Genomic DNA, 115343 nt, shown 5'->3' on the forward strand with positions numbered 1-115343 from the left:
CAGAGCAGTAACGCGTCTTTACCGGCCCGGTGCCGGTTTTAAAACGGGAGAGAAGGTCATGGTGCTGATGATCGTTAGCGGTCGTTCAGGCTCGGGGAAGTCAGTGGCGCTCCGTGCGCTGGAAGATATGGGATTCTACTGCGTTGATAACCTGCCGGTCGTGCTGCTGCCTGAATTGGCCAATTCGCTGGCGGAACGCAATATTTCGGCGGCGGTCAGCATCGACGTGCGTAACATGCCTGAATCCCCGGAAATTTTTGAAACCGCGCTGAATAATCTGCCTGACACATTTTCACCTCAGCTGCTGTTTCTAGACGCCGATCGCAATACCCTGATTCGTCGTTACAGCGATACACGCCGTCTGCATCCCCTCTCCAGCAAAAATCTGTCGCTGGAGAGCGCTATCGATGAAGAGAGCGATCTGCTGGAGCCGCTGCGTTCACGTGCCGATCTGATCATCGACACCTCAGAGATGTCGGTACATGAGCTGGCCGAGATGCTGCGTACCCGTCTGCTGGGCAAGCGTGAACGCGAACTGACCATGGTGTTTGAATCCTTTGGCTTCAAACATGGCATCCCGATTGACGCTGATTATGTCTTTGACGTGCGCTTTCTGCCTAATCCCCACTGGGATCCTAAGCTGCGTCCGATGACCGGCCTCGATCGTCCGGTGGCGGCCTTCCTTGACCGCCACACTGAAGTGCACAACTTTATCTACCAGACACGCAGCTATCTTGAACTTTGGCTGCCGATGCTGGAGACCAACAACCGTAGCTATCTTACCGTGGCGATTGGCTGTACCGGTGGCAAACACCGCTCAGTTTATATTGCAGAACAGCTGGCGGATTACTTCCGTTCGCGCGGTAAGAATGTACAGTCACGCCATCGCACGCTGGAAAAGCGCAAATCATGACCGTCAGACAAACTGTAGAAATCAAAAATAAGCTGGGCATGCATGCCCGTCCGGCAATGAAGTTGTTTGAGCTGGTGCAGAGCTTCGATGCCGAAGTGTTGCTGCGCAACGAAGCGGGCACGGAAGCTGAGGCCAGCAGCGTGATTGCGCTGCTGATGCTGGACTCGGCTAAAGGCGGACACATAGAGATTGAAGCCAGCGGCCCGGAGGAGATCCCGGCGCTGGCAGCGGTCATTGAGCTGTTTGAAGCAGGTTTTGATGAAGACTAAGTCTTAGTCGAGCTTATTACGCTGCAGGAAGCCTTCCCCGCCAAGCTGCCGCATCTGACGCAGTATCCACTGCTGTCGCTCTCTGACGTAGCCTGAAGGCGCAGCAGCACGATAACGGATAGGATTAGGCAGAACGGCCGCCAGTAAAGCTGCATCGGCAGCGGTAAGCCGGCTGGCTGGCTTGTGGAAGTAGCGCTGTGAAGCTGATTCAACGCCAAAGATACCCGGCCCAAACTCTGCAATATTAAGATAGACGGTCAGAATACGTCGTTTCGTCCAGACTGTCTCAATACCTACTGTCAGCCCCGCTTCCAGACCTTTACGCACCCAGCTGCGGCCATCCCAAAGAAACAGATTCTTTGCTGTCTGTTGTGACAGCGTGGAGGCACCACGCATCCGGCTATCGCTGTTATCCAGTACAGATTCAATCGCCGCGACATCGAACCCCCAGTGGTCCGGAAACTTTTGATCTTCTGAGGCGATAACGGCCAGCCCCATCCACGGCGAAATCTCATCATGTCCGACCCAGTCAGAATGGGCGACATAGCTAAAGTCACCGCGTAACCAGGCACCGATCTGTCGTTCAGCCATCACCGCTGAAAACGGTACCGGCAGGAACGAAAAGAGCAAAATTCCCGCAAGCCACACGCCCAACCACACCAGCAGGACACGACCAATAATACGTCTGATACGCTGTCCGACGCTTCCTTTATGCTTGTTCATGCAATCTTCCCACACCTGTTTCAGACGTTAATTAATCACTCATGTAATCACTGCCAGAAAAGCAGCTTTTTCACAAAAATCGCTGAAAACCTCACAGCGGTTTCCAGACTTTATTCAATCATTTTGCATCAAAATGCTGCAACAGTTCGAAATAGTTCAAGGACTTCCGGAAAAAAGGAATCGGTTCCATTCATTGTCACGGCTTAGCATCTTTCCAGATAAAGACTTAATAATGGGTGATAAGCGCCGGTTTAAATCATTCAATATTCTTAACTGTTATTTTTTTATGAATGATGAGCCGCCCAAAGCTTAAACAGAATCACGCTGATAACGTTTAAATAAACAGCGCTTAACCGCGTTGCTCAGAGTTATTATGGCCCTCTTTACTCTCATTAAGCGCAATGACGTCAGCGCAAGTTAAGGACAAAGTTTTAGATTCTTTTTTATCATTCCAAATCGTTTTGGATAATTCGTGTCATTTCAGGGTGGTCACTTGCAATATCAGCGCGTTAGCCTCCCTGAAGAGGCAGAGGTTACTGCCAGCTTAATTTACTGCTGCTCAGCCTTTGCTTTGCAGCTGAGCAGCGTCAAAACTATACCAAAAACCACAAATTTGATTAAAATAACAGCAATGCAGCAGAGAAAATGATTCCTTACTTGACTGTGTTGCCAAATTAATGTTTTCTGTATTTAAACGCTGCTCAATATCACAAATTTTAATGAATCTTGTCGCATGAGAAGATGAATTTGCTAAGGTGATGTCAGTGTTAACCAATACCCTGCGGCTGCATTAATTATTCAAATCATAGCGGCCGCAATGCTTTCCCTGGTGTTGGCGCAGTATTCGCGCACCCCGGCCTCGGCTGGGGTCATTTTTTTCCGGGATATGACTTATCCTGCTCTGCCACCCAGTCGCGCAATACCTGCACATCGTGTCGCCACTCATGCTTCAGCTCGTCAATCCATTCAACAACGTTGTCCCACCACGCCGGTAATTCAGGGCTCTGGATCTGTTTCGCCAGCATCTGCAAGCGCTGCAGCCCGACCGAACCCGCCGCCCCTTTGATCTTGTGCCCCTCTTCAGCAATGCCTTTCTGATCGCGCGCCATCAGATTCGATTCCAGCACCGCAAGATAGTCCGGCATCATCTTTTCAAACATCGTCAGGCTTTGGGTGATCAGACCGGGACCAACCAGCTCGATATACTGTTCAAGCATCGCGACATCCAGCAGCATCCGGGTTTTGTCATCGCTGACCTCTGCGGTTTCCTCTTCCGAATCTGCCTGATAATCCCAGTACTTTTTGATCATCGCGGTCAGCGCCGGCACTGCCAGCGGTTTGCTCAGGACATCATCCATTCCCGCGTCGAAATACTCTTTTTTGTCTTTAAGGACGTTGGCGGTCAGTGCCACCAGCGGTGGCAGATGCGTCCCCTGATACTGCTGGCGAATCGCACGCGAGACATCCAGCCCGGTCATATCGGGCAGCTGAATATCCAGCAGCACCAGATCAAATTCCAGCGGGTCGAATAGCGCCAGCGCTTCGCTGCCGGTCATGGCGACCTCGACGCTGCAGCCCAGCTTCTCAAGCACCGAGCGCGCCACAATCACATTCAGCTCAATATCTTCAACCAGCAGCACATGCAGCGCAGGGAGTGGCAGGCTGTCGTCCAGGCCTTCATCTTCCACCTCTTCAGCAATGCGTGGTGCCTTAATCTCTACGGTGAAGCATGAGCCCTGCCCTGGTGCACTGTGTACACGGATGTCACCGCCCATCGCCTGCGCCAGACGACGTGAAACCGCCAGCCCGATACCGGTGCCGGTCGCCGGTTTACCGCCATGCTGATCTTTGACCTGATAGTACATCGCAAAGATTTTATCCTGCTCCTCCTGACGAATACCCATACCGGAGTCCTGCACCTCAAAGCGCAGCGTTTCGTCCTGCTCATAGGCTACCCGCACCACGATTTCGCCCTGCTGAGTGAACTTCACGGCGTTACCAATCAGGTTCCACAGAATCTGACGCAGACGCGTTCCGTCCGTCGAAATCATATGCGGCAGCGGCAGTTGCGGCGCAAGCACAAACTTCAGCCCTTTTGGCTGGGCCAGCAGACCGGAAAGATTTTCTAAATCGGCGAGGAAACCGGTGAAGTCGAGCGGCTGATTGTCCAGCTGCACTTTGCGGCGCTCAATTTTGTCCACCTCAATCACATCATTGAAGATGTTGCCCAGCGTGATGGCAGAGACGTGGATGGTTTTCAGGTATTTCAGCTGTTCCTGATTAAGGTCGGTATCCAGCAGAATGCGACTCAGGCCGACAATGCCATTAAGCGGCGTACGAAGCTCGTGGCTGATTGTAGAGATAAAGGTGGTCTTCTCCCGGCTGGCGTTCTCTAACGCGTCCTGATAGCGCTTACGCTCCGTTATATCGCGGCCAAAGCCCATCAGCCCGCTGCGCTTACCGACGCGGTCGTAATAAGGCACTTTACGGATCTCGAAACAGGCTTTGCGCCCGTCGGGATATTGCAGCCATTGCTCATAGGTCAGCGAGACGTTATGACGGAACACCTTCTCGTCCGTTTCCAGCACCTTCGTTGCCGCTTCATCATCATAGATATCGCGTGGCGTCAGGCCAATCAGCTGTTTCTCGCTTTTGCCGGTCAGCAGTTCCATCGCCCGATTACAGCCGGAGAACTGCTTATCGATGTTGCGATAGAAAACCAGGTCAGGCGAAGCATCCAGGAATGAGCGCAGGAAGGAGGATTGCTGCTCCAGCTCAATCTGTGCCTGCTCGCGACGGGTCACCTCTTCACGCAGCTTGTCCATCACCTGCTCGCGAGCCAGCTCCGCCTTTTTACGGTCACTGATCTCCTGATTCAGCTGCGTGATGGTCTCTTTCATCTGCTGGTTCAGTTCCAGGTCGCGGGTGCGCATCTCTTCCAGCTTATCCACCAGCCGTGCCAGCCGTTGCCGCGATTCCTCCAGCTGATCGACTACCACCGACAGAAAATAGACCGCCCAGGGCGTAATCAGCAGCCCGAAGAAAACCGAACGCACCACATCAATGCTCTCGACATGACCCCGCAGTACCATCGTAACCGCCATCTGGACGATCATCGCCAGCACCACCAGCGCAGACGCCAGCAGCAGCGAGAACCTCACCAGTCCAAGCTTGACCATTAAATCAACGTAGTACTGCGCCAACAGACGAATTTGTTTCATAACAACTCCCTGGAAGAGAAACAGCCTCATAATAGCGCAGTTAGCCTGCTGACGTCCCGGCACGTCGCGTGGAGATGCGGGATCAAATGCGCTTTTATGGTGCATTCGCATAGCCAATCGGCGACGTTAAGGACAAAGCGGTTAAAACCCTTGACTGATTGTGCCAAATGAATAATCTGTAATGCCGCCTGCGAATTCGTGATTTCTCCGTATGGCCTGTTTTCAATATCCTGGCAACGTCCTGTTGCGCAGGCACACCCTGTTTACATGCATACCCATTCAACTTAAATGATATTTTAAGCACGCCCGTGTTGATTAATTTTTCTTATAACCAACCGCTGTTTCATTCAAATAGACGGACATAAGAAAAACAGATACATGCTATGCATCAACGGTTCTGAACAGCATTTAATGCTGTCTAACACCCCGTCACCAGCATGGTGCAGAGATCTGACGCCTGCACTACAGTGAGTCAGTTCACATTTATGGGCCGATCGGCAGGCAGCAGAGTGATACATTTTAAACCTTAAAAAACAATAAATTCATTAACTTACGCAGATAAAACACCTGTTAACCCTGTCTGACCACCTTATTTGACCTGATTACGCTTTCCCGATAAGTTGGAAATCCGCTGAAAGCTTTCCAGACGGGCCATTGTCTCGGCATATCTATGCAACAAGAAGACTCCCGCGCGGTTTAAGTCATCTCCTTTAAGAGACCGGAAATCAGAGAGCAGCTCAATTAAGGACGTTTTATCGATGTCTGGAGAGAAATGCTCAGGGCTATGACGCGCGCTCGACAGAGCATGGCGATGAAAATGATAGCGCTCGTTGCGCTCAGACCCTGAAACAGTGCAGGTAATGTCAAAGCAGTTAAGGAGACCCTCAATGTCCACTAAAAAACCTCAATCCTATGGCTTGTATGATCCGACAGCAGGCAGTGACAGCTGTGGTGTAGGTTTCATTACGCGCAAGGACGGCGAGCAGACCCACGAAATTCTGCAGATGGCGCACAGCGCCCTGTGCACGGTGCCTCACCGCGGCGGTATGTCAGCGGAAGGCGTCGGCGACGGCGCAGGGGTCAACGTTGACCTTTCCCTGCATTTCTTCCGCAAGATTACCGGCCAGCCGCTGGAAGCGGGCCGCTTTGGCGTCGGCAACTTCTTTGTGCCGAAAGATGCTGCGCTGCGCGCGAATGCCGAACGTCTGGTCGATGAAACACTCAACAGCTTTGGCCTGCCGGTGATCATGAAGCGTGACATGCCGCTCGACAGCAGCGTGACGCGTCCGGCCGCCGTACAGTTTCAGTTACCGATCCTGCAGTGGATTTTCACTGCGCCACAGGACGTGGTTGACCAGAACGACTTCGAGCAACGCATCTACCGCGCCCTGTTAACGATTGAAGCCCGCGCGTTTACCGAGAGCGAATTTGGCGGCCTCTATCCGCTGTCACTGTCGTCGCGCACCCAGGTGTTTAAAGCCCGTCTGAATTCCAATGAAGTGATCCCCTACTTCAAAGATCTGACCGATCCCGATCATCAGGTGCGTGGGCTGTTTTTCCATACCCGCTTCTCCACCAACACCGATCCGCATACCACGATGGCCCAGCCGTTCCGCCTGATGGCGCACAACGGTGAGCTGAATACCGATCGTAAAAACCGCATCGCTGAGTCCGCGCTGGCACTGGCCCGTGGCAAGAAAATCGTGCGGCCGAAAGGTCAGTCTGACAGCTCGCGTCTGGACCAGAGTATCCACAGCCGTCTGATGGAAGATGATCTCGACCTGATCACCGCCGTGGTTTCAATGATGCCGCCCGCCTGGGAAAACGACAGTTCGCTGTCGCCAGAAGTGCGTGACATGCTGGAATACTTCTCACTGTACGAAGAGAAGAACGACGGCCCGGCAGCATTAATTTTTGGCAATGGTGAAGTGATTGGCGCCCGTCTTGACCGTCTTGGCCTGCGTCCACTGCGCTCAGTCGAAACGGCTGAGTATATCGGTGCGATGTCAGAAGCCGGTCAGATCGCCTTCCCACCCGAAAGCGTCTTGCGTCGCGGCCGTATCGAAGCGGGCGGCATGCTCTATTTCGATCACCATGAAAAACGCAGCTACACCACGCTGCAGGCGCTGGAAAAACTGGCTGCAGAAAAAGATTATTCAGCGCTGCTGCGTGAAGCGCGCGTCGGTCTTGACGATCTGCCTGAGATCCCGGCAGAACAGCAGGGTTCACCGCTGCGTTATCGCGGCGATCTGAAAACCTATCAGCGCTTTGTGGCTTACTACTACAACCAGGAAAGCTTCAAGTTCATGATGGACCCGATGCTGAACACTGGCGCAGAGAAAATCTCCGCGATGGGTTACGGCAACGCCATTAACGGCTTATCCGATCATGAAGGCGGCATGGCGCACTACTTCTCTCAGCGCTTTGCTCAGGTCACCAACCCGCCGCTGGACTCAATCCGCGAAGTGGATGGCATGACGCTGCGTGTCGCGCTGGGTGCGAAACCGCATCTGGGCCGCAGCAAAGGTCGTCAGATTGTGGTGCCGACCCCAATCCTCAGCCACCTTGATATGCTGCGTTTGCGCGAGCAGACCATCGCCCCTTATGCCCGCTTTGAGATGCTCTATGAGCCGGTAATCGGCAAAGATCTGCTGAGCACCACCGCGAACGCAAATGCGCTGGAAAAAGCGATTGATGACCTGGCGCAACAGGTCGTGGATTTTGCCCGTTCGCAGGGTGGCATCGCCGTGCTTACTGACCGTCACATCTCGTCAACGCACGCCGCAATCCCGATGCTGCTGGTGGTTTCTGCCATTAACCAGCGCCTGGTGCAGGAAGGCCTGCGTCTGGATGTTTCTCTGGTCGTAGAAAGCGGCCAGAGCATCTCTTCGCACCACATTGCTGCCACCCTCGGCTTCGGGGCTTCCGCTATCTATCCGCTGGGCGTACAGATGCGTGCAGAGGAAAAATTTGGTGAAGGTGAAGAAGGTAACAAAGCCTTTAAGCGCTATGCCAAAGCCGCTGAAAAAGCGCTGATGAAAACCATGGGCAAAGTAGGCCTTTGTACCGTTGAAAGTTACAGCAGCGGCGAATTCTTTGAGCCTAACTTCCTCAACACTGACGATCCGGTGCTGAAAAAGTATTTCCCGAACATCAGAACTCCGGTGGGTGGCGCGGGCTTCGCAGCCATCGCAGCGATGGCCGTTGACTGGCACCAGAGCGCGCTCAGAATTCAGGGCGAATCTGAAGTACCGTTGCTGGGCCTGTTTAAAGAGCGTGCAGAAGGTGCAGGTCACTCCTACGGCACTATCGCCGTGCGCACCTTCATCGACATGACCGAAGAGCCGATTCGCTTTGCCGACAAGGCGCGCGAAGAGGACAACTTCATTCGTCTGATGACACTGGCAAAACTGGATAACGCTTTTGGCATCAAGCCAGAGACCTTCAAAGACAGCAGCTTCGAGCGCATTCCGGATGACGTGATCAACAATTTTACGATTACGGCCGATTATCGCCAGTTCTCAAGCCTGATGTATGAAGAGCGTAAACGTCGCCCGGCGGCGCTACGTGACATTCTGACATTCCCGGCTGATCTGACCCACATTGACAGCGAAGCGGAGTTCCGTCGCAAGCTGGGACGCTACTCGCTGACCAACAACGGCTTTGCTATTCGTGGCATGGAGTGTGAAGCGGTGGATGGCAGCCTGAATCACTTTATGCTGCGTCTGACCGATGCGATTGAGGGGCTGAAGCCTGAGAGTGAACGTCTGCAGAATCTGTCCCGCGCCCTGAAATCCCGCTTCGGCGATGATATCGAGAGCAGCGACGTGGTCACTGGCGCTTTGAAAGTGACCGCATACGGTAAAGCGGCAGATTATCTGTCACGTATCTTCACCACCCTGCCCTCACTGCCGCTGAGCGAAGTACAGCCAGCCTGTGAAATTACCCGTACCTTTGCTTCCGGGGCAATGAGCCACGGTGCACTGGTCGCGCCGGCTCATGAAGCGGTCGCACACGGCACCAATATGGTCGGCGGCATGAGCAACTGCGGTGAAGGCGGCGAGCATTACTCCCGTCACGGCACCATCCGTGCCTCGCGTATCAAACAGCTGGCTTCGGGTCGGTTCGGTGTCTGGGCTGCCTATCTGGCGGATCCGATGCTGGAAGAGCTGGAGATTAAAATTGGTCAGGGTGCGAAGCCTGGCGAAGGCGGTCAGTTACCGGCGGCCAAAGTGACCGTAGAGATTGCTGCGGCCCGTGGCGGTACGCCTGGCGTCGAGCTGGTCTCGCCGCCACCGCATCACGACACCTATTCCATCGAAGATCTGGCGCAGCTGATCCACGACTGCAAAGCTGCGCGGGTGCGCGTTATCGTCAAACTGGTGTCGTCAGAAGGGATCGGCACCATCGCAGTTGGCGTGGCTAAAGCCGGTGCTGACGTGATTAACGTTGCGGGTAACACCGGCGGTACCGGCGCGGCGTCGGTAACCAGCCTGAAATATACCGGACGCGTGGCCGAAATCGGCATCGCTGAAGTCCACCAGGCGCTGTGTGCCAACGGCCTGCGTGAGAAAGTGCTGCTGCGCTGCTCTGGCGCGCAGCAGACCGGCAGCGATGTGGTGAAATCAGCCCTGCTGGGCGGCGATAGCTTTGAGTTCGGTACCACCGCGCTGATGATGCTGAAATGCGTGATGGCAAAGAACTGCAACGTGAAGTGCCCGGCTGGCTTAACCACCAACGCCGAGGCCTTTGATGGCGACCCGCGTCAGCTGGCGCAGTATTTCCTCAACGTCGCGCATGAAGTACGTGAAATTCTGGCACGTATGGGCCTGCGCTCCCTGCGTGAGGCGCGTGGTCGCTCTGACCTGCTGCACCTGATGGATCATCCGCTGGAGGTCGGCAAACTCGACTTACGCGCCATGCTCACCGTGGTGCCAGAGCTGAAAATCGACAAGCCGGTTTACCTGGAAAAAGATTTTGAGCTGGATGACGGCTGGATTGAGCAGGTTAAGCAGTCTCTGGTTGAGCAGGGAAATCCTGCCGTCTCACTGGGCAACAGCATCGTCCTGAACAACCGCAACAAAAGCGTCGGCGGCCAGCTGGCCATCGACATTGAGCGCATGCTGAACCATCAGCTCAGCACACAGCAGTTGCAGGCGATGCCTGCAGTCATGACCGACGATCGCGGTCGACGCTATCTGGCCCCTGAGAGCGTAAAAATTTCCACCACCGGATCTGCCGGTCAGTCATTTGGCGCCTTCTGCAACGATGGCATGCAGCTGTCCCATTACGGCACCTGTAACGACGGTGTCGGCAAAGGACAGTGTGGCGGTGAGCTGATTGTGATGTCGCCTGGCGGCGGCGCGCAGGATGGCGATGGCAACGTGCTGATCGGTAACTTTGCCCTGTTTGGCGCGACTGGCGGACGACTGTTCGTGCAGGGCCAGGCTGGCGACCGCTTCGCAGTACGTAACTCCGGCGCAACGGCTGTGGTTGAAGGCGTGGGTGACTTCTGCTGCGAATATATGACTAACGGTGCCATCCTCAACCTCGGCACCTTTGGTAAAGGATTTGGCAACGGTATGAGCGGCGGCTTTGCTTACCAGTACGACCCGTATGGATCGCTGGCCAGCCACGCTGCAGGTGATTCAGTACGCTTCGGATCGATTGCGGATCAGGATGAGATGGCGCAGGTGCACAAGCAGGCCGTGCTGACCATGCTGAACTGGCACCTGGAGGCGACCCAGTCACCACGTGCCGCGTGGCTGCTGGAGAACTGGGAAACGGAGTGCCACCACTTTGTTTACGTGATGCCGCGCTCGCTGCTGCTCTATCAGGATGGCGGCGAGATCCTGAAAGCCAAGAGCCGCAAAGATTTGCTCGAAGAGCTGTCCACGGCGCTGGCAGGCCATCAGGTAGCGAAATTCAAAGCCGCGTGGCGTCAGGGTAAAACCATCGCCAACGGTGCCGTTCCGGCCTATGGCGCGACCGATACGCAGGAGATGTTTGTCCTGCTGAACAACTACACCGTGCTGAGCTTTGCCCAGCAGCTGGCACTGGCGAAGTTGCCAAAAGGCACGCCGGTTGAAGATGCTGCGGTGGAAAAAGCGGTCCGCAATCTGCTGATGACGGAAGACTTTTCACTGGTCAGCAAGCTGCAACGTCATGCCCGTTCTGCCATTGAGAGTTACAGCGATGATGAACTGGCCAGTCTGATTGGTACTAAACGCATGTCAGATTACAAAGCGGCACTGACGCAACGTAACATCCGCTCCATGGACAGTCTGGCGACCTACGGCTGGATCATGTATCAGGATGCCTGTAACCGGGAAGTGCTGGGCCACCTGCCTGACTTTGAAGAGCTGTTTGCACGTGCGGCATTGCCGGAAATTGCCGCTGCGGTGGGTAAACTCTCCTGACAGTGATACTGATCAGGCTGAACTGAATATTATTAATTGATCATTGCCCGGATTAATCGTTGTACCGGACAGAGGCAGAACCGCTTTCCCCTGCTGCACACGCTGCGGCGCGGGGAGGCGGGACCGCTTTCAGACCGGGGAACGCCACTGATATCGGGCGAGAACGGGATTGAGTAAAAGTACCCATGAAAATTCCTTATATTCCAGAAGATGCACCTTTTAATGGCGATCAGAAGTACTGGCTGGCTGGCTTTCTCGCAGGCCTTCACTCCCGTTTGCTGGTCTTAGAAGACAAGCAGCAACCAGCTGCAGGCACGGGCGCAGCCGCGACCACGCAACTGCATATTCTGTACGGCTCTCAGACCGGCAATGCCGAAGCGCTGGCGCAGACCGCTGCGAAATCTGCCCGTGCGAAAGGGCTGGTGCCGGTGGTTCAGGCGCTGGGCGATGTCGATCTCGACGTGTTTGCCACCATGCGCCATGTACTGATTGTCACCTCGACCTATGGTGAAGGTGAGATGCCGGACAACGCACAGCTGTTCTGGGATGCGATCTCTGCCAGTACCGCACCGCGTCTGGAGCAGATGCATTTCGCCGTGCTGGCGATTGGCGATACGGGTTACGATGGCTTCTGTCAGGCGGGCAAATTCATCGATATGCGCCTTGAGCAGTTGGGTGCAAAACGCGTGGTGGATCGCATTGACTGCGATATCGACTATGAAGAGCCGTCCAGCGAGTGGCTGAACAGCTCAATGCCACAGTTTGCCGCCAGCGCAGGCAGCAGCGGCACCGTGCTGGAGAGCGCGCCTGAAGCGCCGGTCATTCCAGGCAGCAACAAATCGAATCCGTATGCCGCCGCGCTGATCACGAATAAGCGCCTGTCAGGCGAGCAGTCAGCCAAAGATATTCGTCACTTCGAATTCGACCTGTCTGACAGCGGCCTGAAGTATGAAGCGGGCGATGCGCTGGGCGTGATTCCGGTCAACGAACCCTCACTGGTCAGCCTGCTGCTGACCCAGCTTAATGCTGATTACCAGACACCAGTACCTGGCTTTGACCGCAGCCTCGGCGACCTGCTGACCTATCAGTTTGAGATCTCTGAGCCGTCACGCAAGTTAATCGAGTGGGTTGGACAGAACACCACCAATCAGGAACTGCGTCATGTCTTACAGCATGATGATAAAGATGCGCTGGGCGTCTGGCTGTGGGGCAAAGATACCCTTGACCTGCTGCAACTCGAACTGACGCGCACGCTGACAGTGCCGGAGTTTGTTGCCCTGTTGCGCCCACTGCAGCATCGTGCTTACTCAATTTCATCCAGCTCTAAAGCCCATCCGAATCAGGTGCACCTGACCGTTGCCTCTGTGCGTTATCACAGTGGCGGCCGTAATCGCGGTGGCGTCTGCTCGACCTATCTGGCCGAACGCGTGCGTCGTGGTGAGAAGCCCGCCATCTTTATCTCACCCAATAAAGCGTTCCGCGTCCCTGCCAATAACAGCGCACCACTGATCATGGTGGGACCGGGCACAGGTATCGCACCGTTCCGCGCCTTCCTGCAGGAGCGCCAGGCAACCGGCGCGCAGGGAAAAAACTGGCTGTTCTTCGGCGATCAGCATCAGGAACATGACTTTATCTATCAGGATGAGCTGCTGGCCTGGCGGGATAACGGCTTGCTGACCCGTCTGGATCTGGCCTTCTCACGCGATCAGGAGAAGAAGATCTACGTGCAGAGCCGGATGCTGGAACAGGGCGCTGAGCTTTACGCCTGGCTGCAGGAAGGGGCTTACTTCTACGTCTGTGGCGATGCCTCGCGTATGGCGAAGGATGTGGATAATGCGCTGTATGAAGTGGTTCGCCAGTTTGGTGGTCTCTCCACCGAGCGCGCTGCCGACTATGTCGATCAGCTGAAGAAAGAGAAACGCTACCTGCGCGACGTCTACTAATCGCGAAGGTCTGCTGAAAAATCCGGCTTGCGCAGGCAGCCGGATTTTTTTATGGCTGACAGGCAAAAAAATACCCGCCGGATGGGCGGGTATTCACATTCACTGCTATTTCACGACGCGCAGTGAAGGCCGTCCGCCACGTGGCGGTGGATCGTCATCAGGCGGCGTCTCGTCATCGCTAGCGTCGTCAGGACGATCACCATCAATCACGGACATCATAGTCTCTTCCTGACCTTCTGACGCCTCCTGCATACCCAGCTCGTAAGCGGGTTCCGGTTCAAACATCGTGCCGGCACCGTTTTCACGTGCATAGATCGCCAGAATCGCCGCCATCGGCACGTTAACCTGGCGAGGAACGCCACCAAAGCGGGCGTTGAACGACACCTGATCATTGGCCAGGTCGAGGTTACCGACAGCGCGTGGCGCAATGTTCAGGACAATCTGACCATCACGCGCATACTCCAGCGGCACCTGCACACCCGGCAGATTAATGTCGACCACCAGATGCGGCGTCAGCTGGTTGTCGAGCAACCAGTCATAGAAGGCGCGCAGCAGATAGGGACGACGTGCAGTAAGTTGCGACATTTCCATACGTTAAGCCCGGGCTTGCAGGCGCATTTCACGTTCAGCTTCAGTTAATGAAGCAAGGAAAGAGTCACGCTCAAATACGCGGTTCATGTAACCTTTCAGCTCTTTTGAACCCGAGCCGATCAGATCGATGCCCATGGAAGGCAGACGCCATAACAGCGGCGCCAGGTAGCAATCGACCAGACTGAACTCTTCGCTCATGAAGTAAGGCGTACGGCCAAACAGTGGCGCGATGGCCAGCAGCTCTTCACGCAGTTGCTTGCGTGCGGCTTCGGCTTCCTGACCCGTGCTGTTCTCGACTTTCCGCATCAGGCTGTACCAGTCCTGTTCGATGCGATGCATCATCAGGCGGCTGTCACCACGGGCAACCGGATAAACCGGCATCAGTGGCGGATGCGGGAAGCGCTCATCCAGATATTCCATGATGATGCGTGATTCATACAGCGTCAGCTCACGATCTACCAGCGTTGGTACCGTGCGATACGGATTGAGGTCAATCAGATCCTGCGGCAGGTTATCCATTTCGACCTGCTCGATCTCTACGCTGACACCCTTCTCCGCCAGGACGATACGAACCTGATGGCTGAAAATGTCAGTAGGACCAGAAAACAGCGTCATTACCGAACGTTTGTTGGCAGCGACAGCCATGAAAACCTCCAAGTTTGTTCACAAAAAGATACTGCGAATAGCCAACCACACGGCGATTCACCAGCTTATCGAACTCGCACGCAACCTGGTTAGCCGCGTCACAGATACTGACGCCCCGACAGAGGGAAGGCGCATAACGCACCGGCCTGCGGGCGCAAAGTGACACAGAGTTTACCAGATTTTAGGCTGCTTGTGGGCGTGTAATGAATCTTTGCAGGTAAATTGAGCGCGATGTTACGGTTTTCGCGGGAAGTCGTGGGAAGCCAGAAAATAAAAAACCCGCCGAAGCGGGTTTTTTGAGCCAATTGCTGCAGCCGGAGCTGCAAACAATTAACGCTTGGAGAACTGAGGACGACGACGTGCTTTACGCAGGCCGACTTTCTTACGTTCAACCTGACGCGCATCACGAGTAACGAAGCCTGCTTTACGCAGTTCGCCACGCAATGATTCGTCGTATTCCATCAGAGCGCGGGTGATACCGTGACGGATCGCACCAGCCTGACCAGAAATACCGCCACCTTTAACAGTGACATAGAGATCGAATTTACCAACCAGGTCCAGCAGTTCAAGCGGCTGACGAACTACCATGCGGGCAGTTTCGCGACCGAAGTACTGTTCCAGAGAACGTTGGTTAATTACGATGTTACCGCTACCCGGCTTGATGAATACGCGAGCGGTAGAGCTTTTGCGGCGACCAGTGCCGTAGTTTTGAGTTTCAGCCATTGCCTTTAATCCCGATTAAATGTCAAGAACTTGCGGTTGCTGTGCCGCATGGGTGTGCTCGTTGCCTGCGTAAACTTTCAGTTTACGGTACATAGCACGACCCAGCGGGCCCTTCGGCAGCATGCCTTTAACCGCGATCTCAATCACACGCTCAGGACGGCGAGCAATCATCTCTTCAAAGGTCGCCTGTTTGATACCACCGATGTGGCCGGTGTGGTGATAGTAGATCTTGTCAGTACGCTTGTTGCCGGTTACAGCAACTTTTTCTGCGTTCAGAACGATGATGTAATCACCCGTATCAACGTGCGGAGTGTATTCCGCTTTATGCTTACCACGCAGACGGCGCGCCAGTTCAGTCGCCAGGCGACCCAAAGTTTTGCCCGTTGCGTCAACTACAAACCAGTCACGTTGGACGGTTTCTGGTTTAGCTGTAAAAGTTTTCATCGAAAAGCTTACCCAAATTAAGTTACACGTTGGTGAAATCCCAAACGCTTAAGTAAACGAATGAGGCTCACACGACCATTTTGACCAGCAAGCCACCCCTTCGGATAGAGTTACTGGAACACAGAGGATTTGGGAAAAAAATCCTTTGCTGTAACGTGGGGTCGCAAGATTATAGAGAAGTCGATTACAAAAATCGAACCCTATTTCGGTATTTATCCTGTTTATTCTCACGGCAGGTGCGGCAAACGCAGATACTCTTCGCTCTGCATCTCCTGGAGTCGGGATAAACAGCGCTGGTATTCAAACTTCAGTCGCGTGCCCTGATAAATCTCGGTCAGTGACGTTTCCGCCGCGACCACCAGCTTCACATGACGTTCATAGAACTCATCGACCAGCGCCAGGAAACGGCGCGCCTGATCTTCGGTTTTGTAGATCATCACCGGCACGTCATAGAGCAGCACGCTGTGAAAACGGCGCGACAGCGCAATGTAGTCATGCTGACTGCGTCCCTCACCGCACAGGGTCGTGAAATTAATCGCCAGCACGCCTTCGCTCACGCCCAGCGTCGGCATCTGGCGATGATTAATTTCCAGAACCGGTGCCGCTTCAGGCTGGCTGCCTGACAATGCTTTGAACATCCGGCCCATCTCGGCATGTGTCTCGGCGTTGAGCGGAAAGTTCCACAGATGCGCGGAAGTCAGCGTGCGTAACCGGTAGTCGATACCCGCATCCACGTTCATCACATCACAGTGCCGTTTTATCTGCTCAATCGCAGGCAGGAAGCGCGCACGCTGCAGACCATTGCGATAGAGATCGTCCGGCGGAATGTTCGAGGTGGCGACCAGCGCGATGCCGCGTTCAAACAACGCTTCCATCAGCGTGCCCAGCAGCATGGCATCGGTGATATCGGAGACAAAAAACTCATCAAAACAGAGGATGTCGGTTTCGGCTTTGAATTTGTCCGCCACGATCAGTAACGGATCGCTCTGGCCCTGAAGCTGCGTAAGTTCTTCGTGTACCCGCAGCATAAAGCGGTGGAAGTGCAGACGCAGTTTGCGATCGCCAGGAATAGACTGAAAAAAGAGATCCATGACCCAGGTCTTACCGCGACCGACACCGCCCCACATATAGAGCCCGCGTACCGGTTGTGCCGTCTCGTTTTTCTCTTTGCCCATCAATTTAGAGAGGCGTCCCAGCAGGCCGGATGAGGAAGGCACGGCGGATTGTTGCCGGGCAACCAGCGCCTGCTGCAGCGCGTCTAAACGGGTAATCGCTTCACGTTGTACGTCATCGGGCCTGAATTCGCCCTGCGACAGCGCCTGCTCATAGCGTGCAAGCGGAGTTGAGGTTTGCATTATTGTTTCAAAGTCCCTGAATGGTGTCTGATTGATACCACGGTTGCTGAAAAAAAGGCCGTTCTACACTAAGCCATGCTGCTCCGGAGTTCCACATCCATAAGATTAACGGGTATAGTGACTATTATTGAATATGGTGTAACGCCCTACGGAACAATGGAAATAACACGGGAGTCATTATGACCTGGGAATACGGGCTAATTGGTTTAGTGGTAGGTATTATTGTCGGCGCAGTCGCCATGCGTTTTGGCAACAAAAAGCTGCGTGAGCAGCGCAGCATGCAGTATGAGCTGGAAAAATCGAAAGCGGAGCTGGCTGATTATCGCGAAGAGCTGACCAACCACTTCGCGCAGAGCGCGGAGCTGCTGGACAACATGGCGCGTGACTATCGTCAGCTCTATCAGCATATGGCAAAAGGCTCGAATGACCTGCTGCCAAATCTGCCTGGCCAGAAAAATCCGTTTGCCTATCAGCTGACTGAAGCTGAAGCGGACAACGATCAGGTGCCAGTGCAGATGCCACGCGACTACTCTGAAGGCGCATCCGGTTTACTGCGTGGCGAGCGCCCTGCCCGCGACTAATCTTTTTGGGGCGCAGCCTGTCTGCGCCCACTGTTTTTGCGAACCCTGACCGCAAACGACTGTCACACTCATTAATTCCTCCCACCTTTTGCAGCGAGAGCGTTGTAGCAATGAAAAAACAAGCACGCCTGTTTAGCGCATTAGCCCTGAGTATTGGGATGAGCCTTGCCGCCGCGCCAGACGCGATGGCAACGCTGCCAGCACAAATTGCGGGCCAGCCGCTGCCAAGTCTGGCACCGATGCTGGAAAAAGTGTTACCTGCCGTGGTCAGTGTTCACGTGGAAGGCACTGATTCCGGTGCGCAGGCTCAGGATATTCCTGAACCCCTGAAGCGTTTTTTCGGCCAGATGCCTGGCGGAAACAGTCAGCCGCAGCCATTTGAAGGCTTAGGTTCTGGCGTCATCATTGACGCCGCTAAAGGCTATGTGCTGACTAACAATCACGTGGTTAACGGTGCGGATAAGATCAACGTACAGCTTGGCGACGGCAGCGAATATGAAGCCAAACTGATCGGCCATGATGAGCAGACCGATATCGCGCTGATTCAGATTCAGGGTGCAAAAAACCTCACCCAGGTGAAAGTCGCAGACTCCGATCAGCTGAAAGTGGGTGATTTCGCGGTGGCGATCGGTAACCCGTTTGGTCTGGGACAGACCGCCACCTCCGGGATTATCTCGGCGCTGGGCCGCAGCGGCCTGAACCTGGAAGGGCTGGAAAACTTTATTCAGACCGATGCGGCCATTAACCGCGGTAACTCGGGCGGCGCGCTGGTTAACCTTAACGGTGAGCTGATTGGTATCAATACTGCGATTCTGGCCTCCAGCGGCGGCAACATCGGCATCGGCTTTGCGATTCCGAGCGATATGGCGATGAACCTCGCGCAGCAGCTAATCAAATTTGGTGAAGTGAAGCGCGGTCAGCTCGGCATCAAAGGCACTGAAATGACGGCCGATATGGCTAAAGCGTTCAATGTCGATGCGCAGCGCGGCGCCTTTGTTTCAGAAGTCTTACCGCAGTCTGCCGCACAGAAAGCAGGCGTGAAGTCAGGCGATATCATTACGTCGATTAACGATAAGCCAATTACCAGCTTCGCAGAGCTGCGCGTCAAAGTGGGCACCACGCCGCCAGGCGAGCAGGTTAAACTTGGCCTGCTGCGCGAAGGTAAGCCGCTAACCGTTACCGTCACGCTGGAACAGAGCGCCCAGAGTACCGCCAGCGCTCAGCTGATGTCACCTGCACTTCAGGGCGCAACCCTGAGTGATGGACAGACCAAAACCGGTGATAAAGGCGTGAAGGTCGATACCATCGAAAAAGGTACGCCAGCCGAACAGGTTGGTCTGCAGAAAGATGATGTGATTATCGGCGTTAACCGCAATCGCGTTCAGACCATTGCAGAAATGCGTAAAATTCTGGAAGGAAAACCGCCGGTACTGGCACTGAATGTGGTGCGCGGCGATGAAAGTATCTATCTGTTGTTGAGATAAACCTCGCATTACGGCGGACACAAGCGCGTGTGTGTCCGCCGCTCTCATGTTATTCTCCCCTGCGATCTCCCCTGGCGTGATTTAACACCATGTTTCTTAAACTTTTGCGTGCCGTGGTGCTGGGCCTGATTGTGGCGGGTATTTTGCTCGCAGCACTGCCTGCACTGCGTATGGGCAGCGACGCCCTCTATAACCACGAAAATATTACCGACGAAACGCCCTTTAGCTTCAATCAGGGGGTGCGCCGCGCCGTGCCTGCCGTTGTGAACGTTTACAACCGCAGCGCCCACGGCAACAACAATCGTGGCATCACCACCCTGGGTTCAGGGGTGATCATGAATACGAAAGGCTACATCCTCACCAACAAGCATGTGATCAACAATGCCGATCAGATTATCGTGGCATTGCAGGATGGCCGCTTCTTTGAAGCGACGCTGGTGGGTTCCGATGGTATGACCGATCTGGCGGTGCTGAAGATTACCGCTTCAGGCCTGCCCGTTATCCCGATTAATCCCAACCGGCAGCCGCATATCGGCGATGTGGTAATGGCAATCGGTAACCCCTATAACCTCGGTCAGACGGTAACGCAGGGCATTATCAGCGCCACAGGCCGCGTAGGTCTGAGTTCGTCAGGCCGGCAGAACTTCCTGCAGACCGATGCCTCAATCAACCAGGGTAACTCCGGCGGTGCGCTGATTAACTCGCTTGGCGAACTGATGGGCATTAACACCCTGACGTTTGATAAGAGTAATGATGGTGAAACCCCGGAAGGCATCGGTTTCGCCATTCCAACTGTCTTAGCGTCGAAAATCATGGATAAGCTGATTCGTGATGGTCGGGTCATCCGCGGCTATATCGGCATTACCGGGCGTGAGTTGCCGCCGCTGCACGGACAGGGCAGCAATCTGGATCGGGTTCAGGGGATTATTGTCAGTGTGGTCACGCCAGATGGACCCGCAGATAAAGCCGGGATTCAGGCCAATGATGTATTGCTCAGCGTCAACGGCAAGCCAGCCATCTCCGCGCAGGAGACCATGGATCAGGTGGCCGAAATTCGTCCGGGTTCAGTAATTGATGTACAGGTGCTGCGAAACGACCAGAAGCTGACGCTGCCGGTAACCATTCAGGAGTTTCCGGATAGCAGCAGCTGATTGGCGGGATTTTAGACTAACAGCAATGCCTTAGCCTGACGGGCAGGGGTGGCCCATCTGAAGAGCAAAGCGTCCGAGCCAGGATGGCGAGGCCGACCTGCAGGGATGCAGGTTTCCTTTGCGATCAGATGGGCCATCCCTGCCCTTTTAACCCGGACTTTTAACAACGATCCACCGGAAACGCGATCACTTCACTCAATGACTCCGCTTTCAACGCCAGCATGATCAGGCGATCGATACCCAGCGCGACCCCGGAACAGGCTGGCATGCCATGCGCCAGCGCATCCAAAAGATAGGTATCAATCGGATGCACAGGCAGGCCGCGCGCTGCACGGCGACGGTTATCCTGCTCAAAGCGCTGACGCTGCTCACGGCTGTCGGTCAGTTCACGGAAGCCGTTCGCCAGCTCAATGCCCTTGTAATAGACCTCGAAACGCTCGGCCACACGATGATCTTCCGTACTGATCTCCGCCAGTGCTGCCTGGCTGGCCGGGAAGTGATAAACGAAGCAGGGTTTATCCTGACCAATCTTTGGTTCCACACCCAGCATAAACAGCAGCATCAGTAAGGTGTCGCGATCTTCTTCTGCGCGCGCCAGCTCACCTTCACCCAGCTTCTCGGCCGCTTCACGCAACTGCGCTTTGTCCGCTGACAGCGGATCCAGATCCAGATGGCGGATAAATGCCTGCTGATAAGAGAGCGACTCGGCGCTGTCACACTCCAGCACCTGCTGCATCAGATCGTCGACTTCGTTCATCAGACGGTACATGTCGTAATGCGGACGATACCACTCCAGCATGGTAAATTCGGGGTTATGGTGCCGTCCCGCCTCTTCATTGCGGAAGCTGCGCGCCATCTGGTAGATCGGGCCACTGCCCGCCGCCAGCAGGCGTTTCATATGATATTCCGGGCTGGTCATCAGCCAGAGATCGCGCCCCTGCGCCGCACCAGGCCCGACAAAGCGCGTCTGGAAGGGCACCAGATGGATATCGGTAATCGTTGCCTGGCTCATCGCCGGCGTATCGACTTCCAGCACGCCGCGATCGGCAAAGAAACGACGCACTTCGGCTAAAATAGCGGCACGTTTTAACAAATTGGCGATGGATGCGCTTGGTTGCCAGCTTGCCGTTTCGCTCATGGTGATGACTCCTGATACAAATTAGGGGGGGAAGTCTACCTGCAATGCCTGCGGCAAACAATCTCGTGCCCGCGCTGCCAAAAACAGCGTTTCGGCTTCTATACTTAAGCGGTTAAATCACAAAGGAATCCCACTATGTCTCCATGGAAAACAGTTGTTGCCAGCCTGAGTGCTTTTCTCTCAGTTGCCTGTAGCACCACGCCGCCAAAGAACGTCACGGTCATTGATAACTTTGACAGTCAGCGCTATCTCGGTCAGTGGTATGAGATTGCCCGCCTCAACCATCCCTTTGAGCGTGGCCTTGAGCAGGTGACGGCAAACTACAGCCCGCGTGAAGATGGCGGCCTGAAGGTGATTAATCGTGGCTATAACGTCAAAAAGCAGCGCTGGCAGGAGAGCGTCGGTAAAGCCTACTTCACTGGTGAACCCCAGCGTGCGTCGCTGAAAGTCTCTTTCTTTGGTCCCTTCTACGGCGGCTATAACGTTATCGCACTGGATCCCGACTATCGCTATGCGCTGGTGTGCGGCCCAAATCGCCACTATCTCTGGATACTGTCACGGACACCCCAACTGGAGCCGGGCGTAAAAGAGAAACTGGTTGAGCAGGCGCGTCGGGATGGTTTCCCGGTCGAGGAGCTAATCTGGGTAAAACAGTAATAGTGCAGATTATGACAAGCCGGTACGAAAAGCTTTTCGTACCGGTTGGAATAACAGGTTACTTCGTGCTGTTCTGAATCGCCTGGCCGCCCGCCTCGACATCTTCACCGACACCGCGCGTGGTATTACACGCCGTCAGCAGAGAAGAGAGCACCAGTACAGAGAAGATTGCAGCAATACTTTTCTTTAACATAACAATGTCCTTTTTGATGGATGTAAAGTACAGCGCTTTAAGCATAGCCGGATTTCAGGCAGTTGCTGCGGGCGGGACTCTAAAAAGGACAATCAGTTAAGGTCATTTTGCCGCACGCGAAATGGCACCGCCTAAGTGGGAGACATCTTCGCCAAAACCGTGGAATGTGTTGCAGGCGCTAAGCGCAGAAGAGACCAGCAACGCGAATGCGATTAATTTTGCCAGCTTGATCATTTTTTTCTCTCAGACAAGAAAAAGGCGCACCAGAAGATGCGCCTGCGAATCTTATTTCACGCGTGACACGTATTCGCCAGAGCGGGTGTCAACTTTGACCACTTCGCCCTCTTGCACGAACAATGGCACTTTCACCACGGCGCCGGTAGACAGCTTGGCTGGCTTGCCGCCAGTACCCGCAGTATCACCTTTCAGGCCTGGATCGGTTTCGATAACTTCCGCTTCGATAAAGTTCGGCGGCTGAACGGCGATTGGACGACCATTCCACAGCGTAACGATACATTCAGCGTTATCCTGCAGCCATTTCGCTGCATCGCTTACCGTCTTCTCTTCAACCTGGAACTGCTCAAAGCTTTCCGGGTGCATGAAGTGGTAGAACTCGCCGTCGTTGTACAGGTAGTTCAGGTTGGTATCTACAACGTCTGCGCCTTCAGCGGAGTCGGTAGATTTAAAAGTTTTCTCAACGCGAGAACCCGTCAGCAGGCGACGCATTTTAACGCGTGCGAATGCCTGACCTTTACCCGGTTTAACGAACTCACTGGATTCGATGGCATACGGCTCGCCTTCGAACATGATTTTAAGACCGGGACGGAAATCGTTGCTAGAATAAGTCGCCATGAAGGCCCTCTACGAAAATTGACACTGGTACTAAGCCAAAAAAATGGCACACATTGTAACCCTAAAAACACCTTCCAGAGAAGATTGGTTGCAGCAACTTGCGGATGTTGTCACTGAACCTGATGAATTACTGCGGATTTTAGCCCTTGATCAGCACACCGAGCTGGCTGAAGGTGCGGATGCGCGGCGTCTTTTCGCCCTGCGTGTTCCGCATGCGTTCATCCGCCGGATGAAAAAAGGCGATGCGCACGATCCACTGCTGCTTCAGGTACTGACCCGCCGCCAGGAATTCATCGATGCGCCAGGTTATAGCACCGATCCACTCGATGAACAAAGCAACGTTGTACCTGGATTGCTGCATAAATACCGAAACCGGGCATTATTGCTGGTAAAAGGCGGCTGCGCCGTCAATTGCCGCTACTGCTTCCGTCGTCATTTCCCCTATCAGGACAATCCCGGCAACAAGCGTAGCTGGCAGGCTGCACTGGACTATATCGCCGATCATCCCGAGCTGGATGAGATCATTTTTTCCGGCGGCGATCCCTTGATGGCGAAAGATCATGAGCTCGCCTGGCTGATCGCGGCGCTGGAACAGATCCCGCACCTGAAGCGTCTGCGCATCCACAGCCGCTTACCGGTCGTGATCCCGGCGCGCATCACCGATCAGCTCTGTCAGATGCTCAGCGAAACCCGCCTGCAGGTGCTGATGGTGACGCACATCAACCATGCGCAGGAGATCGATGATGAATTGCGTGAGGCGATGAGCAGCCTGAAGCGTGCCGGTGTCACCCTGCTGAATCAGAGCGTGCTGTTGCGTGGTATCAACGATAATGCCCGGACGCTGGCCACCCTGAGCAATGCGCTGTTTGATGCCGGTATTCTGCCCTACTATCTGCATGTGCTTGATAAGGTACAGGGTGCCGCGCACTTCTTTGTGTCAGATGAGGAAGCCCGTCAACTGGTGCGTGCGCTGTTGTCACAGGTCTCGGGTTATCTGGTGCCAAAGCTGGCGCGTGAAATTGGTGGAGAGCCAAGTAAAACACCGTTAGATTTACAGTTACGTCAGGAATAAAAACGGCCAGCAAAAAGCTGGCCGATTACATAAAGCAGACGCCCGATTCACATTATGGGCACTTATAAACCTGGCCGGTCATTTTGCTGTCGAGTGGCGCGAACGCGGACAACAGATTCTGCGTCGGGCTGGTTGCCCCATAAATGACGTTGCCGCCCATCTCCGCTGCACGATTGCGCAGGTCATTGGCTGCACCGCGCAGTGCGCTGGTTTCGCCGCCTGCACCGCTCAGCCAGTTGCTCTGTGAGCCGGTGATATTGCCCAGAAGCTGGCAGTTATTGCCAGGCTGCTGATCGGTAAACGTTACACGCTGTCCTGCTGAAGAGAGTTGCGTAGAGCTGCTGCAGCCCGCCAGCAATAACGCGCCAGCCGTCAGTCCGAGCAAGAGGTTAATCCGCATTGTAATCCCCATTTATTATCATCAGAGTCGGGTGGCAGCGTAGCAGAAAAAGATCACTTTTTTCTGAACATTCATTGCCTTAATCCCGTTATATCACCTCAATATTTCATACTGAGTTCAGGCTGGCAGATTGGCGCATCCCGATAAACTTACAGCAGTAAGTCAATCCGGCAGGGCGGCAACAGTCAGCGCGCAGACAGCGGGAGATATCAAGAGGAAAGACGAACGATTGCGCCACTACTTATACTATTTTCCTGCCCAAAAGAAAAACCCCCGACCGTTTCCGATCGGGGGTTCTGTGATGACTTAAGCAGTCAACGGCAATTACATCATGCCGCCCATACCGCCCATGCCACCCATACCGCCAGCGCCGCCGCCTAAATCAGGAGCGTCGCCTTTTGGCAGGTCAGTGACCATACATTCGGTGGTGATCATCAGACCCGCAACAGAGGCCGCGTACTGCAGAGCAGAACGGGTCACTTTGGTTGGGTCCAGGATACCGAAGTCGATCATGTTGCCGTACTCTTCAGTCTGCGCGTTGTAACCGTAGTTACCGTCGCCCGCTTTCACGTTGTTAGCAACAACGGATGGCTCTTCACCGGCGTTAGAGACGATCTGACGCAGTGGAGATTCCATTGCGCGCAGCGCAACTTTGATACCGACGTTCTGATCTTCGTTCTGACCACGCAGATCGGCCAGCTGTGCGGCAACGCGAACCAGCGCCACACCACCACCTGCAACCACGCCTTCTTCGACAGCAGCACGGGTTGCGTGCAGCGCATCTTCAACGCGGGCTTTCTTCTCTTTCATTTCAACTTCAGTTGCTGCGCCTACTTTCAGAACGGCTACACCGCCTGCCAGTTTCGCTACGCGCTCCTGCAGTTTTTCTTTGTCGTAGTCAGAGGTTGCTTCTTCGATCTGCTGACGAATCTGGGTCACACGGCCCTGGATTGTCGCCTCTTCACCCACACCGTCGATGATGGTGGTGGTGTCTTTGTTGATCACAACGCGTTTAGCCTGGCCCAGATCTTCCAGCGCCGCTTTTTCCAGTTCCATACCGATCTCTTCAGAGATCACGGTACCACCGGTCAGGATAGCGATATCCTGCAGCATAGCTTTACGACGGTCGCCGAAGCCTGGTGCTTTAACCGCAGCCACTTTCACGATGCCGCGCATGGTGTTAACCACCAGCGTTGCCAGCGCTTCGCCTTCAACATCTTCCGCGATGATCAGCAGTGGTTTGCCTGCTTTCGCAACGGCTTCCAGCACTGGCAGCATTTCACGGATGTTAGAAATTTTCTTGTCAGCCAGCAGGATGAACGGAGATTCCAGTTCAATCGCGCCAGTTTCTGGCTTGTTGATGAAGTAAGGAGAGAGGTAGCCACGATCGAACTGCATACCTTCAACCACATCCAGCTCGTCCTGCAGGCCGGTGCCTTCTTCAACGGTGATCACGCCTTCTTTACCGACTTTTTCCATCGCCTGAGCAATCAGCTGGCCTACGGTTTCATCGGAGTTAGCAGAGATAGTACCAACCTGCGCAATCGCTTTAGAGTCTGAGCAAGGCACAGACAGCGCTTTCAGTTTCTCAACCGCAGCGATAACTGCCTGGTCGATACCGCGCTTCAGGTCCATCGGGTTCATACCCGCTGCGACCGCTTTCAGGCCTTCGGTGATGATTGACTGTGCCAGTACGGTTGCAGTGGTGGTACCGTCGCCCGCAGCGTCGTTCGCTTTAGAGGCTACTTCTTTCACCATCTGCGCGCCCATGTTCTCGAACTTGTCTTCCAGCTCGATTTCACGTGCCACAGAAACACCATCTTTAGTGATGGTCGGTGCACCAAAAGATTTATCCAGAACCACGTTACGGCCTTTCGGGCCCAGGGTAACTTTTACTGCATCTGCCAGTACGTTCACGCCACGCAGCATTTTTACGCGAGCGTCATTACCGAATTTTACGTCTTTAGCTGCCATTTCAATTGTCCCTTAAATTCGTTTCGTTCAGTGAGTTACGCGAAAAAATTACGCTTCAACAATCGCCAGAATGTCGCTTTCAGAGATGATCAGCACTTCTTCGTTGTCGATTTTCTCGGTTTTAGCACCGTAACCTTCGTTGAAGATCACGACGTCACCAACCCTCACGTCCAGCGGCTTAACGTCGCCACTCTCAAGGATGCGGCCATTGCCGACAGCCAGAACTTCACCACGGGTGGATTTACCGGCTGCGGAACCGGTCAGCACGATGCCGCCAGCTGATTTAGCTTCAACTTCTTTACGCTTGACGATAACGCGATCGTGCAATGGACGAATTTTCATTTGATAGCTCTCCTTTGAGAAGTCCAATCATTCAGTTTTGGGGTTGAACACCGGGCTGCATGGCTTCCGGCCTCGTGACCAGAGAGATAGGGCCATACCCACCTGCTTTCAAGGGGGCGGACAACAAATTTTTTACGCGAACGTGATAAGTGGCGGCTTTTTGAACAGAAGGCGCGACAAATAAAAAACGCAGCCCGGAGGCTGCGCTTTCAAAGGTGACCGCTGCGATTAACGATCCTTGTGATCGTCATGGTGCTCAAGGCGATCGCTGTTTTTACGTTCGAACTCGCCATCCATGGTGTAACCGCTGTCCGGTCCGGCACCCGGTCCGCGCCAGACGCGCAGATGAGGCATCAGCTTCAGCGTCAGATGCTTCTGCACCGGTGGCAGCAGCAATAACAGGCCGAGCAGGTCAGTAAAGAAGCCCGGCAACAGCAGCAGGAAACCGGCGATGATCAGCGATACGCTTTTGATCATCTCACTGGCCGGACTTTCGTTACGCGCCAGCTTCTCCTGCATCAGCATGAAGTTCTTCATGCCCTGATTTTTGACCAGTGACACCCCGATGCACGAGGTGAAGACCACCAGCAGCATGGTCAGCAGCACGCCCATGACGTGCGCAACCTGAATGAAGAGCGAAATCTCGATCCAGGCCAGAACAAAAAAGACTAATAACGGTATCCAGCGCACCGTACTCTCCTGTAAGTAGGGGCTGAACGGCAGCGTGCCGGTCAGCAGAAAGCGTTCATCCTGAGGATGATAAGAAAAGAGATGGGCACCCGCGCCGCCATTTTCAACCGATCCTGTCAAATTTATCCTGCGGGGTTAATTTTGTAACCAACTTCACATATCGTTAACCAGACGGCAGCATTAAGTGATCTGCATGCGTGCTTTTCTTATGCATCAGAATATGATCGCACATGCCACGGTGAAGACGGATAATATGTCGGCACGGGCACACCACAACAAAATAAACACATCCTTTGTGATGGTTAGCGGCAACAACAAGAAGGTTATCATGGCGAACAACATTCGTATCGAAGAAGACCTGTTAGGTATGCGCGAAGTTCCGGCGGATGCCTATTATGGCGTTCATACTCTGCGTGCGATTGAAAATTTTTATATCAGCAACAGCAAAATCAGCGACATACCTGAATTTGTCCGCGGTATGGTGATGGTAAAAAAAGCGGCAGCGATGGCCAATAAAGAGCTGCAGACCATCCCGCGTAACATTGCCGATACCATCATTAAGGCCTGCGACGAAGTGCTGAACAACGGTCGCTGTATGGACCAGTTCCCCGTGGATGTCTATCAGGGCGGTGCCGGGACCTCGGTCAATATGAACACCAATGAGGTACTGGCAAACATCGGCCTGGAGCTGATGGGCCACCAGAAAGGGGAATATCAGTACCTTAACCCCAACGATCATGTTAACAAATGCCAGTCCACTAACGACGCCTACCCGACCGGTTTTCGCATCGCCGTTTACAGCTCGCTGTTGAAGCTGCTTGATGGCATCAGCCAGCTGGCCGAAGGCTTCCAGCACAAAGCCGATGAATTCCAGACCATCCTGAAAATGGGCCGCACCCAGCTGCAGGATGCCGTGCCAATGACCCTCGGTCAGGAGTTTCACGCTTTCAGCGTGCTGCTGAATGAAGAGACCAAAAGCATTCTGCGCACTGCTGAACTGCTGCTGGAAGTGAACCTGGGCGCGACCGCCATCGGCACCCGCCTCAATACGCCGGAAGGCTACCAGCACCTGGCGGTTCAGCGTCTGGCGGAAGTCAGTAACCTGCCAGTGGTGCCAGCAGAAGATTTGATTGAAGCGACCTCTGACTGCGGTGCCTATGTGATGGTCCATTCATCGCTGAAACGTCTGGCGGTGAAGCTCTCTAAAATCTGTAATGACCTGCGCCTGCTCTCCTCCGGTCCGCGCGCTGGCCTGAACGAAATTAACCTGCCAGAGCTGCAGGCGGGTTCCTCTATCATGCCGGCCAAGGTCAATCCGGTCGTGCCAGAGGTCGTTAACCAGGTCTGCTTCAAGGTGATCGGCAACGACATTACTGTGACGATGGCCTCTGAAGCGGGCCAGTTGCAGCTTAACGTGATGGAGCCGGTAATTGGCCAGGCGCTGTTTGAGTCGATCAGCATCCTGACTAACGCCTGCTACAACCTGCTGGAGAAGTGCGTCAACGGCATTACTGCTAACCGCGCGGTGTGCGAAGCCTACGTCTTCAACTCGATTGGTATCGTCACTTATCTCAACCCGTACATCGGCCACCACAACGGCGATATCGTTGGCAAAATCTGTGCGGAGACCGGTAAAAGCGTGCGTGAGGTGGTGCTGGAGCGCGGCCTGCTGACGGAAAGTGAGCTGGACGATATCTTCTCGGTGCAGAACCTGATGTACCCGGTTTATAAAGCCAAACGTTATACCGATGAAAACGAACAGTAAGGCTTAACCGACGCTGGTTAACCAAAGGCACACCGCGATCAACATGGTGTGCCTTTTTTTTTGTTACACAGCACACCCAGGTTTTACCGGTTTACTTTACAGGAGTGATTCATGTTTGTGGTTGAGCTGCTTATCGTCTTAATGGCGATCTGGTTGGGCGCGCGTCTTGGCGGCATTGGCATCGGGTTCGCCGGCGGCATGGGCGTGCTGGTGCTGACGCTGGGATTTGGCATGGCACCCGGTGCTATCCCGTTCGATGTGATCGAAATCATCATGGCGGTGATCGCCGCGATCGCCGCCATGCAGGTGGCGGGCGGCATGGATTATCTGGTGAGCCTGGCGGAACGCCTGCTGCGCCGTCATCCGCGCCATGTCACGCTGCTGGCCCCGCTCGTGACCTATCTGATGACGCTGCTGGCCGGAACCGGGCACACCGCGTTTTCGACGTTGCCGGTAATTGCCGAAGTCGCGAAGGAGCAAGGCGTTCGCCCTTCCCGACCGCTGTCGATTGCGGTGGTGGCTTCGCAGATCGCGATTACCGCGTCACCGATTTCAGCCGCGGTGGTCTTCTTCGCCACCCTGCTTGAACCGCGCGGCGTCAGCTATATCACGCTGCTGGCGATTGCCATCCCCTCAACTATGGTGGGTCTCTTCCTGGCGGCACTGGTGACCAACTTCCTGGGCCGTGAGCTGAAAGATGATGAGGTCTATCAGGCGCGTCTCGCCAAAGGCGAAGTCACGCTGCGCGGTGCCAGCGTCTTCCAGGCAAAACCGGGCGCGAAAAAGTCGGTGCTGCTGTTTCTGACAGGGATTGTGGCCGTGGTGCTCTATGCCACCGCGACCAGCGCCAGCGTCGGCCTGATCGCCAATCCGCCGCTGCCACGTAACGAAGCGATTGTGGTATTTATGCTGACCATCGCCACGCTGATCAGTCTGACCTGCAAACTCGACACCAGCGAAATCCTCAGTGCCAGTACCTTTAAATCCGGCATGAGCGCCTGTATCTGCGTGATGGGCGTCGCCTGGCTGGGCGATACCTTTGTCAAAGCGCATCTGGCGGAGATCCAGATGCTGGCGGGCGACGCGCTGAAAACCTATCCATGGATGCTGGCGCTGGTGCTGTTTTTCGCCTCCATGCTGCTCTACTCACAGGCCGCCACCACCAAAGCACTGATGCCCGCCGCGCTGCTGCTGGGCGTGACGCCGCTGACGGCCATCGCGTCATTCGCGGCGGTTTCGGCGCTGTTTGTGCTGCCGACCTACCCGACCCTGCTGGCCGCCGTGGAGATGGATGACACCGGCTCAACCCGGATTGGCAAGTTTGTCTTTAACCATGCCTTTATTATTCCCGGCGTGATCGCCATTGCGCTGTCGGTACTATCCGGCTTCGTCTTTGGCGGCTTGCTGTTATAGCGCCGTCATCGTGTTACGGATGGAGCGTGCTATCATCGGCGCTCTTTTCAACAGGAGTCACAGGATGAACGCTGTCGTGATCCTCTGCACCGTGCCCGATCAGGCCACGGCAGAAAAACTTGCTGCCCTGGCGCTGGAAGCCCGACTGGCGGCCTGCGTCACCCTGCTGCCAGGCGCGACCTCCTGGTATCTCTGGCAGGGCAAAATGGAGCAGAGCAGCGAAGTCCAGATGCTGCTGAAGTGCGACAGCGATCATCAACAGGCGCTGTGCGATCTGCTCAAAGAATCACATCCTTACGACGTACCCGAACTGCTGGCGCTGCCGGTTCAATATGGAGACAGTGAATACTTGTCATGGCTGCACGCATCTCTCGCTTAATTACGCTTCTGCTAACGCTGTTTATCTGTCTGCAGGCGCACGCATCCCTCTTTTCAAATCCGGCGACCAGCCGCTTTGTGCCGGTCGATCAGGCGTTTACGTTTGACTTTGACCAGCAGGGCGCGCAGCTCAACCTGCACTGGAAAGTGAAATCGGGTTACTACCTTTATCGCCAGCAGATCCACATCACGCCGCAGAACGCGACCATTGCGCCGCTGACGCTGCCCGCCGGTCAGCCGCATGAAGATGAATTCTTCGGCAAAAGTGAGATCTATCCGCAGGACCTGACGCTGCCGGTGACGCTGAAACAGGCAGGCCCTGATGCCACGCTCAGCGTCACGTATCAGGGCTGTGCCGCCGCCGGGTTCTGTTACCCGCCTGAGATACGCAGCGTGCCGGTAAGTGAGATTGCAGCCAGCAGCGCGCCAGCGCCGGTCAGTGCTCAGCCCGCGCCTGCCAGTCCGCTGCCCTTTTCTCCGCTCTGGGCGTTATTAATCGGCATCGGCGTGGCGTTTACGCCCTGCGTACTGCCGATGTATCCACTGATCTCCGGCATCATCCTTGGCGGCAAGCGCCACTATTCGCTGGGCCGACTGTTTGCGCTGGCGATGGTCTATGTCCAGGGGATGGCGCTGACCTATACGTTATTGGGGATGGTGGTCGCGGCCGCGGGGCTGCGCTTCCAGGCTGCGTTGCAGCACCCCTACGTGCTGTTCACGCTCTCCCTGCTGTTCATCGTGCTGGCGCTGTCGATGTTCGGCCTGTTTACGCTGCAACTGCCCGCCAGCCTGCAAACCCGTCTGACCCTGTGGAGCAATCGCCAGCAGGGCGGATCGCTGCCCGGCGTCTTCCTGATGGGTGCGCTGGCCGGTTTGATCTGTTCGCCCTGCACCACGGCCCCGCTCAGTGCCATTCTGCTTTACATCGCGCAGAGCGGAAATCTGTGGGCCGGTGCCGGAACGCTGTGGCTCTATGCGGTCGGCATGGGCTTACCATTGATTGCCGTGACCCTGTTTGGTAACCGGCTGCTGCCGAAAAGCGGCCCGTGGATGCAAACCGTTAAAGAGGGCTTTGGCTTTGTCATCCTGGCGTTGCCCGTGTTCCTGCTGGAGCGGGTGCTGGGTGACGCGTGGGGAGTGCGGCTCTGGAGCCTGCTCGGCGTGGCCTTCTTCGGCTGGGCGTTCAGCGTCAGCCTGCGCGCCAGCAGCGGTAAGTGGCGCGTGGTGCAGATTATCATGCTGGCCGCTGCGCTGATCAGCGCGCGTCCGTTACAGGACTGGGCCTTTGGCAGTCAGGCCGCGCAGCATGCTGTAGCTCCGCTGCCGTTCCAGACGCTTCAGACTCCGCAACAGCTCAATAGCGCGCTGCAGCAGGCCCGCGGCCGCATCACCATGGTCGATCTCTACGCCGACTGGTGCGTCGCCTGCAAAGAGTTTGAAAAATATACCTTTAGTGATAGCGCCGTGCGCGATAGCCTGAGCAAGGTACAGCTGCTACAGGCCAACGTCACCGCCAACAGCGCCAGCGACAACGCGCTGTTGCAGCATCTTCAGGTTCTGGGCTTACCGACAATTTTGTTCTTCGATGCGCAGGGCCATGAAATCCCCGGCTCGCGCATCACCGGGTTTCTCAATGCAGCCGACTTCATAGCGCATTTGCAGAAACTTACCCCGTAAACAACACTGGAGTCAGGTCATTGCCCGGTGAAATTGCCGGGCCTGCATACCAGAGGAGAGTCACTTGCAGCGTGAACAGATACTTGAGCATGCATTGAATGTGCTTGAACAGAACGGCCTCGCCGCCACCCTCTCATTGGAAACCCTGGCGGGACAGACTGAATTAACCCTTGAGCAGCTTCAGCTATTCTGGCCCGATCGTGACGCTCTGCTCTATGATGCGCTGCGCTATCACGGCCAGCAGATCGAAACCTGGCGCCGCCAGATCCTGCTGGATGAGTCGATGTCACCCGATCAGAAGCTGATGGCGCGCTATGAAGTACTGAGTGAGCAGGTCAGTAAGGGACGCTTTCCGGGCTGCCTGTTTATCGCCGCCTGCAGCTTCTACCCGCAGCCCGATCAGCCCATTCATCAGCTGGCTGAGCAGCAGAAACGCGGCTCATGGCAGTTCACCCATGAGATTCTGGTAGAGCAGGCGCTGGATAATCCCAGTATGGTCGCCGATCAGATGGAGCTGATCCTTGAAGGCTGCCTGAGCAAACTGCTGGTGAAGCGTAATGTGCAGGATGTCGCCACTGCCCAGCGACTGGCGGAAGATGTTTACAGCATCGCGCTGTGCCGTAAAAATGGCGCGCTGGCGTGAGGTTTTGCCCGCTTTGACTGAAAATCAGGCAATCAGTCACGTTTCCAGGGGTTTTTTAGTGAAAGCCGTTGACGACCCGCGGCCTTTACGGTTTAATGCGCCCCGTTGCCCGAATAGCTCAGTCGGTAGAGCAGGGGATTGAAAATCCCCGTGTCCCTGGTTCGATTCCGGGTTCGGGCACCAAAATTTAAAAAAACCCGCCTCTGGCGGGTTTTTTGCGTTCTGAGGCGAACCCGATATCGAAGGTTCGATACACTCGCCACATCGTGTGGCTCGCCCTCCGGGTCGCGCTAACGCGCGATGCAAAAATGCTCCCGGCATTTTTGTCCGGGTTCGGGCACCAAAATTTAAAGAAACCCGCCTCTGGCGGGTTTTTTGCGTTCTGAGGCGAACCCGATATCGAATGTTCGATACACTCGCCAAATCGTGTGGCTCGCCCTTAGGGTCGCGCAAATGCTCCGGGCATTTTCGGGTTCGGGCTCGAAATTAAAGAAACCCGCCTCTGGCGGGTTTCTTGCGTTCTGCATCTTACGTTTTCATCAATGATGATGTCTGTCCTGCCTTACCCTTCCACCCACACCGCCCCGGCATCTGCGGATTTCACGCACTGCGCCACCCAGCGCACGCCCGCTAATCCGGCATGCACATCGGGATACCAGAAATCCTCCAGGAAAGCGGTGTCACGGCGATCGGTGGCATCCATCGCCAGCGCGAAGCGGCGATAGAGATTCGACCAGGCTTCAAATAACCCTTCCGGATGCCCGCCGCCAATACGATCCTCTTCCAGCGCGCGCGGGTTAAGGTAGCCCATGCCGCGCTCCAGAATGCGAACCGGCTCGCCCTGCACTTCGAAACGCAGCTGGTTTGGCTGCTCATCCCACCACTCCAGACTGGCTTTCGATCCGACCACGCGAATCTTCTGTCCGTGCATGGAACCCGCATTCACCGCCGAGGCCCAGAGCGTACCCACCGCGCCGTTGTCATACTCCATCATCACAAAGGCGTTATCCTCCAGCGGCGCACGCGAGGCGACAAAACTCTGGCGCGAACAGAGCAGACGCGTCACCTTCAACTGCGGCAACATCGTTTCGGCGATAAACAGCGGATGCGTTGCCAGATCGCCTAACACGTAGCTCGGGCCGACAAAGCGCGGATCTACCCGCCAGCGGGTGCTTTCACTCTGCAACTCCACCGCCTCATTATGGAAGCCGTGAGCAAACTGCATATTTACAATGCGGATCTCACCCAGTATGCCTTCAGCGATCATCTCTCTGGCCTGATGAATCAGCTGATGCCCGGCATAGCCGTAAGTGACGCCGACAATCTTCTGCTTCTCCCGGCTCAGCTGCTCCAGCTCATCGGCCTCTTCGACCGTAAAACAGAGCGGCTTCTCACACACCACATGCAGCCCGGCATTCAGCGCCGCACGGCAAATGGCGAAATGGGTATTGTTTGGCGTGGCGATCGACACCGCTTCAATGCCATCTTCGCGCGCCGCTTCTCCGGCGAACAGGCTGGCGTAGTCGGGATAGCAGCGTTCAGGTGCCACACCCAGCGCCTGACCAAACTCGCGGCCGCGCGCCGCGTCGATATCAAACGCCCCCGCCAGCAATGCAAAATTGCCGTCACGCTGCGCCGCTGAACGATGGATATAGCCAATCTGGCTGGTGCCGCCGCCGCCGATCATGCCCCAGCGCAGCGAGCGGTTAACTGCTTTTTTACCGTTAATCATGCTGTTGTCCTCAGAATCCTGTTGATCGGAGATAGTCCAGGCTGGCTTTCACATCCTGCAGGCTGGTGTCGGCATGGCGCGGATCGCGCTCCTGTTCGATGGTGATCCAGCCCTGATAATGACGTTCAGTCAGCAAGCTGCGCACCGCCGGATAGTCGATCGCGCCCTGCCCCAGCGGACACATCACCCCCTGCGCGCAGGCAGTGAAAAAGTCGAGTCCCTGCGAGAGGGCATCACGCCAGACCGGCTGATTAACGTCTTTGAAATGGAGATAGTCGATACGGTCCCAGTACTGTTCCAGCGAAGCGACCGGGTCCATGCCGGCGTAATAGAGATGACCAGTGTCCAGACACAAACCGGCGACCTGATGCGGAATATCACTGACCAGCTGCGCCAGCTCATCGGCAAACTCAATGCAGCCGCCCGCATGCGGATGGATAACCGGCCGCACGCCATACTCCTGCCAGGCGATCTCACTCAGAACGGTGATGTGCTGCATCATGCGTTGCCAGTCGTCAGCGGAAAGCCGTGGCGCTTTTTCAGACTGACTGGCATATTTCGCCCGCTCCGGATTGCCGAAATCAATAATCACCAGATAAGGCGCGCTGGCACCGGGCGTTTTAGTCGCGACAGGTACGCTGGACAGCGTGCGGCATAGATTGTGGGTCAGCGTCACCAGCGTCGGAAAATGCGCTTCACTGACTAAATCATCGAAAATCGTGCCTGCCACCAGCGAAAGCTGATGCGCATTAAGCTGCCGGGTCAGTTCGGCGGCATCGGTTGGCAGATAGCCCCAGGGGCCGAGTTCAATACTGGGATAGCCGGCCTGCGCGGCTTCGGTCAGGACTTTCTGCCACGGCGGCAGAAAGGGATTAGCGGGATCATCCACGCCCCAGCTACAGGGGGCATTTGCAATATGAAAGGTCATGATATCTGCCTGTGCAGTGAAAACTGCTGGCAGTATCAAATAAAAATTTCATCTCACACAACAATGAAAGTTTCATTTTTTGATAGAGATCGCGTTTAAAAATCCCATTAAATGATAGATTATTATCAAGTATTTGCTAACCTGTTCTTTCTACAGGTTTTCACGCGTTACGATCTCAAACGGTACGGTCACCTGTGCAAAATGGTCAGGCTGATCCATCCGGCTGCTAAGACAGGTAGCGATCACCGCCTCCGCCATCGCATCAATACGGTGCCGCACCATCAGCGTGATGGTGCCGTCAATCAGCGCCAGTTCATCGCCGGGCAGCGGGCCGTGGCACAGCAAATCAATCTGCGTGCGACCGCTTTCACGCAGCGCCTTTATCACACCCTCTATACCGCCACAGGGCGCATAAATCATGACCAGATCGTCGTGGGCTTCCAGCAGTTGCCGGGTCGCCTGATAGCCTCCTTCACCCGACTCATGCGTTTTTAACGGTTCCAGTACCCGCTGACTGATGCCCGACTCGCGCAGGTAGGAGCGGAAACTGATTTCGCTGCTCTCCTGGCAGGTGAAACGGTGGTCGCCCAGCAGCACACCCACACATCCCGGCTTACGCAGGAGATGCTGTGCCATCCAGGCAGCAGTGCGTCCTGCTTTCTGATTATCGATGCCAATAAACCCGGCATGGTCACAGGGCGAAAAATCGGAGAACAGCGCGTAAACCCGCACACCCAGCCGTGAAACATCCTGGATTGCGTGACGGATCAGCGGGTGATCCAGCGCCACCAGAGCAATCACATCGCTGCGCTGTGCCAGCTGACGCAAGGAATGCGCGACGGCTTCAACCTCGTGAATATCATGCCAGCAGAATTCAGGCTCGCTGCCCTGTGGCTGCTGCGCCCTGAGCTGCTGTTTCAGCGCCTCGCCCAGCTGCTGATAAAACGAATAGCGGGCAGGCAGCAGGATAAAGCTCACGCGGAGTGCGGCTGCAGCCAGTGGCGCGCTGGTCTGGCTGTGCGCCTGGGTCAGGCGATAGCCCAGTTCGCGGGCCGCAGCCAGCACCTTCTGCTCGGTCACACTGCGTACCGGCGCTCGGCGGTTCAGCACCCTGTCTACCGTCGCCACACCCACGCCCGCCGCCTGCGCAATGGCCGTCATCGTCACTTTTGACATCACCCTTCTCCTGCTTTTCCTGTTCCCGTTAACTGACGGCTACGTCTTTATGTTCTGTTGTTTAAAACAGCGCTACTTTATCGCGACAGGGCCATTTCCTCTCATTTATTTGATAGAAAATCAGAGCTAATTTTGATCTTCCTCTCAAAATGAAACATTCATTTCTTTCTGTGTTCTCTTTAAAACGTCTGTTTGCTAAAACGGGTAAAAATCCCGCGTCGATCCGGTTGATGGGATCACATCATTAAAAGGTTAGAGCGGTGACGGTGAGCTTTTTATAGTGGAGTCCTGAGCACCCCCAGCCTGCACGTAAAAAAGGAAAAGTAATGTTCCCATCAACGCTTCCGGCTCCACGCATAACCGATGCCCGCCAGGTTCCGCAACTGCGCTGGGGCATTATCGGGCCAGGCTGGATCGCCGACCATTTTGCCCATGCGCTGCGCCAGCATACCCACCAGCAGATCACGGCGGTGGCTGCGCGCGACCCGGCAAAAGCACAGGCCTTTGCTGACAAATGGTCAATCGGCCATGCCACAGGCGACCTCAATACGATGCTGGCGCGGGATGATGTGGATGCGGTCTATATTGCGACACCCCACAATCACCATTTTCCCGATGGCCTGCGCGCGATTGCCGCCGGAAAGCATCTGCTGATCGAAAAACCGCTGGCGCTGAATGCGCAGCAGGCGACTCAGCTTAAACAGGCCACTTCTGCCGCGAACCGGCTCTGTATGGAGGCGATGTGGTGCAACTTTGCGCCGAAGTATGACGTCATCCGTCAGCTGCTGGAGGATGGCGCACTCGGGGACGTCCACACCCTGATTGCCGATCACGGTGAGTTTTTCACTCCGGATCACCGCATCTTCAATGCCGATCTGGCGGGCGGTCCGATGCTCGATCTCGGCAGTTATCTGGTGGCGCTTAGCGTGTTTGTTGGCGGCGGTGCGCCTGACACGATCGTCGCCCGTGGTCAGCCCGTCCCGGATGGCCGCGTCAACGGTCAGACGTCGATGCTGTTTACCCATCAGCACGGCATGCAGTCGGTGCTGAATACCACCCTGTTCAGCAACACGCCCGGCTGCGCGGTGATTGCCGGTCGCGACGCCACGCTGGAGCTGGCGGGCCAGTTCTATGCACCCGGTAACTTCACGCTCACTTCCAGCGATCGGCGTCACCGCCTGCAGTGGCAGGAACCCACTAACCGCTATGAACAACTCTGTCATGAAATTAACCACTTCGCCTGGTGTGTCGGCCAGAACCTGATCGATTCCCCTGTCCACTCGCTTGATCAGGCAATCATCACCCTGGCCGCAATGGACAACGTCAGGCAGCAGATCGGCGTGACCTTCAACGAAGAACAGCAACCTTAATGTGCCCGGAGCAGAAAGATGAAAATCGCTTTTGATGTGGATGTGATTAAAGACTTAGGCATCACCCGAATGGTTCATCAGGTGGCCGACTGGGGCTACAAATATATCGAGCAGTCGCCGCATCCGCAGATCAACCCGTTTTATAAACATCCCAAAGCCAGCCGTGAGATCATCACCGAGTATAAGAATGCATTGAGCGCCACCGGGCTGGAAATCTCCTCTTTTATCGTGGTCTATCGCTGGTCCGGCCCGGATGAGTTGCGCCGTCAGGCGGCGGTAAAGAACTGGAAGCGGATGATTGAGATTGCGGTTGAGATGGGTGTGCAGGTCATTAACACCGAACTCTCCGGCACGCCTAACGAGCCGGAAATCTGTGAAGAGATGTTCTATCGCTCCATGGAAGAGTTGCTGCCAATAATCGAACGTGAAGGTATCCGCGTCGAAATTCAGGCGCATCCGTGGGATTTCTGCGAAGAGAACAATGAAACCGTGGATATCGTGAAGTCGTTCCGCAGTGATAACGTGAAGTATATCTACAGCGCGCCGCACACCTTCTTCTATGATAAAGGCAAAGGCGATGTGAAACCGATGCTGGAGTATGCGGGTGACGATCTGTCGCACATGCTGATCGCCGACACCATGAACCATACGAAGCACTGTCGCTATATCGTTAACCCGCCAGGCGTGGATGCGACCATCCACCAGCATGTCGGCGTGGGCGAAGGTGAAGTCGACTTCGATACCCTGTTTAAAACCCTGCGCGACACTGGCTTTGCTACCCGCACGCATAAAGTGGGCGGTGAACCGATTATCGCGGCGTCACTGTTTGGCTACCCGGAAAAGATGAAGGTGCAGGCGATTGAAACCCGCGAACTGATTGAGCGCGAACTGCTGTAACCCTGCCTGCCGTGCAGTCGTTGCTGGCTGCACGGTTATGTCCGTGCAGGAAAAACATCGTCCCGTCTGACACACTTTTAAGCACTTTTCCCCTGAGCCGCTCTCCGCCTGACATCGGCCCGTCACAGCACGCTCTCGCGCAGCCAGCAGAGTTAAACCGCCTTCGCAGCACCTGCTACACTCCAGACCAATACCACACCATAAGGCGAACTTTCATTATGTCGGAAAATGCATATCAGCCCGCAAAAGTCTGGACCTGGGATCCTGAAGCCAAAGGTAACGGCGCTAAAACTAATCGTCCGTTCGCTGGTCCCACCCATGAGAAAGCGTTGCCGGTCGGCAAACACCCTCTGCAGCTCTATTCGCTCGGCACGCCTAACGGCCAGAAAGTCACCATCCTGCTGGAAGAGCTGCTGGCGCTTAACGTCAAAGATGCCGAGTATGATGCCTGGCTGATTCGTATCGGCGACGGCGATCAGTTCTCGAGTGGTTTTGTCGACGTGAACCCGAACTCAAAAATCCCGGCGCTGAGCGACCACTCGGCAACACCGCCGATTCGGGTATTTGAATCAGGCAATATCCTGCTCTATCTGGCGGAAAAATATGGTTACTTCCTGCCGAAAGATATCGCTGGCCGCACTGAAACGCTGAACTGGCTGTTCTGGCTGCAGGGCTCAGCGCCTTACCTGGGTGGTGGTTTCGGCCATTTCTATCACTACGCGCCAGAAAAAATTGAGTACGCCATTAACCGCTTCACGCTCGAAGCGAAGCGTCAGTTTGACGTGCTGGATCGCCAACTGGCTGATAACCGCTATCTGGCCGGTGATGACTACACTATCGCCGACATCGCCACATGGCCGTGGTACGGCAACATGGTGCTCAACGATCAGTATGGCGCGGCCGAATTCCTGGATGTGCAGTCCTATAAAAACGTGGTGCGCTGGGCGAAAGAGATCGCACAGCGTCCTGCCGTTATCCGTGGCCGCAAGGTTAACCGCGTTATGGGTGACCCGGCCGATCAGCTGCATGAGCGTCATGATGCAGCCGATTTTGACATTAACACTGAAGATAAACGCCAGGCGTAAAGGAGCCCACAATGAGCGCATATGTAATCTTTATTCGCGACAAAATTACTAACCCTGAGGAATTCGCTATTTACGGCGAGAAAGCGGGCAAAGCGCGCGGCGACCATCCCATTACGCCACTGGCGTTTTATGGACAGCTTGAGACGCTGGAAGGACCGGAAGCGGACGGCGTTGTCGTGCTGGAGTTTCCGACGGCTGAAGCAGCACACGGCTGGTATGACAGCCCGGAATATCAGGAAGCGAAACAGCATCGACTGAAAGGTGCGGAATACCGCGTGGTGCTGGTCCAGGGTGTGGATAAGTAACTGAACAGGCGGCAGCAATGCCGCCTTTTTTTATTGCAGCGTAATACGCGCCACGCCATCCAGCCCCTGACTGCTGTGATCGTCGTTAAAGCCCTGCTTCAATGTCACAAACAGCGTCTGCCCGTCGGGTGAGACCAGCAGGCTGTTCGGATGACTATCAAATGACCAGCTGTTTTTCACCTCATAGGTCGTGCCATCCAGTTGCAGCACCTTTTTCGAGTCGCGCTGGCTGATATAAATCTCATTGCGCTTGCCGTTAAACTTAATCCCCATCGAATCGCCCAGACCCAGACGCTTAATCACCTTGCCGCTGCGCTCATCAAACACCAGGGTGTTTTTCGCCTTAGAATTATCCGTGACAAACAGGCGCCCCGTCGCCGGATCTTCGGCCATGTTCAGGAACAGAGTGTCCTGCCCGTCACCGGCTGTCAGACGCTGCTCGATCCTGTGATTGCGTGGATTGATTACCAGGATTTCACCGCTGCCGTTCGCCGCGTAAATCCGGTCGCTGACCGGCGAGAAGATAATGCCTGTGACCCACTTCCCGGCATTTTTAATCCGGGTTTTCAGGGTCAGCGTTTTGGCATCGACCACCCAGATCACACCCGGATCGCCTGTGCCGCCGACATAGAGCAGCCCGTCATGCAGAAAGATTTCACGCGTGCCAACCGGTAACCCTTTCTCGTTTTTGTCGTCAAACATCAGGCGCTTCAGCACCTTTCCGTTCTCCGGATCGATTTTAGAGACACCGCCGTCCAGTGAGTTGGTGGCGTAGAGTGCGCTGCCGTCCGGCTCGCTAATCAGCCCAAAGTTTTTCAGATCGAAGTGACCTGCGCCAGTGCTCTGCAGCGTGGTGGCATCAAGACGATAGATCATCCCGCCGCTGACATCTTTGAAGCCCTGGGCGCTGGCGACATAGAGCGCGTTTTTCGCGGGCAGATAAGCCATCTCATACAAACCTTCGCCCAGCTCGCGCTCAATCAGGTTATCGGGGCTGGAGGGCTGCATCACTACGGCACCGCCATCCACTTTTTTCACCGCGGTCTGGCATGCCGTCAGGCTGAAGGTGATGACCATCGCCAGTGCGAGTGCCGTTTTACGCGGGCTGAACAACGCTTTCATGCTTAACTCCTTCTGCGACCTGCTGCTCCCGGCTGGCCGCAGTACGGTGGCAGGCCCGGAATAAAAAGAATGAGAATCATACGCATCAGCAAAAACGCTGTAAACGCAGCTGCGTCCTGAAACGACCGAATCAGTTTAGTCCGGTATGTTTATTACCCACAGGCATTCGTTTGCCACCGACTCGCCGCAGAATGTCACTATTCAGCCGAGTGCAGCGTGTTCTGCAAAAACGCCACAAATGCGGTAATGCGCGCCGGAAGCTGGCGCTGCGCCTGCCAGACCGCAAAAATATCGCCATCAGGTGCCTGCCAGTCGGGTAAGACATGCAGCAACTCGCCTGTTGCGAGGCTGTGCTGCGCGTCCCACCAGGAACGTAGCAGAATGCCATGCCCATCCATCGCCAGCCGCATCGCCACTTCACCATCGTTGGTGATCAGGCTGCCGCGTACTTTCTGGCTGATGCTCTGTTCGCCGCTGGTCAGCCGCCATAGGGTAAAATCGCTGTCGTGCTGGCGCAGCAGAATACAGTTGTGCTGCGCCAGATCGCGCACCGTAACGGGCAGGCCGTGGCGGGCAGCATAGGCGGGTGAGCAGCAGAGGATGCGCGGATTCGTGCGCAGTTTACGCGCCACCAGCCGCGAGTCCGGCGGTTCGCCGACGCGGATATCAATGTCCATATGCGCATCCAGAAAATTAAGCGGCTGACTGCTGAGCGACAGCGACAGCGAGAGCTGCGGATGCAGCGCGGCAAAGGCCGAGACGCAGGGCGCAATATGGCGACGACCAAAACCAAATGAGGCGTTGATGTTAAGCGTGCCGCGCAACTGAGCCGTTTCACCGCTGACTGCCTCCTCCAGCGCCGCCAGCTGATCCAGCAACGGGCGCGCGCCCGCCAGATAACGGCGGCCTTCCGGCGTCAGCTCCAGCCGTCGCGTAGTGCGGCGCAGCAGTTGCACGCCAAGGCGCTGCTCCAGCTGGCTCAGACGCTTGCTGACTGCTGCCAGCGACAGGCCCAGTTCACGCGCCGCCGCAGTCAGACTATCCAGCGCGGCCAGGCGAACAAAGAACGCTAAGTCATCGGTGGAGGTGCGGGATTCTCTACTTTGATTCAACAATGGATTGCCTTTGAGGCTCATTATTTCCCCGGAATCGACAGTTATACTGCGTACACAATTCGAACATCAACCGGAAAGGTGCCCTGTGACTGACAAAATCCACCGCATTGCTGTGATCCCTGGCGACGGCATTGGCAAAGAAGTGATGCCAGAGGGCGTCCGCGTAATGAATGCGGCCGCAGAGAAATTTAACATTCCGCTGCGCTGGGAGTGGTTCGATTACGCCAGCGCCGACTACTGGCAGCAGCATGGCAAAATGCTGCCTGACGACTGGTTCCCGCAGCTGAAAGCCTTTGATGCGATCTACTTTGGTGCGGTCGGCTGGCCCGATGTGGTGCCCGACCATGTTTCGCTGTGGGGTTCGCTGCTGCAGTTCCGCCGGGAGTTCGATCAATACGTCAATCTGCGCCCGGTACGACTGATGCCAGGCGTCAAAGCGCCGCTGGCGAATCGTCAGCCCGGCGATATCGACTTCTATGTGGTACGCGAAAACACCGAGGGTGAATACTCCAGCGTCGGCGGCACCATGTTCCCTGGCACCGAGCGTGAAGTGGTGATTCAGGAGACGGTGATGACACGCACCGGCGTCGATCGTATCCTGAAGTTTGCGTATCAGCTGGCGCAGAGCCGTCCAAAGAAACACCTGACCTCCGCCACCAAATCCAACGGCATCGCCATCACCATGCCTTACTGGGACAGCCGCGTCGAAGCGATGTCCGGCCAGTTCCCCGAGGTTCGCGTCGACAAATATCACATCGATATTCTCACCGCCAACTTCGTGCTGCACCCGGACTGGTTTGATGTGGTGGTCGCCAGCAACCTGTTTGGCGATATCCTCTCCGACCTCGGCCCGGCCTGTACCGGCACCATCGGCATTGCGCCGTCCGCCAATATCAACCCGGAAGGCCTGTTCCCCAGCCTGTTTGAGCCGGTGCACGGTTCTGCGCCCGACATCGCTGGCAAAGGTGTCGCCAATCCCATCGGTCAGATCTGGTGCGGGGCGATGATGCTGGAACACCTCGGCTACAAAGCGGCGGGTGATGCGGTGTTAGATGCGATTGAACGCACGCTGGCGGCGGGACAGCATCTGACGCGTGATCTCGGCGGCAGCGCCAGCACCGAACAGCTCGGTGCCGCCATCGCCGCCGCGCTCTGAATCAATCCGGCAACTGCACCACGCACTCAGGGTGCCAGCCTGGCGGTAGCGGCTCCGGACGTGTTATCACCAGGCTGTGCAGTTGCAGGTTCTCTACCCCACGCGCGAACAGGCCCGGCAGCCCGCCGGGATAGCGCTCGACGCCAAAGGCTTCGCCGGTTTTCGGGTCAAGCCTGTAGGCGTTATCCAGCCCCATGCCGGTCGGTGAGTCCGGGTTACAGGGCGGCCGCACATCATAGTGTCCCTGTGTCATCGGCGAAACGGTCTGCCGCATCTGAAGCTGGCTGATCACCACATCACGTATCCAGCCGGGTTCTGCCGCATGCAGGTTAATCGCCCCTTCTGCCACCCCCGTCAGATTACTGAACTGCACCTGCTCCACGATGCCGGGCGTGATGGCGGGATCGCGGCGGCGCACCGAAATATGCAGCGGATCGGCTTTGCCCCAGTGACAGGGCGGCGCGTGGTGACAGGCGAAGGTCAGGTTGCTGAACAGAAGACGCCGCATCGCGCCGCCGTCACGCGACAGAATGCCAATGCCCCGGTTGGAATCAAAAATGGTGCAGCCGGTTACCGTGACATCTTCGACGTCATCCCAGGTTTCGGTGCCAATCTTAAAGGCGCAGCTGTAGCTGCGCAGCAGGCAGTTAGTGATCATAATCTGCCGCGCCGGACGCCGCAGCGCGGCCGGTTTATGGGTGGTTTTAATGCAGATAGCGTCATCGGCGGCGCTGAGGTAGCTGTTACTGACAAACACCGCTTCGCAGCTGTCGATGTCGAGCGCATCGGTATTCGGCATGGTCATCGCATTGTCGATGGTGAGGTGGTCGATATGCACATGGCGACAGCTCACCAGATGCACTGTCCACATCGGTGCCTGCACAATGGTAAAGGCAGTGAGCGTCACCTGCTCGCAATCCTCAAACACAATAATACGTGGCCGGTCGGCACGCGGCAAACGATAGCCCTGCTCATCCCGCTCAGCGGCAAACCAGGCTTCACCCTCGCCATCGATGCGGCCGGTGCCGCTGATGGTGATATTGCGCTGCCCCAGCGCATAGAGCAGCACGTTGTGGGACTTTTCCGCGCAGCTCAGCGCCTGCACCGCCTGGTAGTCGGCCAGCCGCGGACTGGCGATCAGCACCGCACCCGCTTCAAGGTGCAGCTCAAAATCAGAAGGGAGATTCAGGCAGCCGCTGCGATAACGTCCGGCAGGCAGCGTCAGACGGCCACCGCCTGCCGCCGCAATCTGATCCATCGCGCGTTGCAACACGGCCGTGTCCGGGGTTTCGCCATCGGCGACAGGGTGAAAATCAGCAAGGGAAAGGTGCATCATGCGTCTCCCGCAGGGTTGAGGAGGAGGAATTGCAGCACGACACGGCGCAGCAAACCTTTGTCTGGTCGCCAGTGCGCCGTTTCGTGCGGAACTTCACAAATTACTTCACGGCCCCTTCGGTGACGCCGCTGATAAACTTGCGCTGGAAAATCAGGAACACCACGATCAGCGGCATAATCACAATCATCGCGCCTGCCATCAGTACCGGAATGTCGATGGTGTTTTTGTTCTGGAAAAACATCATGCCAATCGGCAGCGTGCGCAGCTCATCCTTGTTAACCAGAATCAGCGGGATCAGGAACTCGTTCCAGGTCCAGATAAACAGCAGCAGCCCCAGCGTCGACAGGGTCGGCCAGATAGCGGGCACCAGAATGCCCCACAGAATTTTAACGCGCGACGCGCCATCCATCACCGCCGCTTCTACCAGCTCTTTCGGCACCTGCTGAAACGCGCTAGCGATCATCAGCGTGGTAAAGGGCAGCGACAGGGCGATTTGCGGCAGGATCAGCGCCAGGTAGGTATTAGTCAGCCCCATCCAGCGCAGCTCGTGATAAAGCGGAATGATAAAGGCTTCACTCGGCAGCACCATCCCCAGCGCCAGCATCGCCCCAATGACTTTTTTACCGGGGATTTTCAGCCAGGCGAACCCGAACCCGGCCAGAATGCCGAGCAGCACGCTGAACAGCACCACCGGAATGACCACCAGCACGGAGTTCAGGAAGTAAACATTGAAGTGTCCCTGCTGCCAGGCGGTCACGTAGTTTTTGAAATTCAGTGAGGCGGGCAGCGTGAAAACACCCTGAAACAGCTCCATCTGGGTTTTAAACGAGGTCATGAGTGCCATCAGAAACGGCAGAATCGTCATCAGCGCCACGATCCAGATCAGCGCGCGTGAAATTACCGGCGTGCTTCGCATCAGTAACGCTCCTTCAGGGCCAGATGGATCAGATAGTTAATCCCTAAAACAATAATCATGCTGAACACCGCTACCGACGAGGCGTAGCCAAAGTAGTGCAGGTCAAAGCCCTGCTTATACATAAAGATGTTGGTGACCATGGTGGAGGTGCCCGGCCCGCCCTGGGTCATCACATAGACCAGATCAAAGGCTTTCAGGCTGGCGATCACCGTCAGCAGCAGGGCAATCCGCAGCTCAGGCCGCAGGCCAGGCAGCGTAATACGCATAAACTTCTGGCGACGCGATGAGCCATCCAGGTCGGCGGCTTCCAGCAGTGAAGGGTCCATGCGCTGCAGGCCCGCCATAAACAGCACCAGACAGAAGCCAAAGAAGTACCAGGTGGCGACCAGCCCCACGGCGGGCAGCGCCCAGGTAAAATCACCCAGCCAGGAGAGCGCCAGCTGTGGCAGGCCAATCGCGCGTAATATCTGGTCGATCGGGCCAAACGCCGGGTTATAGAGCCAGCGCCACACCACGCCCAGTACCGCCATCGGCATAATGTAGGGCAGGAAAAAGAGAATGCGCAGCACGCTGCGTTCGCTGTTGTTGCGCGTGTCATAGAGAAAGCTGCAGAGCAGCAGGCCGACACCAATCGGCAACAGGGTATAGAACAGCATCAGAATGGCGTTGTTGCCCAGCGCAATCCAGAACACCGGATCGCTGAACATCCGCAGGTAGTTGCTGACGCCGCTAAACACCGGCAGCGAGGTGCCGTCCCATTCGGTAAAACTGATGCCCAGCGAGGCCAGCAGCGGGAACAGCAGAAACACCGCATAGACCAGCACCGCAGGCAGAACATAGAGAAAATTACGCCAGCTGCTTAAATTCAACATAACCCTACTCGTGGTTCAGAACGATGCTCAGGCCCGGCTGTGCGCCGGGCCTCCGGCTTAATGCTTCAGGGTTTTCAGGTAACGCTGATAGTTGTTATCAAAATTCACCACCATCTGATCGGCAGTCTGACGACCCGCCAGCAGCAGCTGGACGTTCTGATTCAGCTCGGCATTCATGGTCGGCGTGGCCCAGTCTACATAGTGACCTAAACCGTCATAGTCGTTGAGCGTCAGCCAGACCTGATACGCCTCTGCCAGCAGCGGATTGTCCGCTGGCATTTTGGCCGCTTTGTTGGTGCTGGCCGGCAGGAAGCCCACTTTCAGCCAGCGGTTCGCCATGGCATCCGAGACCATATAGTTGATGAACTTCGCCGCCCCATCCTGCTGATCTTTGCCTTTAGCGGTGCTGGTAATCGAGAACGCCAGATCGGTTCCGCCTACCATCAGCGGCTGCTTCACGCCTTCACCGGCAGGCATCGCAGCAAAGTGAATATCCTTGTTGTCTTTAAACTGGCCGAGATACCAGGTGCCGCTGACCAGGAACGCCGCCTGGCCGTTCTGGAACAGTGTCGCCGCATCGTCGTGACCAATACCCTGGAAACCCGGGAAGAAGTACCCTTTGTCGGTCCAGCTCTTCATCATCGTGGCAGCATTGACCAGCTTGCTGTCTTTGAAGGTGCCGCCCACATCGTAAATCAGATTATCCAGCGTCTTGCGGTCGTGGCTCTCAATCTGCGCCTGCCACAGGGTGCTGAGCAGCTGCTGGCCCATGTTGCCATCCAGCAGGCCCAGCATCATCGGTGCGGTGCCCTGCTGTTTCAGCTTCGCCATGGCACTTTCCAGCTCGGCCAGGGTTTTTGGCACCGCGATGCCCGCTTTATCCAGCAGCGCTTTGTTGTAATAGAGGCCGACCATTTCGCCCAGGCTGGCGACGCCGTAAAGCTTGCCGCTGCCGAACTCGCCACTGTCTGACCAGCGGTTACGTTTCAGAATCGAGTCCGGGAAGCGGGTCGTCCAGCCATAGCTGGCGGCGTAACTGTCGAGCGGCAGCAGCAGCTTATCTTTGACCAGCGAACCCATATCACCGCCGCCCTGATTGACCTGCGCGATCTGCGGGCCATCACCGGCGGTCAGTGCCAGCTTCAGCGGAATACGGGTATCTTCAAAGGAGTGAACCGAGCGGTTAATCACGATGCCGGGATTCTGCTGTGAGAACTCTTTAATCCCTTCATCCACCGCAGCAGTCTGCTCCGGGTAGTTGTAGATATCCCACTCATTCAGAGTAACGGCGGCGTGAGCGGCATGAGAAACGCTGCCCGCCAGCAGGCCCGCTGCCAGCAGCCGACCCACATTGCGAATTCGGAACGAACGAACGGAGGAAACAGACATTATGCTCACCTTCTTCAGACCAGGATCGGCATCCTTTCATCTCACCGCCTGACATCCTGCAGGCTGCAGCCGCACACAAACGCACTCACTCATACTTACTTTAATAAAAAAATAAAGTCAAACAGCCTGCCGGGGGAATTGCAACGCTGTGAGCACGCGCAAATAAACAGCGACATGGCGTGAATTTCAGCACACTGCGCTGGCTTTCACACAATTAACCGTAGCGGCACGTCGCCAGCCGCTTTTTCTTCAGCAGGAGATACCAGCCTGATAATCGCAAAATAACGTCCTGATAAAACATATGAAAATCCTATCACGCTCACACTTTTCTCTTTTGATCGGCCGTGAATCTGCCGCCAGCCGCCCTGTTCCGGGCGTGTTGGCGATCACAGTTGTGCATCCTGACGCCGGTAAACGTTGCCGAACCGCCCATGTTAGTGCGATAAGGTAATTATTCTATCTTGAAAACTAAGTCCACTTTCATTAACGTAACTTTCACCTGCGGATCTGTTCAATCCCTGACCGGTTCCCTCACTCACGAGAACTCACCATGGCGAATCAAGGTGTCATTCGTCCGGCCACGCTGGCGGACTATCCGGCGCTCTACCGCATCTGCCTGGAAACAGCCGATGCGGGCGGCGATGCCCGCGCGCTCTACTCCGATCCTGACTATCCCGGCCAGCGTTTTGCCGTGCCCTATGCGCGCTTCGCGCCTGACTTTGCTTTTGTGCTGGAGCGGGACAATGAGGTGCAGGGATATGTGGTGGCAACACCCGATACCCGCGCGTTCGAAGCACAGCTTGAGGCCGAATGGTGGCCGCAGCTTCAGGAGAAGTATCGCGATCGCAGCGCCAGCGCCCCGCTCGACAGCAAAGTGCTCGACGCGATCCGCCATCCCGACCAGGCCGCAGAAACGCTGGTGACACAGTGGCCCGCGCATCTGCACATCAACCTGCTGCCGGCAGCGCAGAAAGGCGGCTGGGGTCGCCGGATGATTGAGCATGAGCTGGCGGCGCTGCGCGCTGCCGGTGTGAGCGGTGTCCATCTTGGCGTGAGCCTGCAGAACGAGCAGGTCTGTGCCTTCTATGCGCGCATGGGGTTTACCCCCATCCTGCGCAGTAATGCCATCTACATGGGCCAGTTACTCTGAGTGAGGTAGCCGATGACCAGCCTGCGCTTGCAGAATGTGAAGAAGTCGTATGAACACGTGAATGTCATTCATGGCATCGATCTGACGATCAATAGCGGCGAATTTGTAGTGTTTGTCGGGCCATCCGGCTGCGGCAAATCGACGCTGCTGCGGATGATTGCCGGGCTGGAGGAGATCAGCAGCGGACAGTTGCTGATTGAGGAGCAGGACATGACGCAGCAGCCCGCCACCGAGCGCGGTATCGCGATGGTGTTTCAGTCCTATGCGCTCTACCCCAACATGACGGTGCGCGGCAATCTGGCCTATCCGCTGGAGGTGATGAAAAAGTCCAAAGCGGAGATCAACCAGGCGATCACTCAGACGGCCGCCCGCCTGCATCTCACCGAACTGCTCGATCGCCTGCCGCGCGCACTCTCGGGCGGACAACGGCAGCGCGTGGCGATTGGCCGGGCGATTATCCGTCATCCGCGTATCTTCCTGTTCGATGAACCGCTCTCTAACCTTGATGCCGAGCTGCGCCTGCAGATGCGGATTGAGATCGCCCGGCTGCACGCCTCGCTCGGTAACACGATGATTTATGTCACCCACGATCAGCTGGAGGCGATGACGCTGGCTGACCGCATTGTGGTGCTGCGTCAGGGCCGCATTGAGCAGGTCGGCGCGCCGCTGACGCTCTATCACGACCCGGATAATCTGTTTGTCGCCGGTTTTATCGGCTCACCAAAAATGAATTTTCTGCGGGCGGAGATCAGCGCCACCGGCGAAGGTGAAGTGCAACTGCGGGTGCCGGAACTGAAGATTGAGGGGCTGGTGCTGAAAATCGCCGCTGACTGCCGCGAGGGCCAGACCGTGACGCTGGGCATTCGTCCTGAGCATTTCCAGCCTGCCGCGCAGACGCCGGAAGCACAGCGCTTTCACGGCGAGCTGGCCTATGGCGAGATGCTGGGCCACACCAACTATCTCTACCTGGATATCGGGCGCGAGCAGATGCTGGTGGTGGAAGAGCGCGAGGCAACCACGCGCGATCTGGGTACGCAGGTTGAACTGGGCTTTTCTGCCGCGCACTGCCTGCTGTTTGATGAGCAGGGAATGCGTCTGCGCTAAGGGAAATGGAGAAACAAAAACGGGCGCCGAAACGCCCGTTTTTTATTTGAGGGCTCAATCAGGTGACCGGCTCTTCGTCGGCCTGCGCTGCCAGCAGATCCAGCAGCCGGTTGACGGCAAAACCCGCCGCGCCCAGCGCCCACATCCGGTTCGACTCCGTCAGGAACTGCAACGGCGTCATGTGTGGCGTTAGTTTAAGCCGGTAGGCCTGGAAGCTCTGGGTGATGTGATCGAGCAGAATGCGTGACGCCATGTGCGGCTCCATCGCCAGATAAACCACATCCGGATCGTAGGCCACCGACAGGTTTGCCAGCGAAATTCCCAGCTCGCGCCCTGCCTCTTCCAGCACCGCCAGAACCTCAGGCGTTGGCCGCTGATCCAGCGCCTGCAGCGTGAGGCCATCCACCGGTTCCTGCTCCGCCAGCTGCTGCAGAATGGCGCGCGATGAGGCGACATCCTCCAGCAGACGCAGCGAGCCGTCGCCCACCAACCCGTTGCCAATCTCCCCTGCCTTGCCGTGACGACCGCGGTAGAGCTGACGATTCAGGATGATGCCCGCCCCGATCCCTTTACCGTAGGTCGCGATCACCGCCGACTGGGCGTTGCCGAGCTGACCAAACACCAGCGCCGCCATTGCCATGGCGTTGGCGTCGTTCTCGATAAACACCGGCAGCGAGAAGCGTTCTTCCAGCAGGCGTGCAATCGGGACGTTATCCCAGTCGAGCACTTTAGAGCGGATGCAGTAGCCATTTTCGGCATCGACCAGGCCCGACAGCGCCAGGCCAATCGCCCCGACCCGCTTCTCCTCCACGCCGCGCAGGAACTTCGCCAGCGCATCGCCAAGCTGACGTGGTGTCAGCGTACCTTTTGGCATCTGCTGTTCGCCCAGCAGATTGCCGCTGAGATCGGTCATGACGATCAGGTTACGTTCCGCATTGAGCTGAATGCCAATCACGCTGGCGCGATCGGGATTGAGGCCCAGCAGGGTTTTTGGCCGCCCCATCGACACGCGACGCAGCCCCAGCTCCTGCACAATCTCCTGCGCCAGCAGCCGATTAGTGGCCTGCGACACGGTCGACATGCTCAGTCCGCTGCGGACTTTCAGGTCTGACTGGCTGATCGGCGCATTTTCAACAATCAACCGCAGAATACGCGCGGTTACGTTGGGAGCGGTCATAAATTCCTCGGGTTATCTGGCTGAGAAAGCTCAGCCAGTTTCAGATCGGTAATCGGACAGAGGTCAGCTGCTGCGCCAGTATCAGCGCCCCGCTCAGGGCATCGCCCTGTGGCGTCACCAGCCGGGCCTGAATATCGTTGTCCAGCCAGCGCTGTATTGGCGTGGCCAGGCCACCCATCAGCGCCACCCGTCCGCTGCTCAGCGCAATCAGACTGCGCACCATCATGCCGATATCGGCGGCAGTCTGATGCAGCAGATCCTGAGCGTGACCATCGCCCGCGTCGGCGGCTGCGAAAATCTGTGGCACCACGCGCGCCCAGTCGGCAGGCGTCGCGGACCGCGTCCAGAGCAGCATCGTTTCCGGGCTGTCACCGAACTGTGCCATCAGCTGACGGGAAAAGGCGGTCGGCGTAATAATGAACTCATGGGCCAGCAGCGCCAGACGCAGCGCACGACGGCCCAGCTCCGCGCCCGATCCCTGATCGGACAGGGCAAAGCCCCAGCCGCCAAGCAGCGTAAAGCGTTCGCCATTCCAGGCAGCGCCCTGACTGCCGGTGCCGATGATAAAGACGGCGCCAGGAGCGCCAGCATGCGCGCCCGCACAGGCGATTTCCACATCGCTGACCACCTGTAACGCCGCGCAGGCAGGCTGCCAGCTGGCGAGCCGCGCCTGCACCGAAGCGACATTGGCACCCGCTAATCCGGCCACCAGCGCGGTCTGCGCCAGCGCCTCCGGCGCTAATCCCGCCAGTGACAATACCCGGTCAATCAGCTGTCCGACGCAGGCCAGCGCCGCATCATAGTCTGACCAGACGTTGGCAGGCCCGCCGGTGGCTTCCGCCAGCACGCGGCCCTGCAGGTCGGTTAACCGCGCGCGACACTGTGTACCGCCGCCATCAATGCCAAGAAGATAGTGTGGTTGCACGCGCTTCCTTCCCTTATTAAGGGTTATAGCCATAATGAGCGAACGATAGGATAAAAAAACTTAAATCGCAATAACAAATAAATATGGTAAAAACATATCTAAACTTTTTGTTTATTTTACATGATGATAACAAAAAGTACGCCGCAAAACGCGCAGTGCGTTATTGACATTACTTTTTCTGTCGTAATAAGTTGGTGGTCAGATTATCAACAGGCGCGCCCGATCGCAGGCGAGCTATGCATCATCCGATTTCAGGAGCAGGGGTTTAACATGAAAGTAGGCATTATCGGTCTCGGCTTTCGTCTGTCCCACGTGATCAAAGAGTTCAGCAAAGCCGACGACGCCTTCTCGGTAGTGGGTTATTACGATCCGGCCCCGGCCGGACTGCCTAATCTGCACAGCTTTGGTATCGCGCCCGGCCAGGCCTTTGAATCCATCGACGCGCTGCTGGAACACGGCGGCATGGATGTGGTGCTGGTTGGCTCCCCTAACTTCCTGCATCTGGAGCATGTGGGTCAGGCGCTGGCGGCGGGCTACACGGTCTTTACCGAAAAGCCGGTAGTGATCAATGAAGAGCAGACCATGAAGATGGCGAAGCTGGTGCGTCAGTATGGCGAGGCACGCATTCTGGTCGGCCTGGTGCTGCGCTACTCCCCGCTCTATCACGATCTGCTGGCGGCACGCGATGCCGGTCAACTGGGTGAAATCACCTCGATTGAGGCGACGGAACATATCAAGCCTTACCACGGCGCCTTCTTCCAGCGCGACTGGCGACGTCTGGAGAAGTATGCCGGTCCTTACATTCTGGAGAAGTGCTGCCACGACATCGACCTCTATCAGGGCCTGTTGCAGGAGCGTCCAATCCGTGTCGCCAGCTTTGGTGGCCGCAAATCCTTTACGCCTGCTCATGCGCCGCAGGGAGCGATCACCGCTGAGTCAGCGCTCTATCACGAGAAGCCCAGCGGCTGGTCGAGCACCGATGCGGTCTTCGACAGCGACGCCGATATAGTCGACTATCAGACTGCCCTGATTGAGTACGAAGGCGGGGCGACGCTTGCTTTCCATGCCAACCTCAACGTCCCGGATGAGTTCCGCCGTTTCTGTGTCATGGGCACCGACGGCATGGCCGAAGGTGACTTCGTACGAAATTACTTCCGCGTACACAACGCGCGCAGCGGTGAGAAAGAGGTCGATACCGCCTACAGCGGCAATGCGTATGATGGCCACTACGGCGCTGATGCGCTGATGGCAGAAGAGATCGTTAAACATATTAAACAGGGAACACCGCTGAAAGTTTCAGTTGTGGACGCGCTGGAAGCGGGTCTCACCGCCATAAAAATCGATGAGGCGCGCAAAACCCGCAGCGTAGTGGACATGCGTGAAAGCTGGCTAACATTTGACGCCAACCTGGGAAAAACCGGGGCCTGATGGTCCCAGCCTGCAAGTCAGTCTCCCCCTCTGACTCCGGGTTTTGAATGGCAGTATGACTGGTAACTTCCTGTACTGGCCTTCGGGCCAGTTACATTATTGATGTTGATCGCCACCTTAATAGCTCTTCCCAACTCTCAAACACCACTCTGAAGGTTCAGGCCGCTTACATTCTCTAAGCGATGGGGACATACGCCTGCACGCAATTCAACAACTGCACAAATTCCCTCAACTAACCCAATAATCCTTACCCACCTGCTCCAAAGCCTGAGGCAACGATCAGACTCAAAGCGATGGGGACATACGCCTGTAGCAAAGCATAGCGGGCCAGGGATGGCCCGCGCTGAGCCTGCCAGGGATGGCGTTTTTTGCGTCTTTGCGAAAGGCGTATGTTCCCTGAGCCTGCACCTAATCCAGACCCACTCTCTACAACCAGCCCTCAGCCCGCATTAATCTCATTCTCCAGCTTCTGACGCCGCCGAAGATGCGGAAACAGCTTCATCCACAACGCCACCACAATCAGTGTACCGATGCCGCCAATCGCTGCCGCGGGTGCCGCCCCCATCCAGGCTGCCAGCAATCCCGACTCAAACTCGCCCAGCTGATTCGACGTATTGATAAAAATCGCGTTAACCGCATTCACCCGCCCGCGCATGGCATCCGGCGTATCCAGCTGTACCAGCGCACCCCGGATCACCATACTCACCATATCAAAGCCGCCCAGCGCACAGAGCGCAATCAGCGACAGCCACAGCTGCGTGGACAGCGCAAATACCAGCGTGGCCACGCCAAAGCCCGCTACTGAGCCAAACATAATCATCCCAACATGCTTGTCCAGCTTGTGACGGCTCAGCCAGATGCCCACCAGTAATGCGCCTGCCGAGGGCGCACCGCGCAGCATCCCTAACCCCCACGGCCCGGTATGCAGAATATCTTTGGCAAAAATCGGCAGCAGCGCCGTTGCGCCACCGAGCAGCACCGCAAACAGATCGAGCGAAATTACCCCAAGGACATCTTTGCGCTCACGGATAAAGTGAATCCCGGCAAACAGATTCTTCATATTCATCGGCAGACGGGTCTGCACCGGACGCTCATAACGCAGCAGACTCACCAGCGTCAGCGAAATCAGATAAAACAGCCCGGAAACGCCATACACAACATGCGGCCCGGCAACATACAGCAAGCCGCCTATCGTTGGCCCGACAATCACCGCCGCCTGGCCCCCTACCGAGTTCATCGCCATCGCGCGTGCCAGAATCGAGGGCGGCACCAGCGACGGCAACATTGAGGACATCGCGGGCCACTCCAGCGCCTTCGCCACCGCAATCATAAACACCAGCCCCCACAGCGCGGTCTTATCGGCGGTATGGAATAAGGTAAGCACCACTAATGCCACCAGTGCAGCAAATTCCACCAGTTGCCCCAGCAGCACAATGCGCCGCCGGTCATATTGATCCGCAAGATGACCTGCAGGTAGCGCCAGCAATACCGACGGCAGAAACTGCATCAGGCCAATCATCCCTAACGCCATTGCGCTGTTGGTCAGCGCATAGATCTGCCAGCTGATCGCTACCGAGAACATCTGAAAACCAAATGATGAGCAGGTACGCGCCAGCCAGAACGCGACAAATGTCCGATGTCGCCACAGCGACTCTTCCGCTGTTGATGCCATAAATCCCATGTCTTATCCCAAATCAGGTGAGGAAGCCCGCATCGTTGCGCGGTGTTATTGGTGTGGTGATTGATGATGTTAAATTAACAGACCGGATGAGACCTGAATGGCTTTGGCTCCAGCCCTGGCTCTCTGCCCAACAAAACGCATACCTGTCCGGCACAGGCACGTCCGACCTCTCCTGACTATTACCAGCCTATTGGTCCCGACTATTGAATATATTCCAGCACATCATCAGACGCCAAAGGAATTATCATCTCTTTGCTAATGGGTTTATTTACTTTCTCAGGCAACAAAAGGATGATTTGGATTAAGCATGTGATCTATATTTATTCACGCGTTTAAAAAAATGCGACTTTTTATATGATTAATTATCAACAAATCCTTTTTTATTGCATTTCATAGAGATAATGAAAAACAGTTTATATAACCCCTATGTTACTGAACCTATCCATCACGTTAAGCGTAATGTCTCTGGCATTTGCTATAGCGTGCCTTATCTTCAGCAAAACCAGGAAAGCAGAAATACACTTAATACAAACAACATTATTTCATTACACAATCAAATTGCCACTGAAGCAGCATTAATGATTATCCCAATCGATGATATGCGATTACGCGGAATGATTGCTGTACCGGACGCTTATTCACATTTACAGAATGCACGTATCCGGATTGGAATCAATTATTCCAGTTTAGCGGCACATTATGCGCCACTGCTTGAATTAACTAAGAAATTTGATTTCTGGCTTTATGATTTTGCGCCGCCGGGAGCAGACTGGCGACTGCTGGAATCCTTTCCTTTTTCAGGAATTGTTTTAAACGAAGCGTTCTTTAATGACAATTATGAAAAATTTACCTTTCCCTTTTTTATGGCGACATTTCGTGAAAAAGGGGCAGAGGTCATCGTGCGAAGTCATACGCCGACTTTAACGGCTGAGCAGTTTGCTGAGATAAATATCAGCGGCTGGCAACAGCAACGCTCGGACGGCGATCTTATTAGCTGCTGATTCACAAATCCTGCCTTCCGGCGTTAAGGGCACACGGCGGTGCGCTTAACGTCCTTTAATCCCTCATAAAATGTCGCATTACTGCATTTGTTAAGCGCTTTAAGCTAAAAAAATCAAACCTCGATCTGATTTTGCTATAACATTTAACACAAAGGGATCGTCTGTCTTAGCGGAAGAGATACTCAAGAACACCCTTAATCATTTGTACTTGATAACTGGAAGCAACCTATCTGGTTGTTTTCGTGTGTTTTATGGTAACGAAACGAGGTCGATATTATGGGGAAAAACTCCTCATCATTTGGCGTAATTCGTTTTCTGACAGTGCTGTTCGCAGCGCTGACGGGCGCGTTTATGCTGATTGGCGGTGGCTGGTTAGCCGCCATTGGTGGTTCCTGGTATTACGTTTTCGGCGGTGTGGTGATGCTTATCACCGCTTATCTGCTTTCCCGTCGTAAAAGCACCGCGCTGGTTCTCTATGCGCTGCTGTTGATCGCCACCCTGATCTGGGGTGTATGGGAAGTGGGTACGGACTTCTGGGCACTGGCACCGCGCACCGATGTGCTGGTGATCTTTGGTGTCTGGCTGATCCTGCCGTTTGTTTATCGCAGTGTTAACGCGGGCAGTAAAGCCGCGCTGGGTACGATGGCTGTGGCGCTGGTTGCCAGTGCTATCGTGCTGGCCTATGCGGTGTTTAACGACCCGCAGGTGATAAACGGTTCAGTGCCAGAAACCGCTGACAACGCCCCGCAGGCTGCGCCGCTGAGCAACATCCCGGATGCTGACTGGCCCGCTTATGCGCGCGATCAGCAGGGAACCCGTTTCTCGCCGCTGAAGCAGATCAATCACCAGAACGTGAAAGAGTTGCAGGTTGCCTGGCAGTTCCAGACGGGCGACATGAAAACCCCTAACGATCCGGGTGAAATCACCGACGAAGTTACCCCGATTAAAATCCGCGACACGCTTTACCTTTGTTCGCCACACCAGATCCTGTTTGCTCTGGATGCGGCCACCGGTAAGCAGAAGTGGAAATTTGATCCGGGCATGAAGGTTAACCCAACCTTCCAGCATGTGACCTGTCGTGGTGTTTCTTATCACGAAGTGTCGGCAGCCGCCGATGCGGCAAACACGCAGCCTGCGCTTTGCTCACGTCGTATCTATCTGCCTGTCAACGATGGTCGCCTGTTTGCCCTCGACGCAGAGACCGGCGAACGCTGCCCGTCATTTGGCGTCAACGGCGAGCTGGATCTGCAGCACAAACAGCCTGTCACGACTGCGGGTATGTATGAGCCGACCTCGCCACCGATCATTACCAACACCACCATCGTTATGGCGGGTGCGGTTACCGATAACTTCTCAACCCGCGAGCCATCAGGCGTGATTCGTGGTTTTGATGTGAATACCGGCAAACTGCTGTGGGTGTTTGATCCAGGCGCGAAAGACCCGAATGCCATTCCGGCTGATGAACACACCTTCACCATGAATTCACCGAACTCATGGGCACCGGCAGTGTACGATCCGAAACTGGATACCGTTTATCTGCCAATGGGTGTGACCACACCGGATATCTGGGGCGGTAACCGCACACCAGAGCAGGAGCGTTATGCGAGCAGCGTGCTGGCTCTGAACGCCACCACCGGTAAGCTGGTCTGGTCTTATCAGACCGTGCATCACGACCTGTGGGATATGGATCTGCCGTCGCAGCCAACGCTGGCTGACATCACCGATAAAGATGGCAACACGGTACCGGTGGTTTATGCGCCAGCGAAAACCGGCAACATCTTTGTCCTGGATCGCCGCACTGGCAAGCCAGTGGTACCTGCGCCAGAAACGCCAGTGCCACAGGGTGCTGCCAAGGGCGATCACGTTGCCGCTACTCAGCCCTACTCTGAGCTGACCTTCCGTCCGAAGCAAAACCTGACGGACAAGGATATGTGGGGCGCAACGATGTTTGACCAGCTGGTGTGCCGCGTGATCTTCAAGCGCCTGCGCTATGAAGGTCCGTTCACTCCACCTTCTGAGCAGGGTACGCTGGTGTTCCCGGGTAACCTCGGTATGTTCGAATGGGGCGGTATTGCCGTCGATCCACATCGTCAGATTGCGATTGCTAACCCAATGGCGCTGCCGTTTGTCTCGAAGCTGGTTCCACGTGGCCCGGGCAACCCGATTGAGCCGCCGAAAGGCGCAGAGGGTGGTTCAGGTACGGAAACCGGTATTCAGCCACAGTATGGCGTGCCGTATGGCGTCGAGCTGAATCCGTTCCTGTCACCGTTTGGTCTGCCATGTAAACAGCCTGCCTGGGGTTACATCTCCGCGGTGGATCTGAAGACCAATGACGTGGTGTGGAAACAGCGTATCGGTACCGTTCGCGATAGCGCACCGGTTCCGCTGCCGTTCAAAATGGGTATGCCGATGCTGGGTGGTCCTATCACCACCGCGGGTAAGGTGTTCTTCATTGGCGCGACCGCCGATAACTACCTGCGTGCGTTCAGCACCGATACCGGTGAGCTGTTATGGCAGGCACGTCTGCCAGCAGGCGGCCAGGCGACCCCAATGACCTATGAAGTGAATGGCAAGCAGTACGTTGTCATCGCAGCAGGTGGGCACGGTTCGTTTGGTACGAAGCTGGGCGATTATGTGATTGCCTACGCCCTGCCAGACCAGAAATAATTCACGACGCTGTGAATAAACTAAGGCGGACTCCGGTCCGCCTTTTTTGATCGCGTTATTTACGCATCCCGCGCCAGTTGAGCCAGGCGCAAAACAGCATTACCACGCAGGTCGCCAGAAATACTGGCCGCATCCCGAATGTCCCACCCACCAGCCCACCAAACAGCGGGCCGCTGACCTGACCGATATACTGCGCCGAGGTTGAATATCCCAGCATCCGTCCGACCTGGGAACCGGGCACGTTATGGCGGATAATCGCTGTAATGCACGGCATCAATCCGCCCAGCGCCATCCCCATCAGAAAACGCAGCAGGATCAGTTGCCAGGCCGCGGTAATAAACGCCTGCGGAATCAGCAGCAGCCCACTGACCAGTAGTCCGCCGGTCAGAACCCGCCAGTGCCCTACCCGATCGGCCAGACGACCCAGCCGGGGTGCCGCCAGCACCGTACCCAGCGCCGCCGCAGACATCACCAGTCCGGCGATCATCGTGATTTGATGGTCGCCCTGCACGAACTCGCCCACGTAGAGCGTGATAATGGGTTCAATCGACATGCTGGCGAAGATCAGCAACATGCCGGAGAGCCACATCAGCCGCACCAGGGTGTGATTCACCGGCTCGTCTGCGGACTGCGCTTGCTGGCTGGCATGCGACCTCGCAGCAGCACGCGGCTGCTCTTTGAGTAAAAAGGTGGTGGCGAGGAAGGCAAGAAAGATTGCCGCGCCGGTCAGCCAGAACGTCTGACGGATGCCGATCAGCGGCGGTAACACTCCACCCAGCAGCGGCCCGACCACATTGCCCGCCATAATGCCGGAAGACAATACGCCCAGCGCCCAGCCGGTCTGCGCTTTTGGCGTCTGCGCTGCCACCAGAATGGTCGATCCCGATGCGTAGCCACCCAGCAGCCCGGCCAGCAGCCGCAGCGCCACCAGCTGCCAGGGCGCGGTCGCCATGCCGATCAGCGACATTGCAATCGCCATCCCCAGGCTGGCCCGAATCAGCATCAGCTTACGACCATAGCGATCAGCCAGCCTGCCCCACAGCGGCGCAGTCAGCGCGGCGCTGAAAAAGGTCGCGCCATAGGCTATCCCGGACCAGCGGGCGATGGCTGCCGGCTGCTCAACGCCCAGTTGCTGCACATAGAGTGGCAGAAACGGCAGCAGCAGCGTCATCGCCACGATGGTGGTAAAAGAGCCGACGACGCAGACCGCTAAGTTACGTCGCCAGTGCTGAAACTCTGCCGTTTCGGGTGACTGTTGCATGATGATATCCGTTGAATGATCAGGGATACAGGCTAACCGGAGTCGCGAAGTAACAACAGTCGTGGCGGAATAGTTACTCTGTGGCGCTGATTGTTGTCAGCAGGCAACAATCAGCCCGGATTCAGCGCCGTAATCATGGCATCGCACAGCAGTGTCACCGGCGACGCCGGTTCAGGCGTGTTGTGCAGCAGCAGATAGCTTTGCAGGCGATCCATCTGCCACTCCGGCAGCAGTTGCTGGATATCACCACGTGCCATCGCCTCCTGCGCCATGTAGGAGGGAAGATAAGCGATGCCGCTGCCTGCCAGTGCGGCATTGAGCAGCGCCATGCTGTTATTGGCGCGAAAGCGGCTGCGCACGTCCAGTGCCAGCCGCTGTTTATCACGGCGGAATGGCAGCGCAGCGGTGTGCGCCGGACCATGAAACAACAGCAAGTCATGGCGCGGCAGCATTTCAGGATGGGTGATTACGGGTCGCTGCGCCAGATAAGCCGGCGCGGCATAAAGCCCCCACTCGATATCGCTCAGTACCCGGAAATTGCCCTGCTGCGGCGAGCGGGATCGGATCACAATCGCCAGATCAACCTGATCGTCCAGCCGATCGTGATTGCGATCGGTCAGTTCGAGATCGACGTTAATATGCAGATGGCGGCGCAGGAAACGATTGAGAACGGGAACCACGCACTGGCAGCCGAAGGTGACGGGCGCCTGTAGCCTGACATGGCCAGCGGGCTGCTGATGCACCTGCTGCACAAACGCCTCGGCGCGCTGCACTTCAGCCAGCATCCGCACACAGTAGGGATAATAAGCCTGGCCCAGCTCAGTCAGCGCCAGCCGCCGGGTGGTGCGCTGTAGCAACCGGATACCGAGCCGCAGCTCCAGACGGGCAATTTCCCGGCTGACGTGAGATTTGGACAGGCCAAGTGCGCGTGCCGCCTCGCTGAAACTTTGTAATTCCACAACCCGTGCAAATACCAGCATGGCGGTTAAGTTCGCGCCATTTTCCATGTTTCCCGACTCCGACAGTAAAAGGGGCTGGCAACAAACTAACACGTTCGGGTAGGGTCACTGTGGCTGACGGGCAAAAAAGGCGAGGCAAAGTTCAGGAGGAGAGCGGCGCAGAACGCGGACTGACCTTCCCGTCTGCATCTGTGACGGGAAGGTCTTATCAGGCATCAGCTGGCCATCGCCAGGGGAAACAGCAGCCGATCCGGCTCAACGCGACGCTGACGGCGCAACTGGCCTGGCGTCATCATAAAGTAGTTTTTAAAGGTGCGGGTATAGGCCTGCTGGGTATCGAAGCCGTAGTTCATCGCCACCTGCAGTATCGCTTCGTTGCTGCTTAGCAGACTGAGTGCAGACTCGGTTAAGCGACGCTGGCGGATATATTCTGCCAGTGAAAAGCCGGTGTGCTGGCGAAACAGGCGTTGCAGATGCCAGCGCGAATAGCCCGAGCGGCGTGCCACCTCATCCAGATGCAGATCGTGTCCTAAGTTGTTCTCAATCCAGTCCAGCAAACTCCGAATAAACTCGCGCTGATTCATGGTTCCTCCTGTTGATGCTGATGTGCAGTGGAGCCACTCTACCCGCTAAAATTTATCCCTTAATTAGCAGAAAATTAGCGCAGAATTAGCAAGGCGGGAATGGGCGCGAAATGGGGGGATTTAGCGGGAACGGCAGCAGCCAGAAAGTCGCTGAAAAGAGCAAGGAGGGATAAAACAGCTGAGTCAGTCAGGAGCACTTTTTGCGCGCGTTCTATTGGAGGTGGCTGAGTCTTGCCTGACTTCAACCATTCTGAGGTACCGCTGATATTCCTGAGTCAGGAAATCCACTTTTCGGGATAATTCTTCCTGATAAAATTCGGGTGGCACCTCGTGCTCTGGATCCTGTTCCAGCTCAGCGACCAGTTGTTCAACAATACGGAATAAGGGGATCCTGTGTTCTGCCTGAAAACGTCTGAATGACCTATCCCAGATAAACGAAATAAAATAATCAACGTAACGCCTTCCCTGCCGGAAAGGTAATGTTTGTAACTTCTCAAGTAAAAAGTTAAAAACTGGCAGAGCCAGTACCCGAATTCGCTCAGCTTCAGTCAGCCTGTCTTTGCCCATAGGCACAATGGCGTTCGACAGACGGGAGCGGATACAGGCAACAGGGTTCAGCACCCGCACGAATTCATGACTCATGGCTGCGCCATGTCGATCAGGCATAACCAGAAAGGGTTCCGTATTAAGTGCGAGTTTATCACCGACAAAATCCCCAACGTCAAAGCCTGTGGGGCGATCGATAATATCGACAATATTTGCCTCATTAAGCGGCTCATTGAGGAACTGCCCCTGAGCATCTTCCTTGACCCTGCCTGTATCTTTATCGATAAGACTGAGAACCGCAATCGAGGGCGGATTAAAAATTCCCTGAACCTGAGCTGAGACATTAAAAATTTTTGCTATCACATCAACGCCTTCCTTTCGCGTGACATAGTCGACATCAATTGAGGTGATGGATGTTATGTCATGCTGATCAGGATAAAAATGCAGATAAGTCAGATACCAGTACATAACAGCCTGACCACCAACAGTGATAACCGGGGATGGCAGTTGTACGGCGTTATCGATCAGATAACGATTGAGTTTGAGGATTTGCTCTTCTGGAGGAATAGCGTGCGATGTCATAAAAAAACCCACCTGGATGATGAGCTTATTTTATCACTTAGCCGATTTCAGCAGGGCATGATGTCAGAAAAATGCGAGGCTGCGTCCATCTTTTGCAGGCACAATACCGTCAGGACGTTTTTCAAGAACGCGGCCCGGAGCCTGACCCTTTCGGACGGCTTCAACACGCTCCTGATACTCGCGCTGATGTCTGATTTTTGCTTCCTGAGCTGACATACTTTTCACCGCTGAAATGTCTGGTATGAATCTATTGTTCAAATATACGTCACCCCATTTACGCTTGCAATCACGGGTATCTCAGTGGGTATGGAGAAGGACGCTAAGCCACCGGTTAATTCTGTAAAATATCGGTGATGGCGGTCCGCCAAAATAATTCGTGCTGTGGCAAGGCGGCAAAGGCGCGAAGCCCCAGGAGCTGACATTGGTCAGTGACTGGGGTGAGCAAAAGCAGCCAACGCTGCGACAGTGCGAAGTATGACGGCGGAAGGATAATTCTGGGCTAACAATTGGTAAGTAAACTCTCTCTTATCTTTACGAAGGAGATCAGCCATGCGCGTGTTACTGGTTGAAGATGATGAAATGATCGGCGCGAACCTGCAACAGGCACTGCAGGGCGCGGGCTGGTCAGTAGATTGGGTACGCGATGGCGTTTATGCCCAGAATGCCTGGAGCGAAGGCGGCTACAGCTGTGTACTGCTCGATCTCGGCTTACCGCGCGATGATGGCCTTCAGGTCCTGCGCCGGGCGCGCGGGCGCGGCGACGCGACGCCGGTACTGATTCTTACCGCACGCGACACCGTGGCGCAGCGGATACAGGGACTCGACAGCGGTGCGGACGACTACCTGCTTAAACCGTTCGATCTCCAGGAAGTGATGGCCCGGATGCGCGCCATTACGCGACGCAGCCACGGCGCAGCAGACTCGGTGCTGGGCAGCGGCGATGTGCAGCTGGATATGATGACCCGCGAGGTACGCTACAAAGGCCAGCGCGAGCAGCTGACGGCGCGGGAATATGCCCTGCTCTACGCGCTGCTGGAGCGGCCGGGTGCTATTCTGTCGCGTGAACAGCTGGAAAACCGTATCTACGGCTGGGGCGATGAAGTCAGCAGCAATGCGGTCGATGTGCTGATCCACGGCATGCGTCGCAAGCTCGACAACGACGTGATCCGTAACGTACGCGGACTGGGCTGGCGGGTTCCGGCCATATGAAACCTTTCCGCTTTATGCGCTCACTGCGCAACAAACTTCTCTCGACGCTGCTGATTATTCACCTGCTGATGATCGGCGGCGTCACCTGGTATTTCTTCAGCTGTTATGGCGATATGGTCGGCACAATGAAGGATGATCAGCTGGCGAAAATCGCTGATGCCTGGTCCACCAATAAACAGATGCCCGCCCTGATGCCGATGCTTATCGCGCCGGACAAAGCAAAGAGCGCCTTTGTGGTTCAGCTCTGGGACGATGAGGGCCAGTTGCGGGCCAGCTCATGGCCGGAGTTGCAGGCCCCGCTGCAAAATCAGCGCGGGTATCACGATGTGCATGTGGGTCAGTGCGACGACTGTGAATGGCGCATTTTTACCCGGCCCGGCATGCCCGGCAGCGAGATCAAAACCATCCAGGTGATGCACAACCTCAGCTACATGAAAGCCTCGATGGTTAAGCGGGCGCTGTCTGCGATCATTCCGATGATCCTGATGATGCCGCTGTCGCTGCTGGTGATCTGGCTGGTGGTGCGTAAGATCACCCGCGATCTGCAGGTCGCTTCGCGTCAGATTGCGGCACAGGAAACCCATCATCCACACAATGTCTCACCGGAGGGCTTACCGGATGAGATCCTGCCGCTGGTAGCCGCTTACAACTCACTGCTGAGTAAGCTGCGTGACGCCTGGTCGTCGCAGCGTCAGTTCCTGGAAGATGCCGCCCATGAGCTGCGTACGCCGGTAACAGCGGTGACGTTACAGCTGGAAAATCTGCGTCAGCATATTCAGCCGGGTGAAGCGAGCCGTCAGTTCAGCCAGCTGGAAGCGGGCGTCACGCGTACCCGTCACCTGGTCACGCAGTTACTCAATGTCTCACGCCAGGATGATCAGAGCGTGGTGGCCAGCGTGGAGCATATTGAGCTGGAAGATCTGCTGAAAGAGAGTATTGAGCAGCTGATGGTGGTGGCGGATAAGCGCGGCATCGATATCGGCTTTAATGGCTCCACGCAGTACCGTCTGCAGGCCAGCCGTTCCGAATTGCGCAGCCTGTTCGACAACCTGATTGGTAACGCTATGTTGCACACACCGGAAGGCAGCCTGGTCGATGTGCTGCTGCATCGGGTCGCGGGCAAAACGGTGGTCGATATTGTCGATAACGGGCCGGGCATGCCGGAATCCTTTATCGAACGCGCGTTCGACCGTTTTACCCGTTCGCCTGACGTCAAAGCCCAGGGCAGCGGGCTGGGACTCTCCATTGTGCGTAATGTCGCACAGAAACATCAGATCCACGTCGCCCTTTCCAATTGCCTGACGCCACAGGGTGCTGTTTGTGGTTTGCAGGTTCGCGTCACCCTTCCCTGATCCCGCGCGTTTGATCACGAACCAGACAACGTAAACGGTTGCCTGGTTCCGTTCGATCCTGGTCATTATTGTGAAGTGCATCACATTTTAGCGGAATTGTAATGCAACACTTTTTGACAAACGTGAGCAAAATCTATTTTCTATCGATCTGTTACAGGCACGCTACGCGGGCTGAAGAACTGGCTGTTTTTTGCTGAATACCTCACTCCCCTCCAGGGACCGACTTCTCTCTGACTGCGTCTGCTGTGCGGCGGTCAAAAGCATGTGGCTGATGATAATGAAATTTAAAACGTTGATAGCAGGTGCCGTGCTGGCATGTTCATTGAGTGGTGCTGCGCAGGCTGCTGAAAGCGATCCGCAGTACCTCTCCGACTGGTGGCATCAGAGCGTTAACGTGGTAGGCAGCTACCACACGCGTTTCGGACCGCAGTTTAACAATGACGTTTATCTGGAATATGAAGCGTTTGCGAAGAAAGAGTGGTTCGATTTCTACGGCTATCTGGACGTGCCTAACTTCTTCGGCGTCGGTAACAGCAATGCCAACGGCGTGTTCGACCACGGTTCACCGATGTTTATGGAGATTGAGCCGCGCTTCTCTATCGACAAACTGACCGGCACCAGCCTGGCTTTTGGTCCGTTCAAAGAGTGGTATTTTGCCAATAACTATATCTACGATATGGGCCGCAACAGCGACAACCGCCAGAATACCTGGTATATGGGTCTGGGCACCGATATCGATACGCACAGCGATGTCGGCCTGTCGCTGAACGTCTATGCCAAATATCAGTGGGAAAACTACGGCGCGGCGAACGAAAACAGCTGGGATGGCTATCGCTTCAAGGTGAAATACTTCGTGCCTATCACCACGCTGTGGGGCGGTAATCTGGGCTATGTGGGCTTCACCAACTTCGACTGGGGTTCCGACCTCAACGAGAAAGGCGGTTCATCACGCACCAGCAATTCCATCGCCTCCAGCCACATTCTGTCACTGGGTTACGATCACTGGCACTTCTCTGCGGTGGCCCGTTACTTCCACAACGGCGGACAGTGGGCGGATGGTCAGGAGCTGAACTTCGGCAAAGGCCCGTTTGAAGTGAAATCGACTGGCTGGGGTTACTACCTGGTGGCGGGTTACAACTTCTGATAAAGATAACGGGCGGCTGAAAAAACCGCCCGTTGCACAGGAGAACTGGCATCAGGCTTAAAGCCCTCATAGCCAGTTTTTTCGGATGCAGGCTTATCGGATAAGCGCTGCATCTGCCCTATTATTACTCTTGCGGCTTTTCGACATTGATGCGCCACGGGATGTTGAACTTATCGATAAACATCGCGAATCCGTTCGACCAGAACGTCTCCTGCCACTCCGTTGTCACCTTCCCGCCTGCCGACAATTTCTCAAACCAGGCTTTACCCTTTTCGACATCAGTGGTGGAAAGACTGACCGCGTAACCGGCATGTTCAGACGCGGGCGGCTGCTCGGTATTGCCGTCGCTGAGCATCAGCTCACCGTCGCCAATGCGCAGTTGCGCATGCATGATCTTTTCTGGCGGCTGCGGCGCGGCAGACTGATCGCCGACCTGCTCACCCTGATCCGGCATATCACCGAACTTCATTTTAGAGAGCAACTCTCCCCCGGTTGCCTGCAGGTAAAAGTCGATAGCCTCTTCGCAACGGCCATAGAGAAACAGATAAGGACTGACTTGCATCTTCACCTCTATTTGTCGTTTGTATTAATTACTGTTCTCTAAAAGAGTAGACCATGAAGATTTAACGCGTTGAGTGACTGCGGATAAAAAGACCCTGGCAGTATGCAACTGACAGGGTGAGAAAAGCTGCTGAACAGGCTGTACCCAAAAGGCACATCATAAAAGAGGGGTCAGATTATCCTCGGGCAAGCCTTTTCATTCAGTCAGAATGATACTGCGCCAGTAAGGCATTACTCAGTGACTTGTCAGCCAGCCAGTTGAGTAATATCGACGCGTTGTACATGATGCTGACATTGCTGACATAGCCGTCATAGCGATTATTAATGGCCGATATCTGGTTGTTAAAGTGGTCAGTTTCTGCGGTCAGCACATCCAGCAGGGTGCGCGTTCCCAGGTGATACCACTGATCGTAAAACATGCGGCGTACCTTATCGGTTTCAGCACTCAGTCGGTCGTAATCTTCAGCGCGCTGCAGTGATGAGTCGCGCGTTTCAATCATATTTCTCACCTGGTATTCCAGCTCAAGTTTTGTCGTTTGCTCTTTTTCACGCATAGACCGCGCCTGTGCCAGGGCTGCCTGATGTGCCGCGCGTTCTGAACCACCGCTGAACAGGCTCCACTCGACGTTAAGGCCGGTATACCAGGCTTCCTGTTCACCAATTGAGTTTTTCGCCGTACTTTTGGAAACGACCCAGTCAATCTGCGGCATGCCCGCCGCTTTTATTGAGTCAGCTTTAGCATCGGCTGCCCGGGCCTGCGCTTCACCGCGCAGCAGCGTTGGGTGATTATTTAATGCTGCTAACGCAACCGGCGCGGGTACCAGACCGTCGTTCCAGCGCAGACCTGACGGTACCACCGGCTCCACGCCCAACAGGCGCACCAGTTTAATTTTCGTCGCATCATACTGATGACGGAGCTGATCTTTACTCGCCTCGGCAGAATAGAGGCGTGCTCGTGCCTGAGTGAGTTCACTGGCTCTGCCCCGATCCGCTTCCGCGATCTGAGACAACATATTCACCAGTTCCTGCATGCGTGCCGCGTATTGTGAGGCAATCACCAGACTGGCCTGGTAACGGCTTAGATTGAGTAATTCGGTTGCCGTGTTCGACGCAATTTGCTCACGCTCTTCTTTGATAGCCAGTTCGGAAGCACTGATATTTTCCCGGGCGTTGTGCAGGTCTGCACTGATTTTTCCCCAGTCAAATAACGTCGTTGAGACCGAAACTGATGCGCTGGTATCGCCCGGCGAAGAGTTATAGCTGGAGTTACCCTCTCCAAATGACCTGAAAGGCGTGTTCATGCCGACTTTTAACTGTGGATAGCGCTGGCCTTTAACCTCTTCGGCACTCCAGGTTGACTGCTCAAGATTAGCAATTGCGCCCCGGACTTCAGGACTATGATTTAGCGCGATGAGCACCATGTCGCGGAAATAGGAACGCGTTGTGCCGCCAGCAGTCACGCCGGAACTCAGATCGCCCAGGCGCTGGATAGTGCGCGCCGACCCGCTGTTTCGCGGCAACTGAGGTTGTGGCATGTTCGGCTCATAGGCAAACTGCCCCATCCGGGTCTTAGGCACAGGCTTATCTGAGGGTTGAGTTTGAGGCTGTGATGCATTAGCCGTCAACGTCGCTTTAGCTGGCTTCTGCGCCGTTACTGTTCTTTTCACAGGTGGCTTCTGGGGCTTTAGTGCATCAGCCGTAAACAGTAATTTTGCTGACGGCGGTGCCAGCGTTACCCCGCTCGGCGGGGTCTGCGACTGCTCAGCGCCAGAGGTGGAAGTGGCGCTGACGGATTGCGATACGGATACGGGTTTCTGGCTGACAGACGACCATTGACGTTGCTGCGTATCCGCGGTTGCAGTGTATCGTGATGTTGCCGGCAAAGAGTTAAGGGCCGCAGCCTGATGGCTGGCCCGGGTAGACGTGGCTGATGCAGAGGATAATGACTCCAGTACCAGCAGTTCATCCTGCCCCCATGCAACTGAAACGCCTGTCATTGCCGCCAGTGCAATATGCAAAAGAATAGCCAGGCGATTTTTCTTCATCACTGTTAGCGCTCCCTAAAAGCTTCACGAGCTTTTAAAACAGGTTTAAGCAAATAAGAGAGAATAGATTTTTCGCCGGTCCGTATTTCAGTCGTAGCCACCATGCCAGGAATAATCGGGAAGGTTTTATCCCCCACGCGGAGTTCTGCCTGGTCTGTGCGTATATAAACCCGGTAAAAGTTAGGATCACCCCGTCCGGAGCGTGCTTTCTCTTCATCGAAAATGGTGTCGGGGCTGATGTGCTCAACCTGACCGTGCAGACCGCCGTATATGGCATAGTCGTAAGCGGTGATTTTTACTGTCGCAGGCTGACCCGGATGTAAAAAGGCGACGTCAGACGGTTTAATTTTTGCCTCAACCAGCAGGCGATCCTCCAGCGGAATGAGGGTCATGATTTCTGCCCCTTGCTGAATAACACCACCGTGCGTCGTCACTTTGATATTGTTTACCGTTCCTCTGACAGGCGCGACAATCGTGGTGCGCTCCATGACATCCTGACGTCCTGCCAGTATCTGCTCTGCCTGCGCCAGCTCACTTTCCATCTTGGTCAGTTCGTTGTTAGCATCGGCACGGAACCGGTTCGTACGTTCAACAATCTGCATATTGAACTCATTGGCCTGACGACGCAGCCGCAGAATTTCCACCTCAGAGACCAGCCCTTTACGCGCCAGTGGCTCAGATAAATTGACCTCGCTTTGGGCCAGATTCAGGCTGTGCTGAAGCGATGCGACCGTCTCATTGAGTGAGGTTTTGCGCGAATTGTATGCCTGAGTTTCATCACGCACGATGCTCTCTTCAATGCCTTCGGGGAAGATCAAGGGCGTGCCGTAAGCCTCCGCACGCAGACGTGCAATCGTCCCTTTCAGACCCTGCACTTTTGAGAGCGCTTCACGATAACTGGCAGCGGAACGGGTGGGGTCAATTTTCAGCAGTGGCTGACCCTTTTCTACAACTTCTCCCTCACGCACATCCAGTTCTTCGAGAATCCCGCCTTCGAGGCTCTGTATAACCTGCTCACGACTCGCCGGGATCACTTTCCCTTCGCCCACGGTGATCTCTTCGACGATGGCGAAATGCGCCCAGGTGACGGCAACGACAATGACTGCAGCAATCAGCCACAAAATGAGGGTGCTGAGCGGGTTCTTCTGAATTAATAGCGCACCATGAAGGTCACGCATGAACATCTCATCACCGGCTTTAACTGGCCCTTTTGCCTGATTCACAGCAGGCTTCGCCACCACATCCGCTGTAACCTGCGGTGTGCTGCTTGTTGATTTTTTTGTCATTGCTTACTCTCCCGCCGGGCGTTGCGCAGCGCTCAACTTAGCGATGATGGCTTCTTTGTCGCCGTCATGCGTAATCCTGCCGTCTTCCATAACCAGAAGCCGATCTACCATGCTGAGCAATGAGAGCCGATGCGTGACAATAATCAGTGTCTGAGTGGTTACCGCACTACTGAGTTGCTGAATAAACCGGGCTTCCGTCAGGGCATCCATTGAACTGGTCGGTTCATCCATCAGCAGGATTTGTGGCTCAAGCAGCAGACAGCGTGCCAGTGCAACCAGTTGCCGCTGACCACCGGAGAGCAGCTGTCCCATTTCTCCCACCGGCATGTCGAATCCCATTGGATGACGCGCCGCAATCTGATCCAGCCCGGTCATTTTCGCTACGCGTAAAAAGTGAAGGGTGCTGGCTGAGGGATCACCGATCATTACGTTTTCACGCATTGATCCGTGGAAGAGGCGGCAGTCCTGTCCGACGTAGCCCACCGTCGTGTGCCAGTCAGCGGGATCGATCTGACCCGCGTCGACACCATCAATCGAGAGCTGTCCGCTTTTCGGCCAGTAGAGCCGGGCAAGGAGCTTAAGCAGGGTTGATTTGCCGCTACCAATATTGCCGATAATCGCCACCCGGCTGCCGCGTTTTACGTCAAACGACACGCGATTGATGACGTTCAGCGACTTATCGGTTCCGGGAATCGGATAGTCGAACGTAATTTCTTTAAGGCGGAGGTTGCCCTGAAATTGGGGCGCTGGCAGATAGTTGTTTTTACTGTCCCGATCAACCGGCAGGCGAACCAGATTATTCAGTGATGTTAAGGCAGTTTTTGCCTGCTGATAGCGAAGCGCAAGTCCAACCATGGCACTGAGCGGTGACAGCAGTCGGCCTGAGAGGATAACCACACCAATCATCGCGCCCATGCTCAGCTCACCACTGTGGATCATGTAAACACCACAGACAACGGTAACAACCGTAGTAAGCTGCTGTATTGCTGTCGTGAAGTTCAGCGTCATACTGGATAAATAACGCGTTTTCATCGAAGTATGGGCCGATAACGCGCTGTATTCTTCCCAGCGCTTTTGCATTGCGCCTTCACCGCGCGCTGCTTTCAGTGCTTCAATGCCTGAAATGGTTTCAACCAGCATGCCATGTTTCTGCGATGACTCACGCATATTTTCCTGCATACAGCGCCGCAACGGCAGCTGTATGATCAGGCTGACAATCAAAATGATCGGTACTGCCATCAGTGGTACCCAGGCAAGCGCACCTCCAATCATCCAGATGATGACCAGGAACAGCAGACAAAATGGCAAATCTGACAGGGTTGCAAGAGTGGCTGATGTCATGAAATCGCGGATTGATTCAAACTCACGCATCTGGTTAGCAAAAGAGCCTGCAGAAGCAGGTTTATGCTCCAGTCGTACCGACATCATCTGACGAAACAGCTTTGTACCAATAACTAAGTCGGCTTTCTTTCCCGCTACATCAATTAACCAGGCGCGCATCTGCCGTGAAATAAATTCAAAAATGATGGCAATAGTCACGCCAATCGCCATTGACCAAAGCGTGACATAAGCCTGGTTTGGCACGACCCGATCATAGACGTTCATAACAAAAAAGGTCGAGGCCAGTGTTAAGACGTTAGCCAGCAGCGCGGCTAGTGCAGCGCTGTAAAAGTAGTGGCGATAACGCCACAATGTACTGAACAGCCAGTGCCCGCCACTGTCTACCTGCGGCAGGATATCGTTTTCACCCTGGGTGTTAAGCGTTGGCCGTTTGCTGGCCAGCAACGCATAGCCGTTATAGGCGTCTTTGAGCGATTCAGCGCTTACCTGATGCGTCAGGCCGGTTTCGGGCACGACTACATCATATTCCACTTTCCCTTTGCTACGCCGGCAACCTGCAACAATGACAAAACCACCTTCTTTCTGTGCAGCAATCAGAGGAAATAAATAGTCATTGATTGTATTAAGTTCGCGCTTAACCCATCCGGCATTAATGCCAGTCTGATCCAGCATCTTTACCGCAATGTCTGCTGTCAGCATTTTTCCACGCGGCAAGCCCGAGAAAAGCACCGCTGTACTCACTGCTTTTCCATAATATTTTGCCAGCCATTTCACTGCACATAATAGTGTATCTTTTGCTTCACTTTCGTAATAGTGATTGTCATTTGACACCGCAGAAATGGCCGAAAGGTTATTATCTTTCATTGTATTCTCATTAAGGACAACGAAGCCTTCTCAGGCTATCCCTGATACACAGATAAAAATAAATAATCAGCATGCCAATTATTTAAAATACACCATTGGTTAATTAATTGTGAAACCCGGAGCTCAGGCAGGAAACTATATTAATCGAAACAGAGCCATGAACGAAAGACATCTGGCTGCACGCAGGTGAAAAGTATCTTCTCATTATGGGATATCTGATAGAAATATGACCAAGATCAACCTCTATACCTGACAGGCATAGAGGCCTGGTCCTATTTGATAATGCTACTACTGACCATCAATCATAATTTCTGCACGACGGCTCATCTTATTACAACCATCGGCCTGACGACTGGCTTTCGCAGTGCAGCCATTGGCTGATTGCGCTACGCCTCCGCCTTCAGCAGTGATCAGATGGCTGGCGATGCCAGCGCGCACTAGCACCTGACGCACGGTATCTGCCCGAGCCTGTGAAAGGCGTGTATTTGTATCGCTATTGCCAATGCCATCCGTGAATCCGGTTATTCTTATTGCATTGATTTTTCCTGATTTTTTTAAAATATTCAGGATCTCATTAAGGCGATTGCGCGATTCAGGTAACAGGGCCTGATAGTCACTGCCACCAAATTTAAATAACAGTGAATCCTGAACCAGCGTCGTCCCTGCTGTCGCCCCACCAATATACTGACAGGCCTGAACAGTGGAAGCACGATTGATTAATTTGACCTGACGTTGTAGCGAAGCCAAATCACGCTCAGCATCCTGCCGCGATACAGCATTGTTCGTTACAGGAGTGCCAGCCGAATCCATTTTAACAAAATAGGTCATTCCTCCTTTAAATTTAGCCTTAAATAAGGAATTAAGTTTATTTTTATAATCAGGCGCATCATTTATCGCGGTAGAGAAGGCGTGCTCACCTGTAGCAACACACATCACTGTAAACTGGCCTGGCAATAATGCCGTGTGAAACGCTTTATCGACATACACATACAGCAGGCCTGCGTTTATTTCTTTTGGATAGTAATAAACCATCTGGGCCTGTTCAGGAACCACCTGCGGCAAAGAGTGATACTGAACGCTTACTTTCGGACGTTTAACCTCTGAATTCACAGAGGCACTTTCCGCCTGAGCCTGAAGGCTCGCTGTCATCAGTGAAAAAAATGCCAGGGTAACAACCCGTAAAGTACACGGGAAATTTAATTTTTTTACTTTCATTTATAAACTCCGCTCCCTCTGAATGTTTATACAGATGGGTATGAAAACAACATAGAAATTGCAAAAAACAGGAGTGATGCGAAATTAGCTCGCCGTCCAGGACGGCGAGCTAATTAATGCTTACACCATTATCTGATTGTTCTGCAATAAGGTTACGAGGTCGGTCTGGGTATCAGCCAGCGTAACAACGCTGGTGAATCCATGCGCACCACCGGTACCATCACGGTCAATACTGATAACTGTATCGTTGCCTGAGATTTCTACCTTCAGATAGTTCAGGATGTCCTTAGAACTATTATCCAGCTGCAGCACACCATCATCTTTGAAGAACGAGATGCTGCCGGTGTAATCCAGAAGATCGCTCAGGTCGATAAGATCTGCATTGCTATCGGTAGCCAGATCGCCGACATGGAAATCATGTACGGTATCGTGACCATTACCGCCCGTACCATCGGCCTCATAACCGGTCAGCACTTTATACATCAGCACGTCATTGCCGCCGTTAGTCAGCCAGAAGACATCATTACCACCGCGCCCTTCAAACTGGTTGTTTGCTGCGTTGTCGGTAAAGGTGTCAGCCTCGCTGGTACCAATCAGCCCTTCAATACTCACCAGCGTATCGGTACCGTGACCGGTTGCCACTCCCGTCATCAGGTTGGCAGTAATCGCGCCAGGAGCATGACTGTAGTCGACAATATCCAGACCCTCAGTTTCACTCCAGACCTGAGTACCGGTGACGGTAAGATTCCAGCCGCCACCTCCGGTGTAGGTATCGTCACCTGCCGTACTGAAGAAGGTGTCGTTATAGCCTGTACCGACAATACCGTTGCCAATGGTGTTGTTAGCATCGCTGCTATTTTCTGCCGTCAGTACATAAGCATCATGCGATTTACCCGTAGTCAGGTCGCCCCAGGTTTCGTTCACCGTACCATTGGTATAGCCGCCAATACTGGCCGTTGCACCAACGTGGTTAGCTACGCCGTTTGTTACCCGTAGCAGCTGAACGGAGTAAGTTTCATTGGCATCCAGCCCAAAGAAACTCACCAGCCCCATGCTGTTACTTGAACCAGACGCCTGCGGGTTAATCAGCTGCGTTGCAACCAGATCACCTGCGGAGTTATAGAGCTTCACCGTATTGCTGTAGAAGGTGTTCAAGCCTTCGCCATCAACGATACGAATTTTCAGGCTGGTGCCATCTGCCGCCACGTTGGTGTTTTTGACCAGCAATGTCGGTGCGGAATTGTCTGAAGACACCACCGATGCATCTGCCCCAGAACGGTACACTACCAGGTCCATTGAGCCATCCCAGTCGTAGTCCAGCGCCACAGCACCCGTCAGGTTTGAGTAGGCGGTATCCGTTAACGCAATACCTGCTGCACTCCAGTCATTGGTGCCCATGTTCAGATAAAGCATGGGTGATCCGGACGTACCCGAACGCGGAATCTCAATAATGTCCATCTGACCATCATGGTTCCAGTCAACCGCCAGCGATGTTCCACCAAGCAATGTGTCGCCAAACCACAAGGCATCAGCATCACTTGCCAGCAGGTTTCCTTTACCGTCGTTCAGATAAATACGGTTCTCATTGCTGTTCACCCCAGCTTTAGAACCAGCACTCAGGAACAGATCCAGCCAGCCGTCGCCGTTGAAGTCCCCATAGGTCATCGATATGGAATAGTTGCCATAGTCGTCTGCACCATCATTGCGGAATACGTTGGCGTAATAACCGACAGAACTGAAGCTGGTCGTGCCGTCACCGTTGGTCGTGTTGTACAGGACACCCAGACCGCGCGAGGCGTTACCGATATAGCTTCCTGCGCCGTTGTAGTCGATGTGCGCGGTGATATCGACAGTACCGTTGTTATCGATATCGACAGCACCCACTTCATGCAGGACGCTCAGGTTAGCCGGTATAGCGCCGCCCGGATGACCATTCGAAAAGCCCGTATTAGACTCATAAGTGAGTGTGCCATTTACGTTTTTAATAAACGAAATGGAGTCTGACTCTGAGTCCGCCAGGACGAAGTCAAGATAGCCATCACCTTCACGGTCATAAGCAATGACCCCACCTAAGTGGTTCAGCGACCCCTGGTTGAGAGCATGTGCCTGATAGGTGCCATCGGCGTTCTGCGTCCAGTAAGCAGTACGGTTGGCGTTATTGTAATCACTCACCTGTGACATCACGTCGGTGTAACCATCACGGTTAATATCCGCAAAAGTCATCGAGTTTACAAAGCGACCATACCAGGTACCATTGACATTGTATTCGGCACCATTAGCTGTGCTTGGCTCAGCCAGGTATGTTGCTGTGTAATCCTGCAGGTTGTCAGCGTTATACACACGAAGGGCGTTGGCCGCTGTCGAACCCGTAGTACCACGCACACTCTGAGCAAATGACCAGTTACCGGAGCCGTTAATGGTTACCGCTGCTGCGTTCAGGCCATAGCCATCCGAGTCAGTTGTCCCCCCCCAGGTTTGTTCAATCACCGTCACACCCGAACCATCAGTAACACCGGTACTGGTACTGGCGCTCATTGATGAACGGTTACCGGCCAAATCCCAGACCACAAAGGCCAGGTTTTGTGCACCCGTCGGCAATGATACTGACATTGACCAGGTACCATCACTGTTAGCAGTTGCGAACCCTAATACGTTATCCAGACCTTCCTGATAGGTACCGTTCTGATTCACATCGCTCACCAGTGAAACGATAGCGCCTGCTTCAACCGTGCCATAGGTCGAACTGCTAAACACCAGTACATCGTTACTGCTAATCGATGCATCCACTTCAGGCGCTTTCGTAAGAGCCTCTGGTGAATCCAGGTCGATGACAACCTGATAGTTATCTTTGAAAGCAGTATCGGTAGCAATCACACCTACAGAGTTAATCACCCGCAGATGGTAATCGTAGGTAGTACTTGCCGTTGCTGCTGCCAGCGTGTAGGTCCAGTCTGCGCCACTATCAGAGAGCAGAGATTCCCAGGTCTTACCATTATCAAAGGTAATCTGCAGAATTTCGGTGCTCTTCAGTGCCTGACTCAATGTACCGTTAATGGTAACTGTAGGGTCACGCGTGATCATGTCACTGTTAGTCGCATCAGTACTGTGGCTGAACAGGTCACCCACGACCAGGCCACTCGATGTATCTGTCGAGATAGCGCCAGTCGTTGTCATTCCTGTTACATCCGGAGCAGAAGTGTTCAGCGTCATATCGAACGCCGTACTCTGCTCACTGTGCTGTCCCAGGCTGTTCACCGCATCAACGGTAAACGCATGCGCACCATCGGTCAGTGCAGGCGATACGGTATGAGTCCAGGTACCGTCAGCGCTGGCAGTAACGCTAGCGATTAAGGTGCCATTGTCATACAGACGCACAGTACTGTTAGCCGTTGCTGTACCAGACAGTGTTGGCGTTGTGTCATCGGTAATCGCACCAGTGGTCAGCGCTCCAACATAGACACCTGCATCATCCATCACGGTATCAATGGTTGGCGTTGGTAAAGACTCAGACACGACCGTGACCGTATAGGCCGGGGTCGGGCTGGTGCTGTTGCCCGCCGGATCGCTCTCCACCGCCGAAAGACCATGCGTACCCAACGCCAGGGCGTGCGCGTCGTCCACCGCCAGGCTCCACGTGCCGTCCGCGCCCACCGTGGCGCTGCCCAGCACGGTCCGCGTGCCGCTCAGGGTGTCGTACACGGTGATGATGTCGCCCGCCGTGCCGGTGCCGCTGATGACCGGGGTCGTGTCGTCACTGCTGCTGCCGCTGACCACGTTGCCCTGCACCTCGCCGACGTCGTCCGCGTAGCCGGTAATGGCCAGGTATGATGCGTCCGGCGCGGTGAAGTCCAGCGTCAGGTCAAAGGCCGCCGAGGCCGGGCCGGTGTTGCCCGCCGCGTCCGTGGCCGTCACGGTAAAGCTGTGCGCGCCTTCCGCCAGCGTTGAGGTCGGCGTGAAGCTCCACGTGCCGTCCGCGCCCGCCGTGACGCTGCCCAGCAGCGTGCCGCCGTCATACACCCGCACCGTGCTGGCCGCCTCCGCCGTGCCGTTCAGGGTCGGCGTCGGGTCGTCGCTCACCGCCCCGCTCGCCAGCTCGCCCTGCACGCTGCCCACGTCGTCCGCGGCGCCGCTGATGGCCGGCGCCGCCGGCGCCGTCAGGTCCAGCGTGAAGCTGAACGTCACCGCGTCGCTGACCACGCCCGCCGCGTCGGTCGACACCGCGCGCAGCGTGTGCGCCCCCTCCGCCAGCGCCGTCGCCGGCGTCAGGCTCCAGCTGCCGTTGCTCAGCACCGTGGCCGTGCCCAGCAGGATCTCCCCGTCGTACACGCTCACCACGCTGCCCGCCTTGCCGGTGCCGTTCACCGTCGGCGTCGCGTCGTCCGTCACCCCGCCCGCCGCGATGTTGCCGGTCACGCTGCCCGCGTCGTCGGTGACGCTGGTGATCTGGATCAGGTTGCCGCTGGTGTCCACCGTGACGCTCACCGCCGCCGAGGCCGGGCTCTCGTTGCCCGCCGCGTCCGTGGCCGTCACCGTAATGCTGTGCGCGCCGTCGTCCAGCGCCGCATCCGGCGTCCAGCTCCACGCGCCGGTGGTGGCGTCCGCGGTCACCGAGCCGATGGCCCTGCCCCCGTCGTACACCGTGACCACCGCGCCCGCCTCCGCCGTGCCGCTCAGGGTCGGGGTGCTGTCGTCGGTGGTGTCGCCGTCCGCCAGCGCGCCGGTCACGGCGCCCACGTCGTCGGTTACCACCAGGTCTGCCACCGCCGCCGGGGCCGCGGTGTCCACCGTCAGCGCCCACGCGCCGCTCTGCGGGCTCACCTGGCCCACGCCGTTCACCACGTCCGCCGTGAACGCGTGCTCACCGTCCGCCACCGCCTTCGCCGGCGTGAAGCTCCAGCTGCCGCTGGCGTCCGACGTCGTGCTGCCGATCAGCGTGCCGTTGTCGTAGACGCGCACCGTGACGCCGTTGCCCGCCGTGCCGTTCAGCGTCGGGGTGCTGTCGTTGGTCACCGCCCCCTTCTGCAGGGTCTCGGTCACGCCCACGTCGTCGATCACCGTGTTGATGCTCGGCGCCGCCGGCGCGCCGGTGACCACCGTCACCGTGTAGGCCGGGGTCGGGCTGGTGCTGTTGCCCGCCGGATCGCTCTCCACCGCCGTGAGGCCGTGGGTGCCCGCCGCCGTGGCGTGGCTGCTGTCCACCGCCGCTCCAGCTGCCGTCCGCGCCCACCGTGGCGCTGCCCAGCACGCTCTGCGTGCCGTTCAGCGTGCTGTACACGGTCACCGTGTCGCCCGCCGTGCCGGTGCCGCTGATGACCGGCGTGGTGTCGTCGCTGCTGCCGCCGCTCACCACGTTGCCCTGCACCTCGCCGACGTCGTCCGCGAAGCCGGTGATGGCCAGCCTGGTGGCGTCCGGCGCCGTGAAGTCCAGCGTCAGGTCAAACGCCGCCGAGGCCGGGCTGGTGTTGCCCGCCGCGTCCGTGGCCGTCACCGTGAAGCTGTGCGCGCCCTCCTTCAGCGTCGAGGTCGGCGTGAAGCTCCACGCGCCGTCCGCGCCCGCCGTGACGCTGCCCAGCAGCGTGCCGCCGTCATACACCCGCACCGTGCTGGCCGCCTCCGCCGTGCCGTTCAGGGTCGGCGTCGGGTCGTCGCTTACCGCCCCGCTCGCCAGCTCACCCTGCACGCTGCCCACGTCGTCCGCGGCGCCGCTGATGGCCGGCGCCGCCGGCGCCGTCAGGTCCAGCGTGAAGCTGAACGTCACCGCGTCGCTGACCACGCCCGCCGCGTCGGTCGACACCGCGCGCAGCGTGTGCGCCCCCTCCGCCAGCGCCGTCGCCGGCGTCAGGCTCCAGGTCCCGTTGCTCAGCACCGTGGCCGTGCCCAGCAGGGTCTCCCCGTCGTACACGCTCACCACGCTGCCCGCCTTGCCGGTGCCGTTCACCGTCGGGGTCGCGTCGTCCGTCACCCCGCCCGCCGCGATGTTGCCGGTCACGCTGCCCGCGTCGTCGGTGACGCTGGTGATCTGGATCAGGTTGCCGCTGGTGTCCACCGTCACCGTCAGGCCCGGCGTCGCCGCGCCGGTGTTGCCCGCCTCATCGGTCACGCTCACCGCCAGGGTGTGGTCGCCGTCGTCAAGCGCCGCCGCCGGCGTCCAGCTCCACGCCCCGTCCTCTGCGGCCGTGACCGTGGCCACCACCTGGCCGTTGTCGAGGATGTTCACCGTGGCGCCCGCCTCCGCGGTGCCGCTCAGGGTCGGGGTGCTGTCGTCGGTGGTGTCGCCGTCCGCCAGCGCGCCGGTCACGGCGCCCACGTCGTCGGTTACCACCAGGTCTGCCACCGCCGCCGGGGCCGCGGTGTCCACCGTCAGCGCCCACGCGCCGCTCTGCGGGCTCACCTGGCCCACGCCGTTCACCACGTCCGCCGTGAACGCGTGCTCACCGTCCGCCACCGCCTTCGCCGGCGTGAAGCTCCAGCTGCCGCTGGCGTCCGACGTCGTGCTGCCGATCAGCGTGCCGTTGTCGTAGACGCGCACCGTGACGCCGTTGCCCGCCGTGCCGTTCAGCGTCGGGGTGCTGTCGTTGGTCACCGCCCCCCTTCTGCAGGGTCTCGGTCACGCCCACGTCGTCGATCACCGTGTTAATGCTCGGCGCCGCCGGCGCGCCGGTGACCACCGTCACCGTGTAGGCCGGGGTCGGGCTGGTGCTGTTGCCCGCCGGATCGCTCTCCACCGCCGTGAGGCCGTGGGTGCCCGCCGCCAGGGCGTGGCTGCTGTCCACCGCCAGGCTCCAGCTGCCGTCCGCGCCCACCGTGGCGCTGCCCAGCACGCTCTGCGTGCCGTTCAGCGTGCTGTACACGGTCACCGTGTCGCCCGCCGTGCCGGTGCCGCTGATGACCGGCGTGGTGTCGTCGCTGCTGCCGCCGCTCACCACGTTGCCCTGCACCTCGCCGACGTCGTCCGCGAAGCCGGTGATGGCCAGCCTGGTGGCGTCCGGCGCCGTGAAGTCCAGCGTCAGGTCAAACGCCGCCGAGGCCGGGCTGGTGTTGCCCGCCGCGTCCGTGGCCGTCACGGTGAAGCTGTGCGCGCCCTCCTTCAGCGTCGAGGTCGGCGTGAAGCTCCACGCGCCGTCCGCGCCCGCCGTGACGCTGCCCAGCAGCGTGCCGCCGTCATACACCCGCACCGTGCTGGCCGCCTCCGCCGTGCCGTTCAGGGTCGGCGTCGGGTCGTCGCTTACCGCCCCGCTCGCCAGCTCGCCCTGCACGCTGCCCACGTCGTCCGCGGCGCCGCTGATGGCCGGCGCCGCCGGCGCCGTCAGGTCCAGCGTGAAGCTGAACGTCACCGCGTCGCTGACCACGCCCGCCGCGTCGGTCGAGACCGCGCGCAGCGTGTGCGCCCCCTCCGCCAGCGCCGTCGCCGGCGTCAGGCTCCAGGTCCCGTTGCTCAGCACCGTGGCCGTGCCCAGCAGGATCTCCCCGTCGTACACGCTCACCACGCTGCCCGCCTTGCCGGTGCCGTTCACCGTCGGCGTCGCGTCGTCCGTCACCCCGCCCGCCGCGATGTTGCCGGTCACGCTGCCCGCGTCGTCGGTGACGCTGGTGATCTGGATCAGGTTGCCGCTGGTGTCCACCGTGACGCTCACCGCCGCCGAGGCCGGGCTCTCGTTGCCCGCCGCGTCCGTGGCCGTCACCGTAATGCTGTGCGCGCCGTCGTCCAGCGCCGCATCCGGCGTCCAGCTCCACGCGCCGGTGGTGGCGTCCGCGGTCACCGAGCCGATGGCCCTGCCCCCGTCGTACACCGTGACCACCGCGCCCGCCTCCGCCGTGCCGCTCAGGGTCGGGGTGCTGTCGTCGGTGGTGTCGCCGTCCGCCAGCGCGCCGGTCACGGCACCCACGTCGTCGGTTACCACCAGGTCTGCCACCGCCGCCGGGGCCGCGGTGTCCACCGTCAGCGCCCACGCGCCGCTCTGCGGGCTCACCTGGCCCACGCCGTTCACCACGTCCGCCGTGAACGCGTGCTCACCGTCCGCCACGCCCCGCGACGGCGTGAAGCTCCAGCTGCCGCTGGCGTCCGACGTCGTGCTGCCGATCAGCGTGCCGTTGTCGTAGACGCGCACCGTGACGCCGTTGCCCGCCGTGCCGTTCAGCGTCGGGGTGCTGTCGTTGGTCACCGCCCCCTTCTGCAGGGTCTCGGTCACGCCCACGTCGTCGATCACCGTGTTGATGCTCGGCGCCGCCGGCGAACCGGTCACCACCGTCACCGTGTAGGCCGCGCTCGGGCTGGTGCTGTTGCCCGCCGGATCGCTCTCCACCGCCGTGAGGCCGTGGGTGCCCGCCGCCAGGGCGTGGCTGCTGTCCACCGCCAGGCTCCAGCTGCCGTCCGCGCCCACCGTGGCGCTGCCCAGCACGCTCTGCGTGCCGTTCAGCGTGCTGTACACGGTCACCGTGTCGCCCGCCGTGCCGGTGCCGCTGATGACCGGGGTCGTGTCGTCACTGCTGCTGCCGCTCACCACGTTGCCCTGCACCTCGCCGACGTCGTCCGCGAAGCCGGTGATGGCCAGCTTCGTGGCGTCCGGCGCCGTGAAGTCCAGCGTCAGGTCAAACGCCGCCGAGGCCGGGCTGGTGTTGCCCGCCGCGTCCGTGGCCGTCACGGTGAAGCTGTGCGCGCCCTCCTTCAGCGTCGAGGTCGGCGTGAAGCTCCATGCGCCGTCCGCGCCCGCCGTGACGCTGCCCAGCAGCGTGCCGCCGTCATACACCCGCACCGTGCTGGCCGCCTCCGCCGTACCGTTCAGGGTCGGCGTCGGGTCGTCGCTTACCGCCCCGCTCGCCAGCTCGCCCTGCACGCTGCCCACGTCGTCCGCGGCGCCGCTGATGGCCGGCGCCGCCGGCGCCGTCAGGTCCAGCGTGAAGCTGAACGTCACCGCGTCGCTGACCACGCCCGCCGCGTCGGTCGAGACCGCGCGCAGCGTGTGCGCCCCCTCCGCCAGCGCCGTCGCCGGCGTCAGGCTCCAGGTCCCGTTGCTCAGCACCGTGGCCGTGCCCAGCAGGATCTCCCCGTCGTACACGCTCACCACGCTGCCCGCCTTGCCGGTGCCGTTCACCGTCGGCGTCGCGTCGTCCGTCACCCCGCCCGCCGCGATGTTGCCGGTCACGCTGCCCGCGTCGTCGGTGACGCTGGTGATCTGGATCAGGTTGCCGCTGGTGTCCACCGTGACGCTCACCGCCGCCGAGGCCGGGCTCTCGTTGCCCGCCGCGTCCGTGGCCGTCACCGTAATGCTGTGCGCGCCGTCGTCCAGCGCCGCATCCGGCGTCCAGCTCCACGCGCCGGTGGTGGCGTCCGCGGTCACCGAGCCGATGGCCCTGCCCCCGTCGTACACCGTGACCACCGCGCCCGCCTCCGCCGTGCCGCTCAGGGTCGGCGTGCTGTCGTCGGTGGTGTCGCCGTCCGCCAGCGCGCCGGTCACGGCGCCCACGTCGTCGGTGATGACCAGGTCTGCCACCGCCGCCGGGGCCGCGGTGTCCACCGTCAGCGCCCACGCGCCGCTCTGCGGGCTCACCTGGCCCACGCCGTTCACCACGTCCGCCGTGAACGCGTGCTCACCGTCCGCCACCGCCTTCGCCGGCGTGAAGCTCCAGCTGCCGCTGGCGTCCGACGTCGTGCTGCCGATCAGCGTGCCGTTGTCGTAGACGCGCACCGTCACGCCGTTGCCCGCCGTGCCGTTCAGCGTCGGGGTGCTGTCGTTGGTCACCGCCCCCTTCTGCAGGGTCTCGGTCACGCCCACGTCGTCGATCACCGTGTTGATGCTCGGCGCCGCCGGCGAACCGGTGACCACCGTCACCGTGTAGGCCGCGCTCGGGCTGGTGCTGTTGCCCGCCGGATCGCTCTCCACCGCCGTGAGGCCGTGGGTGCCCGCCGCCAGGGCGTGGCTGCTGTCCACCGCCAGGCTCCAGCTGCCGTCCGCGCCCACCGTGGCGCTGCCCAGCACGCTCTGCGTGCCGTTCAGCGTGCTGTACACGGTCACCGTGTCGCCCGCCGTGCCGGTGCCGCTGATGACCGGCGTGGTGTCGTCGCTGCTGCCGCCGCTCACCACGTTGCCCTGCACCTCGCCGACGTCGTCCGCGAAGCCGGTAATGGCCAGCCTGGTGGCGTCCGGCGCCGTGAAGTCCAGCGTCAGGTCAAACGCCGCCGAGGCCGGGCTGGTGTTGCCCGCCGCGTCCGTGGCCGTCACCGTGAAGCTGTGCGCGCCCTCCTTCAGCGTCGAGGTCGGCGTGAAGCTCCATGCGCCGTCCGCGCCCGCCGTGACGCTGCCCAGCAGCGTGCCGCCGTCATACACCCGCACCGTGCTGGCCGCCTCCGCCGTGCCGTTCAGGGTCGGCGTCGGGTCGTCGCTTACCGCCCCGCTCGCCAGCTCACCCTGCACGCTGCCCACGTCGTCCGCGGCGCCGCTGATGGCCGGCGCCGCCGGCGCCGTCAGGTCCAGCGTGAAGCTGAACGTCACCGCGTCGCTGACCACGCCCGCCGCGTCGGTCGAGACCGCGCGCAGCGTGTGCGCCCCCTCCGCCAGCGCCGTCGCCGGCGTCAGGCTCCAGGTCCCGTTGCTCAGCACCGTGGCCGTGCCCAGCAGGATCTCCCCGTCGTACACGCTCACCACGCTGCCCGCCTTGCCGGTGCCGTTCACCGTCGGGGTCGCGTCGTCCGTCACCCCGCCCGCCGCGATGTTGCCGGTCACGCTGCCCGCGTCGTCGGTGACGCTGGTGATCTGGATCAGGTTGCCGCTGGTGTCCACCGTCACCGTCAGGCCCGGCGTCGCCGCGCCGGTGTTGCCCGCCTCATCGGTCACGCTTACCGCCAGGGTGTGGTCGCCGTCGTCAAGCGCCGCCGCCGGCGTCCAGCTCCACGCGCCGGTGGTGGCGTCCGCGGTCACCGAGCCGATGGCCCTGCCCCCGTCGTACACCGTGACCACCGCGCCCGCCTCCGCCGTGCCGCTCAGGGTCGGGGTGCTGTCGTCGGTGGTGTCGCCGTCCGCCAGCGCGCCGGTCACGGCGCCCACGTCGTCGGTTATCACCAGGTCTGCCACCGCCGCCGGGGCCGCGGTGTCCACCGTCAGCGCCCACGCGCCGCTCTGCGGGCTCACCTGGCCCACGCCGTTCACCACGTCCGCCGTGAACGCGTGCTCGCCGTCCGCCACCGCCTTCGCCGGCGTGAAGCTCCAGCTGCCGCTGGCGTCCGACGTCGTGCTGCCGATCAGCGTGCCGTTGTCGTAGACGCGCACCGTGACGCCGTTGCCCGCCGTGCCGTTCAGCGTCGGGGTGCTGTCGTTGGTCACCGCCCCCTTCTGCAGGGTCTCGGTCACGCCCACGTCGTCGATCACCGTGTTGATGCTCGGCGCCGCCGGCGCGCCGGTGACCACCGTCACCGTGTAGGCCGGGGTCGGGCTGGTGCTGTTGCCCGCCGGATCGCTCTCCACCGCCGTGAGGCCGTGGGTGCCCGCCGCCAGGGCGTGGCTGCTGTCCACCGCCAGGCTCCAGCTGCCGTCCGCGCCCACCGTGGCGCTGCCCAGCACGCTCTGCGTGCCGTTCAGCGTGCTGTACACGGTCACCGTGTCGCCCGCCGTGCCGGTGCCGCTGATGACCGGCGTGGTGTCGTCGCTGCTGCCGCCGCTCACCACGTTGCCCTGCACCTCGCCGACGTCGTCCGCGAAGCCGGTGATGGCCAGCCTGGTGGCGTCCGGCGCCGTGAAGTCCAGCGTCAGGTCAAACGCCGCCGAGGCCGGGCTGGTGTTGCCCGCCGCGTCCGTGGCCGTCACCGTGAAGCTGTGCGCGCCCTCCTTCAGCGTCGAGGTCGGCGTGAAGCTCCACGCGCCGTCCGCGCCCGCCGTGACGCTGCCCAGCAGCGTGCCGCCGTCATACACCCGCACCGTGCTGGCCGCCTCCGCCGTGCCGTTCAGGGTCGGCGTCGGGTCGTCGCTTACCGCCCCGCTCGCCAGCTCACCCTGCACGCTGCCCACGTCGTCCGCGGCGCCGCTGATGGCCGGCGCCGCCGGCGCCGTCAGGTCCAGCGTGAAGCTGAACGTCACCGCGTCGCTGACCACGCCCGCCGCGTCGGTCGAGACCGCGCGCAGCGTGTGCGCCCCCTCCGCCAGCGCCGTCGCCGGCGTCAGGCTCCAGGTCCCGTTGTTCAGCACCGTGGCCGTGCCCAGCAGGATCTCCCCGTCGTACACGCTCACCACGCTGCCCGCCTTGCCGGTGCCGTTCACCGTCGGCGTCGCGTCGTCCGTCACCCCGCCCGAAGCGATGTTGCCGGTCACGCTGCCCGCGTCGTCGGTGACGCTGGTGATCTGGATCAGGTTGCCACTGGTGTCCACCGTCACCGTCAGGCCCGGCGTCGCCGCGCCGGTGTTGCCCGCCTCATCGGTCACGCTTACCGCCAGGGTGTGGTCGCCGTCGTCAAGCGCCGCCGCCGGCGTCCAGCTCCACGCGCCGTCTTCGGCGGCCGTGACCGTGGCCACCACCTGGCCGTTGTCGAGGATGTTCACCGTGGCGCCCGCCTCCGCGGTGCCGCTCAGGGTCGGGGTGCTGTCGTCGGTGGTGTCGCCGTCCGCCAGCGCGCCGGTCACGGCGCCCACGTCGTCGGTGATGACCAGGTCTGCCACCGCCGCCGGGGCCGCGGTGTCCACCGTCAGCGGCCACGCGCCGCTCTGCGGGCTCACCTGGCCCACGCCGTTCACCACGTCCGCCGTGAACGCGTGCTCGCCGTCCGCCACCGCCTTCGCCGGCGTGAAGCTCCAGCTGCCGCTGGCGTCCGACGTCGTGCTGCCGATCAGCGTGCCGTTGTCGTAGACGCGCACCGTCACGCCGCCGCCCGCCGTGCCGTTCAGCGTCGGGGTGCTGTCGTTGGTCACCGCCCCCTTCTGCAGGGTCTCGGTCACGCCCACGTCGTCGATCACCGTGTTAATGCTCGGCGCCGCCGGCGCGCCGGTGACCACCGTCACCGTGTAGGCCGGGGTCGGGCTGGTGCTGTTGCCCGCCGGATCGCTCTCCACCGCCGTGAGGCCGTGGGTGCCCGCCGCCAGGGCGTGGCTGCTGTCCACCGCCAGGCTCCAGCTGCCGTCCGCGCCCACCGTGGCGCTGCCCAGCACGCTCTGCGTGCCGTTCAGCGTGCTGTACACGGTCACCGTGTCGCCCGCCGTGCCGGTGCCGCTGATGACCGGCGTGGTGTCGTCGCTGCTGCCGCCGCTCACCACGTTGCCCTGCACCTCACCGACGTCGTCCGCGAAGCCGGTGATGGCCAGGCTTGAGGCGTCTGGTGGAGTAGTGTCGGTAGTGAAGCCGATAGTGTCTGATGGAACACTGGTGTTGCCTGCTTTATCCGTTTCGGTGGTATGGATACTGTGACTGCCATCCGCCATTGTCGCTTCTGGCGTCCAGCTCCAGTTACCGTCTGCATCGATGATGGTGGAACCGATGACTTGATCGTTGTCGTAAATGACAACAGTGTTACCCGCTTCGCCCTTGCCGGAGAAAGCAGGCTGACCATCATCTGTCAGACCATCGTTCAGGATTGGACCTGTCACGTTACCTGCGTCATCAATCGCAACAGGTGCAGCCGCTTTTTCAGGCGCAATAGTATCGATTGTGATGACTTCAGCTTCTGTCGGCGCGCTGCTGTTACCGGCAGGATCGGTCTCCACGGTATTGATGCTGTGCGAACCGTCCGCCATCGGCGCGTCCGGCGTGAAGCTCCAACTGCCGTCCGCGTCTACAACGACGGAGCCGATCGGCTGGTCATTGTCGTAGATCACTACGGTGTTGCCCGCTTCGCCTTTACCAGAAATTGCCGGCTGTGCGTCGTTCGTTGCACCACCGTTGTCGATGATATTACCCGCACCATCTGTAATGGTCGGCATCTCCCCCTGGTCTGGGGCAGTGGTGTCGACCGTGATCGCTACCGCATCCGTCGGCGCGCTGGTGTTGCCCGCCACGTCAGTTTCGGTGGTGTGGATGCTGTGCTCACCCTCGGCCAGCGGCGCGTCCGGCGTAAAGCTCCAGTTACCGTCGGCATCCACCACTACCGAGCCGATCGGCTGGTCGTTGTCGTAGATGGTGACGGTGCTGCCCGCCTCGCCCTTTCCGGCCAGTTCCGGCTGTGTATCGTCGGTCGAGTCTCCGCCGCTGAGCGGGCCCGTGATATTCCCGACGTTATCAGTGATGGTCGGTGCGGCTGCTTTCTCAGGCGCAGTGGTGTCGACCGTGATCGCTACCGCATCTGTCGGCGCGCTGGTGTTGCCCGCCGCGTCGGTTTCGGTAGTGTGGATGCTGTGCTCACCTTCGGCCAGCGGCGCGTCCGGCGTAAAGCTCCAGCTGCCATCTGCGTCCACCACTACCGAGCCGATCGGCTGGTCGTTGTCGTAGATGGTGACGGTGCTGCCCGCCTCGCCCTTTCCGGCCAGTTCCGGCTGTGTATCGTCGGTCGAGTCTCCGCCGCTGAGCGGGCCCGTGATATTCCCGACGTTATCAGTGATGGTCGGTGCGGCTGCTTTCTCAGGCGCAGTGGTATCGACCGTGATCGCTACCGCATCCGTCGGCGCGCTGATGTTGCCAGCCACGTCAGTTTCGGTCGTGTGAATGCTGTGCTCACCTTCGGCCAGCGGTGCGTCCGGCGTCCAGCTCCAGTTACCGTCTGCGTCCACAACTGTGGAACCGATCGGCTGATCGTTGTCGTATATGGTGACGATACTGCCCGCCTCGCCCTTTCCGGCCAGCTCCGGCTGTGCATCATCGGTCGAGTCTCCGCCGCTGAGCGGGCCCGTGATGTCACCCACGTTATCGGTAATAGTCGGTGCGGCCGCTTTCTCTGGGGCAACGGTGTCAATTGTGATTTCATTGGCCGCCGTCGGCGCGCTGCTGTTGCCCGCCGGATCGGTCTCCACGGTATTGATGCTGTGCGAGCCGTCCGCCACCGGCGCGTCCGGCGTGAAGCTCCAGCTGCCGTCTGCGTCCACAACCACGGAGCCGATCGGCTGGTCGTTGTCATAGATGACCACTGTGTTGCCCGCTTCGCCCTCGCCGGAAATGGTCGGCTGCGCCTCGTTGGTCGCGCTGCCGTTGTCGATGACGTTGCCTGCACCGTCTGTGATGATCGGTACGCCGCCCTGGTCAGGCGCAGTGGTATCGACCGTGATCGCTACCGCATCCGTCGGCACGCTGATGTTGCCAGCCACGTCAGTTTCGGTCGTGTGAATGCTGTGCTCACCTTCGGCCAGCGGTGCGTCCGGCGTCCAGCTCCAGTTACCGTCTGCGTCCACAACTGTGGAACCGATCGGCTGATCGTTGTCGTATATGGTGACGATACTGCCCGCCTCGCCCTTTCCGGCCAGCTCCGGCTGTGCATCATCGGTCGAGTCCCCGCCGTTAAGTGGGCCCGTAATATCACCCACGTTATCGATGATCGTCGGGGCGTCCGCTTTCTCAGGTGCAACGGTGTCAATTGTGATTTCATTGGCCGCCGTCGGCGCGCTGCTGTTGCCCGCCGGATCGGTCTCCACGGTATTGATGCTGTGCGAACCGTCTGCCATCGGCGCATCCGGCGTGAAGCTCCAGCTGCCGTCCGCGTCCACCACCACGGAGCCGATAGGCTGGTCGTTGTCGTAGATGACCACGGTGTTGCCCGCTTCACCCTCGCCGGAAATGGTCGGCTGCGCCTCGTTGGTCGCCCCGCCGTTATCGATAACGTTGCCTGCGCCGTCCGTGATGATCGGCGTAACTGCGCTCGGCACCACGGTGTCGATGGTGATCACCTCGGCCGCCGTCGGCGCGCTGCTGTTGCCCGCCGGATCGGTCTCCACGGTATTGATGCTGTGCGAGCCGTCCGCCATCGGCGCGTCCGGCGTGAAGCTCCAGCTGCCGTCCGCGTCCACCACCACGGAGCCGATAGGCTGGTCGTTGTCATAGATGACCACGGTGTTGCCCGCTTCACCCTCGCCGGAAATGGTCGGCTGCGCCTCGTTGGTCGCCCCGCCGTTATCGATGACGTTGCCCGCGCCGTCCGTGATGGTCGGTGTAACTGCGCTCGGCACCACGGTGTCGATGGTGATCACCTCGGCCGCCGTCGGCGCGCTGCTGTTGCCCGCCGGATCGGTCTCCACGGTATTGATGCTGTGCGAGCCGTCCGCCATCGGCGCGTCCGGCGTGAAGCTCCAGCTGCCGTCTGCGTCCACCACCACGGAGCCGATAGGCTGGTCGTTGTCGTAGATGACCACGGTGTTGCCCGCTTCGCCCTCGCCGGAAATGGTCGGCTGCGCCTCGTTGGTCGCCCCGCCGTTGTCGATAACGTTGCCTGCGCCGTCCGTGATGGTCGGCGTAACTGCGCTCGGTACCACGGTGTCGATGGTGATGACCTCGGCCTCACTCGGCGTGCTGCTGTTGCCGGCCGGATCGGTCTCCACGGTATTGATGCTGTGCGAGCCGTCCGCCATCGGCGCGTCCGGCGTGAAGCTCCAGCTGCCGTCTGCGTCCACAACCACGGAGCCGATCGGCTGATCGTTGTCGTAGATGACCACGGTGTTGCCCGCTTCACCCTCGCCGGAAATGGTCGGCTGCGCCTCGTTGGTCGCGCCGCCGTTGTCGATGACGTTGCCCGCGCCGTCCGTGATGGTCGGCGTAACTGCGCTCGGTACCACGGTGTCGATGGTGATCACCTCGGCCGCCGTCGGCGCGCTGCTGTTGCCGGCCGGATCGGTCTCCACGGTATTGATGCTGTGCGAACCGTCCGCCATCGGCGCGTCCGGCGTGAAGCTCCAGCTGCCGTCCGGACCTACTACAACGGAGCCGATCGGCTGATCGTTGTCGTAGATGACCACGGTGTTGCCCGCTTCGCCCTCGCCGGAAATCGTCGGCTGCGCCTCGTTGGTCGCGCCGCCGTTGTCGATGACGTTGCCCGCACCGTCGGTGATGGTCGGCACCACGGCACTTGGCACTATGGTGTCGATGGTGATGACTTCAGCCTCACTCGGCGTGCTGCTGTTGCCCGCCGGATCGGTCTCCACGGTGTGGATGCTGTGCGAACCGTCCGCCATCGGCGCATCCGGCGTGAAGCTCCAGCTGCCGTCAGCGTCCACCACCACGGAGCCGATCGGCTGATCGTTGTCATAGATGACCACGGTGTTGCCCGCTTCGCCCTTGCCGGAAATCGTCGGCTGCGCCTCGTTGGTTGCACCGCCGCCATCGATAACGTTACCTGCACCATCTGTAATGGTCGGTACAGTCGACTGAGCGGGTGGCGTGGTGTCGACGACAATCGTAATAGCGTCTGAAGCATCGCTGACATTACCAGCAGGATCGGTTTCCGTGGTGTCCAGTGCATGCGAACCATCTGCCATCGGAGTAACTGGCGTCCAGCTCCATTTTCCGTTCGCATCAATAGTGGTAGAACCAATGGCAGTGCCATTGTCGTAAATGGTTATAACGTTGCCTGCTGTTCCCTGACCTGAAATCTGAGGCATTGATTCGTCTGTGATTGCGCCGTCTGTCAGCGCACCTTTGACGGGACCCGTATTATCGGTAATCTGTCCGATGCCCTGGCTTTGCGGCGGCGTAACCGCTGGAGATGAGGAGTCATCATCTTTATTGTAATGGTGTGCTATCGCTGCACCTGCACCAATAGCACCTGCTCCTGCGAGTAAGGCGAATAATGGATATAAATTATTGCTGTCTTCCTGTGCCACCACATAAGGTGCCCCAGGGCCAAGGGAATCGCCGCCCAGCGCAACAGGAGATAACTGCCCGTCAGCAATCAGATAGCCTGTCTCATAGCTTTCGCCTGAAACAGGAATGTAGGGATAAACCATGCCATCTTCGGCCATTCCCAGCAAAACAGGTGGATGACCATCATGCTTAGCATAGTAATCTTCGAGTATCAGAGAGGGCTGAGAATCGCCCTCCTGAATAACGACTAAATCATTGCCCACGCGTTTAAGTGTGACGTTTTCAGGGGCAAAATCATTCGCTTCATTCTTAAGCAGATACTGGCTTCCTGGCTTAACAACCATTTTAGCCGGATGCGAACTACTTGCGGTTACGTTCTGATTTTTCCCATCAGCATGGTGCGTTATGAGAACAATGTTTTTCTCACTCATAAAAATTTATTCCTTATTAATGGAGAATTCCTGTCAATTTTTTTCAATTTTTTAGCTGAGAGCAGTTCATTCTTTTGCAGAGTTGCTATTTCGTCCGAACAAAGATTTAAGAACAATAAAGCACAGCGACTGGCCTGAATAACCAATCGAAAGCTTTCGGTCTGATAACGTAAAGATTGTCCTGCCCTGTCAAAAAATCACTTCACTAACCTGGATGGAAAACTGCCTGCCTTTAATAGCATCCAGACAAAATGGTATCTTTTGAGAAGGCTTTAATTATTTCGAGCAATAATTTTTAACATTATCGTAATGGCGACTAACCTCCATCAGAACAGGAATTTCCGTTGTAAGGCAAAGCTTTCAGTTGCCAGCCTTTGATACCGAGCTTGCGCAGAATATTGGACTTATGAGCACTGATTGTTTTTTCGCTGCGCGAGAGCCTTAACGATATTGCTTTATTGCTTTCGCCTGACTGACACAGCTTTAATATTTCACGTTCACGCCGTGTTAATCCTGCCTTTTGATACATCTCTTCATAGACCTCTTTGTCAGACTCAAACACGTCCCATGAACAGCAATAGCCGCCAGCAGCGACGATGGTTATTGCCGAGACAAAGAAATCTACGTTGCTGACCTGATTAATCATGCCGCGAAAACTGGGTAACTCAATGCGCAGTCGATTGTATAGTGCATTGTTAGCTGATAATCCCAGGATCGGCGTATCAACTCCTGAAAGCGGACGTATCGGCTCATGCAAATCAGGCTGTTGTTCGATACTTTCACAATCAATCAAAATGATGTCGTAACGCTTTTTCATCAATGCCTGTCGGACTTCACTTATGGGATAAAGTAAAACCTCATCATCAGGAAACCGAATATTTAAAACGTGAAAAACGCCCTGACACATAATGCTTTCGTTAGCTAAATACAATATATTCATGAATGATCCGATAATTCATAACAAACTAATCACTTGCGCTATCAGATGACAACGCCAGGTCAGTATTGTTCTTTGATTACGTTACCAGTCAGGAGCTTTCTCATTAACTATGTGTTTCATTAACTAGCGGCGAAATACCCTAACCCCGATGTAAAACCTATTAAAACAACCAATTTCTAAACACTCTCTCAGTAGTGATTACAGTTACTCGCAGACCCGTAATAGGACTGTAAGATTCACTACTGTTTTTTATATGGATATTTTCAGGCTAAGAAGACCATTTCCACGATAAATTGTCAATATATCGACAACTTACAAATATGCAAAAAACGCACTCAAAAAAGAACTAAGCATTTGCTCATAAGCATTCAATTATTAACAGTATTAATCCTGCCGGCTTTATCCAGTAAATTAGCTGGATATCTAAATGAAACTATTAATATCATTTTAAAATTGCATGTTTGATTGTTGTTAATTATCTGGACGACATTGAATCCATACAGTCGACGACTATCCCCTTCCGGCAAGCGTTTACTGCCTCGCTCAATGGTTTTATGGCGCTTGATGTGAAATTATCTCAGCATTGTCTTCTTCCGCTCTCAGGAATACCTCCCTATAGATTAATTCAATGTTGAGGGTAGTTGCGGGGGGAATCGTTCAGTATGGTTTATTTTTACTGACAGGCAGCAGCAAAGGCGGAGATGTTAATATTGACAAAAAATGACTAAAAAGCAGAGGGGTTTCACAATTTTAGCTCAGCTTACAGAATGGCTTTTTTATCAGACATAAACTTACAAACTGATTATTTTTGCTTAGTCACATTGCGGTAATGAACCAGATCTCTATAGGGCGAAAAAATCTCTGTCAGAATCGCTTAAGGCGCAATGCTATTAGTGTCTGGATGAATACCTCCTGTCAAAAAGACCGCGTTTTTCAACGTGTGTTCAGCACAGGGATGCTTTTGCATAGCTTACCACCACTTAAATCTGTCTGATTATTACTTATATTCTTTCACTGAGACGATCGTATCTTCAGTCTTAATGAATAACCGGGTGACATTAACCGACGCTGGTTACGTTTATCATACCGGCCTGTCCGCCCGGGACGCTTAATCTGTAATCAGCAGCCGACAAACTGAAGAAGCAGTTACAGATAGGGACTTTCCAGCCCACATCCGGATAAAGAAAAGGCCGCCATCGTGATGATGACGGCCTCATTTATTGCCGGTTACTTGCCTTCCAGTACCCGGATATCCGCACTGCCCAGCCGATCTTTCTCATCTTTACGCAGCGCAGCGACCTGTTTCGCGCTGACCTGCTCCGACGCCTTGTTGCCCCAGCTGTTGCGCACGAAGTTCACCACGTCCGCCACCTGCTGGTCGTTCAGACGCCAGCCGAATGCCGGCATGGTAATGGTCGACGGCGCGCCGTTCACGCCAGGCAACTGTCCGCCCACCAGCACGATATGGATCAGTGAGGTCGGGTCATCCGCCATGACGACCGGATTGCCGCGCAGCGCCGGATAGAAGCGTTTATAGCCGCTGCCATCGGTCTTATGGCACGCCGCACAGCTGTCGACGTAGGTCGCCGCACCGGTCTGGCTGTCATCGCCACGCCACAGCGCTTTTGCCGTGGCATCATCCACACTGAACACCGCCTGATGCGGGTCTTTTGCGCCCAGCGACTTCAGATAGCGTGCAATAGCGGTGATATCGGACTCGCTAAGGTGCTGCAGACTGTGTTCCACCACGTCGGTCATACCACCGAACGCAGCGGTCTGATCGTTGCGGCCATAACGCAGGAACTGACGCAGGTCCTCTTCGCTCCAGCGCCCTAATCCATCACGGTTATCGCCACGCAGGTTGCTGGCGGTCCAGCCATCAATCGGTGCGCTGCTGCCCGCCAGATAGTCACTGCCCTCTTCGTTGGTCAGCGCCTTCTCCTGCATAGTGATGCTACGCGGCGTGTGACAGGCCCCGCAGTGGCCCAGTCCTTCAACCAGATAGCGACCCCGCGCCACCACCGGATCTTCCTGAGCGGCAGGCTCGAACGCTTTTACGTCGGGCGCAAAAATGCCGCGCCAGATCGCCAACGGCCAGCGCATCGACAGCGGCCAGGGAATATCACTCTCCCGGTTGGGCTGACCGACCGGCGCAACGCCATGCATGAAGTAAGCGTAAAGCGCCTTCATGTCCTCATCGCTGACCACCGCGTAGGAGGGGAATGGCATCGCCGGATAGAGCGTATCGCCATTTTTCGCGACGCCGTGACGCACCGCTTTCTGGAAGTCGTCGTAGCTGTATTCGCCAATGCCGGTGTCGCGATCGGGCGTGATGTTGGTGGAGTAGATGGTGCCAATCGGTGTCGCCATCGGCAGACCGCCGGCAAACGCCGCGCCGCCTTTGCTGGTGTGGCAAGCCACACAGTCACCGGCACGCGCCAGATATTCACCCCGTTTAACCAGATCGTCCTGACTGCTGTCCGCCAGGGCGGCGAACGACAGGGAGCCGAGAATCAGAGCCAGAATGCCATTTTTCATCGCCATATCCTTATGCCTGCACCAGTGGGCCGGGGTTTTTCAGGTAGTGTTCGCGAATCGCTTTGGCTGACCAGTAGGTCAGCGCCGCCACCATGCCGGTCGGGTTATAACCCAGTCCCTGCGGGAAGGCGGATGCGCCCGGAACAAACACATTCGGCACGTCCCAGCTTTGCAGATAACGGTTCACCGCACTGGTTTTAGGATCGTCGCCCATGATCGCCCCGCCACTGATGTGGGTGGTCTGATACACCGTCGAGTCAAAATGGGTGCCCGGCTTTTTCGCGCCGCCGATGATCATCTTCGGATTCATCGCTTCCGCGATATTGCGCATCTTGCCGACCATAAACTGCGCCATTTTGATGTCGTTCTCCTGCCAGTCAAAGGTCATGCGCAGCAGTGGCTGTCCATAGGCATCTTTGTAGTTGGGATCGAGATCGAGGTAGTTGGCGCGATAGGACTGGTGCGCGCCGTGCGCATCCATCGACAGATGGTGGGTGTAGGTATCCGCCACCGCCGCTTTCCATTTGCTGCCCCAGTTAGGTGTACCCGTCGGCACCGGCAGACCGGAGATCGGTTTGGTACCTGCCTGGTTAACCCAGAATGGCGAACCGCCGACAAAGCCCAGCGGCCCGTGATCGAAGTTATCCGCGTTGAAATCATCAACCGCTACGCCTGCACCACCCGCGCCGATAAACGGATTGGTAGTGGTGTTCTTATCAAACAGCGCCTTGAGCGTAGAGAGATTCTGATAGGCGAAGTTGCGGCCTACGGTGCCTTCGTTGGTGATTGGGTTGTAGGGTTTACCAATGCCTGACAGCAGCATCAGGTGAACATTGTGGAACTGGAAGGCGGAAAGGATCACCAGATCAGCAGGCTGAACCTGCTCACGACCCTGACCATCCACATAGGTCACGCCGGTTGCGCGCGTTTTGTCATCGCTGAGATTGACCCGCAGTACATAAGAGTTGTTGCGCAGCTCAAACTTCGGCTCCTGACGCAGCGCGGGCAGGATGTTGACGTTAGGCGACGCTTTGGAATACATGTAGCAGGCGTAGCCGCTGCAGTAACCGCAGAAATTGCACGGCCCCATCTGCGCGCCATAGGTATTGGTATAAGGACCCGAAGTATTGGCGGACGGCAGATCGTAAGGGTGATAACCAACCGACTCGGCCGCCTGAGCAAACAGCTGTGATGAATAGGTGCGCTTTTGCGCGGGCAGCGGGAAGTTATCGGAGCGATCCGGCGCAAACGGGTTGCCGCCTTTATCTTTGCCGACCACTTTCCCCTTGATGCTCCAGGCGCTGCCGGAAGTGCCAAAGACTTTTTCTGCTTTGTCGAAAAACGGCTCCAGCTCATCGTAGCTGACGCCAAAATCCTGAATCGTCATGCCTTCCGGGATGAAGTTCTTGCCGTAGCGCTCTTCGTAATGGCTGCGCATCCGCAGTTCAACCGGATCGACACGGAAATGGACGCCGGACCAGTGCAGGCCCGCGCCGCCAGTACCGGTGCCGGGCAGAAACGCCGCCAGCTGGCGATAGGGAACGGCCGTCTGCGAAGCGTCATGACGAATGGTCACGGTGCTTTTCGACAGATCCTGGAACAGCTTTTTGCGGATGTTATAGGTCAGCTCATCAATTGACTGCGGATAAGAGCCATCAGGATAGGTGTCGCGATGCGGTCCGCGCTCCAGCGCCAGCACGTTAAGGCCCGCTTCGGTCAGCTCTTTGGCCATAATTGCGCCTGCCCAGCCGAAGCCGACAATCACCGCATCCACTTTTTTCATTTCGTTAGCCATGCTTAGCTTCTCTCCCCGCGAATCGACACTGACGGGAACGGGTACCGTTCGCCGCGCTCTACCCAGTCCATAAAGTCGGCGCGTGCGCCAGGGAAGTTGATCAGCTTCCAGCCGACCATGCCCTGATTTCCGCCGTGGATGGGATCGCTGAAGAAGCCTTCGCGGGTGTTCTGCAGCAGGAAGCTGAAGAAGACTTTGGCTGGCAGCTGACTGAATTCCGCGCTGCCACTCTCCATCGCCTGCAACAGGGCATCCTGCTGCTCGCCACTGAGCTGGGCGAAAACCTTGCCGTGCTGCTGTTTGCTGTAACTGTCGGCATCGGCCAGACCAAGACGGTAGATCTGCTGGGGTACCAGCGGCAGCTGATAGCCCAGCTCTTTCGGCAGATCGGGATTAAACGGCCCCTGCATATACCAGTTTGAACCCGTGGCATACGGCGTATTCATCTGGCGATCGATAAACTCCGGCACGCCGGCTTCCAGCGCACCCGGCCCGCGTTCATCGCTGGGGATCAGCCGAGCCACGGCGGCAGTAATAAAGGCAAACTCTTCGGCGGTAAACCAGGCTGGCTGGTAGTCACGCGCCTGCTGTGGACCCGCCGGGGTTTCAGCCGCCTGCGCAGCGAGCGGCAGGGAGAGCGCGCCCATCGCTGTGGAACCTACCGCCATTGCAGGCGCCAGGGTAATAGTCTTCAGCAAAAAATCCCTGCGTGAATGACCCTTTTTTTGTTCTGACATGACATTGCCTCATTCCCGCTATCGTGAGCGGTATGAAAAAGTAGAGGGTTGCGTTGTAATGGTTTTTATAAGCAAATTCAGGGTGACAGATTTTTGTTACCGGTAACAAAGCACCATATTGTAACACTGCCATTCACAAAGATTTAGTTCCACGAAACAAAACCGCACAATTTCATTAACATCTATCATCGTCCTGTCATGAGCAGAAACAACAGACTACAGACAGCGACCCGCCAAAAACGTTATAACAGGCAACACACAACAGCGGAGTGCCTATGTTTAAGTCTTTTTTTCCGCGGCCAGCGCTGTTTTTCAGCTCAGCGGCTGTCTGGAGCTTAGTAGCGATTTTTGCCTGGTTCGGCTTTGCCGCACATCTGCCCGGCATGTGGCCGACTTTTGAAACGGCAATGAAACAACCTTTACCGACCACCGCGGCACGTTTTATCGCCGCGAGTCAGATCTGGTTTTATCTCTATTACTGGATCATGGTAGCCATTTTTGCCCTGGCCTGGCGGCTGATTGATGCGCATCCGTGGCAACGCTGGTCAGTGTGGGGTTCCGCGCTGATTATCTTTGTCACCTGGTTTGGTGTGCAGGTGGGCGTGGCCATTAATGCCTGGTATGGTCCGTTCTATGACCTGATTCAGAAAGCCCTGACCAAAGCGGGATCGGTGCAGATTGCAGAGTTTTACCATGAGGTTATCTCTTTTCTCGGCATCGCCTTAATCGCGGTGGTGATTGGCGTTCTCAACTCCTTCTTTATCAGCCACTGGGTATTCCGCTGGCGTACCGCCATGAATAACTACTACATGCATAACTGGCAGCGTCTGCGTCATGTGGAAGGTGCCGCACAGCGTGTGCAGGAAGACACCATGCGGTTTGCCACTACGCTGGAAAACTGGGGTGTCAGTTTTATTCAGGCGATTATGACGCTGGTGGCGTTTTTGCCGGTGCTGGTGGCGCTGTCACATCACGTGAAAGATATCCCGATCCTCGGCAATATCCCTTACGCGCTGGTGATTGCAGCGGTGCTCTGGTCGGTGTTCGGCACCGGCTTGCTGGCGCTGGTCGGGATTAAGCTACCGGGTCTGGAGTTCCGTAATCAACGGGTTGAAGCTGCATACCGTAAAGAGCTGGTCTACGGCGAAGATAATGCCGATCGTGCACAGCCACAGACAGTGCAGGAGTTGTTCAGTCGGGTGCGGGTTAACTACTTCCGTCTCTACTTCCACTATCTCTACTTCAACATCACCCGCATTCTCTATCTGCAGGTCGATAACGTGTTTGGTCTGTTCCTGCTGTTCCCGTCGATTGTGGCAGGTACCATCACGCTGGGTTTACTCAACCAGATCACCAACGTGTTTGATCAGGTGCGCGGCTCGTTCCAGTATCTGATCGCCTCCTGGTCAACGCTGATCGAGCTGATGTCGATCTACAAACGTCTGCGCAGCTTTGAACAGATTCTGGATGATGTGCCGCATGATGAGATGATGCGCGAGGCATCGGAAGAGGTTTAGCGGTTCGGAAAGAATGTGTAAAACCATCGCTCTCGTTCCTGACCGGCAAAAAACCAGTGAATCTCCGGCCCAGATCGGCTACGCAGGAACGCACTGAAATTCTATGCCCGCGAAAGCGGGCTTTTTTATTGTGTGCATCAGTCACAGCCGTCATCGCACCGCTTGAAATTATAAGCTACAGCTTATAACCTGCAGTAACTGGACGGAATTCAGACAGGGAACAATGTCATGTGGACGGTGTTATTAAGTGCGAGGTTTGAAAGCTGGTTAAGCGAGCAGGAACAAGCCCTGCAGGAAAAAGTGTTAGCTGACCTGACAATGTTAAAAATTTACGGCCCTGATTTGCCTCGTCCTTATGCTGATACTCTTAAGGGATCGCAGTATAAGAACATGAAAGAACTACGCGTACAGTTTTCAGGAAGGCCCATCCGGGCATTTTATGCATTTGATTATGTCCGCCGGGCTATCGTGTTGTGTGCGGGCGATAAGAGTCAGGACAAACGTTTCTACAGTCGAATGATACGTATTGCTGACAATGAATTTTCAGCCTGGCTTGCTGAACTGGAGAAGGAAAATAATCGATGAGAACTTTAGATGAGGTTATTGCTGGCTTCTCCCCGGAGAGTCAGGCGCGAATCCAGGAAATGTCTGATGAAATGGTCTTAGAAATCGGACTGCAGATGATCCGTGAAGAACTTCAGCTATCACAAAAAAACCTCGCTGAGGCTATGGGAGTGCGTCAGCCTGCCGTTGCTCAGATTGAGCAGCGCGGGAATGAGATTAAGGTTGCTACGCTCAAACGCTATATCGAAGCGATGGGCGGGAAACTGAGCCTGAATGTGGAACTGCCGACCGGAAAAAGCGTGGCGTTTCACATCTGAGTCCTCGAGCTCGAAAAGCCGTTTTTTGATAGAAAAAAGCCACTCGTCAGAGTGGCTTTTTCGTTTACCGGGACGGTGCATCACCGCAGCGACGCCGGACGTCATGCCTTACAGCGCAATACGCATCACGCTGTCAGGATTTTTTGGCGGTTCCTTGCGCGAGCCGGGCTGTTTAACGCTGACGTACAGCACCTTACCATCCGCCGAGAGCGCCAGGCTGTTAGGCAATGCCGCGGTTTTTACCGTGCGCTTCACCTTATAGCTGCTGGCGTCGATGATGCTGACTTCACCGGCTTTGCGATGGGTAACATAAAGCTCATCACGCTGCGCATTGAACAACACTGCCAGCGATTCAGGCACATCAATCCGCTGAATTACCTGCTGATTACGCAGATCCACAACCAGCACCTGCGCCTGCTTTGAATCGGTCAGGAAAGCGCGCTGACCACGGTTATCCAGCGCAAGGTTCAGGAAGAAGTGCTCTTTATCGCCGTCAATCTTCTGCTTCTTCTCAACCGCATTTGTACGCGCATTAATCGTGACCAGTTCGCCATCGGCATTGGTGACGTAGACCTTTTGCGCATCGGCATCCACAGCCAGACCGGTGCCCATTTTGCCGGTATTCGGAATGGTGCTGACAAGCTTCATCGTGCTGCCATCCACCACCCAGACCACGCTCTGCGGTCCCAGTCCGGTGATATAAACCCGGTTAGTTTTCACATCCACCGCCACCTGGCGCGGCTGCAGCGGACGCACGGTCTCACTGCGCGGACGGCTATCCAGCACCAGCGTATTCAGTACCTTACTGCTACTGGCATCGATAGCGGTGACCGAACCGTTTACGGTATTACCAATATAAAGCACGTTGGTTTGGGGATTGATTGCCGCACCAAAGGATTTCAGCTCAGTGTTGATTGCCTGCTGTACCGCCAGCGTAGCCGGGTCGAGACGGAAAACCGTACCGCCGTTACCGCTGCTGTTCTGCGCTGTCGCCACAAACAGCGCGTTGTCTTTCGGGCTGACCGCCAGTTCATAAACACCTTTACCCACGGACTGATTAAGATCCGCCGCCTGCGCTGCCAGCCATCCTGAGGCAGAGAACAGGGCCGTAGCCAGTAACAGGGTCTGGCGCGTAATGGTAATCGCTTTCATAACTTCTCCAGAGTTAATCCACTGCAGACGCAGTGATAAGAAAGCCCGACATTGCAACCAGAAAGGCCTGACGCACAGGCTGATTTACGTTTTTTTGAGAATGATAATTATTTATGAAGGAAAGGGACAGGATTATTCGCGGAGAAACGAAGCCAGGACGCCCGGAGGCGTCCTGTCAGCACAAGAGGGTAAAGCGTTTTATTTCAGCAGCTCAGCGGTCATGTGAACGCCGTTGTTGGTGTAAGCTTCAGTGATTTTATATGAAGCACCAGCTTCCTGCGCCTGTGCAGCAATTTTCGCTTCTGCACCATCCAGCGTAGAATCGATAGCGGTCACAGATTGCGCGAAGCTGGCGAATGGCAGAACAGAAAGCGCGATAACAGCTGCAAAAGTTTTGATAGATTTCATGGTCAATTCCTCGGTTAATTTTTATCAGGTAAGGCGTGCTGCCTTGTTGATAGATATATTAGTCCGGAAGTTGATCAGTAAAAAGCGGAGGGTTTTGCTTATCTCTTTCAGTAAAATTGAACATAAAAAGCACGTATCGCACAGTTATCGCTCAAAAGGTTAATAACCCACTTCCATAAAAAAAGGCAGCATAATGCGCTGCCCTCAGAAGATTAACCGTGATGCCGCACCCGCGTGAAGATGGTCAGTGCAGCCAGCAGCATCAGCACGCCACTGGCAACGAACACGCCGCCTGCTCCGCGCAGGTCAAACATCCAGCCGCCCGCAGCCGCGCCGACGGTAATCGCCAGCTGAATGGTGGCGACCAGTAACCCGCCGCCCGATTCCGCGTCATCCGGCACCGCGCGCGAAATCCAGGTTGACCAGCCGGTTGGCATCGAACCAAATGCCATGCCCCAGATTGCCACGCCTGCGCCTACCATCCAGCTGACATCGCCAAAGCTCACCAGCATCAGCGCAGTGACGCTCATTAACAGCGCCATCCCACTCAACGTCAGCGATACGCTACGGGTGACCAGGAAACCCGCCAGCGAGGTACCAAAGAAGTTCGCCACGCCAAAGGCGAGCAGCGCCAGCGACAGCTGATTAAGATTGAGCTGTGCAACGCCTTCCAGGAATGGACGCAGATAGGTGAAGAAAGCGAAGTGGCCGGTAAACATCATGATCACCGCCAGCATCCCCCAGCGCATCACGCCGATACGCAGGAGCGCCAGCACGCCGCCGTTGCGGGCTTTGTTCTCTGCTGGCATGGCGGGCAGGGTAAAGAACTGCCACAGCAACGCCACCGCACCCAGTCCGGCGGTCAGCATAAAGATGTTGCGCCAGCCCACCAGTCCGCCGAGATAGCTGCCAAGTGGCGTGGCGATAATCGTCGCCAGCGAGATCCCGCTGAAGACAATAGAGAGCGCACGCGGTACCTGATCGGTAGGTACCAGACGCATGGTGATGGCCGTTGAGAGCGTCCAGAAGCCGCCAATAGCCATCCCCAGCAGCACCCGCGCCAGCAGGATCACCGTCAGGTCAGCCGCAAACGCCACCATCAGCGCCGAGGCAATCAGCAATAGCGAAAACACCAGCATAACGATGCGGCGATCGATGCGCCGCGTGACGCTGCCGGTAACCAGACTGGTAAACAGCGCCACCAGCGCGGTGATGGTGACGGTCTGTCCCGCCTGCCCTTCTGAAACGCCAAGGCTGTGGGCCATTGGCGTCAGCAGACTCACGGGTAAAAATTCGGCGGTAATCAGGCTGAACACCCCAAACGCCATAGCAAACACCGCGCTCCAGGCGGGACGGGTCGGCGAGGAAACCTCATCAGCCACTTCGGTTGTCAGACTCATGCTGCTTCTCCGGAAGATAAAAAAGTGAGTGAGAGCATAGAGTGGAGCGTCAGGACGATCTATGATGCTTACACCTTCATTTTTGATAATTCGTCTGGAATCGTATGAGCCATTATGGAGATCTGACCAGTGAGCTGCTGATGGGAATGCGTCTGTATGGCGTGAACTATCAGCGTATCGCGGTAAGCGCGCCGTTCGGGCTGCATTATGAGCACGCGCCGGGGCGGGCGCAGTTTCACTTTGTCGGGCGCGGTTCACTGCTGGTGCGCGGCGCCTCCGGTGAGGTGTTTCAGCTCAATAGCGGTGATGCGCTGCTGGTGCCGCACGGTAAGCCGCATAGCCTGATCTCCAGTGAGGAGGCGGACTGCCAGTGTATTAAGAACATGGCGAGTAAGCCGATTTGCGACAGCGTCTGTGCGATTGCCGCACCGGAAGATGCCTGTGATGACGAGCACAGCGTGCTGCTGTTCAGCGCCTGCATGGCGTTTGAGCTTGGCGGCATGCAACCGCTGATCAACACCATGCCGGATGTGATGCTGGTGAGTACGCTGCTGTCGCAGTACCCGGAGATTCAGCCGATTCTGGCGGCGATGGAGCGGGAATCGCGGACCCGCCAGGCGGGATTTGCCGGGATTCTGTCGCGTCTGGCTGATGTGGTTGCCGCGCTGATAGTTCGCGGCTGGGTAGAGAACGGCTGCGGCCAAAGTAGCGGGCTGGTGCAGGCGATGCGCGATCCGCGTCTGAGCCAGGCGATTGCCGCGATGCATCGGGAGCCGGGCGAAAACTGGACGGTGGCGCGACTCGCCAGCGTGGCGGGCTGTTCGCGTTCGGTGTTCGCCGGACGTTTTCTCACGGCTACCGGCATGACGCCGCTGCGATATCTGACCGAATTGCGGATGCGGCTGGCGGTGCAGCGAATTGTAAACAATGGCGAAGCGGTGGAAGCCGTCGCTTATCATCTCGGCTACGGCTCGATTGCGGCGTTCAGTCGCGCCTTCAAGCGGATTGTCGGGCAGTCGCCAGGCGCGCTGCGTGCCGGACGCGACGGCACGCAGGCGCTGGCCTCGTAATCTTGTCTCTTAACGAAACACGCTAATCGCTTCCACCAGCCGGTTAGCCTGATGGGTCATGCGACCTGAAGCCTCGGCGCTTTCAGTTACGCGGGCGGCGTTCTGGTGGGTGATGTCATCAAGATCTTCCACCGCTGAACTGACTTCGCTGAGCGCGGTCGCCTGTTCGGCCGTGGCGGCGCTGATCTGAGCGATCAGGGCAGTCACATTCTGTACCTGTGACACGATATCCTGCATCGTCCGGCCCGCCGCGCTGGCGTGATCATTGCCCGACTGAACGCGGCTGGCGCTGGTTTCGACCAGCATTTTAATCTCGCTGGCGGCTTTGGCACTGCGCTGTGCAAGGCTACGGACTTCGCCTGCCACCACCGCAAAGCCTTTGCCCTGCTCACCGGCCCGTGCCGCTTCTACTGCGGCGTTCAGCGCCAGAATATTGGTCTGGAATGCAATGCCGTCAATAACGCTGGTAATATTGGCAATCCGCTTTGAACTGTCAGCAATTTCGCCCATCATGCCCATCATCTCGGTCATCACCTCGCCCCCTTTGCTGGCTGCCTGGCTGGTGTCGACTGACAGGGTATTCACCTCGTTCGCCGTTTCAGTATTGCTCTTCACCGTGGCGGTCATTTCGTTCATGGTGGCTGCAGTCTGCTGTACGTTGGCCGCGGCCTGCTCCGTACGGCGGCTGAGTTCGTTGTTGCTGCGGGCAATGGCGTCGCTGGCGCTCAGCACATTGATCGCCTGACCGCTGACATCATCCACCAGCCAGCGGAACATCAATCCGAGCTGATCGATAGCGCGAAGCGTGACGCCGACCTCATCCACGCGGTCCATCTGCTCGACCTTGTGACTCGCACCAGTCGCCACGCTCAGCGCCTGTTTGCACATCCGCTCGATAGGGCGTGAAATCTGATGCTCCAGCCACAGACTGCTCAGTGTGAGTAGCGCCGCCATTCCTGCGGTAAAGCCGGCCAGTGCTGCGTGCGTCATGCCCAGCGCCCAGACGCCTGCCACCGAGAGGGGCAGTAACGCCAGCAGCGTACTGCGGATCCGCCAGCGCAGGGGCAGCGTTTTCAGAATGGAGGCGGGACGACGCCAGCCGCTGCGAACCAGCAGGCCTTTGTGAAAACGTCGCCCTCTGGCCCGGCCTTCACGAAAATCCTGATAGAGCGCTTCGATCTGACGGACTTCCTCTGCCGTGGGTTTGGTGCGTACTGACATATAGCCCTGCACTTTACCGTCGCGCACCACCGGAATGGCGTTGGCCCGCACCCAGTAGTGATCGCCATTTTTACGGCGGTTCTTAACCAGTGCAGTCCAGGGCTCGCCCTGTTTCAGCGTCGCCCACATGTCGGCAAACGCTTCTGGTGGCATATCGGGGTGACGCACCATGTTATGCGGCTGGCCATTAATCTCTTCGGCAGAGAATCCACTCGCTTCGATGAAGGCGTCGTTGGCATAAGTGATGTGGCTGTTGAGATCGGTGGTCGACATGAGTGTCGCATGATCGTCAAACTGATATTCACGCTGAGAGACAGGCTGGTTGTTACGCATCAAAAGTCCTTGAAGACCCGACGCCCTGCACGTGACAGTCTGCGTGTCAGCGTGAAAACGGTGGGCTGAGAAATAACGATTACCTTTTTTTATGTTTTCGGCATGCGTCCGCCTACTCTTTAGCGATTAAGTTAAATTACTGGCAATAAAAAAGCCGCTTTGCAGCGGCTTTCACATTTTTAGGTGATTATTCATCCGTTAGCCGGATTTCAGAATTCCGGCAGTCGGCTAGCTGAGGTCGACATTTCGGGTGCCGAACCACCAGGTCAGCAGAAATCCGCCGCTCCAGGCCACCATCAGCCCGGCCAGGTAAACCGCCATACCGGCGAAAATCCCCTGGCTGGAAGTCATCAGCGGCAGCGTGACCAGCCCGGAGGGTCCGAATACCGTATTCATCCCGACCGGCAAACCCAGCCACGCTACCAGCCCGATAAAGAAACCGCCCAGTGCCCCGCCACCGCAGGCGGTGATAAAGGGTTTGAGGCGCGGCAGCGTGACGCCGTAGATCAGTGGTTCTCCGACGCCCAGCAGGCCGGGCACAATGGCACCTTTGATCTGCGCCCGCAGCAGCGCCCCTTTTTCTGCTTTGCACCAGAGCGCCAGTGATGCGCCGACCTGCCCTGCGCCCGCCATCGCCAGAATCGGGAACAGCGAGTTAAACCCCTGCGTTTCTATTAACGCAAAGTAGACAGGAATAAAGCCCTGATGGATGCCGAACATCACCGCGATCAGGAACAACCCGGCCAGCAGCGCACAGCCGAAGGGATTGTTATTGAGATGGATAAAAAGCCACGACATCCCCTTAAACAGTTCACCACCCAGCGGCATGATGAGCAGATAGGTGATGGCCCCGGTAATCACCAGCGTAAACAGCGAAGTCAGGATCATATCAAGGTTGTCGGGAATGATTTTGCGCAGCTGTTTCTCAATCCACGCCCCGATAATCGCCGCCATCAGCACGCCGATAATGTTGCCGCGCGGGTCGATCGTCAGGCCAAAGAAGCTCTCCATGCCGCTGTAGTAGCCGGTGGTGGCGGTGGGCACATAGCCGAGCACAAACAGTGAAGCGATGATGGCACCATTGACGCCGCTGCCGCCAAAGGCTTTTTGCGCGTTGTAGCCGATCAGGATGCTGAGGAAGGTGAACAGTCCTTTGCCGAACACTTTCATGTACGCCACGGTGTGCAGCAGCCAGGGCGCGTGGTCGCCGGGCGCATTGAGGTGAAGGCTTTGCTCAATCAGCGTGGCAAAGCCCAGCAGCAATCCCGCGCCGATAAAGCCCGGAATCAGCGGCGTGAAGATGGTGGCGAAGCGCGACAGGAACTGATGCACGCCGCTGGTCTGTTTCGCCTTTAGCTGCTGCTTCTGCTGCGCCGCCCGCTGGCTAAGATCGGCTGTTTCGTCCTGTGGTGCCGGTGTTCTTTCATCCAGCACCAGCAGGCTCTGCATCCCCTCGGCGGCGGTTTGCGCTTTGCCTGGCCCCAGCACAATCTGTAACTGCGCCTCGCTGTTGATAACGCCCAGCACGCCCGGCAGGCTTTTTAATCCTGCCAGATCAGCCTGTTCCGGCTGATCTAGCGTCAGGCGGAGCCGCGTCATGCAGTGACCACAGGCCGCGATATTTTGCGCGCCACCGACTGCCTGCAGGATGTCACGCAACAGTGCTTCGGTGATTTTCGCCATTAGCGTGCTCCCGCTGCCTTCAGAGCCTGACGGATAAAGCCCTGATGCTGACTGAGCAGCGCTTTCGCCTCATCGGCGGCCAGGTCAGCCAGCACCATCAGGATCGCGGTTTTGCAGTGTCCACCGCAGGCGGTAAGCGCGGCGCTGGCGGTCGCGTCATCACAGTCCGTGGCCTGCATGACGATGTTGACCTGGCGCTGCACCAGTTTCTGGTTGGTCGCTTCCACATCAACCATCAGGTTGCCGTAGACTTTTCCGCTGCGGATCATCGAGCCGGTGGTGAGCATGTTGAGCACCAGTTTTTGTGCGGTGCCCGCTTTCATGCGTGAGGAGCCGGTGACCACTTCCGGGCCGACCACCGGCGTGAGCGCAATCGCAGCGACCTGCGACATGGCGCTGCCGGGATTACAGGTGAGCGACACGGTGGTTGCGCCAAGCTCGTTAGCGTAAGCCAGCGCGCCCAGCACATAAGGTGTACGACCGCTGGCGGCGATACCGACCAGCACATCGTGGCTGCTGAAGTGGATGTCTTTCAGATCCTGCGCGCCCTGCTCCCGGTTATCTTCGGCGTTTTCTACCGCCTGTAATATAGCGGTATGACCGCCGGCAATCAGGCCGATGACCTGCTCGCGAGGTGTACCAAAGGTAGGTGGGCATTCGCTGGCATCCAGGATGCCGAGTCGTCCGGAGGTGCCCGCACCGCAATAGATTAATCGCCCACCCGCCTGGAACGCAGCGCAGATGGCGTCAACGGCGTCGGCGATCTGCGGCACGATGGCCTCTACCGCCAGCGCCACCTTTTTATCTTCATCATTAATGACGCGCAGCATCGCTTCGGTAGAGAGTTCATCAATGTTCTGGCTGGCCGGGTTGCGGCCTTCGGTGATCATCTGGCTGAGGTCGAGTTTCATGGCGGGCTCCGTTAAGGAATAAATTATTCAAATTACCAAACATCATAACGAATGATTAATTCATTGAGTGAGATCTTTTTTCAATGGATGTGGGGTGAATCATGTTGCGGGGGATTGGGCTGAGCGAGTGATGTCTGACATTCGGCACTTAATCGCTGCGCATGCTTGCTCAGGCGCAGAGTATTTGAACGGAGTTGCTTTGAAATCCCGGCGGGTCAGAAAAGGTTCACCTGATCGTAAAGACGCATTCGTCATCCATGACGCTCGGCCCACGCCGTCCCTGGCGTGGGACGCTTTACTCTTCAGGTGAACATTTTCTTCCCTCAGGCTGTTTTACTGCTGTTTGAAAAGAAGTTTTAGCCGGACATGGTTGCGAAGGCGGATATCAGCAGTAGCGGAGTAAAGCGTCCGCCGCATGGACAAAAACGCCTGGAGGGTTTTTGAACAACGTAAAGCGCTGGCCCGTTTGCGGGCGAGCCTCATGGATGAGGCGAGTAACCGGCGGCCGAGGCCCAGGGACGGGTTTACGCCGACTTTACGCAGTCACTGCGGATATCCGACTGAACGAAGAAATGTTTTCCATTCAAAGACTTCGCCTCCCATACTACGTCACGCATCCAGAAGACAATAAGACCCTACGTATTACGGGTTCAAAGCACATTCATTTAATCAATATAAAGTTGCGACGTTCTGCAGCTATATAAGGCAGCCAGCTTCTCAAGCGTCTGTTTTTGAGGTTTCTTTCTCGACTCTAACTTCGAAACACCAGCCTGTGTGATGCCTAATTTATTCGCGACCTCTTCCTGCGACATTTGCCGATGCAAACGCCAGGCAACATGCAAAGGAACAGATTGTCTCCGGCTGATTTTCATGACGTCGTGGGGAATCGTTTCATCGTCATCCGATCCCGCTTTATAGGGCAGAGGCTCAAACATGTCGTCTAAATGACGTTCGGCCATGAGCCTGTTAAACAACTCAATGGGGATGACGGCACCAGTGCGGTTCCCGCGCTCGTCTGTCAGAAACTGTATCGCATTCATGGGTAATCACTCCTTACTGCCGCGGCAGAGCAGACCTGGGTTCATCTGCTGGCGCGGCTTAGCTATGTTCTTATCTGCTTTAAACTCAATGGTAACGCAGGCTAACTCCAACCGCCTGCTAGCGTTTTTTGTACGTGGTCGATGTTCTGCTTACAACTTCCAGAATAGCTATCACCACGGGCTGACCTTTCTCTATCTTCCACAGCACGCGATAGTGACCCACCACCAGCTTCATTCGCTTCTCTTTATCATCCGTCAGCTTTTCGACTTTCAGATGGGGAATATCAGGCCACTTAGCCAACGCCTCTACAGCATCTTCGATGGCGTTACCGTCTTTCTGAGGCAGTCCATATAGCTGTTTCAATGCCTTTTTCGTCCAGTTAATTTCTGGCATTCATCAACACTCCGTGTTGTCAAAGCACGCATTCAACTCATCTCCAGAACATAACCAAACATGGTTATTAAAGCAACTAAATGGTTATTTAAAGCGAATTTTGGTTATAATTATATAACTATTAATGTGAAGCCTCATCTTCCCTGAAACAGCCACCAGGAGCCACACCAACAAAAAGGGCCCAACTTTCGTTGAGCCCTTTTTTACGTTAGCGCTGTTCTCAGCTTGCGGTCTGCGTCCGCAGCTGCAGCTCATACGCTTTCGCCTGTTCGGCGTCGAACTGGTTTTCCCAGCGGGCAATCACCAGCACCGCCAGCGCGTTACCGACCACGTTCAGCGCGGTACGCGCCATGTCCATGATGCGGTCAACACCGGCGATAAATGCCAGACCTTCCAGTGGAATGCCGACGCTGCCCAGCGTAGCCAGCAGCACCACGAAGGATACGCCTGGCACGCCAGCGATCCCTTTCGAGGTCACCATCAGCGTCAGAACCAGCACAATCTCATCGGTCAGCGACAGGTCAATGCCATACAGCTGCGCAATAAAGATCGCCGCGATACTCTGATACAGCGTTGAACCATCCAGGTTAAATGAATAACCGGTCGGCACCACGAAGCTGGTGATCGCTTTCGGCGCGCCGTAGGCTTCCATCTTCTCCATGATGCGCGGTAACACAGTTTCCGAGCTGGACGTGGAGTAAGAGAGAATCAGCTCATCTTTCAGGATGCGCATCAGCGTAGTGATGCGCAGTTTACAGAAGCGCGCTACCCCGCCCAGCACCAAAAAGGCGAAGAACAGAATCGCCGCATAAACCAGCAGCACCAGCTTAGCCAGCGGCCACAGCGAGGCAAAACCGAAGTTAGCAATCGTCACCGCGATCAGCGCAAACACACCGACCGGCGCATAACGCATGATCATGTGCGTCACTTTAAACATCGCTTCAGAGATACCACGGAACAGGTTCACCAGCGGATCGCGCTGTTCTGACGGCAGTGACGACAGGCCTAAGCCAAACAGCACCGAGAAGAAGATAATCGGCAGCATGTCGCCCTTCGCCATAGAGGCGAAAATATTCTGCGGGATCAGCGACAGAATGGTGGTCACCAGGCTGTGCGGACCGCCCTGTACCTCTGCCGTTGTCGCTTCATATTTAGAGATGTCCACCGTTGCCAGCGTTGACATATCAATGCCGGTGCCGGGTTGAAATACGTTGGCCAGCGTAATACCGACCACAATGGCAATGGTGGTGATCACTTCAAAGTAGAGAATCGTTTTGACGCCGATGCGTCCCAGCTTCTTTGCATCACCCACGCCAGCGATGCCGACAATCAGGGATGAAATCACAATCGGTACCACAATCATCTTGATAAGATGAATAAAGATATCGCCTGCAGGACTGAGAATGTTGGTGACTAACCATTCACGATTGTCTGGCTGATTATGCAACACAGCACCCACAACGATGCCGAGCACCAGGGCTGTCAGAATCTGCCAGGCCAGGCTGATTTTAAAACCTTTCATAACGCGTAATTTCCTCAGTCAAAACCCGTTTCTCTCTACTGCGAAGGTGCAGAAGACAATACACACAGGGAGTGAGCAAAAAGCCCGGTAAATTAGAGGGTGTTTAGAAACAGCGCCTCGTATGAAAATCTGATGATTCCCATACCCATTTTCAGACGCGGTCTGAGTTGATACCTGCAGAACAGGGGCGAGATAAGTACCATTTTCACTGTGGTAAATGCAACCCCTGGCGAATCCGATTAAAAGTTAGCCACCTGAGTAGCATAAAGTGCTGCCGGAAGTAAAAATCCCTAACCTGCTGTTATGAAAAGTAATACTTAGATGAATTTCCGCATAGCTATGCAGAGTTGGTTAAAAACGCGTCCGGCGCGTTTGCTTGCTTTTTATCCAGCCTAATCCCGGATGACACCGCTTCTTAATTCCCCCTCGCCGCCAGAGAGTTAACCGGAAATATCAGAACGGCTTCACGCTTCTCCCGAAGAGGTTTATCTCGTGATCTGTGGCGCAAAAAAGAAACAAAGCTATGGCGCAGGCTTCAATTAACCATTGATTGACATATCATTAACATCTTCAAGGAGATCCGCCATGAGCCAAATACATAAACATCCCGTTCCAGAGAACATTGCAGCAAACACCCTGATTACGGCTGAACAGTACCAGGCGATGTATCAGCAATCTGTCGACGATCCAGACAGTTTCTGGGGCGAACAGGGCAAAATCCTTGACTGGATTAAACCTTACAGCAAGGTGAAAAATTGCTCGTTTGCGCCAGGTAACATTAACATTCGCTGGTACGAAGATGGCACGCTCAACCTGGCGGCAAACTGCCTTGACCGTCATTTAGCGACGCGCGGCGATCACCCGGCGATTATCTGGGAAGGCGACGACGCCAGCGAAAGCAAAACCCTGACTTTCCGCCAGCTGCATGCTGAAGTCTGTCGCTTCGCCAATGTGCTTGAGTTGCTGGAAGTGAAAAAAGGCGACGTGGTGGCGATCTACATGCCGATGGTGCCGGAAGCGGCGGTGGCGATGCTGGCCTGTGCGCGTATCGGTGCCGTTCACTCCGTGATCTTTGGCGGCTTCTCACCGGAAGCGGTCGCTGGCCGCATCGTCGACTCCAGCGCCTCGCTGGTGATTACCGCCGATGAAGGTATCCGCGCCGGTCGCAGTATTCCGCTGAAGAAAAATGTCGATGACGCGTTAAAAAACCCGAATGTCACCAGCGTGAAAAACGTGGTGGTGTTCCAGCGCACCGGTAAAGATGTGGGCTGGGTTGAAGGCCGCGATCGGTGGTGGCATGACCTGATGCGGGACGCCAGCACCAACCACTCTGCAGCCGAAGTTGGCGCGGAAGATCCGCTGTTTATCCTTTATACCTCTGGCTCTACCGGCAAACCCAAAGGCGTGCTGCATACCACCGGCGGTTATCTGGTCTATGCCGCCACCACCTTTAAGTTCGTCTTTGATTACCATCAGGATGACATCTACTGGTGTACCGCCGATGTCGGCTGGGTAACAGGTCACAGCTATCTGGTTTATGGCCCGCTGGCGTGCGGTGCCACCACGCTGATGTTTGAAGGGGTGCCGAACTGGCCAACGCCGAGCCGCATGGCGGAAGTGGTTGATAAACATAAAGTCACCCTGCTCTATACCGCGCCCACCGCTATCCGTGCCCTGATGGCGGAAGGGGACAAGGCGATTGAAGGGACTGACCGCAGCAGCCTTCGCATTATGGGATCGGTCGGCGAGCCGATTAACCCGGAAGCCTGGGAGTGGTACTACAAAAAAATCGGCAACAGCCGCTGCCCGATAGTGGATACCTGGTGGCAAACCGAAACCGGTGGCTTCATGATCACGCCATTGCCGGGTGCGACCGAACTGAAAGCGGGTTCCGCCACCCGACCGTTCTTTGGCGTGCAACCGGCGCTGGTGGATAATGAAGGTCAGCCGCAGGAAGGTGCCTGTGAAGGCAATCTGGTGATCACCGAGTCCTGGCCAGGACAGGCGCGTACTCTCTTTGGCGATCACGATCGTTTCGAGCAGACCTACTTCTCTACCTTTAAAAACGTCTACTTCAGTGGTGACGGTGCCCGTCGCGATGAAGATGGCTACTACTGGATCACCGGACGTGTCGACGACGTGCTCAACGTATCCGGTCATCGTCTTGGCACTGCCGAAATTGAATCGGCGCTGGTGTCGCATCCTAAAATTGCCGAAGCGGCCGTGGTCGGGATTCCGCACAGCATTAAAGGCCAGGCGATTTACGCCTATATCACGCTGAATCACGGCGAAGAGCCGTCGCCGGAGCTCTATACCGAGGTGCGACAGTGGGTCCGCAAAGAGATCGGCCCGCTCGCCACGCCTGATGTGCTGCACTGGACCGACTCACTGCCGAAAACCCGCTCCGGCAAAATCATGCGGCGTATTCTGCGCAAAATTGCCACCGGCGATACCAGTAACCTGGGTGATACCTCTACCCTCGCCGATCCTGGCGTGGTCGAAAAACTGCTTGAGGAGAAACAGTCGATCAAAATGCCTT

At 56.8% G+C, this 115343-nt stretch carries 84 protein-coding genes, 1 tRNA gene and 1 pseudogene (2 of these 86 running past the window's edge); 34 read left to right on the forward strand and 52 right to left on the reverse strand.

Features of this window, described 5'->3' with window-relative positions; translation table 11 throughout:
- The 3 genes in view from ptsN to npr are tightly spaced (at most 47 nt apart) and all read left to right on the forward strand, a layout consistent with a single transcriptional unit that may run on beyond the window.
- Nucleotides 1-11, forward strand: the 3' end of a protein-coding gene (gene ptsN, locus EGO56_RS17255; protein ID WP_013359876.1) for a PTS IIA-like nitrogen regulatory protein PtsN. Its footprint begins 469 nt before the window's first position; the window shows 11 of its 480 coding nt (coding positions 470-480); the start codon falls outside the window, past its left edge; its stop codon occupies nt 9-11.
- Nucleotides 12-58: 47 nt separating this feature from the next.
- Nucleotides 59-913, forward strand: a complete 855-nt coding sequence (rapZ, locus tag EGO56_RS17260; RefSeq protein ID WP_010251920.1) for an RNase adapter RapZ — start codon at nt 59-61, stop codon at nt 911-913.
- Entirely contained in the window at nt 910-1182 is a 273-nt protein-coding gene (gene npr / locus EGO56_RS17265; RefSeq protein WP_010251923.1) for a PTS phosphocarrier protein NPr, read from the forward strand. Before rapZ ends, npr begins: the two co-directional genes overlap by 4 nt.
- Before the next feature lie 3 nt (nt 1183-1185).
- Here npr and mtgA read toward each other — a convergent pair whose 3' ends face one another.
- On the reverse strand, nt 1186-1905 hold the full coding sequence (gene mtgA, locus EGO56_RS17270; RefSeq protein WP_135910350.1) for a monofunctional biosynthetic peptidoglycan transglycosylase: 720 nt from the start codon (nt 1903-1905) through the stop codon (nt 1186-1188).
- A gap of 869 nt (nt 1906-2774) precedes the next feature.
- Nucleotides 2775-5126 carry an aerobic respiration two-component sensor histidine kinase ArcB gene (gene arcB, locus EGO56_RS17275; protein WP_135910351.1) on the reverse strand — a complete coding sequence of 784 codons (2352 nt, stop codon included), beginning with the start codon at nt 5124-5126 and terminating at the stop codon, nt 2775-2777.
- Nucleotides 5127-6013: 887 nt separating this feature from the next.
- Between arcB and EGO56_RS17280 the strand changes: the two genes are divergently transcribed.
- Nucleotides 6014-11545, forward strand: coding sequence for a glutamate synthase-related protein (locus EGO56_RS17280; protein ID WP_135910352.1), 5532 nt, complete (start codon nt 6014-6016; stop codon nt 11543-11545).
- A gap of 185 nt (nt 11546-11730) precedes the next feature.
- On the forward strand, nt 11731-13488 hold the full coding sequence (locus EGO56_RS17285) for a sulfite reductase subunit alpha (RefSeq protein ID WP_013359872.1): 1758 nt from the start codon (nt 11731-11733) through the stop codon (nt 13486-13488).
- 105 nt (nt 13489-13593) lie between these two features.
- On the opposite strand, the gene sspB is transcribed toward EGO56_RS17285, so the two are convergent.
- The 5 genes from sspB to zapE all read right to left on the reverse strand — a co-directional run bounded on the left by sspB (nt 13594) and on the right by zapE (nt 17246).
- On the reverse strand, nt 13594-14079 hold the full coding sequence (gene sspB / locus EGO56_RS17290) for a ClpXP protease specificity-enhancing factor (RefSeq protein WP_013359871.1): 486 nt from the start codon (nt 14077-14079) through the stop codon (nt 13594-13596).
- A gap of 3 nt (nt 14080-14082) precedes the next feature.
- Complete coding sequence (gene sspA, locus EGO56_RS17295) at nt 14083-14724, reverse strand: stringent starvation protein SspA (RefSeq protein ID WP_003851135.1); 642 nt, start codon at nt 14722-14724, stop codon at nt 14083-14085.
- A gap of 330 nt (nt 14725-15054) precedes the next feature.
- On the reverse strand, nt 15055-15447 hold the full coding sequence (gene rpsI, locus EGO56_RS17300; RefSeq protein ID WP_008925401.1) for a 30S ribosomal protein S9: 393 nt from the start codon (nt 15445-15447) through the stop codon (nt 15055-15057).
- 15 nt (nt 15448-15462) lie between these two features.
- A complete protein-coding gene (gene rplM, locus EGO56_RS17305; RefSeq protein ID WP_008925400.1) occupies nt 15463-15891 on the reverse strand; it encodes a 50S ribosomal protein L13 in 429 nt (142 codons plus the stop codon).
- Nucleotides 15892-16118: 227 nt separating this feature from the next.
- Nucleotides 16119-17246 (reverse strand): cell division protein ZapE, encoded by a 1128-nt coding sequence (zapE, locus tag EGO56_RS17310; RefSeq protein WP_135910353.1) that lies wholly within the window; start codon nt 17244-17246, stop codon nt 16119-16121.
- A gap of 179 nt (nt 17247-17425) precedes the next feature.
- On the opposite strand from zapE, the gene zapG reads away from it, so the two are divergent.
- The 3 genes from zapG (at nt 17426) to degS (ending at nt 20462) form a co-directional block, all read left to right on the forward strand.
- Nucleotides 17426-17827 (forward strand): Z-ring associated protein ZapG, encoded by a 402-nt coding sequence (gene zapG, locus EGO56_RS17315; RefSeq protein ID WP_003848291.1) that lies wholly within the window; start codon nt 17426-17428, stop codon nt 17825-17827.
- Between the two features lie 110 nt (nt 17828-17937).
- Nucleotides 17938-19311 (forward strand): serine endoprotease DegQ, encoded by a 1374-nt coding sequence (gene degQ, locus EGO56_RS17320; RefSeq protein WP_010251960.1) that lies wholly within the window; start codon nt 17938-17940, stop codon nt 19309-19311.
- 89 nt (nt 19312-19400) lie between these two features.
- Complete coding sequence (gene degS, locus EGO56_RS17325) at nt 19401-20462, forward strand: outer membrane-stress sensor serine endopeptidase DegS (protein ID WP_033781618.1); 1062 nt, start codon at nt 19401-19403, stop codon at nt 20460-20462.
- Between the two features lie 160 nt (nt 20463-20622).
- On the opposite strand, the gene epmA is transcribed toward degS, so the two are convergent.
- Nucleotides 20623-21600 carry an elongation factor P--(R)-beta-lysine ligase gene (gene epmA / locus EGO56_RS17330; RefSeq protein ID WP_013359868.1) on the reverse strand — a complete coding sequence of 326 codons (978 nt, stop codon included), beginning with the start codon at nt 21598-21600 and terminating at the stop codon, nt 20623-20625.
- Nucleotides 21601-21735: 135 nt separating this feature from the next.
- On the opposite strand from epmA, the gene EGO56_RS17335 reads away from it, so the two are divergent.
- Complete coding sequence (locus tag EGO56_RS17335) at nt 21736-22257, forward strand: lipocalin family protein (protein ID WP_135910354.1); 522 nt, start codon at nt 21736-21738, stop codon at nt 22255-22257.
- Between the two features lie 58 nt (nt 22258-22315).
- Here EGO56_RS17335 and EGO56_RS17340 read toward each other — a convergent pair whose 3' ends face one another.
- The 3 genes from EGO56_RS17340 to efp all read right to left on the reverse strand — a co-directional run bounded on the left by EGO56_RS17340 (nt 22316) and on the right by efp (nt 23302).
- Entirely contained in the window at nt 22316-22450 is a 135-nt protein-coding gene (locus tag EGO56_RS17340) for an entericidin A/B family lipoprotein (RefSeq protein WP_003848302.1), read from the reverse strand.
- Nucleotides 22451-22552: 102 nt separating this feature from the next.
- A complete protein-coding gene (locus tag EGO56_RS17345) occupies nt 22553-22684 on the reverse strand; it encodes an entericidin A/B family lipoprotein (protein ID WP_003848306.1) in 132 nt (43 codons plus the stop codon).
- A gap of 51 nt (nt 22685-22735) precedes the next feature.
- Nucleotides 22736-23302 (reverse strand): elongation factor P, encoded by a 567-nt coding sequence (gene efp / locus EGO56_RS17350; RefSeq protein ID WP_010251979.1) that lies wholly within the window; start codon nt 23300-23302, stop codon nt 22736-22738.
- 43 nt (nt 23303-23345) lie between these two features.
- Between efp and epmB the strand changes: the two genes are divergently transcribed.
- Nucleotides 23346-24374 carry an EF-P beta-lysylation protein EpmB gene (gene epmB, locus EGO56_RS17355; RefSeq protein WP_135910355.1) on the forward strand — a complete coding sequence of 343 codons (1029 nt, stop codon included), beginning with the start codon at nt 23346-23348 and terminating at the stop codon, nt 24372-24374.
- A gap of 52 nt (nt 24375-24426) precedes the next feature.
- Here the strand turns inward: epmB and EGO56_RS17360 are convergent, their stop codons facing one another.
- The 4 genes from EGO56_RS17360 to EGO56_RS17375 all read right to left on the reverse strand — a co-directional run bounded on the left by EGO56_RS17360 (nt 24427) and on the right by EGO56_RS17375 (nt 27780).
- Nucleotides 24427-24774 carry a DUF4156 domain-containing protein gene (locus tag EGO56_RS17360; protein ID WP_008925394.1) on the reverse strand — a complete coding sequence of 116 codons (348 nt, stop codon included), beginning with the start codon at nt 24772-24774 and terminating at the stop codon, nt 24427-24429.
- 324 nt (nt 24775-25098) lie between these two features.
- The gene (groL, locus tag EGO56_RS17365) at nt 25099-26748 is read right to left on the reverse strand and encodes a chaperonin GroEL (RefSeq protein WP_003848314.1); all 1650 of its coding nucleotides are present in this window, start codon (nt 26746-26748) and stop codon (nt 25099-25101) included.
- Nucleotides 26749-26796: 48 nt separating this feature from the next.
- Nucleotides 26797-27090 (reverse strand): co-chaperone GroES, encoded by a 294-nt coding sequence (locus EGO56_RS17370; RefSeq protein ID WP_135910356.1) that lies wholly within the window; start codon nt 27088-27090, stop codon nt 26797-26799.
- A gap of 228 nt (nt 27091-27318) precedes the next feature.
- Nucleotides 27319-27780, reverse strand: coding sequence for an FxsA family protein (locus EGO56_RS17375; RefSeq protein ID WP_013359865.1), 462 nt, complete (start codon nt 27778-27780; stop codon nt 27319-27321).
- A 328-nt stretch (nt 27781-28108) separates the two neighbouring features.
- On the opposite strand from EGO56_RS17375, the gene aspA reads away from it, so the two are divergent.
- From aspA to EGO56_RS17405, 6 genes are all read left to right on the forward strand, one after another.
- On the forward strand, nt 28109-29545 hold the full coding sequence (aspA, locus tag EGO56_RS17380) for an aspartate ammonia-lyase (RefSeq protein ID WP_033731988.1): 1437 nt from the start codon (nt 28109-28111) through the stop codon (nt 29543-29545).
- Nucleotides 29546-29656: 111 nt separating this feature from the next.
- Nucleotides 29657-30958, forward strand: a complete 1302-nt coding sequence (locus EGO56_RS17385) for an anaerobic C4-dicarboxylate transporter (protein ID WP_135910357.1) — start codon at nt 29657-29659, stop codon at nt 30956-30958.
- 64 nt (nt 30959-31022) lie between these two features.
- Complete coding sequence (cutA, locus tag EGO56_RS17390; protein WP_135910358.1) at nt 31023-31337, forward strand: divalent cation tolerance protein CutA; 315 nt, start codon at nt 31023-31025, stop codon at nt 31335-31337.
- Nucleotides 31313-33013: a protein-disulfide reductase DsbD gene (locus EGO56_RS17395; RefSeq protein ID WP_135910359.1), complete on the forward strand. Its 1701-nt coding sequence runs from the start codon at nt 31313-31315 to the stop codon at nt 33011-33013. The genes cutA and EGO56_RS17395 overlap by 25 nt, the downstream gene beginning before the upstream one ends.
- 64 nt (nt 33014-33077) lie before the next feature.
- Nucleotides 33078-33656 carry a division control transcriptional repressor DicD gene (gene dicD, locus EGO56_RS17400; RefSeq protein WP_135910360.1) on the forward strand — a complete coding sequence of 193 codons (579 nt, stop codon included), beginning with the start codon at nt 33078-33080 and terminating at the stop codon, nt 33654-33656.
- Between the two features lie 107 nt (nt 33657-33763).
- Nucleotides 33764-33839, forward strand: a tRNA-Phe gene (locus EGO56_RS17405).
- A 379-nt stretch (nt 33840-34218) separates the two neighbouring features.
- Here the strand turns inward: EGO56_RS17405 and EGO56_RS17410 are convergent.
- The 3 genes from EGO56_RS17410 to EGO56_RS17420 form a co-directional block, all read right to left on the reverse strand.
- Nucleotides 34219-35388: a Gfo/Idh/MocA family protein gene (locus tag EGO56_RS17410; protein WP_135910361.1), complete on the reverse strand. Its 1170-nt coding sequence runs from the start codon at nt 35386-35388 to the stop codon at nt 34219-34221.
- Nucleotides 35389-35398: 10 nt separating this feature from the next.
- Nucleotides 35399-36316 (reverse strand): TIM barrel protein, encoded by a 918-nt coding sequence (locus tag EGO56_RS17415; protein ID WP_135910362.1) that lies wholly within the window; start codon nt 36314-36316, stop codon nt 35399-35401.
- Nucleotides 36317-36466: 150 nt separating this feature from the next.
- The gene (locus EGO56_RS17420; RefSeq protein ID WP_135910363.1) at nt 36467-37492 is read right to left on the reverse strand and encodes a LacI family DNA-binding transcriptional regulator; all 1026 of its coding nucleotides are present in this window, start codon (nt 37490-37492) and stop codon (nt 36467-36469) included.
- 326 nt (nt 37493-37818) lie between these two features.
- On the opposite strand from EGO56_RS17420, the gene EGO56_RS17425 reads away from it, so the two are divergent.
- From EGO56_RS17425 to EGO56_RS17440, 4 genes are all read left to right on the forward strand, one after another.
- Nucleotides 37819-38862 (forward strand): Gfo/Idh/MocA family protein, encoded by a 1044-nt coding sequence (locus EGO56_RS17425; protein WP_135910364.1) that lies wholly within the window; start codon nt 37819-37821, stop codon nt 38860-38862.
- An 18-nt stretch (nt 38863-38880) separates the two neighbouring features.
- Nucleotides 38881-39759, forward strand: coding sequence for a sugar phosphate isomerase/epimerase family protein (locus EGO56_RS17430; protein WP_003855643.1), 879 nt, complete (start codon nt 38881-38883; stop codon nt 39757-39759).
- Nucleotides 39760-39977: 218 nt separating this feature from the next.
- On the forward strand, nt 39978-40844 hold the full coding sequence (gene yghU / locus EGO56_RS17435; RefSeq protein ID WP_013359849.1) for a glutathione-dependent disulfide-bond oxidoreductase: 867 nt from the start codon (nt 39978-39980) through the stop codon (nt 40842-40844).
- A gap of 11 nt (nt 40845-40855) precedes the next feature.
- Nucleotides 40856-41149, forward strand: coding sequence for a DUF1330 domain-containing protein (locus EGO56_RS17440; RefSeq protein WP_095706338.1), 294 nt, complete (start codon nt 40856-40858; stop codon nt 41147-41149).
- A gap of 30 nt (nt 41150-41179) precedes the next feature.
- On the opposite strand, the gene EGO56_RS17445 is transcribed toward EGO56_RS17440, so the two are convergent.
- Both EGO56_RS17445 and EGO56_RS17450 read right to left on the reverse strand, forming a co-directional pair.
- The gene (locus tag EGO56_RS17445; RefSeq protein ID WP_135910365.1) at nt 41180-42271 is read right to left on the reverse strand and encodes a YncE family protein; all 1092 of its coding nucleotides are present in this window, start codon (nt 42269-42271) and stop codon (nt 41180-41182) included.
- Nucleotides 42272-42468: 197 nt separating this feature from the next.
- On the reverse strand, nt 42469-43407 hold the full coding sequence (locus tag EGO56_RS17450; protein WP_135910366.1) for a LysR family transcriptional regulator: 939 nt from the start codon (nt 43405-43407) through the stop codon (nt 42469-42471).
- Nucleotides 43408-43471: 64 nt separating this feature from the next.
- Here EGO56_RS17450 and EGO56_RS17455 point away from each other — a divergent pair, with 64 nt between their 5' ends.
- On the forward strand, nt 43472-44542 hold the full coding sequence (locus tag EGO56_RS17455) for a tartrate dehydrogenase (protein WP_135910367.1): 1071 nt from the start codon (nt 43472-43474) through the stop codon (nt 44540-44542).
- A gap of 1 nt (nt 44543) precedes the next feature.
- On the opposite strand, the gene EGO56_RS17460 is transcribed toward EGO56_RS17455, so the two are convergent.
- The 4 genes from EGO56_RS17460 to EGO56_RS17475 all read right to left on the reverse strand — a co-directional run bounded on the left by EGO56_RS17460 (nt 44544) and on the right by EGO56_RS17475 (nt 49055).
- A complete protein-coding gene (locus EGO56_RS17460; protein ID WP_135910602.1) occupies nt 44544-45875 on the reverse strand; it encodes a glycoside hydrolase family 28 protein in 1332 nt (443 codons plus the stop codon).
- Nucleotides 45876-45978: 103 nt separating this feature from the next.
- The gene (locus tag EGO56_RS17465) at nt 45979-46794 is read right to left on the reverse strand and encodes a carbohydrate ABC transporter permease (RefSeq protein WP_013359842.1); all 816 of its coding nucleotides are present in this window, start codon (nt 46792-46794) and stop codon (nt 45979-45981) included.
- Nucleotides 46794-47666, reverse strand: coding sequence for a carbohydrate ABC transporter permease (locus EGO56_RS17470; RefSeq protein ID WP_135910368.1), 873 nt, complete (start codon nt 47664-47666; stop codon nt 46794-46796). The genes EGO56_RS17465 and EGO56_RS17470 overlap by 1 nt, the downstream gene beginning before the upstream one ends.
- Nucleotides 47667-47723: 57 nt before the next feature.
- Nucleotides 47724-49055, reverse strand: a complete 1332-nt coding sequence (locus EGO56_RS17475) for an extracellular solute-binding protein (protein ID WP_135910369.1) — start codon at nt 49053-49055, stop codon at nt 47724-47726.
- 550 nt (nt 49056-49605) lie between these two features.
- Here EGO56_RS17475 and EGO56_RS17480 point away from each other — a divergent pair.
- Together EGO56_RS17480 and EGO56_RS17485 are read left to right on the forward strand one after the other, a co-directional pair.
- Complete coding sequence (locus EGO56_RS17480) at nt 49606-50205, forward strand: GNAT family N-acetyltransferase (protein WP_135910370.1); 600 nt, start codon at nt 49606-49608, stop codon at nt 50203-50205.
- 12 nt (nt 50206-50217) lie between these two features.
- Nucleotides 50218-51309, forward strand: a complete 1092-nt coding sequence (locus tag EGO56_RS17485) for an ABC transporter ATP-binding protein (protein WP_135910371.1) — start codon at nt 50218-50220, stop codon at nt 51307-51309.
- Between the two features lie 58 nt (nt 51310-51367).
- Here EGO56_RS17485 and EGO56_RS17490 read toward each other — a convergent pair whose 3' ends face one another.
- Both EGO56_RS17490 and EGO56_RS17495 read right to left on the reverse strand, forming a co-directional pair.
- A complete protein-coding gene (locus tag EGO56_RS17490; RefSeq protein ID WP_135910372.1) occupies nt 51368-52486 on the reverse strand; it encodes an ROK family transcriptional regulator in 1119 nt (372 codons plus the stop codon).
- 40 nt (nt 52487-52526) lie between these two features.
- Complete coding sequence (locus EGO56_RS17495) at nt 52527-53411, reverse strand: glucosamine kinase nucleotide-binding domain-containing protein (protein WP_135910373.1); 885 nt, start codon at nt 53409-53411, stop codon at nt 52527-52529.
- A gap of 270 nt (nt 53412-53681) precedes the next feature.
- Here EGO56_RS17495 and EGO56_RS17500 point away from each other — a divergent pair, with 270 nt between their 5' ends.
- The gene (locus EGO56_RS17500; protein WP_135910374.1) at nt 53682-54839 is read left to right on the forward strand and encodes a Gfo/Idh/MocA family protein; all 1158 of its coding nucleotides are present in this window, start codon (nt 53682-53684) and stop codon (nt 54837-54839) included.
- 439 nt (nt 54840-55278) lie between these two features.
- Here the strand turns inward: EGO56_RS17500 and EGO56_RS17505 are convergent, their stop codons facing one another.
- Entirely contained in the window at nt 55279-56520 is a 1242-nt protein-coding gene (locus EGO56_RS17505) for an MFS transporter (protein ID WP_135910375.1), read from the reverse strand.
- A gap of 401 nt (nt 56521-56921) precedes the next feature.
- Between EGO56_RS17505 and EGO56_RS17510 the strand changes: the two genes are divergently transcribed.
- The gene (locus EGO56_RS17510) at nt 56922-57521 is read left to right on the forward strand and encodes a hypothetical protein (RefSeq protein ID WP_135910376.1); all 600 of its coding nucleotides are present in this window, start codon (nt 56922-56924) and stop codon (nt 57519-57521) included.
- 276 nt (nt 57522-57797) lie between these two features.
- Complete coding sequence (locus tag EGO56_RS17515; RefSeq protein WP_135910377.1) at nt 57798-60188, forward strand: glucose/quinate/shikimate family membrane-bound PQQ-dependent dehydrogenase; 2391 nt, start codon at nt 57798-57800, stop codon at nt 60186-60188.
- A 55-nt stretch (nt 60189-60243) separates the two neighbouring features.
- On the opposite strand, the gene EGO56_RS17520 is transcribed toward EGO56_RS17515, so the two are convergent.
- The 4 genes from EGO56_RS17520 to EGO56_RS17535 form a co-directional block, all read right to left on the reverse strand.
- A complete protein-coding gene (locus EGO56_RS17520; RefSeq protein WP_135910378.1) occupies nt 60244-61449 on the reverse strand; it encodes an MFS transporter in 1206 nt (401 codons plus the stop codon).
- 110 nt (nt 61450-61559) lie between these two features.
- The gene (locus tag EGO56_RS17525; protein ID WP_135910379.1) at nt 61560-62456 is read right to left on the reverse strand and encodes a LysR family transcriptional regulator; all 897 of its coding nucleotides are present in this window, start codon (nt 62454-62456) and stop codon (nt 61560-61562) included.
- Nucleotides 62457-62623: 167 nt separating this feature from the next.
- Nucleotides 62624-62992: a helix-turn-helix domain-containing protein gene (locus tag EGO56_RS17530; protein WP_013359828.1), complete on the reverse strand. Its 369-nt coding sequence runs from the start codon at nt 62990-62992 to the stop codon at nt 62624-62626.
- 183 nt (nt 62993-63175) lie between these two features.
- On the reverse strand, nt 63176-64120 hold the full coding sequence (locus EGO56_RS17535; protein WP_135910380.1) for a hypothetical protein: 945 nt from the start codon (nt 64118-64120) through the stop codon (nt 63176-63178).
- A 549-nt stretch (nt 64121-64669) separates the two neighbouring features.
- Between EGO56_RS17535 and EGO56_RS17540 the strand changes: the two genes are divergently transcribed.
- The 3 genes from EGO56_RS17540 (at nt 64670) to EGO56_RS17550 (ending at nt 67825) form a co-directional block, all read left to right on the forward strand.
- On the forward strand, nt 64670-65329 hold the full coding sequence (locus EGO56_RS17540; RefSeq protein ID WP_135910381.1) for a response regulator: 660 nt from the start codon (nt 64670-64672) through the stop codon (nt 65327-65329).
- On the forward strand, nt 65326-66681 hold the full coding sequence (locus EGO56_RS17545) for a sensor histidine kinase (protein WP_135910382.1): 1356 nt from the start codon (nt 65326-65328) through the stop codon (nt 66679-66681). The genes EGO56_RS17540 and EGO56_RS17545 overlap by 4 nt, the downstream gene beginning before the upstream one ends.
- 277 nt (nt 66682-66958) lie before the next feature.
- On the forward strand, nt 66959-67825 hold the full coding sequence (locus EGO56_RS17550) for a nucleoside-specific channel-forming protein Tsx (protein ID WP_135910383.1): 867 nt from the start codon (nt 66959-66961) through the stop codon (nt 67823-67825).
- A 124-nt stretch (nt 67826-67949) separates the two neighbouring features.
- Here the strand turns inward: EGO56_RS17550 and yjdN are convergent, their stop codons facing one another.
- The 12 genes and pseudogenes from yjdN to EGO56_RS17610 form a co-directional block, all read right to left on the reverse strand.
- The gene (gene yjdN / locus EGO56_RS17555; protein WP_135910384.1) at nt 67950-68387 is read right to left on the reverse strand and encodes a VOC family metalloprotein YjdN; all 438 of its coding nucleotides are present in this window, start codon (nt 68385-68387) and stop codon (nt 67950-67952) included.
- A 199-nt stretch (nt 68388-68586) separates the two neighbouring features.
- Nucleotides 68587-70431, reverse strand: a complete 1845-nt coding sequence (locus EGO56_RS17560) for a TolC family protein (RefSeq protein WP_135910385.1) — start codon at nt 70429-70431, stop codon at nt 68587-68589.
- A 5-nt stretch (nt 70432-70436) separates the two neighbouring features.
- Entirely contained in the window at nt 70437-71615 is a 1179-nt protein-coding gene (locus EGO56_RS17565) for an HlyD family type I secretion periplasmic adaptor subunit (RefSeq protein ID WP_238349027.1), read from the reverse strand.
- A gap of 105 nt (nt 71616-71720) precedes the next feature.
- Nucleotides 71721-73922 carry a type I secretion system permease/ATPase gene (locus tag EGO56_RS17570; protein ID WP_135910387.1) on the reverse strand — a complete coding sequence of 734 codons (2202 nt, stop codon included), beginning with the start codon at nt 73920-73922 and terminating at the stop codon, nt 71721-71723.
- A 288-nt stretch (nt 73923-74210) separates the two neighbouring features.
- Entirely contained in the window at nt 74211-75137 is a 927-nt protein-coding gene (locus EGO56_RS17575; protein ID WP_135910388.1) for an OmpA family protein, read from the reverse strand.
- Between the two features lie 120 nt (nt 75138-75257).
- The gene (locus EGO56_RS17580) at nt 75258-80336 is read right to left on the reverse strand and encodes an Ig-like domain-containing protein (protein ID WP_135910389.1); all 5079 of its coding nucleotides are present in this window, start codon (nt 80334-80336) and stop codon (nt 75258-75260) included.
- 64 nt (nt 80337-80400) lie between these two features.
- Nucleotides 80401-81666 (reverse strand): annotated as a pseudogene (locus EGO56_RS22550) (Ig-like domain-containing protein); the annotation flags it as partial.
- Nucleotides 81569-93262 carry an Ig-like domain-containing protein gene (locus EGO56_RS17590; protein ID WP_135910391.1) on the reverse strand — a complete coding sequence of 3898 codons (11694 nt, stop codon included), beginning with the start codon at nt 93260-93262 and terminating at the stop codon, nt 81569-81571. The pseudogene EGO56_RS22550 and the gene EGO56_RS17590, both read right to left, overlap by 98 nt.
- Nucleotides 93263-93578: 316 nt before the next feature.
- Nucleotides 93579-94202: a response regulator transcription factor gene (locus EGO56_RS17595; protein WP_135910392.1), complete on the reverse strand. Its 624-nt coding sequence runs from the start codon at nt 94200-94202 to the stop codon at nt 93579-93581.
- Between the two features lie 1227 nt (nt 94203-95429).
- Nucleotides 95430-96740 (reverse strand): c-type cytochrome, encoded by a 1311-nt coding sequence (locus EGO56_RS17600; protein ID WP_135910393.1) that lies wholly within the window; start codon nt 96738-96740, stop codon nt 95430-95432.
- A gap of 10 nt (nt 96741-96750) precedes the next feature.
- A complete protein-coding gene (locus tag EGO56_RS17605) occupies nt 96751-98535 on the reverse strand; it encodes a GMC family oxidoreductase (protein WP_135910394.1) in 1785 nt (594 codons plus the stop codon).
- A gap of 2 nt (nt 98536-98537) precedes the next feature.
- Nucleotides 98538-99272 (reverse strand): gluconate 2-dehydrogenase subunit 3 family protein, encoded by a 735-nt coding sequence (locus EGO56_RS17610; protein WP_135910395.1) that lies wholly within the window; start codon nt 99270-99272, stop codon nt 98538-98540.
- Between the two features lie 275 nt (nt 99273-99547).
- Here EGO56_RS17610 and sbmA point away from each other — a divergent pair, with 275 nt between their 5' ends.
- The 3 genes from sbmA to EGO56_RS17625 all read left to right on the forward strand — a co-directional run bounded on the left by sbmA (nt 99548) and on the right by EGO56_RS17625 (nt 101670).
- Nucleotides 99548-100789: a peptide antibiotic transporter SbmA gene (sbmA, locus tag EGO56_RS17615; RefSeq protein ID WP_033781572.1), complete on the forward strand. Its 1242-nt coding sequence runs from the start codon at nt 99548-99550 to the stop codon at nt 100787-100789.
- 228 nt (nt 100790-101017) lie between these two features.
- Nucleotides 101018-101374 carry a type II toxin-antitoxin system RelE/ParE family toxin gene (locus EGO56_RS17620; protein WP_135910396.1) on the forward strand — a complete coding sequence of 119 codons (357 nt, stop codon included), beginning with the start codon at nt 101018-101020 and terminating at the stop codon, nt 101372-101374.
- Nucleotides 101371-101670: a helix-turn-helix domain-containing protein gene (locus EGO56_RS17625; RefSeq protein WP_135910397.1), complete on the forward strand. Its 300-nt coding sequence runs from the start codon at nt 101371-101373 to the stop codon at nt 101668-101670. Before EGO56_RS17620 ends, EGO56_RS17625 begins: the two co-directional genes overlap by 4 nt.
- A 108-nt stretch (nt 101671-101778) precedes the next feature.
- Here the strand turns inward: EGO56_RS17625 and yncE are convergent, their stop codons facing one another.
- The 3 genes from yncE to EGO56_RS17640 form a co-directional block, all read right to left on the reverse strand.
- Nucleotides 101779-102822, reverse strand: coding sequence for a 7-bladed beta-propeller protein YncE (yncE, locus tag EGO56_RS17630; protein WP_135910398.1), 1044 nt, complete (start codon nt 102820-102822; stop codon nt 101779-101781).
- 198 nt (nt 102823-103020) lie between these two features.
- Nucleotides 103021-103230, reverse strand: a complete 210-nt coding sequence (locus tag EGO56_RS17635; RefSeq protein WP_009092571.1) for a YdgH/BhsA/McbA family protein — start codon at nt 103228-103230, stop codon at nt 103021-103023.
- Between the two features lie 212 nt (nt 103231-103442).
- Entirely contained in the window at nt 103443-104630 is a 1188-nt protein-coding gene (locus EGO56_RS17640; RefSeq protein WP_135910399.1) for an MFS transporter, read from the reverse strand.
- Between the two features lie 104 nt (nt 104631-104734).
- On the opposite strand from EGO56_RS17640, the gene EGO56_RS17645 reads away from it, so the two are divergent.
- Entirely contained in the window at nt 104735-105700 is a 966-nt protein-coding gene (locus EGO56_RS17645; protein WP_013359813.1) for an AraC family transcriptional regulator, read from the forward strand.
- A gap of 9 nt (nt 105701-105709) precedes the next feature.
- Here EGO56_RS17645 and EGO56_RS17650 read toward each other — a convergent pair whose 3' ends face one another.
- From EGO56_RS17650 to gltP, 6 genes are all read right to left on the reverse strand, one after another.
- The gene (locus tag EGO56_RS17650; protein WP_135910400.1) at nt 105710-107254 is read right to left on the reverse strand and encodes a methyl-accepting chemotaxis protein; all 1545 of its coding nucleotides are present in this window, start codon (nt 107252-107254) and stop codon (nt 105710-105712) included.
- A 228-nt stretch (nt 107255-107482) separates the two neighbouring features.
- A complete protein-coding gene (murP, locus tag EGO56_RS17655; RefSeq protein ID WP_135910401.1) occupies nt 107483-108937 on the reverse strand; it encodes a PTS N-acetylmuramic acid transporter subunit IIBC in 1455 nt (484 codons plus the stop codon).
- Entirely contained in the window at nt 108937-109848 is a 912-nt protein-coding gene (murQ, locus tag EGO56_RS17660; RefSeq protein ID WP_135910402.1) for an N-acetylmuramic acid 6-phosphate etherase, read from the reverse strand. Before murQ ends, murP begins: the two co-directional genes overlap by 1 nt.
- 665 nt (nt 109849-110513) lie before the next feature.
- The gene (locus EGO56_RS17670) at nt 110514-110888 is read right to left on the reverse strand and encodes a helix-turn-helix domain-containing protein (RefSeq protein ID WP_135910404.1); all 375 of its coding nucleotides are present in this window, start codon (nt 110886-110888) and stop codon (nt 110514-110516) included.
- Nucleotides 110889-111006: 118 nt separating this feature from the next.
- A complete protein-coding gene (locus EGO56_RS17675) occupies nt 111007-111282 on the reverse strand; it encodes a type II toxin-antitoxin system RelE family toxin (protein ID WP_135910405.1) in 276 nt (91 codons plus the stop codon).
- Between the two features lie 220 nt (nt 111283-111502).
- Nucleotides 111503-112804, reverse strand: a complete 1302-nt coding sequence (gltP, locus tag EGO56_RS17680; protein ID WP_135910406.1) for a glutamate/aspartate:proton symporter GltP — start codon at nt 112802-112804, stop codon at nt 111503-111505.
- 585 nt (nt 112805-113389) lie between these two features.
- Here gltP and acs point away from each other — a divergent pair.
- Nucleotides 113390-115343, forward strand: partial view of an acetate--CoA ligase gene (gene acs, locus EGO56_RS17685; protein ID WP_135910407.1) — the 5' portion only. The gene runs 2 nt beyond the window's last position; 1954 of the gene's 1956 nt are visible here — the first part of the coding sequence; its start codon is at nt 113390-113392; the stop codon is cut by the window's right edge — 1 of its three bases falls inside, at nt 115343.

The organism is Pantoea vagans (assembly GCF_004792415.1).
GTDB classification, from domain to species: domain Bacteria; phylum Pseudomonadota; class Gammaproteobacteria; order Enterobacterales; family Enterobacteriaceae; genus Pantoea; species Pantoea vagans.

Coding starts and splice junctions, on each gene's coding strand:
- rapZ (WP_010251920.1), top strand. CDS start 59: ATGGTGCTGATGATCGTTAGCGGTCGTTCAGGCTCGGGGAAGTCAGTG.
- npr (WP_010251923.1), top strand. CDS start 910: ATGACCGTCAGACAAACTGTAGAAATCAAAAATAAGCTGGGCATGCAT.
- mtgA (WP_135910350.1), bottom strand. CDS start 1,905: ATGAACAAGCATAAAGGAAGCGTCGGACAGCGTATCAGACGTATTATT.
- arcB (WP_135910351.1), bottom strand. CDS start 5,126: ATGAAACAAATTCGTCTGTTGGCGCAGTACTACGTTGATTTAATGGTC.
- EGO56_RS17280 (WP_135910352.1), top strand. CDS start 6,014: ATGTCCACTAAAAAACCTCAATCCTATGGCTTGTATGATCCGACAGCA.
- EGO56_RS17285 (WP_013359872.1), top strand. CDS start 11,731: ATGAAAATTCCTTATATTCCAGAAGATGCACCTTTTAATGGCGATCAG.
- sspB (WP_013359871.1), bottom strand. CDS start 14,079: ATGGAAATGTCGCAACTTACTGCACGTCGTCCCTATCTGCTGCGCGCC.
- sspA (WP_003851135.1), bottom strand. CDS start 14,724: ATGGCTGTCGCTGCCAACAAACGTTCGGTAATGACGCTGTTTTCTGGT.
- rpsI (WP_008925401.1), bottom strand. CDS start 15,447: ATGGCTGAAACTCAAAACTACGGCACTGGTCGCCGCAAAAGCTCTACC.
- rplM (WP_008925400.1), bottom strand. CDS start 15,891: ATGAAAACTTTTACAGCTAAACCAGAAACCGTCCAACGTGACTGGTTT.
- zapE (WP_135910353.1), bottom strand. CDS start 17,246: ATGCAAACCTCAACTCCGCTTGCACGCTATGAGCAGGCGCTGTCGCAG.
- zapG (WP_003848291.1), top strand. CDS start 17,426: ATGACCTGGGAATACGGGCTAATTGGTTTAGTGGTAGGTATTATTGTC.
- degQ (WP_010251960.1), top strand. CDS start 17,938: ATGAAAAAACAAGCACGCCTGTTTAGCGCATTAGCCCTGAGTATTGGG.
- degS (WP_033781618.1), top strand. CDS start 19,401: ATGTTTCTTAAACTTTTGCGTGCCGTGGTGCTGGGCCTGATTGTGGCG.
- epmA (WP_013359868.1), bottom strand. CDS start 21,600: ATGAGCGAAACGGCAAGCTGGCAACCAAGCGCATCCATCGCCAATTTG.
- EGO56_RS17335 (WP_135910354.1), top strand. CDS start 21,736: ATGTCTCCATGGAAAACAGTTGTTGCCAGCCTGAGTGCTTTTCTCTCA.
- EGO56_RS17340 (WP_003848302.1), bottom strand. CDS start 22,450: ATGTTAAAGAAAAGTATTGCTGCAATCTTCTCTGTACTGGTGCTCTCT.
- EGO56_RS17345 (WP_003848306.1), bottom strand. CDS start 22,684: ATGATCAAGCTGGCAAAATTAATCGCATTCGCGTTGCTGGTCTCTTCT.
- efp (WP_010251979.1), bottom strand. CDS start 23,302: ATGGCGACTTATTCTAGCAACGATTTCCGTCCCGGTCTTAAAATCATG.
- epmB (WP_135910355.1), top strand. CDS start 23,346: ATGGCACACATTGTAACCCTAAAAACACCTTCCAGAGAAGATTGGTTG.
- EGO56_RS17360 (WP_008925394.1), bottom strand. CDS start 24,774: ATGCGGATTAACCTCTTGCTCGGACTGACGGCTGGCGCGTTATTGCTG.
- groL (WP_003848314.1), bottom strand. CDS start 26,748: ATGGCAGCTAAAGACGTAAAATTCGGTAATGACGCTCGCGTAAAAATG.
- EGO56_RS17370 (WP_135910356.1), bottom strand. CDS start 27,090: ATGAAAATTCGTCCATTGCACGATCGCGTTATCGTCAAGCGTAAAGAA.
- aspA (WP_033731988.1), top strand. CDS start 28,109: ATGGCGAACAACATTCGTATCGAAGAAGACCTGTTAGGTATGCGCGAA.
- EGO56_RS17385 (WP_135910357.1), top strand. CDS start 29,657: ATGTTTGTGGTTGAGCTGCTTATCGTCTTAATGGCGATCTGGTTGGGC.
- cutA (WP_135910358.1), top strand. CDS start 31,023: ATGAACGCTGTCGTGATCCTCTGCACCGTGCCCGATCAGGCCACGGCA.
- EGO56_RS17395 (WP_135910359.1), top strand. CDS start 31,313: ATGGCTGCACGCATCTCTCGCTTAATTACGCTTCTGCTAACGCTGTTT.
- EGO56_RS17410 (WP_135910361.1), bottom strand. CDS start 35,388: ATGATTAACGGTAAAAAAGCAGTTAACCGCTCGCTGCGCTGGGGCATG.
- EGO56_RS17415 (WP_135910362.1), bottom strand. CDS start 36,316: ATGACCTTTCATATTGCAAATGCCCCCTGTAGCTGGGGCGTGGATGAT.
- EGO56_RS17420 (WP_135910363.1), bottom strand. CDS start 37,492: ATGTCAAAAGTGACGATGACGGCCATTGCGCAGGCGGCGGGCGTGGGT.
- EGO56_RS17425 (WP_135910364.1), top strand. CDS start 37,819: ATGTTCCCATCAACGCTTCCGGCTCCACGCATAACCGATGCCCGCCAG.
- EGO56_RS17430 (WP_003855643.1), top strand. CDS start 38,881: ATGAAAATCGCTTTTGATGTGGATGTGATTAAAGACTTAGGCATCACC.
- yghU (WP_013359849.1), top strand. CDS start 39,978: ATGTCGGAAAATGCATATCAGCCCGCAAAAGTCTGGACCTGGGATCCT.
- EGO56_RS17440 (WP_095706338.1), top strand. CDS start 40,856: ATGAGCGCATATGTAATCTTTATTCGCGACAAAATTACTAACCCTGAG.
- EGO56_RS17445 (WP_135910365.1), bottom strand. CDS start 42,271: ATGAAAGCGTTGTTCAGCCCGCGTAAAACGGCACTCGCACTGGCGATG.
- EGO56_RS17450 (WP_135910366.1), bottom strand. CDS start 43,407: ATGAGCCTCAAAGGCAATCCATTGTTGAATCAAAGTAGAGAATCCCGC.
- EGO56_RS17460 (WP_135910602.1), bottom strand. CDS start 45,875: ATGCACCTTTCCCTTGCTGATTTTCACCCTGTCGCCGATGGCGAAACC.
- EGO56_RS17465 (WP_013359842.1), bottom strand. CDS start 46,794: ATGCGAAGCACGCCGGTAATTTCACGCGCGCTGATCTGGATCGTGGCG.
- EGO56_RS17470 (WP_135910368.1), bottom strand. CDS start 47,666: ATGTTGAATTTAAGCAGCTGGCGTAATTTTCTCTATGTTCTGCCTGCG.
- EGO56_RS17475 (WP_135910369.1), bottom strand. CDS start 49,055: ATGTCTGTTTCCTCCGTTCGTTCGTTCCGAATTCGCAATGTGGGTCGG.
- EGO56_RS17480 (WP_135910370.1), top strand. CDS start 49,606: ATGGCGAATCAAGGTGTCATTCGTCCGGCCACGCTGGCGGACTATCCG.
- EGO56_RS17485 (WP_135910371.1), top strand. CDS start 50,218: ATGACCAGCCTGCGCTTGCAGAATGTGAAGAAGTCGTATGAACACGTG.
- EGO56_RS17490 (WP_135910372.1), bottom strand. CDS start 52,486: ATGACCGCTCCCAACGTAACCGCGCGTATTCTGCGGTTGATTGTTGAA.
- EGO56_RS17500 (WP_135910374.1), top strand. CDS start 53,682: ATGAAAGTAGGCATTATCGGTCTCGGCTTTCGTCTGTCCCACGTGATC.
- EGO56_RS17505 (WP_135910375.1), bottom strand. CDS start 56,520: ATGGGATTTATGGCATCAACAGCGGAAGAGTCGCTGTGGCGACATCGG.
- EGO56_RS17510 (WP_135910376.1), top strand. CDS start 56,922: ATGAAAAACAGTTTATATAACCCCTATGTTACTGAACCTATCCATCAC.
- EGO56_RS17515 (WP_135910377.1), top strand. CDS start 57,798: ATGGGGAAAAACTCCTCATCATTTGGCGTAATTCGTTTTCTGACAGTG.
- EGO56_RS17520 (WP_135910378.1), bottom strand. CDS start 61,449: ATGCAACAGTCACCCGAAACGGCAGAGTTTCAGCACTGGCGACGTAAC.
- EGO56_RS17525 (WP_135910379.1), bottom strand. CDS start 62,456: ATGGAAAATGGCGCGAACTTAACCGCCATGCTGGTATTTGCACGGGTT.
- EGO56_RS17530 (WP_013359828.1), bottom strand. CDS start 62,992: ATGAATCAGCGCGAGTTTATTCGGAGTTTGCTGGACTGGATTGAGAAC.
- EGO56_RS17535 (WP_135910380.1), bottom strand. CDS start 64,120: ATGACATCGCACGCTATTCCTCCAGAAGAGCAAATCCTCAAACTCAAT.
- EGO56_RS17540 (WP_135910381.1), top strand. CDS start 64,670: ATGCGCGTGTTACTGGTTGAAGATGATGAAATGATCGGCGCGAACCTG.
- EGO56_RS17545 (WP_135910382.1), top strand. CDS start 65,326: ATGAAACCTTTCCGCTTTATGCGCTCACTGCGCAACAAACTTCTCTCG.
- EGO56_RS17550 (WP_135910383.1), top strand. CDS start 66,959: ATGAAATTTAAAACGTTGATAGCAGGTGCCGTGCTGGCATGTTCATTG.
- yjdN (WP_135910384.1), bottom strand. CDS start 68,387: ATGCAAGTCAGTCCTTATCTGTTTCTCTATGGCCGTTGCGAAGAGGCT.
- EGO56_RS17560 (WP_135910385.1), bottom strand. CDS start 70,431: ATGAAGAAAAATCGCCTGGCTATTCTTTTGCATATTGCACTGGCGGCA.
- EGO56_RS17565 (WP_238349027.1), bottom strand. CDS start 71,615: ATGTTCATGCGTGACCTTCATGGTGCGCTATTAATTCAGAAGAACCCG.
- EGO56_RS17570 (WP_135910387.1), bottom strand. CDS start 73,922: ATGAAAGATAATAACCTTTCGGCCATTTCTGCGGTGTCAAATGACAAT.
- EGO56_RS17575 (WP_135910388.1), bottom strand. CDS start 75,137: ATGAAAGTAAAAAAATTAAATTTCCCGTGTACTTTACGGGTTGTTACC.
- EGO56_RS17590 (WP_135910391.1), bottom strand. CDS start 93,262: ATGAGTGAGAAAAACATTGTTCTCATAACGCACCATGCTGATGGGAAA.
- EGO56_RS17595 (WP_135910392.1), bottom strand. CDS start 94,202: ATGAATATATTGTATTTAGCTAACGAAAGCATTATGTGTCAGGGCGTT.
- EGO56_RS17600 (WP_135910393.1), bottom strand. CDS start 96,740: ATGAAAAATGGCATTCTGGCTCTGATTCTCGGCTCCCTGTCGTTCGCC.
- EGO56_RS17605 (WP_135910394.1), bottom strand. CDS start 98,535: ATGGCTAACGAAATGAAAAAAGTGGATGCGGTGATTGTCGGCTTCGGC.
- EGO56_RS17610 (WP_135910395.1), bottom strand. CDS start 99,272: ATGTCAGAACAAAAAAAGGGTCATTCACGCAGGGATTTTTTGCTGAAG.
- sbmA (WP_033781572.1), top strand. CDS start 99,548: ATGTTTAAGTCTTTTTTTCCGCGGCCAGCGCTGTTTTTCAGCTCAGCG.
- EGO56_RS17620 (WP_135910396.1), top strand. CDS start 101,018: ATGTGGACGGTGTTATTAAGTGCGAGGTTTGAAAGCTGGTTAAGCGAG.
- EGO56_RS17625 (WP_135910397.1), top strand. CDS start 101,371: ATGAGAACTTTAGATGAGGTTATTGCTGGCTTCTCCCCGGAGAGTCAG.
- yncE (WP_135910398.1), bottom strand. CDS start 102,822: ATGAAAGCGATTACCATTACGCGCCAGACCCTGTTACTGGCTACGGCC.
- EGO56_RS17635 (WP_009092571.1), bottom strand. CDS start 103,230: ATGAAATCTATCAAAACTTTTGCAGCTGTTATCGCGCTTTCTGTTCTG.
- EGO56_RS17640 (WP_135910399.1), bottom strand. CDS start 104,630: ATGAGTCTGACAACCGAAGTGGCTGATGAGGTTTCCTCGCCGACCCGT.
- EGO56_RS17645 (WP_013359813.1), top strand. CDS start 104,735: ATGAGCCATTATGGAGATCTGACCAGTGAGCTGCTGATGGGAATGCGT.
- EGO56_RS17650 (WP_135910400.1), bottom strand. CDS start 107,254: ATGCGTAACAACCAGCCTGTCTCTCAGCGTGAATATCAGTTTGACGAT.
- murP (WP_135910401.1), bottom strand. CDS start 108,937: ATGGCGAAAATCACCGAAGCACTGTTGCGTGACATCCTGCAGGCAGTC.
- murQ (WP_135910402.1), bottom strand. CDS start 109,848: ATGAAACTCGACCTCAGCCAGATGATCACCGAAGGCCGCAACCCGGCC.
- EGO56_RS17670 (WP_135910404.1), bottom strand. CDS start 110,888: ATGAATGCGATACAGTTTCTGACAGACGAGCGCGGGAACCGCACTGGT.
- EGO56_RS17675 (WP_135910405.1), bottom strand. CDS start 111,282: ATGCCAGAAATTAACTGGACGAAAAAGGCATTGAAACAGCTATATGGA.
- gltP (WP_135910406.1), bottom strand. CDS start 112,804: ATGAAAGGTTTTAAAATCAGCCTGGCCTGGCAGATTCTGACAGCCCTG.